Genomic DNA, 115,343 nt, shown 5'->3' with positions numbered 1-115,343 from the left:
CTCCGCATGCGCTTTGTCGGAGCACGCCGGGATGCCGCGGTAGCAGGCATCGACCCACTCCCCGGCAAGACCAGCTATTTCAGGGGCTCCGACTCTTCCAGGCATCTCAGCGGCATCGAAAGTTTTGCCCAGGTCCGCTAGCCGCAATCTATCCTGGCATCGACCTCGTCTATTACGGCAACCAGCGGCATCTGGAATATGACCTGGTTGTCTCGCCGGGCGGCGATCCGGCACAGATCAGGATCGCTTTTGAAGGTCCCGAGCGTATCGAGATCGATGACGACGGAAACCTGGTGCTTCACACCGGAAGCAGGCAATTGATCTTTCAACGGCCGTTCGTCTACCAGCTTGCAGAAGGAGAGAAACGAGCGGTCGAAGGACAGTACGTCCGTATGGCAGAAAACCAAGTTGGCTTTAGTGTCGCCGCCTACGATACGCGAACACCTCTGGTCATTGACCCGGTGCTGAGCTATTCGACCTACATCGGAGGAACCTCGGACGACGCCGGCACTGCCATTGCCGTTGATGCGGCCGACGAAAGGCGAGGTGCTCGAAGTCGGGCCGGACCGGACGACGCCGGCACTGCCATTGCCGTTGATGCGGCAGGGTACGCCTACGTTGCGGGGTATACGTATTCTTCCAACTTTCCGCTCAAGAATCCTTACGACCGGTCGTTGGGCAACAGCGATAGGGATGTCTTCGTTACCAAGATCGACCCGACGGGATCGGCCCTGGTGTATTCCACCTATCTGGGGGGACGAAACACCTTGGATTGGGCGACGGGTATCGCTGTCGACGAAGCCGGAAACGCTTACGTCACCGGCCGGACCACCGGCAGCGATTATCCCGTGACAAGCGGCGCCTACCAATCGGGCGTGACGGGCGGAGGCGCATTCGTCACCAAATTGAACGCAAGCGGCACCGGGCTCGTATATTCGACTTATGTCCTTGGCGCAACCGGCACCCGCATCGCCGTCGACGCCTCTGGCGCCGCTTACCTCACCGGCAGCGCCACTCCGGATTTCACTACGACTCCGGACGCCTTTCAGCCGACCAGCGACAACACGGGCGGCACCGACGCCTTTGTCGCCAAGCTCAATCCGAACGGCACCGGGATGGTTTACGCGACCTTTCTCGGCGGCAACGGCACCGATGCGGGCAAAGGCATCGCCGTCGATGTTAGCGGCGATGCTTATGTCGCGGGCTCGACGACGTCGGATAACTTTCCTACCACGAATGCTTTGCAGGCAACGCGTCAGGGCAGACAGGACGGTTTCGTAACCAAGCTGAATGCCTCGGGCACGGCGCTCGCTTTCTCCACCTACCTCGGCGGTTCCATGGACGACTCGGCGAACGCCATCGCGGTCGATACCCAAGGTAGCGCCTACGTGGCGGGAGAAACCTACTCCAGCAACTTCCCCGTCAAGAACGCCTTTCAGCCCACCAAGTCCGGGTACCTTCTCACCAACTCGAGCCTGGGTAATGCTTTCGTCGCAAAGCTCTTGCCGGGGGGAGACGGATTCGCCTATGCGTCGTTTCTCGGGGGCGAAATCTGTACCCGCTATTGCTATTCGGTATTCAACGCCTTCCAGATACGCGGAGACGTCGCCTATGGCATAGCCATTGATGATGTGGGGCATGCGTATGTGACGGGACTTGCCAGCACGTACACATTTCCGCTGATCGATTCGCTTCAGCCCGGCAAACAACAGGACAGTGAAGATTCTCTTTTCGTATCGAAAATCGGCTTGGCCGGGAATGTCCTTCTTTACTCCGCGTTCGTCAGAACCGGCCCCACACCGGGAGGCGATGTGGATGACGGCCTGCCCTCCGGAGCCGGTAACGCGATTGCCGTCGACAGCACTGGCAACGCCTACGTAGCGACGGAAGACGCTGGCGGTTTTGAGACGACTACCGGCGCTTTTCAAACGGCGAACAAAGGTGGTGAGGATGCGGTCGTGTTCAAGCTCAGTGCGTCCTCGGTTGGGATGACTCTCAGCTCATCGGCGAACCCGGCAAGTTCGCGAACATCGACGACACTGACCGCGACTGTTTCCGACCCGAACCTGGCCGGCAATGTCTTTTTCATGGACGGCTCGTCGCAATTGGGTAGCGCCCCTCTGAACGGCGGCTCCGCGACTCTCACGACGACGCTGTCGGCCGGGATCCACCGGCTCACCGCCGTGTTCCGCAGCAACCCGATCACCGCAGACTCGGCCTTGCTTCACCTGGTCGTCAATACGGGCCTCGTCTGCAACTGAAGCGATTGAACAGGAACGGGAGAAACCATGTCTCGCCTCATCTATCGTATGGTGTTCTGGCTCGCCGCTGCGGTGCCCCTGACGGCGGTCGCCGGCAAAAACATCGCCCCCACTGTCAGCCTCACCGCACCGCTCAATAGCGCGAGCTTCACTGCCCCGGCCACGATCACACTGTCGGCCACCGCCACCGCCACCGCCACCGACGGCAGCATCGCCAAGGTCGACTTCTATCAAGGCACGACGCTGATCGGCACGGCTACCGGCACGCCCTACACATACACGTGGTCCAATGTACCCGCAGCCAGCTATACGCTTAGGGTCATAGCCACCGATAACCTGGGTGCTTCCGCTATCTCCGAGCCGGTCGTCATCACTGTCAACCGGCCGCCACTAGTGGCGCTTACCGCGCCGGCCTACTGCGGCGCATTCGACATCTCGACCGGCCTCGACCTGAACGCCGACGCCGTAGACCCCGACGGCCACGTGGTCCGGGTCGACTACTATGCGGATGACGTCCTCGTGGGCTCGGTCGACAACCCCTCATCTTATCTGGAGGCCGGCAACGCCTACTGGTTTCATTGGGCCGGCATGTCCGCCGGCACTTATACCCTCACTGCCCGTGCCATAGACAACCGCGGCGCGGTCGCGACCTCCGAACCGGTCATCCTCACCATTGCCCCGGCCAATCAGCCGCCATCGGCATACCTCACTGCCCCGGCGAATGGCGCGGTTTTCGGGACCACCGAACCAATCTCCGTCTCGGCGGAAGCCCAGGACAGCGACGGCAGCATCGCCAAGGTGGAGTTCTACCGTGGTACAACGCTCATCGGCACCGACACCGCGCCACCTTACTCTGCCATCTGGAGCGGCGCCAAATCGGCCGGGCAATATGCATTGTCGGCCCGCGCTACCGATAACCGCGGGGCGCTGACCGTATCGGCGGTCGTGTCCATTACCGTCAGCGCCAACGCGCCGCCTACCGTCAGCCTCACCTCCCCAGCCAACGGCGCGAGTTTCACCGCACCAGCTACGATTAATCTCGCTGCCAACGCCGCCGACTCCGACGGCAGCATTGCACAGGTCGAGTTTTTCAGCGGCTCGACCTGGCTTGCCACGGTCACCACTGGACCCTATGCCTACACTTGGTCCGATGTGCCTGCCGGGAGCTACTCCCTGACAGCAAAAGCCACGGACAACCTCGGCGCGACGGCTACTTCCGCGGCGGCAAGCATCACGGTAGCCGCCCCACCGCCCAACACCCCGCCCACGGTGAGCCTCACCAGCCCCGCGGCGGGCGCCAGCTTCCAGGCGCCGGCGACGATCACTCTCAACGCCAGCGCCGCCGACGTTGACGGCAACATCGCCAAGGTCGACTTCTACCAGGGTAGGACGATCCTAAGCACAGCCACCAGCGCGCCTTACACGTTCAACTGGACCAATGTCGCTGCGGGCAGCTATACCCTTACCGCCGTGGCCACCGACAACCTGGGCGCAAGCACGACCTCGGCACCGGTGAGCATACTGGTGAATGCGCTCGGGCTCACTATCATGAGCCCCGCCGACGGCGCCACTGTTGCGGGAGATCACGTGACGGTGAGCGGCCGATTCCTCGCGCCCCTCCATTCCGGCATCAGCGTCAATGGCGTAGTAGCCACCCTTGTGGACGGTGATTTCTACGCCTATGACGTGCCGATTGCCACGGAGACTCAAACCCTCACCGCGACGTTAACGACGCTCGACGGACAGACGGTCAGCCAGTCGATCTCGGTCGCCGGCGCACCGGCGCCGGGCGTACTGATACATGCCGAGCCGCAGAGCGGCCTGTCGCCGCTCAAGGTGGATTTCAGCGTGATGAACAACACGGCGAGCCCGGTGCAGAAGGTGGAGGTCGATTGGGATGGAAACGGCACCATCGATTTCACCGCGAGCGTGAACTTCAACCTTACATATTCGACGCCGTGGACCTATCGGACGGCCGTCAAAGTGACATTGGAGGATGGTTCGGTCTTCACCCAGAGCTTCCCGATCGTGGTGCAGGATCCGGAGCAAATGGATCAAATGTTCCAGTCCCTGTGGACCGGCATGAACAGCGCCCTGATCGCCGGGGACAAGATAACGGCGCTGAACTATCTGAGTCCTCCGGCGCGAGCGAAGTACGGACCGGTGTTTGATGTGCTTATGCCGCATATGGCCGAAATCATCGGCAGCTATACCGAGCCCCAGTTAGGAAGCTATGCCGAAGGCATGGCTGAGTACGCGATCGGCCGCACGATCGATGGCGTGAACCACGTCTTCCTGATCTATTTCCTGCAAGATCCCAGCGGGATCTGGCGCCTGGATTCCATGTGAGGTAAAGCCCGATGAAAACCCTTTTCATGACCTGTCGCTTGCTTCTTGTCCTCACGTCGCTATCACTGCCGGCCTGCGCCAAGACCTATTCGGCCAAGCCGATTACCGCAACCGTGGTCGACGCCGAGACTTGGGAGCCGCTCGAAGGCGTTAATGTCGTGGCGGAGTGGATATTGCACTATCCCACTTGGCGGAGTGATGGCTCCCTGGAAGTTGCCGAAGCGGTGACCGATAAAAAAGGGCAGTTTCATATTCCCGGCTGGGGACCGAAAGCGGTTCCCAGTCATTTGCCGCATGGCACGAGACTGGGAAATATAGACCCAGGGCTTTACTTTTTTAAGAGTGGCTATCGGGTTCGCGCCCTAGACAACAGTCGTCGGCAGCCGGAACGGCTTCTGCCCAGGAACGACATCCCCGTGCGCTATTCCGACTGGGATGGCAAGCTCATCTGGCTGGAGAAGTTCAAGGGCAGCCTGCAAGACTACGCGAGCATGGTCAAGTCCGCTTCCGGTTTTCATTTCCAGGACTGCAAATGGGTGAAGTTCAGGCGGTGGCTGATGGCGATGTTCCGGGAAGCGGACAGGCTGAATGCGGCCGGAGTGAGCGGAGTGCGCAACAGCACCATCGATTACCGATGGTGGTCCTCAAGACGCGATAAGAACGAATGTGGCCGCTTGGAAGAAATCTTCTCGGAATATCTGAAATGAAACGGCAGACGATACCCGCTTTGGCCTTGGCGGCGCTGGTGAATGCTTGGCAGACACACGCGTATGAGATTCCGGCCCACGGCGAATTGTCGAGCGCAGCATCCGACAAATCCATGCTGGCCGACCAGTCCGTACTGCGGAATCTTGGGCTTGACGCCACCCAGAAATTTCCCGCGACCCAAGGTGACGATTCGGAGGAGTTCGTGAATTGTAAGCACGGTGAATCTTATCTGATAGGGGAACTCATCGCCTGTGGCGCCCAGTTCGAGGACGTGCCGAACGACCGCAGTACGAACCACTTCTTCGATCCGGCTCATAAATCAACGCTTTTTCCGGATGGCGCGCCGCTCACCGTTCTGCCATTTCCTACGGGGAGAGGATGGCGTTTGGATTTCATGTGAGGACTGGTCATGAAAAATTTCCTGCTTCCCATCTTGACTGCGCTGCTGTTGCCCCTGCAGGCCTGCGCGACGAAATACTCGGCGGAGCCTATTCAGGCGCGGGTGGTCGACGCCGAAACGAAACAGCCGCTAGAAGACGTGAACGTGGTGGCGAACTGGCAACTGGAAGGGGGCCTTGAAGGCGGCACCAACCTGGGACAGATGATGGTAATGGAAACCGTCACGGATAGTGCCGGGCAATTCAGTTTCCCGGCCTGGGGGCCGAAGGCGATACCGAGCGGATATCCGTTGGAGTACCAGAACGCCCGGTTGAAAGATACGGATCCCCAATTGCTGTTGTTCAAAAGCGGCTATAAGTATCTAGCCCTCTATAACCGCAAGACAGCGGAGCAAATGCGCGGCAAAGGGCCTTCCGTCAGAACGTCCGATTGGAACGGGAAGACTATCGAGATGCGAAAGTTTAAGGGAAATCTTGAAGAATACGCGGGAGAGCTTTCTTATCTAAATATCCTCTTGGAGAATGTGGCGGTTCTTTATCCTACAGAGCTTCCTCAGAACCCCTGCAAATGGAAAAGAATTCCATTGGTGATACTGGCTACTGGCAAGCAAAATGAAGTCTTTAAGGCTAACCATATCCGTTTCCGGACTTTGGGGTTATATGACCGGTTGCTTTCGAACGAAAAGTACTATTCAGAAAAAGGGTGCGGATCGGTCAAGGCATTTTTCAGGGAGTATGAAAAATGGAGCTCAAATGGCGAATTTTTTCGAACCGGCACACTAACGGCCTACATATCCTGGATGGGACTTTATGAAACTTGGGCTTGCTGCCCCTACGGGCAAGATTTCCTCGATGAATGAGATAGCAAAATGAGCAAGTTCCGATTCCTGTTACTGGCGTTCGTGCTGATTTCTTTGCTGGGCTGCGGCGCGCCTTTCTACATCGCCGACCCGATCGAGGCGCGGGTGGTGGATGCCGAGACGAATCAGCCACTGGAAGGCGCGAACGTGGTAGCGAACTGGCAATTGGTGGTCGGCAGCCTCGATGGTGAGCGTGATAGAGGCCAGCTCGAAGTAAAGGAAACCGTCACGGACCAGGCCGGCCGCTTCCACTTCGAAGGCTTCACTAAGCTCAATCCGATGCTGTACGAACTGCGCGATCAAGACCCTCGAATCATCATCTTCAAGCCGGGCTACGAGTGGAAGATGATCACAAACAACTATCCAGGGGCTGGGACGAAAACGCCAGGCATTCATCGCAAATCGTGGGTGAGCGGGCGAACTATAAAGTTAGCGAAAGCGGATCCCGTTGTTACTCACACAATGATCAAGATTTTCTACGGTGGATTGTATTCATATTTGGTAGATATTGTGGAAGATTGCGAGTGGAAAAAAATACCGCTCATGATCTTGGCCATGGATGCTGAAAAAAAACGCCTCAAGGCAATTGATCCACAGGCCGATATTGAAGTTTGGTCAATTGGTCTCCTTGATCAATATAAAGGAAGATGCGGATCGGCGGATGAGTTTTTCAAGGAGTATGCCAAATGACAATAAAATCGTTCTTCTTTATATTTATAGCCGCTATATTGGCATGGGTGATTCCGGCCTGTGGATACGAAGTAGGGACGCATACGACAATGGCAGCTTATGCGGCACAAGATTCAATTCTAAGCAAACTTTCGACGCTAAAACAGCTTGGGCTGAAAGGCGTAGACCTCTACGATGAGAGCCAAAAATTCCCTAATTCAGACACGTTGTTAGGCTTTGGCGTTAGCAACCTGATGACCATTAGCGCACTGATACAGCATGGTGCCGCTTTCGAAGACAATCGCCGCGATATCCAGGCGCTCTATCACTTTTTTAATCCAGTAAATGGGCAAGGCTTGACGGTGGACGGCTGGATGCCGGGTGCGCCCTCTCCGAATTGGGCGTTGGAGGATATCCAGGATTTCAGCACGGACCAGCCGTTTTCTTACAAGAAAGGGCGGCAGTATTTTTATGACGCGCTGACCAAGCCTGACAAGGCGGAGCGGGACAAGAACTGGGGCTTGACCTTCCAGACGCTGGGGCACGTTATCCACCATTTACAGCACATGGCCCAACCCCAGCATGTGCGCAACGAACCGCATTGCGATGGACTGATTTGCGCATTTCCCGGCTATTTCCTGGGCCTGTGGAATCCAAGCCTCTACGAGAAGTGGACGCTGAGAAATCCCCCGGCCAATATGTGGTTCACCACTTATGCTCCGGTATATTCCGCCGACGATACCGGCAATTTCACCACGCCGCGCCAGTTCTGGACAACTACTGAAGGAAACGGCACTAAGTACATTCAGGGAAGTCTTGCGGCATAGGCAACCTGCAGGACAACCCCGCCAATCAAGCCAATCTGTCGAGATTCCGCAAATATTTGCGGAATGTACTTAGGGGAAACGGCATCGCCGAATACACTAATCGAGGATTTTTTTCCTCCGGGACGCTTTTCAGCTCGGAGGCACTTCCTTCTCCGACATTGTCTTCCTTGATGAAGGGACAGCCCCTTGATGTCGTAACTGTGTGCGCAGAGGCCGAGGCGCAAGGGCGGCCTCCTTGCCCTCCCGCCATCTCGGGTGAGATTACCTTCTTTGCAAACACCGTCACAGATAGTCTCCGGCCCAGCGAAACCAGGGACAATCCACGGGCAGCGAGCTATTCGCTATTCGATCCAGAACTAGAAAAGAAAGGAGTGGCTCCTGTCTTTGCGCTGAACCGCTTTGACTTGGATTCTGCCCACGAGTTCCTCATCCCCCGCGCTGTCGCCTACTCCGCCGGCCTCATCAATTACTTCTTCCGGGGTAAGATGGAAATCTCCCTGCCCGACGAGGGCGTCTACGGCGTCGTGGATCATGATGTTCCGGAAGGCAATGCCAAGGATACGGGCGGCTTCGGCAAGATCAAGCTGAAGCTCAGGAACGTTACGCCTGCCGGAGACGGCATAGAGCCGATGGGGGCCCCCGGCAAGCTCTGGGCCGTGGCCAAGTTTCACCGCAACAACTGCTATCAGCCGGACTTGCCGGGGGAATACGGCTCGCCGGGCATCGACTGGCATCAGTGCCGCTCGGAGCAGGAAGAGATCGTCGTCTCGCAGGAGGCCGATGTCCCCGCCGGCGTCAATGCCGACGCGCAGCAGGTCACCTTTCTCTTTCCGACCCCCATCCCCATCAGCGCCACGGACCTCTATCTGCAAGTGGTCTATCGCGGTCCGCTGGGACAGGAGGACGACGCCGTTGCGGTCGCCACCAAGGATATCTCCGAACCGACCTACATTTACGATTATTCCGATTTGGACCAATACCTGTATAAGCAGTATTTAAGCCTTGAGCGTGGTACAGCCTATACGTGGACCGAATGGTGTAGCGGAGGGTACGCGTCGCTGGAAATCTGCAACAGATCCAATGTATACACGTGGAAGTATCAATTCAGCCCGACAGCCAACCCGATACCCGGCTACGATCCCCACGATAATCCGGCCGTGCCTCCCGGAATCTGGGAAGACATCTCCAAGGAAATGCCTATGACGCCCGTAATTACCATGACTGCACCGGTCGGTAGCTTGGCCCGCGTGGCCATATTGACCGACGCGATCCCAACGAATTTGGTACTGGCGGTAAAGGAGTGGATCAACACTCCTCTGACGGGCGGGGAATCCGTATTTCAGTGGTTCACAGGAACGTCTCAAGTCACCATCACCAACCAACTCGACCCCACGACCAATATCCCAACTCCGTCAGTTACCTATCTACCGGGACGGGGTGTCTACCTTCCTGCGTCAGAGAATGCCGCGCTGATATCAGGGACGGCGACCGATATTCCGCCGCTAGAGCTTGTGCCGTCGCAGATCGATTTCTAACAAGGAGCTTGCGCCGAAGAGGGGTGGATGGCTATTCGATTACGGCTCGTACCGCCGGATCGGCAGAAGATGACTGGGTCTATGGAACGGTCGGCCCGAAGTTGAAAGTTGAGGCCGAAAGACCTATTCTTGCGCGATTTGGTGCAACACCTGCGCCTGTCCGCATATGATCCTTTACCTCTTCGGCGGCTACGCCACCCGACGTCTTGATATCTCTTGAGAGAAATGGCATGACCGAAAGTACCCAAACCCGCGTTTTCGAAAACGTTCCCAGCCCGTTTTGCGGCATAGCCTCGGACGACCTGAAAATCGAAGTCGAGGGCCAGCGGGTCAGAATCCTCGAGAACGGTGACGCCGTAACGATTCCCGGCTTCGAGCAAGCGATCGCCGATACCGTTCCACGCATCGCCGGAAAGCCGGCTACGCTGGACCAGGCCGTCGCGCGCGCCTCGGAAATATTGAAAAGCACTCGCCTCCCGGTATTCAGCGGCTTTGGCACCGATGTCGACGAAACCCGCGCGGCGCTTTCCTTGATCGACCGTTGCCGAGGCGTGTTCGATCAAATGCGTGCCGAAGGCGGCTTGCGCAACCTCTTGGTGCTGGCCGATTCCGGCTGGATGGCGACGACCTTGGGCGAACTCAAGAATCGGGTGGAGGTTCTGGTCTCGTTCGGTACCGATATCGAACTCAATTTTCCGCGCTTCTTCGAACGCTTCGTCTGGAACAAGGAAACGCTGTTCAACGGTGACACCGGCAAGCGCGAAATCATCTTCATCGGCCGCGCCCCGACCGGCCAGGCGGCCACCGCCCCCGACGGCCGCCCGCCGAAGGTCATCCCCTGTGCCCAGGAGAGCCTGCCGGAGGTGGCGGCGGCGCTTTCGGCTCTCGCCAAGGGCGCAAGACTTCAAGCCGAACAGGTCGCCGGCATCCCCGTCGCGGAACTGCAATCGGTCGTGGATCGGTTGCGCCAAGCCAATTACAGCGTAGTGACCTGGGCTGCGGGACAGCTTGCCTTTCCTGACGCCGAACTGACCGTACAGCAGCTGTGCCAGATGGTGGCGACGCTGAATAAAGACACCCGCGCCGCCGTATTGCCACTGGGCGGACAGGACGGCGATCGCACCGCGAGCCAGGTGTGCGCATGGATCAGCGGTTATCCTACGCGCGTCAGCTATGCTCGAGGTTACCCAGAATACGACCCCTACCACAACGGCGCGGCACGACTCCTCGCGAACAGCGAAGCGGATGCCCTGTTCTGGATTTCGAGCCTGAGCTCGACGCCGCCTCCGGCGAGTGACGTACCCACGGTCGTGATCGGCCGCTCGGGAATGCGCTTCGAATCCGAACCCGACGTGTTCATTCCCGTGGGCGTGCCCGGCATCGACTTTGCCGGCCACATGTACCGTTGCGACAATGTCGTCGCCATGCCGCTGTACCAACTCCGCAAGTCCGAGCTATTCAAAGCATCCGATGTGCTTCGAGCGATCGAGCAAGCACTCGGCTCTACCACGTAGCAACAGTCTCCGATAGTTCCTATTCCCTCCCGGCTTGCCCCGCCGCATTCCAGAGCAAACCGGGAGGACAGGCACAGAATCAGCCCGTTCAAACCGCTGTTTGCACCCCGCCCCATACTCTGGCGATACCCCTTTCCGTCCGAACCGATGCCGTCGAGTTGAAAAGTTAAACCGGGTTGCTTATTCTTCCGGGCTATACCAAGCCTACGGAAGAGGCATTGTGTCAGATTGATTCGAGTTTATTGGCCGTCCCTTCCAGAAAATCCTGGGACCGCGTGTTTTTGCATAACTTTGTGAATACGCGGGTCCAACGATGAGAAGTGGCGAATGCTTTGCTGGGACTTGGACATATTTAGCCTCTTCCGGCTAGGAATAGCTCCATAAAGACATTTACATCAGTTCGATGCCAGTACCGCCTTTTCATCCCACCCATCGATCTCCAGCGTCATTGCATGACGACTGCGGCGGCAAGACCGATCCGCTGAGATTGGTGTTTCTGACGACGACCCCGAGGTGCGACCGCCCGGACTGGGTCGGATTCCGGATATAACCGGACCAGCGGTATCACCTTGCGGTAACGATCCACAGGAGAGCTTGTTTCATGCTGATTAAACTCACGGGCGGCACTGTCTACGATCCCGCGCACAACATCGATGGCCAGGTGCTGGACATTTACATCCGCGACGGCCGGATCGTTCCTCACTCCGATATTCAAGGCATGGCGCCCGATCAGGAATACGATTGCCGCGGCAAAGTGATCATGGCCGGAGCCATCGACATGCACACGCATATCGGCGGCGGCAAAGTGACGATCGCCCGTAACCTCCTGCCGGAGGATCACCGCGCCGATCCATCGCCCCGTTCCGGATTAAAACGCGCCGGCTGCGGCCATGCCGCGCCCTCCACGCTGACCACCGGTTATCGCTATGCGGAAATGGGCTATACCGCCGGCTTCGAACCTGCGGTGCTCCCCATCAACGCCCGCCAAGCGCACATGGAAATGGCCGACGTACCGCTGATGGACGTAGGCGGCTATGCCATGCTCGGCAGCGATGATTTCTATCTGCGCCTACTCTCGTCCGGCGCCGACCAGCAGGTCATCAACGATTACGTGGCCTGGACTCTGCACTCCAGCCAATGCATCGGCATCAAGGTGGTCAATCCCGGCGGAATCAGCGCGTTCAAATTCAACCAGCGCAAACTGGATCTGGACGATCAGCATAGCTATTACGGCGTCACGCCGCGCCAGGTTCTGCAGAAACTGGCCAGGGCGGTACACGAATTGGGCGTACCTCACCCTCTGCACGTGCACGGCTGCAATCTAGGGGTGCCGGGCAATCTGGAAACGACGCTGAACACGATCACCGGCATCGAAGGCTTGCCGATGCATCTAACTCATATCCAGTTCCATAGTTATGGCACCGAGGGCGACCGCAAGTTTTCTTCGGGCGCGGCACAGATCGCGGAGGCCATCAACAAGAACCGCAACATCACGGCGGATGTAGGGCAAATTCTGTTCGGCCAGACCATCACCGCGTCGGGCGACTCCATGCGCCAGTTCGTCAATTCCCATCATGCCCATCCGAACAAATGGGTGTGCATGGACATCGAATGCGACGCCGGCTGCGGGGTGGTACCGTTCAAGTACAGGGACCAGAATTTCGTCAATGCCCTGCAATGGTGTATCGGGCTCGAAATCTTCCTGCTGGTGGACGATCCCTGGCGCATTTTCCTCACCACCGATCACCCCAACGGTGCGCCATTCACCACCTATCCCCATTTGATCCGGCTGCTGATGGACAAGAGCTTCCGCAACGACATGCTCTCGACCATCAACGCCGATGCCGCCGCGCTGAGCACGCTCGGCTCCATCGACCGCGAGTACAGTTTGTACGAGATCGCGATCATGACCCGCGCCGGAGCCGCCAGGCTTCTCGGCCTCAGCGACCGCGGCCATTTGGGCGCGGGAGCCGCCGGGGACATTACCGTATACACCGAACAGGAGGACAAGGAGGCGATGTTCACCAAGCCCGATTATGTCTTCAAGGACGGTGAACTGGTCGTCCGCAACGGCGAAGTGGTCAAAGTCGTCTGGGGCAATGTGCACACCGTCAAGCCGGAGTTCGAGCGCGCGGGTATCGAAGGGCGACTGCGGGACTATTTCGATCGCTACCACACCATGAAGATGGACAACTTCATCATCCGCGACTGGGAAATCGAGAACGATGGACGCAGCAAGATTCTCGTTCATCCCTGCCAAGGTCAGGCCTAACAAGAATGGCGCGAGCATTCTCCCCCGTTGAGACGCAAAGCACCCGAATTCTGCAAATAAAACAAAAGAGCCGTGAGGAACTGCATGAACATTAACGGCGTCCAGATCGATGCGACTTTCGCCGAAGCCTTTCCGATGAGGGCCACACGGGTCATCATCACCGCTCAAAATCTCAAATGGGCTTATCATGCGGCTCAGGCCATGACAGGCTTCGCCACTTCGGTAATCGCGTGTGGCTGCGAAGCAGGCATAGAGCGAGAACTCGATCCGAGTGAAACGCCGGACGGACGACCGGGCATCTCCGCGCTGATTTTCGCCATGGGCGGCAAAACCTTGGCCAAGCAAGTGGAAACCCGCGCAGGCCAGTGCGTGCTGACCTCGCCCACCTCGGCACTGTTCGCCGGCATTCACGAAGGCGACAAGATTCCCTTGGGCAAGAATCTCCGCTTCTTCGGGGACGGATTCCAGATCTCCAAGCGCATCAACGGCAAACGGTATTGGCGCGTCCCGGTCATGGACGGCGAGTTCCTCTGCGAAGATACCACCTGCACCGTCAAGGCCGTAGGCGGCGGCAACTTCCTGATCCTGGCGGAAAGCCAGCCGCAGGCCTTGGCCGCTTGCGAGGCCGCCATCGAAGCCATGAAAAAGATCCCGAACGTCATCATGCCTTTCCCCGGCGGCGTGGTGCGCTCGGGCTCGAAGGTCGGCTCCAAGTACAAAGCCTTGTCGGCGTCGACCAACGACGCGTTCTGCCCCACGCTCAAAGGTCAAACCAGGACGGATTTGAGCCCCGAAATCGAATCGGTCATGGAGATCGTCATCGACGGCTTGACCGATGACGACATCAAGAAAGCCATGCGGGTCGGCATCGAGGCGGCTTGCAGCCTGGGCGCCGAAAACGGCATACGCCGCATCAGCGCGGGCAATTACGGCGGCAAATTGGGTCCTTTCCTATTCCATCTTCAGGAGATCATGGCATGACGGCGCTCACCTTCACCCTGAAGGCCGAACTCGAACAACGGATCGACGTGTCCCCATTGACGCCGGATCGGCTCGCCGACAAATCCGCGAGTGAAATCGGCGCCGAATTGCTGCAATACGGCAACCGGCAAATACGTGCCGATGAACTGTTTTCGATCGAAGGGCAAGGTTCCGACCGCCTTATCTTCCGCGGCAGCCGTAAGCTCGACTATATCGGGAAGGGCATGAGCCAGGGGGAAATCCGCGTCGAGGGCGATGCCGGCAGTTATTTGGGCATGCACCTCAAGGGCGGACGCATCATCGTAAGCGGCAACGTCGACGCTTACGCCGCTTGCGAAATGAAAAAAGGCGAAATTTTGATTCGCGGCAACGCCGGAGATTTCCTCGGCGCAGCCCTTCCCGGCAATAAAAAGGGCATGGCCGGCGGCGTGGTCATCGTCAAAGGAAACGTCGGCGACCGCGTGGGCGACCATCTGCGGCGCGGCGCCATTCTTATCGAGGGCAACGCCGGAAATTATCTGGGTTCGCGCATGACGGCCGGCACCATCGCCGTCCTCGGCGAAGTCGGCGCACACCTCGGCTATGCCATGAACCGGGGCACCGTGCTGCTTGCCCGGACACCGGCATCCATTCCGGCTACCTTCAATGATTGCGGCACCCATACGCTCGGCTTCATACCGTTGCTTCTGAAAGGCTTCCAGGGATTGGAGACCCGGTTCTCCGAAATGTCCGACACCCTCAAGCGGGTACGGCGCTATGCCGGAGACATGTGCGGACTGGGCAAGGGCGAAATACTCGTTGCCCTCTGACGGCGTCACGCCGGTTGCGATTCGCAACTCGGCAGGCAAAAAACTCAGCTGGTTGACGGATTTAGGCATACACGGTTATCATTCCGTGTTTAAAAGAATTTTCTGCGTTGGAGCCAACAAAAATGTACGCGGTTATACAAACAGGCGGCAAGCAATATCGGGTGAAACAGGGCGACGTGGTCAAGGTCGAAACCCTGAGCGCCGAAGCCGGCCAGCAAATCGAGTTCGACAAGGTGCTAATGGTTCAAACGGATTCCGGCTTGAAAGTAGGCAAACCCTTCATTGATGGCGGCAAAGTAACCGCAACCATCAAGGCTCATGGCCGGCACCCGAAAATTAAAATCGTCAAGTTCCGCCGGCGTAAGCATTACATGAAGCAGGCGGGCCACCGGCAGAATTACACCGAAATTCAGATCACAGGTATCTCTGCCTAATCGAAGAGCGAGGAATCACGATGGCACACAAGAAAGCAGGCGGCAGCTCGCGCAACGGCCGCGATTCAGAATCCAAACGACTCGGCGTGAAACGCTTCGGCGGTCAGTTCGTGCAAGCGGGCAGCATTATCGTGCGGCAGCGCGGCACCAAATTCCACGCCGGTGAGAATGTAGGCTGCGGAAGAGACTATACGCTTTTCGCATTGGCCGACGGACAGGTCCAGTTCAAGGTGAAAGGCCCGCTCAAGCGCAAATACGTCAGTATCGTTCAAAGCGAAGCCTAAGGATCAAAGCGGCTTTACGGGCCGCCCTTTTAAATAGGAAGAAGCCTCGTCCGTGACGGGGCTTTTTTGTCATTACCATGAAGTTTGTTGACGAAGCGGAAATTCGGGTGGAAGCGGGCGACGGCGGCAACGGCTGCGTCAGCTTTCGGCGCGAAAAATATGTTCCTTTCGGCGGCCCCGACGGGGGCGACGGCGGTGACGGCGGCAGCGTTTTTCTGGTCGCCTCCACCAATCTCAACACGCTGGTCGACTTCCGCTTTCACTCGCGATTTCGCGCCGAACGCGGACAAAACGGGTCGGGCGGCAACTGCACCGGCCATTCGGGCGCCGACTGCATCGTCCACGTACCTACCGGCACCGAGGTGTTCGACGCCGAAACCGGCGAAAAGCTCGGCGACCTGGTCAAGGAAGGCGAAAAATTATTGGTAGCCCAAGGCGGCTTTCACGGCCTCGGCAATACCCGATTCAAGAGCAGCGTCAATCGCGCGCCGCGCAAGGCCACCAGCGGAACGCCGGGCGAACGGCGCACCCTGCGCCTGGAGCTGAAGCTCATCGCGGACGTCGGCTTGCTGGGCATGCCCAATGCCGGAAAATCCAGCTTGATTCGCAGCGTGTCCGCCGCACGTCCCAAGGTTGCGGATTACCCTTTTACCACCTTGTATCCGAATCTGGGCGTCGTGCGCGTCGACGATCAGCGCAGCTTCGTCATGGCCGATATTCCCGGCCTCATCGAGGGCGCATCGCATGGAGCGGGACTCGGAGTCCAGTTCCTGAAGCATCTTGCCCGTACCAAGCTGCTGCTCCACGTAGTGGATGTCGAACCGTACGAAAGCCTGGAAGACCCGATTACGGCGGCACAAAAAGTGATCGCCGAGCTTCAACAATGGGACCAGGGTCTGGACCAGAAGCCGCGCTGGCTGGTTTTGAACAAGATCGATCGACTCGCCGACGACACAGCCCAACAGCGCTGCCGCGAAATCATAGAAGGTCTCGAATGGGCCGGCCCCGTCTTTAGGGTCTCCGCCGTTCGAGGCGACGGCCTCAAAGACTTGACCTACAGCGTTATGGCGTTCCTGGAGCAGGACCAAACAAAAGATGCAGAACAGGACTGAATTCGCCCACGCCCGCCGCATCATCGTCAAGATCGGCAGTGCCTTGCTGACCGGGGGCGGGCGCGGACTGGACATGCCCGCAATCACCGATTGGGTGGCTCAAATTGCCGTCTTGCGCCACCAAGATATAGAAATTCTTCTCGTTTCTTCCGGCTCGGTCGCCGAAGGCATGTGCCGGCTGGGCTGGAAAACCCGCCCACGCTCCCTGCACGAACTCCAGGCGGCCGCCGCCGTGGGACAGATGGGCCTGATTCAGACTTATGAATCCCTCTTTCAAGGGCACGGTCTTCATACCGCGCAAATCCTGCTGACCCACGACGACCTATCGGATCGGCAGCGCTATCTTAACGCCCGAAGCACCCTACTCACCCTGCTCGAATTGGGGGTGGTGCCGGTCATCAACGAAAACGATACGGTAGCGAACGAGGAAATCCGCTTCGGAGACAACGACACGCTCGCCGCTTTGGTGGCGAATCTCCTGGAAGCGGATCTCTTGATCATTTTGACCGACCAAAAGGGACTTTACGAACGCGACCCGACCCTGGACCCCACCGCCCAACTCGTCTACCAGGCCAGCATCAATGATGCGCGCCTCGGCGAGATGGTGGGCGAGAGCCGCAGCGGACTCGGCCGGGGCGGCATGATCACCAAACTGCGCGCCGCTCGGCTGGCCTCCCGGTCCGGGACGGCAACGGTTATCGCCAGCGGGCGGGAGCAAAATGTCATGGCAAGGGTGGTTGCGGGCGAGGAATTGGGTACCTTTCTGATTCCCGATGTATCCCCGATGCTGGCCAGGAAGCGTTGGCTGGCCGGACAGCTCAAACTCAAGGGTAAGTTGCACTTGGATGAAGGTGCTGCGCGCGTCTTGAGAGAAGACGGCAAAAGCCTCTTGCCCATCGGCGTAACCGCCGTGGACGGCGACTTCCACAGGGGCGACCTAGTCGCTTGCGTGGATATGGAGGGAAAAGAGGTGGCTCGCGGGCTGGTGAATTACGGCGCTGACGAAACGCGCGCCATCATGCGACAACCGAGCTCGCAAATCGAATGCCTGCTTGGATATGTCGATGAACCGGAACTGATTCACCGCGATAATCTGGTACTGGCTTGAGAGAGGCAGGCGGGCCAGCCCGCCTCGTCTTTCCGCCAGAAACTTAGGCGGATGCGCTCAGAGCCAGCGCTTTGACTCGGGCGTTGAGACGGCTCTTGCTGCGAGCGGCCTTGTTCTTGTGGATCAAGCCCTTGTTAACCGACGAGTCGATAACGGGAACTGCGGCGCGAAATGCGGCCTGCGCTTGCTCCAAGTCGCCGGATTCTACCGCCAGAATGACCTTCTTGATGAAGGTCCGCAACCGGCTGCGCTGAGCCGCGTTGTGGGCGCGATGTTTTTCCGATTGTATGGCGCGTTTTTTTGCTGAAGCAATATTAGCCAAGGTGAAAACCTCTAATCCTAATCGTTTTAAGCGAATTCGTTATTTTCGTCACAAGTAATTCAAGAGTCAAGAGCGCAATTTTCACAAAATTATCGGGCCAGACGTTTTCGCAGGTTATAGGCCATTTTCGGATAGCTTTTCGCAGCGTATCTCTAACAGTGCCTTGATCGCCCAAATTCCTTATACTACGGCCTTTTCTTCAACGAAAGCACTGGTTTTAGGCTCTGAGCAAGCATCTACTGAAATCCACGGCGGCCGTCGGCGGCATGACCTTCGTCTCCCGCCTTTTAGGGTTCGTTCGAGATGTCGTCATCGCCCGTTATTTCGGTGCCGATCCCGGCACCGACGCGTTCTTCGTCGCGTTTAGAATTCCCAACTTCCTGCGCCGCCTCTTTGCGGAAGGCGCCTTCTCGCAGGCCTTCGTGCCGGTTCTGTCAGATTACAAGGAGCGCCACGACCCGACCCAGCTCAGGCCCTTCTTGGATCGTACGGCCGGCAGCCTGTCGCTGGCCTTGTTGCTTGTCACCTTCGCCGGCATTATCGCTGCGCCGGTCTTGATCATGCTGTTTGCGCCCGGTTTCTATCGAAATGCGGAGCAATTCGAGCTCAGCGTCGAGATGCTGCGCATCACCTTGCCGTATCTTTTCTTCATTTCCCTCACGGCATTCGCCGGGGCCATTCTGAACACCTGGGGACGTTTCGCCATACCGGCCTTCACGCCGGTCTTTCTGAATCTTCTGATGATCGCTGCGGCGATTTGGTTCGCCCCTTACCTGTCCGAACCGATTATCGCCTTGGCCTGGGGTGTGCTGATCGCCGGCGTCGTCCAGCTCGCATTTCAAGTGCCTGCGCTCCTCCGGGAGGGCTTGCTGCCGAAACCCCGCCTTGGGTTTCACGATGCCGGCGTTCGCCGCATCATCAAGATGATAGGACCGGCGATTTTCGGGGTTTCGGTAACCCAGGTGAATCTCCTGGTCGACACGGTGATTGCCTCCTTTTTAGTGTCCGGCAGCGTCTCCTGGCTTTACTACTCCGATCGGCTGGTGGAATTCCCTTTGGGCATTTTCGGCGTCGCTATCGGCACTGTAATGTTGCCTCATTTGTCGAAAAATCATGCAAACCGTGATCGCGACGGGTTTTCCCGTTCGCTGGACTGGGCTCTCCGCTGGGTCATCCTGATCGGCTTGCCGGCGACCTTGGGCCTAGCGCTACTCGCCGAACCGATGATTTCCACCCTTTTTCAGTACGATCGGTTTTCTTCGCATGACGCCGAGATGGCCAGCCGGAGCCTAACGACTTACTCCATCGGATTGATGGGCTTCATCGCAATCAAGGTGCTGGTTCCGGGCTTCAGCTCGAGACAGGATCTCCGCACCCCGGTCAGGTATGGCGTCTACGCCATTATCGCCAACCTCGCGTTGAACCTGGCTCTGATTTTTCAACTCGCGCCGATCGGCTGGGGTCACGCGGGTCTCGCTCTGTCGACGGCGTTGGCGGCGCTCCTTAACGCCGGACTGCTCCTGGCCAAACTTTTGAAGGAGCAGATTTACAAACCGGAACCGGGATGGCCGATCTTCCTGCTGCGTGTAGCGCTCGCCAGTGGCGTGATGGTCCCGATCCTGGTCTATGCGTCCAATGCTTATCCGTGGCAGATCTGGTCGCTCGCCGACCGAATTTCGCATCTGGCTTTGTGGATTCTGCTGGGCCTCGCGACTTATCTGTCGTGTCTTACCCTGACAGGGCTCCGTCCCAGGCACATGCTGGTTCCGGAAGGTACCTGAGGACCGTCGCATGCGCTTGATTCGAGGACTCGCCGAACTGAAACTTCCCGAACGGGGCTGCGTCGCCACGATCGGCAACTTCGACGGCGTCCATATTGGTCACTGCCAAGTGATCGAAAGGCTGGCGGAAGCAGGACGGAGGCTGGATTTGCCGGTTGTGGTCGTCCTGTTCGAACCGCAGCCACGGGAATATTTTTTCCCGAACGAAGCACCGGCCCGTTTGACCCGGCTCCGTGAAAAGCTGGCCCGCTTGGCTGAATTGCCGATCGATCAGGTGCTGCTGCTGCGCTTCAACCGGCAGCTCGCCATGTTGCCGGCGGAAAGCTTCATTCAAGACATCCTGCTCGAAGGACTGCGCATCAAGTATCTGGTGATCGGAGACGATTTCAGATTCGGCAGAAACCGGCTCGGCAACTTTGCCTTGTTGCGGCAGGCCGGGAAAGAATTCGGCTTCGAAGTGGTCGACACGCCGTCGGTATTGGTCGATGGACGACGCGTCAGCAGCACTTCGATCCGCAAAGCCCTCGCGGCAGGCGATTTAGCTCGCGCAGCGCGACTCCTGGGGCGTCCTTATTCAGTCTGCGGACGCGTCATCCATGGGGCGAAGCGCGGCCGAACGCTCGGCTTTCCCACGGCCAACATCTTGATGAGACGGAAAAACACTCCTGTACAGGGTGTATTTGCCGTTACAATGTCCGGAATAGGCGAACATCCGCTGCCGGGGGTCGCGAACGTAGGCATACGCCCGACTGTCGCGGGAGGACGTACGGTGCTCCTCGAAACCTATTTGCTGGACTTCTCCGGAGACCTCTACGGAAAACAGGTGGAAATCGTTTTTCGCCACAAGCTCCGGGACGAAAAGCGCTTCGACGGCTTAGCCGAACTGCAGGCCCAGATCGAACGGGACGTCATGACTGCAAGAGGCTATTTCGCCATCTCAAATTCAACATCATCCTCTGCATCATGAGCACGGATTACAAATCGACACTGAATTTACCCAGCACCGATTTTCCGATGAAGGCCAATCTGCCGCAGCGCGAGCCCGAGCAGCTCGAGCGCTGGCGCAGCATGGATCTTTACCGGAAGATTCGCGAAACGTTCCGTGGGCGCCCGAAGTTCATTCTTCATGACGGCCCCCCCTACGCCAACGGCGAAATCCACATCGGCCATGCCGTAAACAAGGTGTTGAAGGACATCATCGTCAAGAGCAAGGGATTGAACGGTTTCGACGCGCCCTATGTGCCCGGCTGGGATTGCCACGGCCTGCCCATCGAATTGATGGTGGAGAAGAAGATCGGCAAAGCCGGCGTGCAGGTCAACGCTTCCGATTTCCGCAAGGCCTGCCGAACCTATGCGGCCGAACAAGTGGACATCCAGCGCCGCGAATTCGTCCGGCTCGGTGTTTTCGGCGATTGGGAAAATCCTTACCTGACCATGGACTTTCGCTTCGAGGCCGACATCCTGCGCGCTTTGGGCCGAATCTCCGCGCGCGGCCATCTGATGAAAGGGGCAAAGCCGGTGCATTGGTGCACCGATTGCGGCTCCGCGCTGGCCGAAGCCGAGGTCGAATACGAAAACAAGCGCTCGATCGCCATCGACGTGCGGTTCAGGGTTCTCGACGAAACCGCGCTGATCCAGCGTTGTCACTCGGTTCCGGGCCATCCGGGCGAAGGCCCGCTGTCGGTGGTCATCTGGACGACGACACCCTGGACCCTGCCGGCCAACCAGGGCGTGGCGCTCAACCCGGATCTCGATTACGCCGTGGTGCAATGCCGGGAACCGATGGAGCGGTTGGTCGTGGCCGAAGCCCTGATGAAAGATGTCATGATGCGTTGCGGCGTCGACGATTACCGCGTCGTGGCGTATTGCAGGGGCTCGGATCTCGAGGGATTGATGCTGCACCATCCGTTTTACGAGCGCGAGGTGCCTATCGTTCTCGGCGAGCACGTGACGCTCGACGCCGGTACCGGCGCGGTGCATACGGCGCCCGGCCATGGCCAGGAAGACTACGTCGTCGGTCAGCGCTATGGGCTGCCGGTCGAAAATCCGGTGGCGGACGACGGCAAGTTCCTGCCGAGCACGCCGCTGTTCGCCGGCGAACACGTCATGAACGCCAACGGCCATGTGGTCGAGGTGCTCAAGGAACGCGGCACACTGCTGCACGAAGCGCGCATCGAGCACAGCTATCCGCACTGCTGGCGGCACAAGACGCCGGTCATCTTCAGAGCGACGCCCCAGTGGTTCATCGCCATGGACAAGAACGATCTTCGCCGCCAGGCCCTGGAAGAAATCAAGAAAGTGGAATGGATACCCGACTGGGGGCAGGCGAGAATCGAAGGCATGGTCGCGAACCGGCCCGACTGGTGCGTCTCCCGGCAGCGGAACTGGGGCGTGCCGATCGCCTTGTTCGTCCACCGCGAGACCGGCGCCCTGCATCCCCGCACCGAGGACCTGATCGAAGCGGTCGCGCAACGGGTCGAGGAACGGGGAATCGATGCGTGGTTCGATCTCGACCCCGCGGAATTGTTGGGCGAAGAGGCTGCGCAGTACCAGAAGATCAACGACACGCTGGATGTCTGGTTCGATTCGGGCGTCAGCCACTTCTGCGTGCTGGATCGGCGGGAGGACCTGCATTCGCCGGCCGATCTGTACCTCGAAGGCTCGGACCAGCATCGCGGCTGGTTCCAATCGTCCTTGCTCGCTTCCGTGGCGATCCGCGACGCCGCGCCGTATCGGCAGGTGCTGACCCACGGCTTCACCGTGGATGCGGAAGGCAAGAAAATGTCGAAATCCAAGGGCAATGTCGTGGCTCCGCAGAAAGTGATGCAGAACCTCGGGGCGGATATCCTGAGGCTTTGGGTCGCGGCAACCGACTACCGGGCCGAGATGAGCGTTTCCGACGAGATTCTGAAACGCACGGCGGACGTTTACCGGCGGCTGCGGAATACCGCCCGCTATCTGCTCGCGAACATGAGCGGCTTCGACCCGGAGCGGCATTCGGTCGAACCCGAAAAGATGCTGGCGCTCGACCGCTGGGCGGTGGACCGGACTTTCCGTCTCCAGCAGGAAATCGTCGAAGCCTACGAGACCTACCAGTTCAACCTGGTCTATCAAAAGGTCCACAACTTCTGTTCCATCGACCTGGGCAGCTTCTATCTCGACGTGCTGAAGGACCGCCAGTACACCTGCCGCGAGGACAGCCTGCCGCGGCGATCCGCACAAACCGCGATGTACCACATCGCCGAGGCACTAACCCGCTGGCTGGCGCCCATCCTGAGCTTCACGGCCGATGAAATCTGGCGTCATTTGCCCGGCAAGCGGAGCGAATCGGTGTTTCTGGAGACCTGGTACGAGGGACTGTTCCCGCTGGACGAATCCTCTCCGTTCAACCGCGAGTTCTGGGATTTCCTGCTCAAAGTCCGCGAGGCGGTGAGCAAGGAACTGGAAGTACTGCGGGTGCGCGGCGAGATCGGCTCGTCCCTGGACGCCGAAGTCGAGCTTTACGGCAGCCAACCGATTCTCGAACGGCTTGCGCCTATCGAAAGCGAGCTTCGATTCTTGTTCATCACTTCGTATGCGAGCCTTCGGCCCGAAGGGGACAGCGGCACGCTTCCGACGGGGATCGAGGGACTGGAGCTGAAAGTTCGGGCTTCCGATAAACCCAAATGCGTACGCTGCTGGCATCACCGCGAGGACGTCGGCAAGCACCCCGACCACCCCGAGCTTTGCGGCCGCTGCGTGGAGAACGTGGCAGGACAGGGCGAAACCCGTCTTTACGCCTGATCTCATGTTGAATTGGCTTTGGCTTTCCGCGCTGGTCGTCGGCCTGGACCAGCTCACCAAGCAACTGGTCGATCGCTCGATGGAACTTTACGAGTCGGTCGGCCTGCTGCCTTTTTTTCAGCTCACTTACCTACGCAACCAGGGCGCCGCGTTCAGCTTTCTGAGCCAAGCCGGAGGATGGCAGCGGTGGTTCTTCATCGGCCTGGCCGTCATCGCCAGCGGCGCGATCTGCTATTGGCTGAGCCGGCTCGGCAAGGGCCAACGTTGGGAAGCCGCGGCCTGGGCGCTGGTTCTGGGCGGCGCGCTGGGCAATCTCATCGATCGCATCATTTACGGATACGTTATCGATTTTCTCGACGTGTTTTATGGAGAATGGCACTGGCCGGCCTTCAACGTGGCCGATTCCGCGATCACCATAGGCGTAGCGATGCTGCTGATCGACTCCGTGAGACCGCGACAGTCGACGGCCAGCCTGGTGTAGACCTATTTGCCGGCAAGGGATTGCCGGCCTATAAACGATAGCCAAGTAGGTCGGGAATCCTTTCCCGACACAACGGACGGGCAATCGGCTTTGCATGCAAAAGATTTCCGACCTGCTGGATCATAGACCGGAACAAGCCCAGCATTCCCGGAGTAAGGCGCATTTACCGGGAACGGCTATCGCCTCATCCCCGCCTACGACGGTTTCACCTCAGACGAGAATGCCTCTGCCTCCGGTCGGCTGAAAACCTCTTGCGGACAGCAAGCGGTAAAGCCTTTCCCAATCGAAACTCGGGCCCGGATCGGTTTTGCGTCCCGGAGCGATGTCGCTGTGACCGACGATCCGGTCCGGTGACAAGCCCGGATAATTCGCTAGCAAGGCGGAGAGCAAATCGGCCAGGTGCTCGTATTGCCGGTCGGTATAGGGAATATCGTCGGCCCCTTCCAACTCGATGCCGATCGAGAAATCATTGCAGCGCTCCCGCCCCTCATAGTTCGAAATCCCGGCATGCCAAGCGCGCCGGTGGAACGGAACGTATTGAACGATCTCGCCGTCGCGGCGAATGAGCGCATGGGCCGATACCCGAAAGCCGTGTATGCGCTCGAAATAAGGGTGGGCAGTCGGTTCCAAGGTATTGGTAAACAAACAGTCGATCCAGTTGCCGCCAAACTCGCCCGGAGGCAAACTGATGCCATGTATCACCACCAGCGAAATATCCCCTGAATCGGGCCTGTCGTCGCAATTGCAACTCTCTAGCCGCCTCGCGTTTGCCAGCCAGTTATCGATTATCTTCATTTTCCAAACCGAGTTGTAAATCGTCGAGAATTCGTCCTGTCCGCCGAGTATATCTACAAGACAATCTGTCCGCTTTCGGTTTTGTGGGTCGAGTCACGATATAAAAAAGACTTTCCCTTTAAAGTAAGTCCTACGACGAATATAAAGCGCATTGTAAAAACCGAATATAGAGTTCTCGCAATGTGCGACACCGAAAATCATCATCGATTGCTACCGGTCCGGCAACGCATAGACTGAAACGGATTCAGTAAAGCTACAACACATTCGATATACCTTAAGCCGCGATTTTTCGAGGTACAGGTCGAAACCTTTCCGATTCGAAATCGGCCGGCAAAAATAATAATCCCGGCAGAAATGTTTCGACTTGAAAACAGAGCTCTTAAAGGTAACAAGAACCGTGTCGGCCATGATAAAAAAGAAGCTGTTTCTTTCCATGGTACGCTGCATACCGAATATACGACTCGGTATCCCGCGAAATAGCAAAACAGTACGGGCAAAGGCAATCCCGGCACGCCGCATACATTATATTACCCGTTTTCGATGCATTAAGACGGCTGAAATCGAACTTAACTTCCCGGGCAATTCACGACAGTTTTTTCATCCATGACCATCAAGGGAGTGCTTCAAGCATGAGAGATTTCCGATTATGGAGCAGGCTGGCTCTAGCGCTAGCGGGGGTATTTGTCAATCCCATGGCCGTCGGAGAAACCCCGCCGTTGTCAGGGCTGCCTAGCAATGACGAAAGCAAATCTGCTTTCGCCACGCTGAAGGCCGGCGAAGGCGGCTATGCACCGGCCCGTGCCGCCCGTGAGTACTGGGACGCGGCCCGCCGGCGCGTGGCACAGGATCCTCGCTGGACGGCTTGGTTGCAGGAGCGAACCGACTGGATCGATCACTGGATGACCACGCCCCGCGAGAGCGCGGACTGGGTCGCCGGCTGGATCCACGACTACGTCGATCCGAACACGGGCGTTCTCCTCCACTGGACCCCCGATCAGCCGATACCGCCCGACCAGCCCGGCCACGAAAAGCTGCGCGCCGCCTGGATCGCCCATAATCGGATCTACAACATCGATCGCGTGCTGGACGCCGCCCGACTGTTCCGCCTGACCGGCGATACGCGCTACTTGGATTGGGCGGCTTCGCAGCTCGATTTCTACGCCGACGCCTACCGCGGCTTCCCGTTGCAGACCTGGAACGGCCGAGCCCAGCTGATGAATCAGAGTCTGGACGAAGCGACCCGCGCCCTGGTGTTGATCGAAGCGGTCCGGCTGCTGAAACCCCATGTCCCGGCGGCCCGCGCCGACCACTGGCGCGAGGGGCTGTTCCTGCCGTTGGCGGCCAATGTGATGGCGTCGTCGCGCGAGGTCCACAACATCGCCGTCTGGCATGCCGCGGCCGTGACGCTGATCGGACTCGAGTTCGAACAACCCGAGTTGATCGGCTTCGGCAAGCATTCGGCCTTAGGTCTTCCGTCGCTCCTGGCGACCGGCGTCTCGCCGGACTGGTTCTGGTACGAGCACTCCCTGTCCTATCAGGAGTATACGGTTCAGGCCTTGGTGGAGCTGCTGGTCGGCGCCTCGTTGCGCGGGCGGCTGGCCGAGTTCGCCCGGGAACTCTGGATCGCGCAGAACCTGATGATTTCTCCGGTGACCGTGCGCTTTGCCAATGAAGACGCCCCGACCCTCAACGATTCGCCGCCTAATCGCAAGGCGCCGAACCGCAAGTTGTGGGCGGCCTCCCGCCGGGTGTTGCCGACCTGGCTCGGGCTGGACGAAGCGAAGGGCCAGCTGAGCTGGGACACCCTGCTCGATCCGCCCAAGCCGGTCGATTCGATGCCGGTACTGCCCGACCTGGCGTCGGGACCGGTGCCGGGTCTCGATGCGGTTCAGCTCGTGAAGAACGGCTGGCATGCCCTGTTGCGCTATGGCCAGAAAGCCCGGTTTCATGCCCAGCAGGAAGCCCTCACTTATGAACTGCAATACGGCGACACCTGGCTTCTCAAAGACGCCGGCACGGTCGGCTACGGCTCGCCGCTGCACAAGGGCTATTTCAGCCGGGCACCGGCGCACAACGTGCCGCTGGTCGACGGCGACGGGCAAAATCCCTGGCCGTCCGAGGGACAGCTCGATGAGGTCGCGCCGGACGGCTCGTTCGCGGCGGTGTCCCATCCGAGCTATCGTCCGGGCGTGACCGCAACCCGGCGGCTCGCCATCGGCGCCGGCGACTTTATCGATCAGGTGGGGGTGACCACCGGCTCGGACACGCCGCACGCGATCGGTGTGGTCCTGAACACACCCTGTGCCGTGACCGCCGACCGGCCGTCTGTCGCGGAAGGGGCATCGCTGCCGAATGCGACGGCCTTCGGTTACTGGAAGGACTGGACCGCCTATGCGGCGGCGGGCACTTGGAGCGGCACGCTCGACTGCGCCGGCCGCCGGTTTGCCCTGGCGATCGCCGGCGCCGAGCTGCAGCGGGTGTTTGTGGGCACCGTCCCCGATTCCGCCGCGCCGTACACCCGCCGGGGCATCTACCTCGAAGCCATGGCAACGGAGACGCAGTTCTACCTGGTATTCCGCCCGCTCGATTCGCCGTAGGCGTATGCTGAAATACGGCGCGTAGCGGCATGAAGACAGCCAAGGCGTTGTTGTTCCACGACCGCTCGGCCTTTCTCGCTCTGTGGCCGAACCTTACCCGATTCGGCTCAGATCGTGCCGACGCTCCTCCGGCTCGGGCATTAGGGTCTGTCCATGCAATTTCGCCAAAGTGGCGGCGAGATTTGCCCCCAAGGCTTCGACGGCGGCGTGTTGTTTGGGATCGGTCAGCGTGCCCTCGGGCTGGAACGCTTCGTGAGCCTTGGCCACCGCCAATTGGTCGGGCAGGACGATGACACCGATGTTGCCCAGGATCGCCCGCAAGTGAACCAGGCCGCGGAGACCGCCGAAGCCTCCGGGCGAAGCCGACAGCAGGGTGGCGACCTTGTTCCGGAAAAGCGCCAGGCCATCCTCGCCGCCGACCGGCCGGGATATCCAGTCGATGGTGTTCTTGAGGAGCGGCGAAATCGAGCTGTTGTACTCGGGCGAAGCGATCAAGAGCCCCTGATGCGCCATCATCAGATGTCTGAATTTCAGGGCGTTGGCGGGAATGCCATCGCGGCTCTCCAAGTCACCGTCATAGATCGGCATCGGAAAATCGCGCAGGTCTGCCACCGTCACCTCGGCGCCGGCCCGACGGGCGCCTGCCGCGGCGATCCGCACCAGCATTTTGTTGTAGGAGCGTTCTCGCGTACTGCCGGCAAAAGCGAGAATTTTCGGTTTGGCTTCCATGGATATCTCCTCGAAATTCAACAGCGTACTTTGTTCGAAGTTCGTTTCAAAGCCGGGATCGCATCGACGGCTTTTGCTCGTCCCACGCTCGGGGATCGAAAACGGCCCCTCCCTTGACCACGCGGAAAATGCGGCGCAAATGAATGACATCGGCCAGCGGATCGGCGTCGAGCAGCACGAAATCGGCGATTTTGCCCTGCTCCACGGTCCCCAATTCGGCGCTTCGCCCCATGACGCGAGCTCCGCCTTGCGTCGCGGCAGTCAGAATCTCCTCGGGCGACAAGCCGGCCTCGGCCATCAGCTCGAACTCCCGGTGCAGCGCCGGCCCGTGCAAGGTGCCGATATTGCCGGCATCGGTCCCGGCGGCGACGGTCACGCCGCTCTGCTGCAAACGCTTCAGATTCCAGAATGCGATATCCCGGCTGAACCAGTGGTAAGCCCAAGGCTTTTTCCAAACGGGCAGGCTAGCCAGCTCGTCGAACGTCGCGATCGCCTCGGGATCGCCGAGGCGGCGTTCGATGTCGGTCAGCCGAACCTTCCGTCCCAGCACCTCCTGATAACCCTCGTTGACGACGAGGGTGGTCACGTACACCACGTTCCGATCCTTCAGTAGCTTGATGAAGGCCTCGTCGACCCGGCGGTCCTCCACGCTGTGGGCGAGAATGTCCGCACCCGCCTGCACCGCCGCCCGTGCGGTCTCCAGTTCGGTCGCGTGCACCACGACCCGAGTGCCGGCGGCATGGCTCGCCTCGATCGCGGCCTGCACTATGGCGGTCTGAAACGCAAGACTCCGGCCCGGCAAGGGAATGAACCAGATTTTGATGAGGTCCGGCTTGCGCGCCAAAATCTCTCGCACCGTGGCGCGGCTTTCCTCGGCAGAATCGACCTTGATCAGCGCCGGATCCTCGGCCTTGAGTTCCTGCGGAAAATAAGTCGCGATCAAGGGTCCCGCCACCGCGACGCGCGGCGCCCGTTCGGTCCGCCTCGCGAGATCCCGTACCTCGAAGGTCCAGAACGGACCGCCGACGTCCACCACCGAGGTCACGCCGCTCGCCACGTATCGAGACAAGGTGTCGGGGATGCGCTGCCTGATCCCGGTGATCTCGTCCGCATAAGGGCGAACATCCCGCAGATCGATCACATCCGGACGGGTATAAAGACCGCCCGATTGAAAGAAGTGTATGTGCGCATCGATCAAGCCGGGAACGATCCATTTCCCGCTCGCGTCGATTACCCGCGCTTCGGGAGGAATCGGTATCTCGCCCCAGTTTCCCACCGCCGCAATTCGCTCGCCCTCCACCACGATTACGGCATCGGCGCGTGGCGCGCCGCCGGTTCCATCGATCAGGGTACCGCCGACAAAAGCCTTCATATCCGCTCTACTCCCGCTGGCGAACACCAGGAGCGACAAAATGATTGCCAATAACCCGTGCATGCACGGTGATCCGTATCGCTTCATCTTCCGATTCACGGACACGCGAACTATTTCTTTCGACCGCGGTTCGGACCATTCATTGCAGCGCAGCGAACGGGATTCACGCGTCTTGTGCCTTCCGCACCGGGGAAAAGAGCCTGGGAGATTTTTCGGTTTGGTGTGGCTCCCTCCTGTTGTAGGTCGGGAATACTTTCCCGACACTAACGGGCCGGCAGGCAGGTTTGTCGGCAAGGGATTGCCGACCTACAACGATTCGGGAATCTCCCGATACGGACTTAAGGCAGCAGCCTTGTCAATGGAACAAGGGCAACCAGGATCGAAACGGCCGCGGCGAACAACGGCACATAGCGCTTCGGCCTTGCCAGTTCGTTGGCTCGCAAGGCAAATACGCCGTGGAGCGTATCCATGAGTTGATCGATCAGAGCGATATTGGCCTCGATTGCCCGGGTCGCCTCGGCAAAATAGGGCTTGAGCTTGAGCTCGATGCGGCTCGGCTGAATGATGCGTTCATTGAGGAGATTCACGAATTTTCGGGTCGATTCGCGGCTGGTTGCCAAACCCGCTTGCAGATCCAGCCCAGTCGGTGGAGAAAGGTCCCGCAGCGCCGTCTGGATCTCGTTCAGGAGGCCGTCGATGCGATGGGCCAAAAAACCGAGTTTGATCCGGAACACCGGCGGGCATTTTCCGGACGCGATCACCCCCGCCCCGAGGCCGCGTCCCTGCCCGATCTGCTCGATCAGTTCGGGAAGCCGGCGTACCAGAATCGCCGCCATGCACCGATTGGACGGATCGGGATCGAACATTATCCCGGAGCCATCCGCCGCCTCCTCCATGAGGCACAGGACTTCCCTGATGATCCGCGTATGGGCGGCGAAACTCTCCGCGGGAGAGAGGTCGAAGAGCCCGCGTTTCAGTTCCTGCCAGGAATCGTGAATGGCTCGCCAGCGGGACAACTGCCCGGCATGCGCATCGGCACCTTCGTCGGCGAGAGGCATTGTCGCCCGCAACTGCTCTTCGATGTTCTTCTGAACGGACGGCAGACGCGCCCGGAAAGCCGTATCTCCGTTCAGACAGGAATTGGCCATGCCCCGGTGTTGCTGAAGACTGATCATCAATTCCGTGGTTCGGCGCAAATGGAGGATACCGGCCGCTTTACGGTCGAGCAGCGCTCTCTCGAATCGCTGCTCGACGGCAACGAGGAGCACCAGAAAAGCCAGTAACAGGGTCAGGCCGGTCAGAATCGGAAACATGAGAATCTCCTCTACGGATGCGGAATCAAATCTGGAAGTGGTGAACCATCGTCTTGAGGTTCGCTGCCAGTTGTTCGAGATGCCGGGCAATGGCGGACGTTTCCTGGGCAACCGTCGTGCTTTCGTCGGCCTTCCCGGCAATTTGCTCGACGTGCTGCGCGATATCCTGGCTGACGACGCTTTGCTCCTGAGTGGCAGCCGCAATGGTCGTGATGCTCTGCACGGTCTGCAACGCGCCTTCATGGATGGATGCGAGGGAGCTCGCCGCCTCGGTCGCCAGTGAAACCCCGGCCGAGACCTGTTCGCTGCCGGTCCGCATCGCGCTCACGGCCCGGTCGATGCTGTCCTGGATGGACACGATGGTTTGCCTGATTTCGTCCGTCGCATGGCGGGTACGGGCGGCGAGCTGCCGGACCTCGTCGGCGACGACGGCAAAACCGCGCCCCTGCTCGCCGGCGCGGGCCGCCTCGATAGCGGCATTGAGAGCGAGCAGATTGGTCTGATCCGCGATTTCGGCGATGACCTTGACGATCGCGCTGATTTCGTTGGAGCGCGCGCCGAGCGCCGTGATCATCTCGGAGGATTGATGGACCGAGTCGGCGAGCTTTTCCATTTCACCGGCGGTGCGGCGGACGACGATCTCGCCTTGCGCGGACAATTCCCTGGCCCGGCTGGAAATCCGCTCCGCTTCGCCGGCGTGGCGGGCGACCTCGCCGATGCTGACCGTCATCTCCTCCATGGCAGCCGCCGTACTTCCGGCTGCGTCGGACTGAAGATTCGCGCTGTAGGCGACCCGCTCGGTGGCGCCGGAGAGTTCGCTCGCGGCATTGCTCAATTCCTCGGCCGATGCGACTACGCCGGCAATAAAGCGGCTGAACTCGCGGGCGACGCCGTTGAAGCCGTCCGCCACCTGCACCAGCTCATCCCGCGAGTTTATGTGCGTTTTCGCGGTCAGATCACCGGCGGCCAGACGCCGGCCGCTGCTGACCAAAGTGTGGACTGTCTGCCGTACCGACAGATAAAAGGCGGCAAATAGATAGACGGACAGCAAAGCCGTGGTGACGGCGATCACGACGACCAGACGGTTTTTGGCGTCAAAGGCGGCGATACGCTCCTCCAGCAAGCGATCCAGCGTGGGCAGAACCGCATCGTAGAGGGCGAACTGGGCGTCTATGGCGCGGGTTCCGGCGGCAAAATAGTCGGAAGGCGCCATCACGATGGAATTTTTGGAGATCAGCTCGTTCCACTGTAAATCCAGGAAAGTCTTGAGACGAACGAGACTCTGTTCGAGACCGGCAGCCAGCGCGGGCTTGACCGACGAGTTGGTCTGGAAAACGACGTCCATGCCTCGCTCGATGGCGCGCTGATTTTCCAGGATAAGCGTGTTCAGCATGATCAGGCGGGATTTCTCGTCCGGGTCGTTCGCCTGGCGAGCGGCCATTCCGGTGCCCAAGCCCCGCGCCTGCCCCAGGTTCTCCATCAGGGCCGGAAGTTTGAGGATTGCGGCATCGGCGAGGTAGGCGCTATCGAGAACGGGATCCAGGACGAGATTGGAGGTCTCTCCGATGTGGCCGATCAGCCCCTGTAAGCCGGCGATCAGGGACGTGTGGGCGGCAAAATTTTCCTTCGCATCCGCGCCCGCGGATTGATTCGCAAGACGATTCCACGCTTGTTTCACGGCATTCCATCGGGTTGCGGTGTGCAACGTGGAATCCAGCCGACTGTCGATCTCGTTCACCGCGGCTTTAGCTTCCTCGATGCGGGCTCGCAAGTTCCGAATATCGTCGTCGAAAGACCGGTCGCCGTTGAGTGCGGCGTAAACCATCCCGCGGTGTTTCGGAAAATCCTGCAGCAAAGGCTGCAAAGCCCTCAGGTATTCCACGCCGGACCGCTCTTTGCGGGCGAATGCGCTGCCGGCATTCATTTCGACGATCAGCAGGTACAGGTAAACGGCAAGCGGCAGGACGAAGATCAGACCGATGAACAGAAATTTATAAGGAAAGCGAAGATGGCTCAGCAAAACGATAGCTGGCCGAAGCACGTTGTACATGGATGTTCCCTTGCAATTAGGAGCTGTTTGCAGCCTGAGCGATCGTCGGGCAAAAAAAAGCGTCCAGCGGGGTCGTAATGACCGCCGATGGACGCCGTTGTCCGTTGATTCGTGCCCCGTTTAGCACTCCATGACGAGAATACATAATGCATGCCATGCGTAAGCGCAGAGAACCGGTCGACGCGATTACCCGGAATCGGGCCGATTGCGGGGAATATCTTGTATGCCAAGGACATACGGCAGCATATCGATCCGGCGCACAAAAATAGGGGAGCGCGCACCATAACGGGACACTCCCGAAAGCGATCGCTCTCTCGGCTGCGGAAACTCACTCTGCGCACACGGGTTTCGCATGTTCCTTTCGAAGTTGGTCATCGGGCCGTTTTTGAAGGATTGGCCTCGGCGTGCAACTCCTTTTCCAAGGACAAGTCTCATTAACCAAACAAGCGCAGCAAGGAGCGGATTCCGCGCATCGAAAAACCGCGGCCATCGCTCGATCGCAACAGCAGGGATGAAGTCACATGAACAGCGATTACAGGAAAAGGACCGGCCTGGCAGCGATTCTCATGGGTGCCATCTTGGTCCCGGCCTTACAGGCGCCTTCGGCGTCCGCAAGGGCTCTCGGCATGGTGGCGGACAACACCACGGCTTCGGTCACGATATTCGATGCCGATACCGACACCGTACTGGGATCGGTGACCATAGCGACCGCCGGCCTGGCGATCGGTGACGTTCTCATCACGCCGGATCAGACCCGGGGATTCGTGACGAATTTCAACAGCGAAGTCTTCGTCATCGACCTGACCGCGTCGCCTCCCCGCCTCGCCGAAGGCACGAATCCGATTCCCATCGCCAACAATGGCGAGGATCTCTCGATCAGCCCCGACGGGAAGTTCCTGCTGGTGTCCGATGGCCTCTTCACTCAGCCGATCTCGGTCATCGACATCGCCAAACAGGCCGAGATCAGCACCTTGTCCGTGGGTACCGATACCAATTCGGTCGAGGTTTGCAGCGACGGCTCGGTACTGGCCACCTCGTCCGCCGATGCAACGGTGCGCCGGCTCACGCTCAGCGACACCGGGACCTTGAGAGATACCGGCGAGATGCTGTCTCTCGGTTTCGCCGAACCCAATAATGTCTTCTGCGCTCCGGACGGCGGATCGGGCCTCGTCATCGCCCGTGGCGCTCCCGAAATAACGTCGTTTGCGATTCCGGGACTGGAACGGGTCGACATGCGCGCATTATCCGGCACATCCTCCGGGATTTCCGGTTTGGTCGACTTTGCAGAAGACCGGGCCTTTGCCCGGAGTAACGGCGAATCCCCGGGAGATGCGGGTTTCCTGGACGTCTATCGTTATGACGCCAAGAACGCGACCTTCAGCAACGAACCGCTGTTTTCGGTTCCGATTTCCAACGCTCCCGAATTCTACGGAATGGATCAGATGGCGCTGCATCCGAAGAAAGCGAAATTGTACGTCTCGCAACCCGATGCCTTGAGGGTGTACGACGCGAACACCGGGACCCTGCTGACGTCCATCACCGATCCCGGCATCGTGCAACCGACCGGCGTGACCGTGGCTAAGGATTTCTGCGAAGACCCTCCGCCTGGCGGGATGACTACGGAAGCCGACGCTCCGCAATGCGCCATGAAAAGCACCGGCTCTGCCGATGACCCGATCGACGGCGGCGATCAGGTCAAATAGTATCCCTGTGCGGTCAATCGTGAGCGACAGGTTTGCTTCTCGGCATGGCTCGTCCGATGGTGGGCAGAGGGATTGAACGAAAGAAAAAGCCCGATTCTTCGAGCGATAGTGCTCGGCGAGCCCACTACAGCCGCCCGCTCTTTTTCAACCGGCGGATTACCATTTTGTGATAGAGACGAGCCAGCAGCGGGCGGATCGCCGGCAGTCCGATCAGCCAGGCCAAGGGTCTTAGAAACGCGACTCTCTCCAGCAATAGGATGTAAGCATCCAGCTCGGACGCGATCCGCCCGTTTTCGTCGCGGACATGCAGTTCGGTCAGGGCCTTGCGGGGATCGATGCCGATCTCGCGGAGTCTGTCCTCCCGTCCCGTGATATCGAACCAACAGACCCGCTCGCCGCTTTTTCCCGCCAGCCGCTCGTAGCGGCGGCGCTCCCGGACACAGCGCGGGCAGGCGCCATCGTAATAGACGGTAATCTTTCCCTGGTCTTCGTTCATGGATTCTGCCTCTTATTCCAATCGGTGAGTTACGCGGAGCCTGTCCTGAGCCTGTCGAAGGGCCTGTCCCGAGCGGAGCCGAGGGGCTAACCCACCATCGATGGGTTTCGCTTCGCTCTACCCATCCTACAATTAATGTTCACTCGGATGCCGAATGGAGTTAAAACCTGGTGGCCGACGGCAACGGGCGAGGGACCCACAAGATCCGCCGGCACCTCCATCCCGTAGATTTCACCATGGTTCCCCGGTAACCTTTCCTGAAACGCGCGGCAGTCGGTGCGTACTTAAGGAAGCTCTGAACAAGTGGATTCCGTTCGTCCTGAGCCTGTCGAAGGACTTAATCAGAGCTTCCTTATTAACCCGGCCTATAAATATAGGCCGGGTTAATCCGGGGCAGGGATGCCCCGGCGCGGCGACAAGCCGCGTGAGCCCAGGCCGGGCGTGTACCGGCCTGGGCGGCGGCCCGAAATACCAGGAGGGTATTTACGGGCCTGATTAATAAGATAGGCGCATCCTCACCCGGATTCCGAGGAGGACTTCACCATGACGGAACCCGCTCCCATACGCGGACTTTGGTGTGCAACGCTGACGCCGCTCGGCCGGGACGGCGGCGTGGATCATGCGAGACTCGCCGCACTGGTGCGGGAACTGCTCGCGAAAGGCGTCGACGGTATCGTGCCGTTCGGCACGACCGGCGAAGGTCCCTCCTTCTCGGTGGCCGAGCGCTGCGAGGGGCTTGAGGCGCTGCTGGCTACCGGCATCGCGCCAGACCGTCTGCTCGCCGCCACCGGATGCACCGCACTCTCCGACACCCTGGCGCTGACCCGGCACGCGCTGAAAACCGGCTGCCCGCGCTGCCTGATCCTTCCGCCGTTCTTCTGGAAAAATTTGACCGACGAGGCGGTGTTCCGTTACTACTCGATGCTGATCGATACGGTGGGCGATACGCATCTGCGCATTTATCTGTATCACATCCCGCAACTCTCGGCCGTGTCGATCCGGCCGGAAGTCGTCGCCCGGCTGGCGGCCGCCTATCCCGGCATCATTGCAGGGGTGAAGGACAGCGGCGGCGATTTCGAACATACCGCCGGGCTGTTGAAACGCGTGCCTCAGCTTTCGATCCTGCTCGGCCACGAATCGCATCTGCCGCGTCTGATGCGCGCCGGCGGAGCCGGAACCATCTGCGGCATCGCGAACCTCTTTCCGGACCTTATCGCAGCACTGCTCAAGCCGGACGTGCCGCCGGACGACGAAACGCGAGTCCGTATGTTCCTGGACATCGTCCTGCGCTACCCTTTCGTTCCCGCATTCAAGGCGATTCGCGCCGCGCAGACGGGCGATCCCGCCTGGCTTGCGCCCCGGCCGCCGCTATTGCCGCTCGCCGCAGACGAACAGACAACACTGCTCGCCGCGCTTCACAGCGCCGGCTTCGGCATTGTGCCGGAGAGAAGCCAATGATGACCTAAGATTCGCTGGCTCCCAAGTTCCTACTTGGGAGCCATACCCGAGAAGCTCCCGCTTCTCGAAACCGCAGTCGAATCGAGAAGCGGGAACTTCTCGCTTTGGGTTCCCAAACGGGAGTTTGGGAACCAATCTAAACTTCAAGCGCTTGGAAAAAGGCGATTTTTACAGCGCCCGCATGAACGCCGCCAGGTCCGACTTTTCCTGCGTGTTCAATTTGAGCCCCAGCACCAGGTTGAAAAACTCCACCGTGTCCTCCAGGGTCAGGCAGCGCCCGTCGTGCATGTAGGGCGGGCTGTCCTTAATGCCGCGCAGGGTGAACGTTTTCATCGGTCCCGGAGGCGCCTCATTGACGAAGCGTTCGAGGCGAAGATCGTGCATGCGGTCATCGAGATAGACGGGCGGCACATGGCATTCGGCGCATTTGCCCTTGCCGAAAAACACTTCCTCGCCGCGGCGCTCGGCTTCGGTGGCCTTGGCGGGGTCGAGCCTGGCGGTGGCAACGTCGAGCTTGGGCGCCGGCGGGAAGTCGAACATGTTCTGCATCTGCGCCATGTGCGAAACCTGCACCCGATCGAACTGGGTAAAACCTTTCTTCATGGCGTGGATGGGATCGCCGTTGAAATAGGCGGTGCGGAATTCGAATTCGGTGAAGTCCTCGACCGAGCGGAGACTCCGCTTGGAACCGTGCAGTTGTTGATTGAACACGCCGCGCAGGCTGACCGTGTCGAGGCGGAGGCGCCGCTCTTGCGGCCGGTTGTCCGGATTGAGGTGGAATTGTCCGGTCGTATGACCGTTGATATGGCAATCGAGGCAGGTGACGCCTAGGCTCGGCTGTTCGCTTTTCCGGTCGTCGGTGGGATTGAATTCTTCCTGGGGAAACGGCGTAAGCAGCAGGCGCAGGCCGTCGAGCTGAACGGGCGTCAGCAGGTCCTTGAAAAGCGCATAGTAATTGTTGATCGAGACGACCTCGCCCCGGGATACGTCACCCAGTTCCGGCCGGTTTTGCAGGAACATGGCGGGCGGGAACTCCGGCAGAAAGGCGTCCGGCAGATCGAATTCCACATCGAAGCGCTCCAGCCGCGGGAACATCTCGATCTGCATTTTCGGGAAGACCTGGCCGCCGGTGGCTTGCTTCGGATGCGGCAGGGCGGGATAAGGGAAGAGTCCCTTTTCGCGAATCTCCTCGGGCGTCATCGCGGCCAGCGTGTCCCAGGTCATACCGTTGCGCAGCCGCGCGGTGGGACCTACCGGAATGGGTTTACCCCGCGACATTTTCGCCTCTCGATGGAGTCTTGGGGTCAGATCATAGCGGCTTTCCAGCAGTTTTCGCTGATCGGCGGTGATCTTGGGCTTGGCCGCCTTGTCCTCCTGCATGATCTCCTCGAAAGTCTGCATGGGCCTCTTGGCATTGAGGGGATCGCGGTAGAAATCGAAGCCCAGCACCTTGCCCTGATCGGGCTGGCCGCCAAAGGCGTTCGAGGAAGGCTGGGCATGGGGGGCGCGAAAAGCACCAGAGCGGTCATGCTCGGATTTCTGCGACTCCGGCCGGGAAGAGGGAGCGGCTCGCGGCGTTTGCGCCTCGGCAACGGCATCCAACGGTTTGCCGTTGGTCTGAGCGGCCGCTACGGCCACGGGAAAAACAAAGCTGCCGAGGAACCAACGGGCAGCGCTGCTTGAAATCGCCTTGTTCCGGAATCGCATAACACCTCCTTGCGAGCCATCTATCGGAGATAAATCGGATCGGGGTAGTTCTAGATTTGAATTGCCGATCAATCCATTGGTTCCGGATACCTACTGCTCTTTCGGCGGTTGACGGAAACCAGGATGTCGTAGGGCGGGTTAGGCGCACGCCGGCATCCGCTGGCCGCTGATCACCATGCTTTCCGTGCGCCGTAACCCGCCGGACCAATGCTCGATGGTCGTGCCGCTCGCGTCGGTGGGTGGCCGCCAGCCTCGCTGGGTGATGTGCGGGTAGTGCGGGGCGCACCTGATGCCCGCCCGCCATCAAGACCGCGATGGCATTGCGGCCAAGGGCGGCAAGCTTTCCGTGACGAGCCGGTCGGCCAGGTCGAGGTCTACGTCGTCTACCCGGTTTATGGATTCCGACAAACGCTCGATGATGCCGGCCTGGACGTCGCCGCGTTCTTTGGCGACGGCATAGGGAATGCGGTGAAACATGACCATGGCGTAGCGCGGGATGAATCTCGCCGGGTGGCGCTCTTCGAGCAGCCATTCGATGTGCTTCCGCAAGTGAAACTTGGGGTCACGGACGGAATCGCGCATCTCGATGTAGTTTTCCAGCGCCATGTCGGCGATGGCCTCGGCATTCGGCTTTCTCTGGGCCTCGAAGTTTCGGTAAAGGCTTTCGAAGTTATCGTGTTCATCGAGCAACCGGTCGAGAACGACGCAATCCTCGAAGGCGCAGTTCATCCCTTGCCCGTGAAAGGGAACCACCGCGTGGGCGGCATCGCCCAGAATCAGCGCCTGATCGCCGACATGCCAGGGAAAGCAGCGAATCGTGCCCAAGGTCCCGGTGGGATGGTTCAGAAAATCGTGAACCGGGTCGGACATCAGGGGAAGCACGTCGGGAAACTCGGTTTCGAAGAAATGCAGGATGGCGCCCTCGTCGCTGAGCGTCCGGAAACTCTCGAGGCCCGAATGGGGCAGGAACAAGGTGGCGGTAAAACTGCCGTCCCGATTGGGCAGGGCGATCAGCATGAAGCCGCCGCGCGGCCAGATGTGCAGGGCGTTCTTTTCCAGCCTGAAAGCGCCTTCGGGTCCTGGCGGGATGGCCAGCTCCTTGTAGCCGTGCGGCAGGTGCTCGTCTCGGCAGTCGATGCCTTTCTGTACGATCATGGCCTGGCGCACCGCGGAACCCGCGCCGTCGGTGCCGATCAGCGTATCGAAAGGCAGAATGCGCTGGTTATCGTCGTCTTCACGCCGGAGCAGCAGATGCCGGTTTTCGAAATCCAGTCCTTCGCACTTTTCGCCGAAAAAAAGCTCGGCCCCGGCGGCTTCGGCCCCATCGAGCAGGATCTTGTTGAGCGCGGCCCTTTCCACCGAATAATGAACGGCGGATTCGTCCCTGCCATAGGGCTGATAGAGCAGCTTTCCGTCCCTGTCGTGGATCATGCGGCCGGGCATGGCGACCAGATGTTTTTCGATATTCCGGTATAGACCGACTTCCTTCAGGGCATGGATGCCGCGGGTGGACAGCGAGAGGTTGATCGACCGCCCCGCCGGAATCCTGTGTTTACGCATGTCCGGCAAGCGCTCGAAAACCCGCACGGGAAACCGCCGCCGGGCCAGGAACATGGCGAGTAGGCATCCGGCGAGCCCTCCGCCGATCAGGGTGATAACTTTAGTCCGCATGTTCGATCACTCCCTTGAGCCGCTCCACGAAATCGAAGATTTCGATGTAGCGGTTGTAAAACGGGACCGGCGCCACGCGGATCACGTCAGGCTCCCGCCAGTCGCAAACGATCCCGGAAGCGCTCAGCTTTTCGAACACCCGCTTGCCGTCCTTCAATCTGAGCGAAAGCTGGCAACCCCGTTCGGCGGTGGCGGGCGGCGTGAGGATGGCGATCTCGTCGTCGAACCGTTCCTTGAGCAGGCGTTCCAGATAACCGGTCAATGATTCCGACTTGGTCCGCAGCGCCGTCATTCCGGCTCGATCGAACAGATCCAGGGACGCAAGCAGGGGCGCCAGGGAGAGAACGGGCGGATTGCTGAGCTGCCAGCCTTCGGCCCCGGGCAAGGGACTGAACCTCGGCGGCATGACGAACCGGGTGGATTTGTCATGCCCCCACCAGCCGGCGAAGCGGGGAAGATCGAAGCGTTCGGCGTGCCGCTTGTGGACGAAACAGCCCGCGACGGCTCCGGGTCCCGCGTTCAGGTATTTGTAGGAACACCAGACGGCGAAGTCCGCGTTCCAGTCGTGGAGTTTCAAGACCAGATTGCCCACGGCATGGGCCAAGTCGAACCCGACCACGCAGCCTTTCTCGTGCCCCGCTCCAGCGATTTCGTCCATGGCGAAGGCTTGGCCCGTGTAGAACTGAACGCCCGGCCACAGGATCAGCGCGATGCCGTCTCCTTCCCGTTCGATGAGCTCCAATATGTCCTCCGTGCGAAGAGTCACTTCGCCCGGACGGGACCTGGCTTCGATCAGCGACTCTTCCGGGTCGAAGCCGTGAAAGGCGATTTGGGAAGCCATGGCGTAGCGGTCCGACGGGAAAGCGTGTTCCTCGATCAGGATCTTATGGCGCTCCGGCGTCGGACGGTAAAAGCTCACCATCAGGAGATGAAGGTTGACCGTCAGGGAGTTCATCGCCGCCACTTCGACGGGCAGGGCTCCCACCAACCGGGACAGTTTCTCCGTCGCGAACTCGTGATAAGGCAGCCAGGGATGATCTCCCTCGAAGTGTCCCCGCACTCCCATCCGCGCCCATGCGGCCAGCACCTCCTCCACGTAGCGCCGCGCCGATTTCGGCTGAAGTCCCAGAGAATTGCCGCAAAAATAAATCTCTTCCGAGCCATCTTCCCGCTTCGGGATGTGAAAGTCGCTTCGGTACGAACCAAGAATATCCGCTCGGTCCAGCGCCTCGGCGAGAGATCGGTGCGCTTCGAACCTCATGGAACCTCCACGGGAAAGATCAGCGGCCGGCTGGGTGCCGCATCGCCGCGGAAAGGCGCGATTTGAAGATTGAGCAGGTAATAACCGTCCCGAATGTCGTCGCCCACGAAGATGAGTTCGGTAATCGTTCGAAAAGGCGCTTTGCAGCGATTCAAATCGTGGGCGTCGGGCGGCAGCTCCCAGAAAAGGCGGTGATTCGACAGCCTGCCCTCGTCTTCCATGCGGTCGACGGACGGCATATCCACCAAAAGATGCTTGACGCCGCGTCGGACGATTTCCGCCATCGCCTCATTGGAAAAATAAGGCGTCGCCAAGTACTGCCGTGTTCTCTTGGACGGTGAATTGGGCAGCGAGCGGATGACGAGCACTTGGTGAAAATCTTCGTCATCCAGCGTTCTTAACTTTTCGACTAGCGCCCTCCGGGTAATGAGCGCATCGCCTTCCGCTTTGCCGGGGATATAACTTTCCGGGCAATCCATGCCTTTTTCCGGCTTCACGGAAATCAGGGTGGCAGGAATCCAGGCATCCTTCAGAAATGCCGTTACCGATACGTCCTGATCCACGATATGGCCCACGCATTCGGTATGGGTGCCGTGGCAATGGGGGATGAAACGGTATTCCCTCACATTGCAGCTGCCGCCGCGCCGGGTGTCGCCGACGAACCAGGCGTTTTCCACCGTTTGCACTCCGGCGGGCGGTACCCCGAAGGCGCTGAGTCCTTCGACGCCGCCGTCGATGTGAACGGAAAGATCGAAGTATTTCGCCGAGTCGATACGGAAGATCCGTCGTCCGATATGGACATCAACGGCGGTCATACGAAGGATTCCGCTGTGAGACCGAGCCATTCCAGGGCAGTGCCGTGAAACAACCGCGCCTTGGTCGATTGCGGCAGCGCCATCTCGGCTATCATCCTGCCGGGCCGGTTTTCGCCCAGCGGAAACGGATAGTCGGAGCCGAGGGCGATCGAGTTCGCGCCCAAAAGATCGATCAGGCAACTCAGGAGGCGTGGATCGTTAACGCATGAATCCACATAGAAGCGCCCCAGGTATTCGGCAGGCTCCACGGCATTGTCCACGGCGCAAAGATCGGGGCGCACCTCGAATCCGTGCTGAACACGGCCGAAAGTACCCGGGAACGCCCCGCCGCCGTGGGCAAACGCAACACGAAGCCGGGGAAATCGCTCGAAGACGCCGCCGAAAATCATCGAGCAGATGGCCAGGGCGGTTTCCGCGGGCATGCCGACCAGCCAGCTCAGCCAGTATTTCTTCATGCGCTCGTTGGCGAGAACGTCCCAAGGGTGGACGAAGAGGGCCGCTCCCAAATCTTCCGCCGCCTCGTAGACGGGAAAGAAAAGCGTCTCGTTCAGGTTGAAGCCGTTGACGTGGGTGCCAATTTCGACGCCCGCCAGTTTCAGATCGCGGACGCAACGCTCCAGCTCCCCGATTGCGAGTTCCGGCGCCTGCATGGGCAGGGTGCCCAGCCCGACGAAGCGCTTGGGAAACTCGGCGACAACGCTGGCGATGTGATCGTTCAGCAGTTTCGAAAGGTCGAGGGTATGCTCCGGTTTCGCCCAGTAAGAGAACATGACCGGCACGGTGGAAAGCACCTGAACCTGCACGCCGAATTCATCGTAGTCCTTGAGCCGGGTCCCGGCATCCCAGCAGTTGCTCCTGATTTCCCGGAAGCATTCGCCGTTCCTGAGCATGCGGGCGCAGCCCGGCCGGTGATGATCGAGCTGAATGAATCCGCCATACCCATACCGCTCCCGAAGATCGGGCCAGTTCTTCGGCAGGATGTGGGTATGGATGTCGATTTTGAGCATGTTTGTTTTCCATGTGCCTAATAATGAGCCGTTCTCAAGCCCCTTCCTTTTTACGAAGTACCGGTCTTTCTCCCTCTCCCTCCGGGAGAGGGATGGGGTGAGGGGATCGAACAACTATGGCAATCCGAATTGCCTCTAACACTGCCTCAAGATCGCCGAGCACTTCATGATTCCAAAACCGCAACACCCGATAACCCAAAGCCTGTAAGTATCGGGTTCGCTGATTGTCCTGTTCCTGTTGCTCGGAATGCTGTCCACCATCGAGTTCAATGATCAGCTTCGGTTCTAGGCTGAGGAAATCTGCGATGTAGGGGCCAATGGGTTGTTGCCGACGGAACTTGCAACCTTCCAGCTGGCGGTTTCTCAACCAGCTCCACAATAATTTCTCCGCGTTGGTCTGTTGTTTTCGTAGCGTTCGGGCCAGTTGTTTCATCGGAAGAAAACCTAGTTTCGATCCCCTCACCCTAACCCTCTCCCGGAGGGAGAGGGAACTGAGGGCCGAAGTAATGGGCACAGACTACCACCGGCCTTTGCCCATCCTACCGTGTGCCGCGAGTGTGTATTCAAGGCGCCTCCATCACCGTCCCGCACTTCTTGCACATCCGGTTTTCCTCGCTGGAATAGAACCGCTCGAAAACCGGCGGCAAGTCCTTCTCGATGTTTTCGAGGTGGAAATATTCCTCGTAGAGCAAATTCGAACAGTTGTCGCAGTACCATAGGAGACCGTCGTTTTCCGCCGGTCCTCGCTTTCGCTCTATGACCAGCCCCACCGTGTCGGCGAAGCGCTGAGGGGAATGGGGGATGCGCGGCGGAAGCAGAAAGATATCGCCTTCCCGGATGCGGATGTCCTTGGGGTTTCCGTCCTCCATGATCTTGAGAACCATGTCGCCTTCTATCTGGTAGAAGAACTCCTCGCCTTCGTCGTAGTGATAATCCTTGCGCCGGTTGGGGCCGCCCACCACCATGACGATGAATTCCGCGTCCTCGAACACCTGTTTGTTGCACACCGGGGGCTTAAGCAGATGGCGGTGTTCGGCTATCCACTCGCGGAAGTTGAAAGGCTTGAGTTCTCTCACGGCGATTCTCCGTTCTCATTCGATGGTCGCGATGCACTTCAGCTCGATCGCGATGGGGGTCGGCAGCCTCGACACTTCGACGGTCGTCCGACAAGGCTGATTGGTCCTGAAGTATTCCGCGTAAAGCCGGTTGTAAGCCGGAAAATCCTTTTCCATATTCGTCAGGAAAACGGTGACGTCCACCAGCTTGTCCCAACGGGAGCCCGCTTCCTCGAGGATCAGGCGGACGTTTTCGAAGACCGAGCGGCATTGCGCCTCGATTTCGTAGGCAACGATATTCCCGTCCTCGTCCAGCTCGACGCCCGGAATAATCTTGCTTCCGCGTTTTCTCGGCCCGACCCCTGACAGGAACAAGAGATTCCCCACCCGCCTGGCGTGGGGATAGAGGCCTACGGGTTCCGGTGCTTTTTCCGAGTCGATACGCTGACCCGCCATACGCGCTATCCTCCGAGATAAACGCAGACGTTCTTGGCTTCGGTGAAAAACTTGAGCGCCTCGAAGCCGCCTTCCCGGCCCACGCCCGATTGCTTCATGCCGCCGAAAGGCGTCCGGAGGTCGCGGAGCAGCCAGCAGTTGATCCAGATCACCCCGGAATGGATCCGGTTCGCCAGGCGATGGCAGCGCTTGAGGCTTTCGCTCCAGACTGTGGCGGAAAGCCCGTACATCGTGCTGTTGGCATACTCGACCGCTTGGTCTTCGCCATCGAAAGGCATCAGGGTGACCACGGGGCCGAAGATTTCCTCCTGATTGACCCGGCAGTCCGGGGAGAGACCTTCGATGATGGTCGGCTCGACGAAGAATCCGTTTTCGCAGCGGCCCTCAAGACGCACCTGCCTGCCGCCGGTCAGGATCCGCCCGCCCTCGGTCTGCGCCAGATCGATGTAGGACAGCACCTTGCGGAGGTGGCTTTCCGAAATGAGCGCGCCGACGTCGCAGTCTCCGCTCAGTGGATCGGCCACGCGCAGCGCCTGGGTCCGTCGCAGGAATTCGTCCCTGAACGTTTCGTAGATCGGCCGTTCGACGAAGATCCGCGACCCCGACAGACAGATTTCGCCCTGATTGAAAAAGGACGAGCGGACCGTGGTGCTCACGGCGCGTTCGAAATCGCAATCGGCAAAGATGATGTTCGGATTCTTGCCGCCCAGTTCCAGAGAGAGCTTCTTGAACCGCGGGGCCGCGGTTTGGGCGATCCGGGCTCCGGTCTGAGTGCCGCCAGTGAAGGAGATGGCTTCGACGTTCGGATGCTCGACCAGGCGTTGCCCGGCCTTGGCGCCGGTGCCGTGGACGATGTTCAGAACCCCCGGCGGAAGCCCCGCTTCCCGGCAGATTTCCGAGAGATAAAACGCCGTCATCGGCGTCAGTTCCGAGGGCTTGGCCACGACCGTGTTTCCCGCCGCCAGCGCGGGCGCGACTTTCCAGGTAAAGAGATAAAGCGGGAGGTTCCACGGCGAAATACAGCCGACGACGCCGAGCGGCACGCGGAGCGTGTAATTCAGCGCTTGGCTTCCCATGGCATGGGATTCGGAGAAGAAATGCTGGATGGCTGAGCTGAAGAATTGGAAATTGGCGGCGGCTCTCGGGATGTCGACCTGGCGCGCCGCGCTCAGAGGCTTTCCGGCATCGACCGATTCGGCGCGGGCGAGCGCGTCCGCCTTGGCTTCGATGAGATCCGCGATCCGGCGCAGCAGCCTGGATCGCTCTTCCAGCGGAGCCTCGGCCCAGGCGGGAAACGCCGTCCTTGCGGCGGCTGCGGCGCGGTCGATATCGGCGGAATCGGAGTCCGGCACTTCCGAAAACAAACGGCCGGTGGCCGGTTCGATGTTTTCGAGATAGCGGCCGGAGACGGGCGGAACGAGTTCGCCGGCAATGTAATTCGCGATTCGTTGCATATTTACAAGCTCATCGTACGTCCCCCGTCGACGGGCAGGTTGATCCCGGTGATATACGAAGCCAAATCGGACGCGAGAAAGCCCGCCGCGTAGGCAATTTCTTCGGGCTTTCCGAAACGTCCCAGGGGAATCGAGCGTTTAGTCTGTTCGACCACGTCATCGATGGATTTGTTCGAGCTTCGGGCTTTGGCCTCCATGATAGCCCTGAGCCTCGCCGTCTCGGTCGCTCCCGGAAGGATGTTGTTCACTGTGATGCCGAAGGGCGCGAGTTCGCCCGCCAAGGTCTTGGCCCAGTTGGCCATGGCGCCGCGCACCGTGTTGGAGACGCCGAGTCCCGGAATTGGCTGCTTGACCGAGGTCGAAACGATATTGATGATCCGGCCGAAGCTCTCGCTCCTCATGCCGGGGAGCAGGGCTTGGACCAGGATATGGCTGCAAATGAGGTGCTGGGTGAAGGCTCTAGTGAATTCCTCGATCCCGGCTTCATACAGAAGCCCGCCCGGCGGTCCGCCTGTGTTGTTGACCAGGATGTGAATGGGAAGAAGCGCCGGCAGGCGTTCTTCCAGGATCTGCTTCAAGCGATCAGGATGGCCGAAATCGGCCACCAAGTAGCCGTGCTTCTGCCGATGTGCGGAACTGAGCCCTCCACAGACGAGCTTCAACGCCGACTCGTTGCGGGCAAGGAGAACGACCTCGGCGCCTTGATCCGCGAAAAGCATGGCGATGGCCCGGCCGATCCCTTGACTGCTGCCGCACACCAGCGCCCTTTTACCATCCAGTAATCCCATCGAGATCGCTCCCATCGGTTTTCTGCAAACCTTACAACGAATGATCAGCGTGTGCCATAAACCCGTTTCGCCGGGTTGATCCATGTCGTAGGGTGGGTTAGGTGCGCCTACATACCGCCTGTACGCGGCCCACCGAGTCAGGCGCGCACCGTAACCCACCACACCGCGCGTTGGTGGGTTACGGCGCACGCAAAGCACAGTGATTGACATCGGAGTATGCTGGAGTGCGCCTAACCCACCCTACGAAATCCCGGTTTTCCGTCAGACCTCGACATGGAAGGCTCTAACCTCCGATTCTATCCCCGGTCTAAGCAGTCAACGAGGCCATCCGTCATGACATCCGAACCGCTATCAAAACTCTCGGTTTTAAGCCGAGCGCTCGAAGGGGAGCTTTTGACCGACCGGCTCTCGCGCCTGCTTTACGCCACGGACGCCTCGCCCCACCAGAAGATGCCTCTGGCCGTGGCGCGGCCCAAGCACCGGGACGATTGCGTGACGCTGATGAGATTCGCCGCGCAGGAACGGCTGCCGCTGATTCCCCGCGCGGCCGGAACCAGCCTGGCGGGGCAGTGCGTCGGCGACGGTCTGGTAATCGATTTCACCCGCCACATGAACCGGATCGTCTCGATCGACCCGGAGCGGAGGCGCGCACGGGTCCAGCCGGGCGTGATCCGCGACGATCTCAATGATGCGCTGAGCCCGCTCGGACTGATGTTCGCCCCCGATCCCTCCACCTCCAACCGCTGCACGATAGGCGGCATGTTCGGCAACAACGCCTGGGGCAGCCATGCCTTGCGCTACGGCACGACCCGCGATCACAGTCTGTCCGCCGAGGCGGTCTTGAGCGACGGCAGCATCGCCCGGTTCGAATCACTTGGAGGCGAACAGCTTCGGGAAAAATTAGCGCTGGACAATCTGGAGGGGCGGGTTTACCGCGCCGTGTATCAGGCGATCGACCGCCATCGGGCGCTGATTCTCGATCGCTTTCCCCGCCCCGACGGCATTCCCCGCAACGCGGGCTACCCCCTGGACGTGCTGGCGCGCGGGCAGCCTTGGGAATCTCGGGGGCCGCCTTTCAATCTGGCCCGATTGCTGTGCGGCAGCGAGGGAACCCTGGCTCTGGTCGGCGAAATCGAAGTCGGGCTCGTGCCGCTGCCTGCCCGGCACCGCTTGGTCTGCGTCCAGTTCGACAGCCTGCCGCAAGCGCTTTCGGCGGTGGCCGTGACGCTGAACCATAAGCCGTCGGCATTGGAATTGGTGGACCGGCATATCCTGGAGCTCACCAAGACCAATCTGGAGCAGCAGCGCAACCGGTTCTGGATCGAAGGCGATCCGGCCGCCGTGCTGCTGATCGATTTCGTGGACGAAACCGATGATAAGGTCGACGCCGCGATCGACGGCCTGATGGCCGAATTGCGTTCGCTGAACCTGGGTTATGCCCGGAAAGTGCTCGATTCGCCGCTCCGGGAGCGGGCGCTGGCGCTGCGCGCGGCGGGATTGGGTCTGCTCATGGGCATGCCGGGTCCGGTCAAGGCCGTCACCGGCATCGAAGACACGGCGGTAACCATCAAGGATCTGCCCGCTTATGTCGAGGCGGTTTTCTCGATCATGGCCCGCCATGGTGTAGATTGCGTCGTCTTCGGTCCGGCCGGATGGGGCGTGTTGCATTTCCGCCCCTTGCTCGATCTGCGTAGCCGAGACGGCCGGCGTCTTTACGAGCGCATCGTCGAAGAAGTGTTCGAACGGGCGATCCGTTTCGGCGGAACGATCAGCGCCAAGCATGGCGACGGCCGTCTGAGATCGCCTTATTTGGAAGGTCTTTTGGGTGAGGAACTTTATGGGCTCCTGCACGGGATCAAGGCCGCCTTCGATCCTCACGATCTTTTGAACCCGCACAAGATTTTCGATCCTCCGCCGTTGGTTTCGGATCTGAGAGCCCATGAGAACGGGAAACCGGTTGCCACCCACTTCGACTGGAGCCGCGAAGCGGGCTTAAGAATCGCCGCTTCGAAGTGCAACGGCGCCGGGGCCTGCCTGAAGAGCGCCGGGCGCGGCACGATGTGCCCGTCCTACATGGCGACACGGGAGGAAAAACACGGCACCCGCGGCCGCGCCAATATCTTCCGGCAGGTCATGGATAGCCCCGAACCCTGGACGGCGATGGATCGCGAGCTCCTGCGGGAAGTCCTCGACCTTTGCCTCGCCTGCAAGGGCTGCAAATCGGAATGTCCGGCCAACGTGGACATGGCCCGCATGAAGGCGGAATTCCTACAGCAGCATTACGACCGATCCGGCGTACCGTGGCGGGCGCGGATTGTCGGAAACTTCGACCGGCTCAGCCGGATCGCCAGCTTCGCGCCCGCCCTGTCCAACGCCGTGCTGGAGCGGCACTGGATCAAATCCCGGCTGGGCTTTCATCCGGAGCGTCCCTTGCCGCCTCTCGCGAGCGAGCCTTTCAGCCGATGGCTGAAGCGGCGGCGTCCGGCCGAACCGGCTGGCCAGAAGGGCGAGGTCCTGCTGTTCAACGATCCCTTCACCGAATTCTACGAACCCCGGCTGGCGATCGCGGCCTTCGAGGTCTTGGAGCGGTTCGGGTTTCGCGTGACGGCAACGCCCTGTCTCGAATCCGGCCGGATACAGATCAGCCAAGGTCTCTTGCGCGCCGCCCGGAAACGGCTGACCCGGGCCGTCGAGCGGCTGTATCCTTCCGCGGTGACGGGCCGCTGGATTATCGGGCTCGAACCTTCGGAAATCCTGACCTTCCGTGACGAAGCGGCGGACTTGCTGCAGGACGAAGAGCTCAGGAGAAAGGCGCGCGTGGTGGCGAGTCGCGCCGTGACCTTCGAGGAATTCATCGATCGCGAGATTGGTCAGCTCGACGAAAATCCGTTCGGCGACGCGCTGGCGGGCAAGACGCTGCTGGTGCACGGTCATTGCCACCAGAAAGCGCTGCTCGGAATACAGCCGCTGTTAAAGGCGCTGTCCCTGATTCCCGGTGTCGAGGTTCGACCCATTCTCTCCGGCTGCTGCGGCATGGCGGGTGCTTTCGGCTATGAGAAGGAACATTACGCCGTCTCGCTGGACATCGCCGAACTGGTCCTGTTTCCCGCCATCCGCGAGGCTGGAACCGATACGCTGATCGTGGCTCCCGGCACCAGCTGCCGCCGCCAAATCGCCGACGGGCTCGGGGTGCGGGCCTATCACCCTGTCGAGGTGATGCTTATGGCGATGGGATTACCATGAAAATACAAGCTTGTGGGAGGGGCTCTCTCGACTGAGCTCAGCTCGTAGGACGCGCCTCGTGCCTCCGCATATCCTGTGGACCTAATTCATAGTGCCGAAATTTACTTTGGCCGGAGCTTCCCTTATTTCAAATCGCTTTCAATAAGGCATTCATTTTCGTAGGGTGGGTTAGGCGCACATCAGCACTGACCGACCGCCGATCACTGCGCTTCGCGTGCGCCGTAACCCACCGAACGGCCTCGGACCTGTCCTGAGCCAAGTCGAAGGATCGGCGGGTTACGCGGAGCCTGTCCTGAGCCTGTCGAAGGGCCTGTCCCGAGCGGAGCCGAGGGGCCAACCCGCCATCGATGGGTTTCGCTTCGCTCTACCCATCCTACGACGAATGTTCACTCGAATGCCAAATGGAATTAGGAGTCGCAGCGGTTCTCCGGCACGGCTTCCAAAAGCGGTTGCTGAACCAAAAGGCCCGGCATGGTCAAACAGAGATCAAACCACCGAATTTGTATCTGTGAGTCGGCGGGGCGGTATCACTCCGAGCTGAATAAGATGTCCCTGCGCGTGTGCCCATGGTGAGGAAGGTAATCCCATGAAAGAACTGGTGGAAGGCTTTCACAGGTTTCAGCAGAGCCTCTCGAAGTCAGAGAGAGAGTCATTCAAAAAGCTGGCGGGCGGGCAGAATCCACTTGCCCTTTTCATTACCTGCTCAGATTCGCGTATCGACCCGAACTGGATCACGCAGTCGAAACCGGGCGACCTGTTCATCCTGCGGAATGCGGGGAATATCATTCCTCCTTATGGGGCTAGCGGCGGCGGGGAAGCGGCCACCATCGAGTACGCCGTCGCCAATCTGGGAGTGAAGGAAATCATCGTTTGCGGCCATACCTATTGCGGGGCCATGCAGGCGCTGCTGAGTGGCCCGGAAAGCGTGGCCGACCTCCCGGCCGCTCGCGCTTGGCTCGGCCATGCCGAGGCGACCCGCCGGATCACTCGGGAAAATTACGCTCATCTGGAAGGCAATTCCCTCTTGACGGCCGCCGTGCAAGAGAATGTTTTAGTTCAATTGGAAAACCTGCGTACGCACCCCGTGGTTGCCGCGGGACTCGTCCGAGGGACTATCAAGCTCTATGGCTGGGTTTACAAGATCGATAAGGCCGAAGTTTTCGCCTATGTCCCTGGACGCGGCCAGTTTCTCGCTCTGCCGGAGCACGCGTCCGTACCCATCCCCTCCGCCATGCAGCTTGCCGTCAAACGAATCATCTAATGCCTTGAAGCTCATATCGCTCTCCTGCATCAGGATCGCCCGCCGGGCTTGCGGCGCGAGGAATCCGTTCTCGGGTGCGTCATTTCGTCCGCCTATACCGGAGATGTACACTTGCTCACAGATAGGCTGCCGGTAAGCAGCTGTCTCTAAGCTTATCGCCGCCTGAAATGTGGCAAGAGAGATCGAACCATGAAACCGCTGATCTACGGTCTTCACTTCAATAATCTTCGCGGCGACATCTACGGCGGCCTCGTTGCCACGGTCGTGGCCCTTCCTTTGGCGCTTGCCTTCGGCGTAACCTCCGGGGCAGGGGCCATCGCCGGACTCTATGGAGCCATCTTCGTGGGTTTTTTCGCCGCCTTGTTCGGCGGAACGCCCGCTCAGGTCTCTGGCCCCACGGGTCCGATGACCGTGGTCATGGCCGAAGTCCTCCTGCTCTATGTCCATCAACCCGCCCTCGCCTTCACTGTCGTGATGATGGGCGGCGTCATCCAGATTCTCATCGGCCTCCTCAAATGGGGGCGCTACATTCGGCTGGTCCCGTTTCCGGTGATTTCCGGCTTTATGAGCGGGATCGGCTGCATCATTCTCATTCTGCAAATTCCCGCCCTGCTGGGGCACTCCCCCAAACCGGAAGGGGTGCTGGCCACGCTACGGGCGATCCCGGAGTTCTGGGACAGCCTCAATCCCCAGGCGGTCGGACTCACCCTCCTCTCACTGGGGATCGTGTCGCTGACCCCCGTCCGTATTGGCCAGTGGGTTCCGCCGCCGGTCCTGGCCCTGGTAATCGGCACGCTCACCGCCTATTTCTGGCTACCGGCCGCGCCGGTCATCGGCGAGGTGCCGGAAGGCTTTCCCACCCTCATCATCCCGACTTTTCAGGCCGGTCTCTTGCTGGTGATGCTGGAATCGGCGGCGATCCTGGCCCTTTTGGGAACCATCGACAGCCTGCTAACCTCGCTGATTTGCGACAATCTCACCCGGACCCAGCACGATTCGAATCGGGAGTGCATCGGCCAGGGCATCGGCAATATAGTCGCCGGGTTCTTCGGCGGATTACCCGGAGCCGGGGCCACCATGCGCTCGGTGGTCAACGTCCGCACCGGTGGACGCACGCCCCTTTCGGGCATGCTCCACGCAGTGTTCCTCCTGGCCATACTATTGGGGCTAGGCCCATTAGCCGAAAAGATCCCGCTTGCCGTACTCGCCGGCATCCTGCTCAAGGTGGGCATCGATATCATCGACTGGTGGTTCGTGCGGCATGTCGTTCATGCGCCACGGGCCGACGTGCTGATCATGCTGGTGGTGCTGGGCCTGACGGTATTCGTGGATCTCATCCAGGCGGTGGGCGTTGGCGTGGTACTGGCGAACCTCCTGTTCGTAAAGCGCATGGGGGAATTCGAAGAATCGAGGCTGCGCATCATCACCCACGAGGCTCCGGAACCGCCCCTGATCTCCGAGGAGGCGGCCATCCTGGCCCGCAACAACGGCCAGATCATACTTATCCATATCGATGGGCCCATGAGTTTCGGCTCGGCCAACAACATGGTCCGCCGCCTGGAGCGGGTACGGCAATTCAGCACCTTCAAGAGCGTGGTCCTTGACCTGTCCGATGTACCTTTCATCGACACTTCGGCAGCCAAGGCGGTGGAAGACATGATCCGCATGACTCGGGAGCACAAACAACACCTCTTCTTCGTGGGTATGCAGCCGCAACTGGTCAAGGTATTGAGGGGTCTGGACGTGTTGAGCTTGATTCATCGGGACCATCACTACGCCAAACGCCTGGATGCCCTGCGCCATGCGGCTCTCATGGCGGGCTCCCGCCATCCGGAGGATAGACCGCTGTCACGTGGGGAAAAGGAAAACCTATCCTCCACTTCCGTATAACCGGATCACAGCGGTTTAGAGCCATGGGGCGTTGAGGGACGAAGCGCATCCTACACCCTCGCATCCAGGCGATTCACCTCATCGGTAATACCGCCCGAACCGGTTCTCCAAAAAATCCTCGAGCCGAAAGCTCTCCTGCGTCACGAAACCTTGGTAGAGTTCGGTCCGGTTCAACACCTGATCGACGACTGCGCACACGGCGGCGGCGGTGGTCACCTGGATGGCCGACCACAGCTTCCCGTAGATCGTCTGCGGATAAATTTTCTTCACGTAGTTCTCTTCGTACAGTTCGCCGCGCTGCTTGCCGCTGACCGAGACATAAACCAGCACCACGTCCTGCACGGTCTTGGGGATGGCGTTTTCGAGGATGCGTTTGAGGGTTTCCCGATCTTTGTTGAGCTTGAGGTCCCGCATCAGGAAGTGAATCTTCTCGCAGTGGCCGGGATAGCGCAGGGTTTTGTAGTTCAGCGTCTTGACCCTGCCGCTGTAGGTATCGGCCAGGGTGCCGAGGCCGCCCGAGGTGTTGAAGGCTTCGTAGAGCAGCCCGTCGATTTCGATGGTTTCATAGCCTTCCAGCGGCATCAGGACGACTTCGTGGCCGTCCTCGAGCCCATAGCAGAAATTGCCGTATTCATTGATCAATCCGTCGGTGGACCAGGTAAGAGAGTATTTCAGGACGTTGCTGGGATGCACCGGCAGCGCGCCGACCCGCAGCTTCACGGTGTCCAGTTCGTCGAAATGTCCCATCAGATCGTTCGCCACGATGTTGATGAAACCGGGCGCCAGGCCGCATTGCGGAACGAAAGCGGTCTCCGCGCCTTGACTGAGGTTCTGGACGTAACGGGTAACGGTCACGTCCTCGGTCAGATCGAAATAATGCAGGCCCGATTCGATGGCGTACTCGGCCACCAGCGGGTTGCAGTAGTACGGCAGCGCGGAGATGATTGCTCCGAAAGGATAATCCGACAGGCAATGTCGGAGCCCGCTGCCGTGGATCGCATCCACGGCGAGGGTCGTCAGGTTTTGCCGATCGATGTCCTCGGCAGCCCGCTTCAGGGCGTTTTCATCGTGATCGACCAGATGAACGGTATAGTCGCCCGCTCGGGAAAGCAGGCCGGCAATCAGGGAACCGATGGTGCCGGCCCCCAGGACGCACACGTTCCGCATGACATCGTCTCCTCGCTAGGCGGCGGTCTGGACCGAAGTACGAATGACGTGGGCCGCCTGTTCCGGCAGGAAATAGTTGTAGATCGGGGCGGAATGGAGCGGATTGTCCCGCTCGTAAGGAATGTCGTACAGCGCGAAGAATCGCTCGGCCAGTTCCGGGCTCGTTTCCCAGCGCGACAGAAGTTCCAGGAGCTTGGCGTTTTCGATGACGGTTTCCAGCTCCGCACCGTGAGTCCTCAAGACCTCCCGGATCCGTTCCGGAACTTCCCGGTTCCGCTCGGGCCGGGTGAATACCTGTAGCAGCAGCCGATCGGTGTAGTCACCCGTCGGGGTCATGATGGCTATGCCTTCCGCCTCCATGGTATGCATCAGCTTCGACAAACCGACCGCGACGCGCCGGCCTTCCTCGAACCGCGTGGCCCGGATCGCCAGATGATGGGCGGTGTAGCCGTAAACGTGATTCCAATGCTGGATGATCTGGGTGGGATTATCGGCATCTGACTGATCGATGAACAGCCGCAGCACCTGGCCGTTTTCCAGGATTTTGTAGAGCAGGTAGGCGTTCCAGCCGTCCTCGAACTGATAGAAATCTTCGCCTTCGACTTGCGAGGGCACATAGCCGTGATGGCGGCGCAGGTTTTCCACGACCCGTTCGGCATCCCTGTGGGCCGACGAGCCGCAGCGGATCGCGAGATGATCGAAATGGACGGTCCAGCCCAGGCGCGGCGCGATCTTCAGCAAGGTCAGATCGGCCTGGCTGTACAGCAGCGATTCGATGGCCTTGACCGCCACGTAGACATCGAGCCGGCCGACCCAGTCGCCGATCAGCTTCGCCTCGGCATCGGTCAGAAAACGCCGGGCACGGGCCAGCACGCCGTCGAGAAACTCGCGGGCATAAGGGTCCACGTGTTCCAAGGCTTCCGGCAGATCCTCTTCGAACGGTTTCGACTGCCGAGCTTCCCGATAAGCCGTCAGCAGTTCATCTACGGATCTGATTCCGTGAAAATAATGGCCGGCGGTCATCGGCTGGGGTTCCGCTTCGAAAGGCGTGAGATCGATGCCGGCCATCCGGCCGTCGGGGCGCGGTACCAGCAGCTTGGCAGGACGATCGGGATGGGCGCGAAGGGTGGTGGGACCCGCGAGCACCTCGCGGACCAGGCTGTGGGCAAAGTCATCATGTGGGCTGGACATTGCAAGACCTCTCTGCCTCTGTGAAAAGCGTACGATAGGGCGGGATTAAGGCAAACCCTCGTCCCAAACCGTTCTCCCAAAAGGAAGGTCGCGACTTAGCGACTATTGGCGATTGGGAAAGGGTCCCCGATCTACTCGAGGCGATTGACAGATTTCGTAGGTCGGCAATCCCTTGCCGACGAACCCGCTTGTCGACCCCGGTGTCGGCAAGGGATTGCCGACCTACGATAGATTAGACAGCCGAAGTCTCGGAAGGTTGATGATCTCGGCTATCCGAACCTCTCCCTGCCGCCCCGAATCTAACTGGCACAAGGCTCTATGCCTCAAACCGGAAAACGCCTATGCACATTCACGACAACGCCTTCAAGGATCGACTGTTCGAGACTTTGCATCTTCTGGACGTCAACGTCGGCAGCTATGCCGCCTACGAAGGATGGCTGGAGGCTCGCGATGCTCCGCGGCTAAGCTCCTGCAATCCGGCTACCGGCGAGATTATCGCCGAAGTCACGCTGTGCTCGGAAGCGCAGTACGAAACCGTGCTGGAAGAGGCCCGGAAAGCCTTCGAGGAATGGCGCCTGGTCCCGGCGCCCGAGCGGGGCGAGCTGGTCCGCCGGATCGGCGATGCCTTGCGCGAACACAAGGATGCGTTGGGCAGCCTGGTGGCGCTCGAAACGGGAAAGATCAAGGCGGAAGGGGATGGCGAGGTGCAGGAGATGATCGACATGGCCGACTATGCCGTCGGGCTGTCGCGCATGTTGTACGGGATCACGATGCCTTCCGAGCGCCCCGAACACCGGCTCTACGAGCAATGGCATCCCTTGGGGCCGATAGGCGTCATCACGGGCTTCAATTTCCCGGTGGCGGTTTGGTCCTGGAATGCGTTCGTCGCGGCGGTGTGCGGCGATACCGTGGTCTGGAAGCCATCCCCCAAGACGCCTCTTTGCGCCATGGCGGTCCAGCACCTGTGCGACCGAGCCGTGGCGGAGATGGGGTATCCGGGTATCTTTTCCACCTTCTTGCCGGAAAATCCGGAATTGCTGGACCGTTTCGTCCGCGATGCGCGGCTGCCCTTGATCTCCTTCACCGGTTCCACGGCCGTGGGCCGCCAGGTGGCGGTGAAAGTCGCCGAACGCTTGGGGCGGAGCCTTCTGGAGCTGTCCGGCAACAATGCCGTCATCGTCGACGAGACCGCCGACCTGAACCTCGCGCTCCAGGCCATCGTGTTCGGTGCGGTGGGAACGGCCGGCCAGCGCTGCACCAGCATTCGGCGGCTGATCGTCCACGAGGATGTCCATGACGAACTGGTCGACAGGCTGATCCGGGCTTACGGCCAAGTGCGGATCGGCGATCCCCTGGACCCTTCGACCCTCATGGGGCCCCTCATCGATCCCTCAGCCGTCGAGGCGTACCGTAACGCCGTGGACGCAGCACGGCGCCAAGGCGGCGAGGTGCTCTACGGCGGTCGGGTGCTCAAGCGGCCCGGCTGTTTCGTCGAGCCGACCTTGATCCGGGCGGAAAACCATTGGGACATCGTGCAACGCGAAACCTTCGCGCCTATCGTCTACGTGATGACGTTCCGCCGTCTGGAAGAGGCGATCGCCCTGCAGAACAGCGCATCGCAAGGACTGTCCTCGTCGCTGTTCACCCTGAATCTCAGATCGGCCGAGCGGTTCTTGTCGGCTTCGGGCAGCGACTGCGGTATCGCCAATGTCAACGTCGGCACGTCGGGCGCCGAAATTGGCGGAGCCTTCGGCGGCGAGAAAGATACCGGAGGCGGTCGCGAAGCGGGTTCCGATGCCTGGAAGATGTACATGCGGCGGCAGACCAATACCATCAATTGGGGAGAGGCTCTCCCGCTGGCGCAGGGGATATCGTTTTTCGCAGCGGATGCCGGGCAGGACCGGAAGTCGTGAACCGGGAAACGACAGGTCGTAGGTCGGCAATCCTTTGCCGACCAAGCCCGTTGTCGACCCGGTGCGTCGGCAAAGGATTGCCGACCTACTTCACTTTAGCCCGCTCCCACAAGCCGTAAATTAGTCCCGCAACCGCCTTATCGATTCTTTCCAGGCACCCACGCGATAATCCGGAGAGGCGCGCCGCTGCCGCCCTCGATCTTCATCGGCAGGGCCACCACCATGGCGCCCGTCGTGGGCAGTTCGCCGAGCCGGGCGACGTTTTCGAAAATCGGAATGCGCTTTTCCGAGAGAATTCTATGGGCCTCGAAATGCGATGACTGCCCATAGTCGATGCTCGCCGTATCCAATCCGACGGCTTTGATGCGGCGCCGTTCGGCCAACCAGCGCGCGGCTTCGGGGGCCAGGCCGGGAAAGTGGAGTTTCGCCACCGCCGCCTCGCCCCGCTCGGCGGTACCCAAATACTTGACCGGGTCCGGCCAAAACCGGCCATAGCCCGTATGCAGCAATACGATCGCCTCTTCGGGTATCGGTCCGTGGCTCTTTTCCCAAGCGGCAAAATCGTCTTGGCCCACCCTGTAATCGGGATTTTTCGCGGCTTTGGACGATACGTCGATCACGACGGCTGGACCGATCAGCCGGTCGAGCGGAATCCGGTCGACCGCGAGACCGTGAGCGGAAAAATGATTCGAGGCATCCAGATGAGTGCCGCCATGTTCCGCCGCTTGGAACTGATAGGCCTCGTAATGAAAGCCCTTTTCGGTCGTCCCGACAAACACCGGTTCCAGACGGAAGGGCGTCGCAGTGGGCCAGTACACGGTCTCGGCAGAAAAAGAATGGGTGAGGTCCACCCACCGGCCGGACGACCCCAAATCCGGCTGCGAAGCGCAACCCGCCAGCGCGGCCAGCAGAGCCGCCGGCACGCTCGGTTTAAATCGGGATCGAACGGTAACACGCATGGCTCGGCACCTCGATGATCGTTTCGGATCGCCTCTTGACGACATTTTGTCCAAATCCCATTATTTCACGATCAGGGACGCCAAGGCTTCTACACTGACGTTCTTTACGTTTTCTGCGAAGGGATTCCATGAACGAGTCATCACGCATTTCCGACCCCGAGCCGATCCTGTCGAACCGAGAGCATACAACATTCCTCTCGCTTCCCGACGATGTGACCGGGTTTCAATCGCGCCCGATAGGGTTCGGGAGCGCTCCACTCCTCCAAACATGAAAGGACTGCGCAAACCCTTGTCCCGCGCGGGACGCTCGGAGGCGGGTATTGAAGCGGCACTCGACGGGCAGGAATGACTGGTTGAACCCAACTGCCCGAGCCGCGCGCGGCGTCTCTCGGCCGGGCATATTTTCGATCGGGGATGCGCGCCTAGGTTCGGTCACCGTCATCGACACGATCGAAGGCGTCGAACACCATCGCGAGGCTCTCGAACACCTGGCGGAAAACGCGGCACATCCCAATCCTTTCTACGAATCGTGGTATCTTCTGCCGCTGCTCAAGGCCTCGAAAAGCAAGCAGCGCCTGCGTTTTCTGCTCGTTCACGGGACCGACGACAGCGGTTCGGAAGCGCCCGAAACGCTGATCGGCTTCTTCCCGTTCGAGCAGACACTGCTCCACCCGCTGTGCCCGGTTCGCTGTCTGCGTCCGTGGCAGGACGCGTATCGTTGGACGCTGCGCCGCACGCCGCTGCTCCGCTACGGGGCGGTCGGCAACAGCCTGGCGGCATTGGGCCGATGGCTGCTCGCCCGGCAGCACCCGCCGACTATCATCCTGTTCAAGGACCTGCCCGGCGACAGCGAGATCCTCCGCGCGGCCGAGTGCTGGCTTACCGAGGACCATCGATTGTGCCATGTACATGATGTCCGCGAATCGCACCTGTACCGCCGCCAAACGGATGCCGAGACCTATTTCGCACGCGTACTGTCGGGCAAACGGCGCCGACATCTCAGGCGCTTGCGCCGCCTGCTCGAGGATCTAGGACCGGTACGGGTCGCCGATCTCGACAGATCCGACGACGTCGACCGTCTTTTCGACGAATTCATCTCCCTGGAATTCAGCCAATGGAAGGGAAAGATCGGCACCTCCATGGCATCCATGCCCGATGGCGCTGCGATCGCCAAGGACATTCTCAAAGAGGCGCACCGCCGTAAGCGCCTCTCGCTGCTTACTTTGCGGGTCGGCGACAGGCTGGTCGCGGCGCGCAGCGCCTTCCTCGCGCCTCCGGGATGCTTCGGGTTCAAGATGGCCTACGACGAGAGTCCGCCCTATGCCCGATGCGGTCCGGGTTTTCTGCTGGATTTGGAGGGCATTCACCGCCTCCATGACGATGCGGACCTCCTAGGCACCGGAATCGAATGGCTGGACAGCTGCGCCGTCAAGACGGCCGCGCTGCCGCTGAGCATGAGGACGGAAGCCTTGCCGCTTCACCGCTATATGGTGACCGTGCGCGGCGGTATCGGCGAGGTCGTGACGCGCCGGTTTCCCAAGGTCATGCAGGCGCTTCCATGGAGAATACGCCGGCTGTCCGCGTTTTAGAGCGTTTTCATCTCGCTCTACGGCAAAACAGGCCTGGCCGGAGTCGTTGGCGCCTTCGGCCAGGGTAGATCGACTCAAGCTTTCGTAGGTCGGCAATCCTTTGCCGACGAACCCGCTGGCCCAACTGCACCGTCGGGAAGGGCGGCTTCGGCGTCGGGAAGGGATTCCCGACCTACGCAGAATGCCCGTACAGTAGGTATAAAAATGCTCTAGCGGTTGTCGGCAAGGGAGTATCGACCTACAACCCGTAAGGGGCGGGGCTCCATCCTGACAGACACAGTTTGTCGGCAATGGATTGCCGACCTACGACTCACGAGGGGCGTTGCCCCATAGCGCGATCACCCTATTAATCAGGCCCGTAAATACCCTCCTGGTATTTCGGGCCGCCGCCCAGGCCGGTACACGCCCGGCCTGGGCTCACGCGGCTTGTCGCCGCGCCGGGGCATCCTTGCCCCGGATTAACCCGGCCTATATTTATAGGCCGGGTTAATAGTCAGGCCCGTAAATACCCTCCTGGTATTTCGGGCCGCCGCCCGGGCCGGTACACGCCCGGCCTGGGCTCACGCGGCTTGTCGCCGCGCCGGGGCATCCCTGCCCCGGATTAACCCGGCCTATATTTATAGGCCGGGTTAATAGTTTGAGCTCGTTTTAGACACCGATATCTTCTCCCCACAGCTCGGGGTGAGTCTCGATGAAGCGCGACATGAGGCGAATACAGTCGGGGTCGTTGCGTACCTCGACGGAAATGCCGCGCGACCGCAGCAGTTCCTCTTCACCGAGGAATGTCCGGTTCTCGCCGATCACGACCCTGGGAATTTGGTACAGCAAAATCGCTCCCGTGCACATGGCGCAGGGCGATAGCGTCGTATAAAGCGTGCTCTCGCGATAAACCGATGCGGGCTGACGTCCGGCATTCGCCAAGGCGTCCATTTCCGCATGCAAAATGGGGCTCCCCTGCTGTACGCGCCGGTTGTGGCCGCGACCGATGATGCGATCCCGATGCACCAGCACCGATCCGATCGGTATTCCCCCGGTCTGCAATCCCTTCTCGGCTTCTTCGAACGCAGCCTGCATGAATGTATCCATGCCCTTTGCTCCATCGGTCGATGATAAAGAGTCGGTGCTAAAGCAATTCTTGCCACGGCCGGTCTTGAGCCGAGACCGGACGACGGCGATGTCGCAATGATTCTCGATGTCGGCCCCCAAGGCAACCACTTTCACGCCGCCGTGATCTAGCGCTTTCAGCCGTTCGGCGTTGGTCGCGAATCCGGCTCGGGCGATAAGTCTTTTTTGATCAGATACAAAATGCTGGCAAAAACCTGCAGCAATACGCCGCCGATCGACAGCGCGAACCAGGCGAAAACGACGAAGCCGTAGTGCAGGGGCGCTACGAACACTTCTTCCATGAACCAGAAGGTGTGACCCCATTCGTTGTAACCGACGTTCGGCAAAAGCGTGAACGGGCCGACCACGGAAAACAGGTAGGGCACGGAAAATCCCTTGGCGAAGTATGGCAGGCGCGTCTTCGCGTACAGAAAGGCACCCCAGCCCGTAATGATGTAAACGGGGTAGCTCATGTAGAACACGATGATGTGATTGGGGGTAAAGTCGGTGTCGCGCACGACCGTTTGATGCCAGGTCGCATCCTGCTCCGTGAAGAAGCTGGTTCCCCAATAGAAAGCCCACGCATAAGCGGCCAGCCAGATCAGGTGGGTCATGTTCCGGCGCAGCTCCTCGCGCGGGGTCAATGTCACGACATCGCGATCACGCGTTTTCCATAACAGTTCGCGCAAGGCTTCGCCTTTCGCTCTGGACAGCGCTGTCTCGGTGTCGATGAAGTGCGCCCAGTACCTCTCCAAATTGCGATCCCGGCTCCGCCATAGCCAGCCCCAAAGAAGAGCGGCCACGATCGTTTCCACCAAGATTTCGGCGTAAAAGAGATTCATCCAGTAGGTCTCGAACTCCGGCGCAAAGGCGTCGAGCCCGGTCGACCACGCGTAAGTCCCCTCATACCAGCGAGCCGTCAGGTAGAGCGCCGCATAGCTCGCCAGTACCAGCACCAGACGCTTCAGACTGAACAAGGGCGGTTCTTTCGCGGCAATATCCGAAGCTCCGGTCCGAATCGGCGTGGACACAAGCCACCTCTTTGATAAGTCGAAAATCCAATCATTGGACCCCCGGCATTCGAAAAACGCTCCTCGGCTTAAAGTGCTTTCAGCACCACGAGAGAAATGTCGTCATCGAAGGACCGGCTTTGACAAAACACGCCGAGCTCGTCGACGATAATCTGGATCAGCTCTTGAGGGGATGCCTGAGCATGCGCGATAACGAGCTCGCAGAGACGGGATTCGCCGAAAAACTCCCCTTGTTTATTGCGCGCCTCGGTAATCCCATCGGTATAGAGAAGCACCATATCGCCCTCGTTCAAGGCGAGTGCTTTCTCTTCGAAGATCACTCCTTTCTTTACCCCCAAAATGAGCCCCTCGGCATCCAGTTCCGTGCAGTTCCGCTCGCCTTTACGCAGCAACAGCGGACGGTTGTGCCCCGCATTGGCGTAGCTGATCCGCCGGGTATCCGAACGGTAGCTCAGGTAGAACATGGAGATGAAAAAGCTGGCCTGGTTCAAATCCTCGAACAGGAGATCATTCAAGACCGACAGAGTCCTTTTTGCGCCGTTGCGGAGCCTCGCCTGTCCTTTCGCCATCCAGTCGGTTCCCATTTTCAGCGTGCTGCGGGTTTCGGCCATGATCAGAGCGGCGCCCACCGAGTGCCCGGACACGTCGGCGATCACGATATCGACCCCCTCTTCGGTGGCGAAATAGTCGAAATAATCGCCGCCGACATGGACCGCCGGCAGGCAATACCCTGCCACCTGAGCGCCTTCCATCCGCAACGGAACGCTCGGCAAGAGGGACAACTGGATCTGCCTTGCGATTTCCATTTCGTGACGCTCTTCCTCGATGCGCCGCAATGCCGTGACGTCGGTCTGGGTGCCGATAAAATGGGTCACCCGGCCGTTTTCGTCCCTCACCGGAGAAATGAACAGCTCGTTCCAAAACGGCGTGCCGTCCTTGCGGTAATTTTTCAGCGTCAGATGGCAATCACGCTCTTCCCATACGGCTTTCCGAATCTCCTCGATCGCCTTCGGATCGGTTTCCGGACCTTGCAGAAAGCGGGGATTCCACCCGACCACCTCGTCCCGGCTGCGGCCCGTCATCTGGATGAAGGCGGGATTGGCGTAGATGATGGGATTCCCCGGCTGATGGGGATCGGTGATGATGATACCCACGCTGGACGCGGCGATGGCCCGGTCCCTAAGCCTTAGGGCGTCCACGAAGCGTTTGCGTTCGGTAACGTCGTTATCCACCCCGCGCCACCTCAGCAAGTGGCCCCGGCTGTCGGAGAGCGGGATGCCGGTCGATTCGGTAAACACTTCGCGGCCGTCCTTATGCTGATACCGGTTGATCAGGCGAACAAAGGACTCTTCGCGAGCGATCAGTTCCGGTGCCAGCACCGCAGAGCGTTCTCTGTCTTCCGGGAAGAAGAGCTCGTAATAGGGTTTTCCGATGATTTCCTCGGCGTCATAACCGAGAATACTTTTAACCGCGGTGCTGGAATAGGTGTAGCGGCCTTCCGCATCCTGTTCCCAGATCCACTCGCAAGTCATATCGACGATCTGACGGAACCGGGCCTCGCTTTCCCGCAAAGACTCCTCGGCGACCTTGCTTTCGGTGATGTCCTCGACCATATCGATGGCGAATTGCAGTTCGCCCCTGAACCCGTAGGTTCCGGAAACGATCTTGCGGACCCAGACCACCGTGCCGTTTTTCCGGATAAAGCGCTTTTCCAGGCTATAGTGCTTGTATTTCCCCTCGACCAAGCCCTTGAACCGCTGAATGCTGACTTCGAGATCGTCCGGGTAGCTCAGGTCGAAAATGACCCGGCCGTGCAGCTCCTCGGCACTAAAGCCCAGCATCTCCTGCAGGGCGAAATTGCATTCCCTGATCCTTCCGTTCTTGTCCAAGAGTGCGATGCCGATGCCGGCCCGCTCGAAAATCGCCCGGAACCGGGCTTCGCTTTCCCTGAGAGCGATTTCGGTGAGCTTGCGTTCGGCGATCTCCGCATGCAGGGTCGCTTTGGCCGTTGTAAGCTCCATGCTCTGCGTCTTCGCCTGCTTTTCCAGCTCGAGGTGACACATGCGCAAGGCTTCCTCGCTTTGGCTCAATTCGGCGATGGCTTGTTCCTTGTCGCGGTAGATCTCGGTCAGGCGCTTATTGGTCCTTTCCAAACTCTCGTTGAGCAGGCGCATTCGGGTCATGGCGTCATCATGGCTGCGCGACGTCCTTTCGAAAGGCGCGAGCGTCTCTCGAAAAAATACCTCCGCCTGCAATTCAACATCGACGCCTTCGGAAGGAGCGATGGCTCGAGCCGAAAGGCCCGCCAGCGCTTTATGATGAATCGCGGCCACCGCCGAGAGGCTCAAATTCTCCGCCACGGCCTGGCGTCCCAGCCGATAGGCCCGCAGTAAAGGATTTCCTTCCACGCCGGCCAAATAGTCGCGCAATGCTGCCGTGTATTGGGCCGCGAGTTCACTCTCGACCGTTTCGTCATTCATTGCATGTCTCCAAGACACGGCGGTACGGCATCTGGCCGGAAAAACGCTGCATTTTCACGGGGCAAAATAACGACTTGCTCGGCTATTGGACTCCCGGACCGCCGCTCAATTCAATCCGCCGGAAGTCGGCCTGCGGCGCTTCACCCATAGACCGCTGGACCGCAACCTACCGCACCCATTTCTTCATCGTCACGGTCGTCCCTTTCCCGACGTCGGACACGACCTCGAACTCGTCCATCAGCCGCTTGGCACCCGCCAGACCCAGCCCGGCTCCCCCGCTCGTCGAATATCCCTCCTGCATGGCCAATTCGACATCGGGAATACCCGGCCCATCGTCGCGGGCCACGACGACGATGCCCTGGCTGCCGTTCTTTTGAGCCTTGCTCAGAATGACTTCGCCTTTTCCGGCGTACTGAAGGATGTTGAGGGCCACCTCCGAGATGGCCATGGCGATAAAGCTTTGTTCGACCGACCAGAAGCCCAGCTCCGCCGCCAACAATCGGGCCTGCTGCCGAGCGATTAGAATTTGCGACTCCGAATCGATGGGTACGCGTATTCCGTCGATCATGAACGCGCCTCTCCGTTCGCTGCATCATTCATGTTTATGGCGTGAAGCGCTCCTACGGTTCTCTCTCCGATTCCGGCAAACGAATAACTTTTTGCCTGACGATCCGGATTATCGTCCGCTATTCCACTCGGCCACGCCAGCACGGCCGGAGCGTCCAACGAAATGGCAATGGCCGTCGCCGAAAAAGGAAAGAGTACGATATCCGGGCGGTTCATTCGAATATCCGCCGCGGGCGCGGAATCTTGCACCCCGAAACGGATTTCCGATGCGACACGGGCTCTTCCCGCAAAACCACGAATTGTCGTTCGCGCATCCGAACCGGGCCGGTCCGTTTCGGCGGGCCATGCGCCGGATAGAAAGGCTCGTATCGACACGGATCCGGCAGACAGACGTACTATCCGCGGGCGATCAGAGCCGCCAATACGAGTCCCGCAATGACATTCCCGCCGATGCTCACGAACAGCTCCCGCGTGAAAAAGGCCTGCGGTTGCATCTTGCCGAGCTTGGGATTCTTGTGCTTGGCGGTAATCTCGATGGTTCCGGCGGAGATGTTCCGTGCAATGGCCCGGACCCGATCGATGACCTCCGCCTCGGTATGCAGGGCGGGGTGATATTTGATCAGAAAGGTCCCCGTAGTGATGTTCGGTTCGGCATGGTAGATCCCCCTCGCCTGAGCGTCCCCGAGCAGGCTTTGCTTGAGCAGCTCGGCCATAGTCCGCTTATTTCTGATCAGAGGCACCCGGATGCGGATTCGGGCCGGGACCTTATTGTGAACGATCACAATCGTTTCGGGCATTGCGTGCCTCTCGAGCCGGAGTGAAAAAGCCGATGGCTTTTTTCAAAGTGATTTGATCATTCAGACATGAAAATGCGTGAAGAATGCCGCAAAACGCTCTTCGGTCTTTCGGCAGGGTCACGCTTGTCTGATCAGAGGCGCCCGGATGCGGATTATGGATAATTTCTTGCGGGAGCGGGCCTTTCGACACAGCTCAAGACAGGCTTCAGCCCGCGATCGAAGGCGATTGGCGGGCATTCGTCATTCGAGCCGCCGGGTTCTTGTTCGACATAAAAAAGCCGGGGCTTCCAAACCCCGGCTTTTTATGCGCGTATGGCGCGAACGCTTGCTCATTGTTTGTCCTTATCGTCCATCCGGTCGTAATTCTTCAGGCAGAACCCGATGGACCCGCCGGTGGTGCCGAAAAATACCAATGCCAAGAATATTTCAACGCTCGTCATAGTGATTTCCCCTTGCTGATGTACATCCAGTTAGTATCAGTATCGTCACGATTGTTCCTTTTGTTTAATAACGATTTCTTATGGATTAGATCAGATAGTTTAATTAAACATCATAAAAGTCTTTTTATTTACGATAATGTTTCCAGTTTTGAAATAATCCAGACATGAAAAACCAACGGCCGTTGGCTTTACCAAGGAGAGCAGGCACTAGACCGTTTCCGAAAACGCTAGGAAAAAATGCGAGTCGCGAAATCAGCGTCCGGCGGCGTCTGTGGGCGTGGGCAGGAAAACTTGCTCCCTCTTCCCGACTCCAACCGGTGATGAATACCAGTCGCAACGAATCCCGACATCTCAACCGGATGATCGATGGGCTGCTCGACGCGGACTCGGATACGGCCGAGCTGATCGCTGCGGCCAAGCAGGCAGGTCCGGCAGCGCTAGCCGAACGCATCCGGCAGCGCAGCGCGCGGCAGGTGCGCCTACAACCCGCGCGGGCGCAAACGATCCTGCAAATCCGCGATCGCCTGATTTGGCTGGTTTATGCGAGCCCGCTTCCCCCGGAAGGATTTTCAGCCTGGTGCGACGGCTCGAGCGTCCGCACGGCTTCGGGCGCAGCGAACGGAATCGGGGCGATCGTGACCGATGCTCATGGAGAAGTCGTGGCGAAGAGCGCCGGGCGGGTGCCGTCCGTTCTCCCACCCTTCGAAACCGAGATCGGGGCGTTGGAACGGGCTTTGGAGCTGGCATTGGAGTCCCGCGGGACCGTTCTCCGAGTACACACCGACTGCCCCGCTCTGGTTCAGCTCTGGCAGCGGCACCCGCACGATCATCGATTCGCCGCAATCCGCCGTTTGGCCCGTCGGTTCGAGCGGCTCGACCTGTGCGCAGTGCCGCGAGAGCACAATCAAGCTGCCCATCGCTTGGCGAAAGCCGCCGCGAGCGCTATATGACTCCGGTTCCGAGGAGCGGTCGGCATCGCACGAGCCGGGCGCATTTCTTACCAGGGGATCTCGGTGCCGTCATAGCGAAAGAAACGGCCGGTATCCGCCAGCGTGAACTTGTCGATGAGCTTTCGCATGCCGCGCACGCTTTCTTCCGGCGTCAAAGGCGCGCCGGTGCCGCCCATCCGAGTCCCCACCCAGCCGGGGTGAAATAGAAGCACGCCGATGTTCAACGGCTTGAGTTCCAGCGAGAGTCCCTTCATCACCGCGTTCAGCGCGGCCTTGCTGGATCGGTAGAAGTAACTGCCGGGGCTGTCGATCTCGGCAATGGAGCCCATATGACTGGTGATCGCCACCACCAACCGCTTTTCGCTGCGCGCCAGAGATTCGACGAATGCCTTGGTGATGCGGAGCGGACCCATGGTGTTGACCTGAAACGTGTATGCCCAGTCATCGTAATTGAGGGGCGCGTTCAAGGGCAGGTATTTCTCGGTATAAACCCCGGCATTGTTGAGCAGGAGATCGATGGGCGTTTCCCGCAGTTCCTCGGCTAAGGCAACGATCCGGCCGGCGTTCGTCACGTCCAGCTGGTGGATGCGCACGGCTCTGTAACGGTCCGCCAACCGCGCCAATTCATCCGCCTCGTCGGGGTATCGGCAGGTAGCGAAGACCTGCCATCCGGCCTGGGCGTATTGGCGGCACCATTCCAGCCCCAATCCGCGGTTGCTCCCCGTGATGAGAACGCTTGTCATGACGCTCGAAACTCCAGTTGCCGTAAGAATTCCACGATAGGACTTCCTCAACTGAGACCGCCGGATTCCCATGCGAGTTCGCGGCCGGCGCCGTCATAAAACTCACCGGCCAGACCAAACTCGTCGGCCCTGAGCCGGTCTAATTTTATCCGGCGTTCGAGTGAACATTCATCGTAGGATGGGTAGAGCGAAGCGAAACCCATCGATGGCGGGTTAGCCCTTCGACAGGCTCAGGACAGGCTCCGCGTAACCCACCGACCCTTCGACTTGGCTCAGGACAGGTCCGAGGCCGCTCAGCGGGTTACGGCCTGACGGCCTAACCCACCCTACAAACATGAATCCCTTCTCGAAAACGGTTTGGAATAAGTTCGACCGAGGTCGGCTTGTTCCCATTCGAACATCGGTCCGAACGGCAGAGGACAGGGCTATGGCCAGAGGAAGTAAAGAAAAGTACACCGAGAAGCAGAAACGGCAGGCTCGGCACATCGAGGAAGGTTACGAATCGCGCGGCGTCCCCGAAGAGGAAGCCGAGCGGCGCGCGTGGGCCACGGTGAACAAAATTCACGGCGGCGGGAAAAAGCGGGGCGGCAGCGGTCACGGAAAAGAAGAGGATCGCGAGCCGACGCGCAAGGGCGGACATAAAGGCGGCAAACATTAACCCGGGCTGGCGTTTATCGATCCAAGCTCAGGTTCGCAGGTCGGCAATCCTTGGCCGACGGACCCGTTCGTAGGATGTGCTGAACGAAGTTAGTAGGTCGGCAATCCTTTGCCGACAAGCCTGCGTGCCGACCCGTTAACGTCGGGAAAGGATTCCCGACTTACTTGTTGGGCGCTCAGCGGTTTCGGCCGGCTCTTTCAATCCTCCATCAACGCGCTGACGGAACCGCCGGCATGGATCTGCCGGACGGCTTCCGCGAACAGCGGCGCGATCGGGATGACCGTCAGCTTCCCCTGAGCCGTTTCCGGAGGAAGCCTGAAAAGCGGAACGCTGTCGGTGACGGCCAGGCTGTCCAGGACGGGATCGGCCACGACGCTCGCGGCCTCGCCGACGAACAGACCGTGGGTTGAGGCGACGTGGACGGCTAAGGCGCCTTGTTCGCGGCAAACCTGGGCGGCGCGCGCTACGGTGCCGCCGGTGCTGATCATGTCATCGACGATGAGGGCCGTTTTGCCGCGCACATTTCCCGCCAGAATCGCACCGCGTACCGTGTCATCGCTGCGGTACTTTTCCATGAGGGCGCTGCCGACAGTCGCGCCGAGCCGCCGGGACAACTTGCGGCGGAAGCTCTCTGCCCGTTTGAGCCCACCTGCGTCGGGCGAGACCACGGCCACGTCTCCGTGGAGTTTCGCCGCGAAATGCTCGATCAGCAGCTTCCCGGCTTCCAAATGGTCGGTCCGGCAGCGGAAGGCATTCTGAAAACCCGCCAGATCGTGGACGTCGAGGGTGATAACCCGGTCCGCGCCCGCGGCCTCGAACAGCTGCGCCACATAACGCAGCGTGACCGGTTCGCGCGGCCGGGTTTTCCGGTCGGCCCGAGCATAGGCCAAATACGGCACGACCGCAGTCACCGAGGCGGCGGACGCATCCTTGAGCGCACCGACAAAAAACCACAGGCGGCACAGTTTGTCGTTGACGGTCTTGCCGGGCTCGTCGTACAGCGATTGCACCACGAATACGTCGGAGTCCCGCACGTTCTCGGCCGGATACGCCTTGTGCTCGCCGTCGTCGAAATCTTTTTCCTCGACTAAGGACAAGTCAGAACCCAATGCGCGGGCGATGTTTTCTCCCAATGTCCGGCTTTCGCTCAGCGCGAACAGGCGAAGCGGGCCGCGGTTCATCGACGCAGATACTTCAGGAACCAGTCGCGGGCGAGTTCTTCCACCTTTTCCAGCGTGCCGGGTTCCTCGAACAGATGGGTCGCGCCGGGGACTATCTCCAGCCGGTTCACGGCATTCATGCGCTCCGCCGCCAAGCGGTTGAGCTCGATGACCACATCGTCGTAACCGCCGACGATCAGGAGCGTGGGTGCCAGAACCTCGGGCAATCGCTCCTCCGCGAGATCCGGCCGTCCGCCCCGCGATACCACGGCCGCCACCGATTCCGGACGCTCGGCGGCGGCCCGGAGCGCCGCCGCCGCGCCGGTGCTGGCGCCGAACAATCCGAAGGAAAGGTCGGTGGTCAATTCGTATTGCGTGGCCCAGTCGATCGCGCCCACCAGGCGATCGGTCAAAAGGCCGATGTCGAAACGGAATTGACGGGTGTACTGGTCGACCTCGTGTTCCTCCGCGGTGAGAAGATCGAACAGCAGCGTAGCGAGGTCGGCGCGGTTGAGGAAATCGGCGACGGCGCGGTTGCGCGGGCTGAACCGGCTGCTGCCGCTGCCGTGGGCGAAGATCACGAGTCCTTGAGGCTGGTCCGGAATGAACAGCGAGCCGGACAGCGTCACGCCCGCCGGACCTACCGGAAATTCAATGGAATCCGAGGGTGCGGCTTGATTCATCTCTTCATCTCCCTGCCGAACAAAAAGCTTGTTTAATCCGATGTCTCGCCCCAGGCTCGGGTAAGAATCTCCCGAACCTCGTCATCGGTGGTCTGGGAAAAGTCCCGGTATCCTTGACCCACTGCAAAAAACGGCTCGGGAGTCATCAAGCAGACCACCTCGTCGACTTCGGCGCGCAAACGCTCCACCGTATCCACCGGCGCCAGCGGCACGGCGACCACGACGCAAGCCGGGTTTCGCTGGCGCAGGGCGGCGAGGCCGGCGCGCATGGTCGCTCCCGTGGCGATGCCGTCGTCCACCACGATGATGCAGCGGTTCTCGATATCGGGGTACGGACGATCGCCCCGGTAAAGCCGCTCGCGGCGCTCCAGTTCCTGGCGCTCTTTCGCGGCGGCGTTCTCGATAACTTCGTCGCTGATCCGGTAGATCGATACCACATCGCGGTTCAGGACGGAGGCGCCTCCGCTGGCGATCGCGCCCATGGCCAACTCCGGATTGCCGGGTGTTCCGAGCTTTCGCACGATCAAGAGGTCCAACGGCGCTTTCAGGGCACGGGCAACTTCGTACGCCACCGGCACCCCTCCGCGGGGCAGGGCGAGCACGATCAGGTCGGAACGGCCGGCATAAGCGCCCAAAGCCTCCGCCAGCTGGCGTCCGGCATCCGTGCGGTTTTCGAAAAGTGTATCCATAGGATTTACGAGCACTGCTGAAGACACCGGGTTTCATCGCTAGCCCCGGTTGCGTTTAAGGTATTTCCAAGCGTCCGCCGTCGCGCCACTCGCTCAGCTGTTCCGCGCCGATCCGCAGTTTTTCCCTTAGCGCCTCGATCCGCTCCTTTTGCTCGAGCCGGGTCGCTGGCCACGCTTCCAGCCGGTCGAGTTCGGCTTGCCATTCCTCCATTTGCATTTGGAGTTCCCGCAAGCGGGCTTGTTCGGTATTCATGGCTGTTCCGGTAATTCTTCCGTATCAACGAGAAGCCCTGTTTTTCAGGAGCTTCATGAATTCCCGCATGAACGCCGGGAGATCCGCGGGTTGTCTCGACGTTACCAGATTGCCGTCCACGACGACCTCCCGGTCTTCATAATGGGCTCCGGCTTGCCTCATTTCGTCCGCGACGGCCCGATAACAAGTGGCGTGCCGATTTTTCAGCACACCGGCCGAAATCAGGATCTGCGGCCCGTGGCAAACGGCCGCTACCGGCCGATCGTTCTGCATGAAAGCCTTGGCGATCGCCAAGGCCGAGGGTTCCTCCCGCAATGCGGCCGGCGCTTTGCCGCCGGGGAGCAGAAGAACGTCGTAATCTTGCGGAACGATTTCCGAAAGCTTCTTGTCGACCGCCACTTCGTAGCCGTGTTTGCCGATGATCGTCCCGGTTTTGTCGGAACCGATCTCGACCGGAATTCCCTCCTCTTTCAGCCGGTAGTACGGCACGAGGAGTTCGGCATCCTCGAAATAGTCTGAACTGAGTATGAGGACTTTCATCCTGAGTCTCTCTTCTCTTAATGGAGCGCTTCCTCCCGTTCGGACGGGGGAGGCTGTTGGGTCGTCTCGGGCGCGGGGCGAGGCGATTGAATTGCTTCGGGGCGGTAGCCTTCGGCGACGCTCGGTCCGCCCGTGAGCGGTTTGTTGGTCAGTGCCCGCAGGATCAGGGTGGAACCCGCCAAACCCAAAACGGCCGTGAGCGGACTCGCATGCCGCAGGGCATTGACCGCCAGGGTGGTTCCGGTTGCGCCGGCGATCAGCCGGGTGGCCGGCGCCCAGTTCTCCTGCAAGATGTCCGGGCGTATCCGGCGGCGCGGAACTCCGCCCTGAAGTTCGGGGATCTGCTCCGCGGTCTCATGTACTTCCAGCCGATCGTCCACACCCCTGACTCCGCGTACCGAGGCCACACACCGGTAGAGCGGCTTGTGCTCATGCGCCAGTACCGGACCGGAGAGCGTCACAAAACCGTCCTGCACCTTGACGTCGATGACTTTGGGATGGGAGACCACCCGTCCGATATTGGACCGTACCCTATCAACCAGCAAGTCGTCGGGGACAGGCCCCGCCGTCAGCCACCCGTTGAGCTCCGCGACCATGCCGACCGCGCGATTGCGAAGGTCGCGCAGGGCCACCTGAAACGCGTCATCGAATCGGTTCATGCTGCTCGTCGTCTTGTCGCGGAGAACGGCCCGGCGATATCGCCCGCGATCCGGGTCGAGCAAATACATCAACGCGGCCCCCACGGCCGCCCCGTACAGTGTTGAGTTCCGCTTCATGGCATTCTCCTCGGAGTGTTCCGTACTGCGCTCGCCTGACTAATCAGACTCGTCTCCCGAAAGGGAGTTGCACGCGAGTGTTACCGAAATGAAAAAGGCGGCCGAACGGATTGCGGGTGATTCGGAAATTCCGTCGGCTATTCGCCGATCACCGTGCGAAGTGGCGCGATCGAGCACGCCGCGCGACCGACAGGAGCATACGGATGAGGCCGGCGTCTAAACAAAGAAGACGATCCGAAAGGAAGTGTGATGTCCGAACCGAAAGCCATTGCGGCAACGATCGAAACCGTGGTGCCCGGGGTGTGGCGCTGGTCCGTGCAGGATGATCGTATCGGTTACGAGAGCGATGCGCACGCCATCGCGTCGGGTGACCGCATGGTCCTTATCGATCCCTTGAGGGTCGAGACAGCGATCCTCGAACGCTTAGGGCCGGTGGAGGCGATTTGCCTCACCGCCGCCTGCCATCAGTGGGCCGCCTGGCATTACCGCCGTCGTTTGGGCGTGAAGGTGTATGCGCCCGACGGCACGCGGCCCATGGACGAGGAACCGGACCTGCGCTACCGGGCAGGCGATGTTCTGCCGGGGGGCCTTCGGGCGATCCACACGCCGGGACCCGAAACCGCGCATTACGCCTTCTTCTTGCCGAAGCGTCCCGGCATCCTGTTTTGCCCGGATCTCTTGTCACACGGAGCCGGCGAGGCCTTGGCCTTTGTTCCGGCCGAGTATCACGAGAACCCGGCGCTAACCCGGCAGAGCGTGCGGAATTTGCTGGACCTGGACTTCGCGGTGCTCTGCTTCGACCATGGCCGCCCCCTTCTCGACGAGCCCAAGGCCGCGCTGCGGGCCCTCATCGCCGAGAAGCCGGGGACCTCGCACAGCTGACTTCCGCGCAGCAGCTATCGATAAGGTATGGCACCCGGAGAGGCATCATCCCGGCACTGGAATCACCGCTACGCGGTAGTCAACGGAATACGCCTGCACTGGGTGGAAGCCGGAACCGGGCCTCTTGTCGTGTTGCTGCACGGATTTCCGGAATTCTGGTACTCATGGCGTCACCAAATCCCGGCGCTGGCGGGAGCGGGCTTTCGCGTAGTCGCCCCGGATCTCCGCGGCTACAACGAGTCCGAAAAACCCGCTGGAATCAGGCCTTATCGCCTGGAAACCCTGGCGGACGACGTGCTCGCGATCATTCACGCGCTGGGCCAAGAGCGATGCGCGGTGGTCGGACATGATTGGGGCGGTGCCATCGCCTGGTTTCTGGCCATGCGCCATCCGCAGGCGGTAGAGAATTTGATCGTCCTGAATGCCCCGCATCCGGAGCGTTTCTTTCAGGAACTCAGGACGCCGGCGCAGTTGCGGAAGTCCTGGTACGTATTCTTCTTCCAACTCCCGTGGCTGCCCGAAAGGCTGATTCGAGCGGATGATTATGCCGGATTAGGCCGGATATTGCGGACCGATCCGGTGCGGCCCGATGCGTTCACCGAAGCCGACATTCAGTGCTACAAGCAAGCCCTGGCGCAGCCGGGCGCGCTGACTGCGGCGATTCATTATTACCGTGCCCTGTTCCGCCGCAACCTTCTCCGATTCCGGCGGCAGATCCGCCCCATTCATGCGCCGACACTTTTGATCTGGGGTGCGCAGGATCGCTATCTCGGTATCGGGCTGACCCAGGGTTTGGAACGATGGGTTCCGAATATCCGGGTCGAACGCATCCCCGAGGCGAGTCACTGGGTTCAGGCGGACGCGCCCGAGCGTGTCAACTCGTTGATCATTGGCTTTCTTCGAAAACAAGGGCATGGCATGGGGCGAAGTTGACGTCTTCACCGGTATTCCGTGCGCAGTGGATGTGCCGAGGATTCGGCTATCTCTTTCTGCACGAAACTGTGGCGCAAGAATACCTCGAGCCGCCTGCCGCGGAAGGGTGAAGCCAGCAGTCGGATCAGCGCTGTAATGGTGTTAATCTTCTGAGCCAACTCACTACACCCGACTGCGGAGTGCGCATGAATGTCCCCTACAAAGGCCGATGGACGGTGACTGCCAGCGGCGGCGATCCCCGAGCCGCCATCGACGACTCCTACTCGACGCGATGGGTCTCCGAACCGTCGGTGGCCCCCTGGCTCGAGATCGATTTCGGCCGGATCGCGATCCTCGGAGGACTCGAGGTTTACTGGGGCAGGCATGCGCCCAAGGTATATTCTTTCGGGTCCTCGCTCGACGGCGAAGCGTGGACGCCTCTTTGTGCCACCCGCCACGGCGAGGGCGGTCAAGACGTCTTCGCGTTTCCGCCGACGGAGGCTCGATTCGTGCGCTGGACTTGCGCCGATCCGGAGCCGGAGCGGGGCCTCGAAATCGTCGAAATCAACCTGTACGGTCCGGGCGAGGCCGCGTCGGTGCAAGAGCCGGGGCGAATCGCGGCGTTGGGCCGTGGGCCGGTCAAGATTCCGCCAGGCGAGAGCATTACCGTCAATTTCGGGTATACGCGATCGCCGCTCGGCGTGCTGGTCCAATGGGGAGAGACTTACGGAACCGACTTTTCGGTCGAGCTTTCCGACGACGGCGAGAACTTTCGGGAGGTCGGCCGCATCATCCTCGGCAACGGCGACTACGACAGCTTTTATTGGCGATCCACCACGAGCCGCTATCTGCGCTTCACGGTTCACGAGGCAAGCAGTCCGGAAGGGGCTGTCGTCGACGAACTCAAGCTCCGCATCCTGAATAAGGACAGAATGCCGATCGGCCAACTGGAGCGCGCGGCGCAAGTGGCGCGCAGCGATCTTTATCCGCAGGCTCTTCTGGAGCGGCAGGTCTATTGGACCGTGCTCGGGGAGATCGATCGGTCCGAGGATGCCCTTTTCGACGAATACGGCAATCTCGAGCCCCGCCCCGGTTCCGGCCAACTCATGCCGTTGTTTCGACTGGACGGAACGCTTCACGGCGCGCCCGGCGCTTCCGCGATCACTCAAACGCTGGCCGACGGCGCGCTGCCCATTCCTTCCGTCGCGTGGTCGGCGCGGGAGGTGGAACTTAGGGCGACCGCCCTCGCCGATGCAGGGCAAGCGATAGTCGAGTACCGCATCACGAACCGCGCCGGCGTGCCGCAGCAAGGGGCGCTCGTCCTCGCGCTGCGCCCCGCCCAAATCAACCCGTATTGGCAACACGGCGGACACGCGATCATCAACTCGATAGCCATCGACGGAAAGGAGGTTCGGGTCAACGATGGGTGGTATGCCGGTTTTTCGAGTGCCCCCGATGTCGCGACGATCGCCGAATTTCACGACGGAGACGTGGTGAAACTGATCGAGAACCAGCCGCAGCACACCGAACGCTGCTTGCATTCCGATTCCGGTCTCCTGAGTGCCGCATGCGAGTTCGACTTTTCCCTGGCCCCGGGCGAGACCGCTTCCTTCGTCGTATCGGCTCCGCTCAGGGACGGTATCGCACCCGACACGGAGGTCGACTTCGCCAGCATTCGCGAGAAGGTCGCTCGAGTTTGGCGCGAGAAGATCGGCCCGCGCAGAATCACGGTGGGAGACCGCGAAGTCAGCGATACGGTCGAGGCACAGACGGGACTCATCCTGGTGAACGCCACCCGCTATGCCTTCAAGCCCGGTCCGCGCAATTACGACCGAACCTGGATACGCGACGGCTCCTCGCAGGCCCTTGCCCTGCTCTACGCCGGTTTGATCGAAGAGGCCGAGCGCTACGTGCTGTGGTACTCGAAACGCATCTACGACAACGGCATGGTGCCGCCGATCCTGAATCCCGACGGTAGCGTAAACCGCGGCTACGGAAGCGACATCGAGTTCGACGCCCAGGGCCAGTTCGTGGCGATCGCAGCCGACACCTATCGCTTCAGCCGGGATCGCGCCTTTCTCGAAGCCATTTTCGAACCCGTCGTCCGGGCCACCCGATTCATCGAGGAACTCTGCGCGCGAACCAATGCGCTGCACGGGCCCGAAACGCGGTTCCATGGGCTTTTGGCGCCATCCATCAGCCACGAGGGTTACAACAAGCCGACCTACAGCTACTGGGACAACTTTTTCGCGTTGCGGGCGTGGCGCGACTGCGCCTATCTGGCCGCCGAGATCGGCGATGCGGAAATCGCGAACCTGGCCGAAACCAAGGAACAGGAGTTCGCCGCAAACCTGGCCCGCTCATTGCGAATGACGACCGAAGAGCTCGGTTCGGGGCTGGTCCATGCCTCCGCCGATCGCGAGGATGTCGATCCCACGTCGACCTCCATCGCTTTCGAACCCTGCCGTGTGGAGGATGTGCTTCCGGCGGAGTACATTCAGGCAACCTACGATCTGTATCTCGACCATCTCGAACTCATTCGCGCGCCCGACTTCCAAGGGGGCTTTACGCCGTACGAGATTCGCAATCTGAACGCGCTCGTGGCGCTGGGTCGAACCGAGGAAGCCTTCCGGCTCCTCGGGGATGCGCTCACCTGGCGCAGACCCGCCGGTTGGCGTCATTGGGCCGAGGTCGTCTGGGCCGACCCGCGCGTGCCGGACTATATCGGCGATATGCCTCACACCTGGATCGGCGCCGAATTCGCCACCGCGATCCGCCGCATGTTGATTAGGGAAAACGGCGGCACGCTCGAACTTTTTCGAGCCGTCCCCGATGCCTGGTGGGAAGGCGAAGGCATTACGCTGAACGAGCTGCCGACCTGCTTCGGAACGGTCAGTCTCAGAGCCCGCCGCGGCGAATCGCAAGTGACGGTCGATCTGAGCGTGACCGGAACCGCGCCGAAACGGATCGTCCTTCGCTATCCGGGCGCGCGGCAAGCCCACGCCGACGGCAAACCGTGCGAGATCGACGGCGATCTCATCAAGGCACCGAATCTGAACCGGCTCGTGATCGATCTGTAGACTTGTAGGGTGGGTTAGCGAAGCGTAACCCACCGATCCGAGATCGCTCGGTGGGTTACGGCCTCGCGGCCTAACCCACCCTACAAAAATTAATGCCTTATTGAAAGCGATTTGGAATTAGGCCGGGCCCGCGCGGAACTGGTAGAGCCAGGTTTCGGTCAGCGCATCGCCGTTGCCGCGGATGTAGAGCCGGAGCTCGACAGGATCGCTGCCGGTCGGGACGAGGTCGAAGATAGCCCTCCAGCGGCGCGTGCCCGGCACCGGCTCGATGAAGGCGCCGGAGACGGTTCCGCCGGACGCGGAGACGACCGGTTCGGCCTTGACCGAATCGCCCCACAGCGGATCCAGCGCCGAGCCCGCGAATTCGACGCAAATCTTGTACACGCCCTTCGGCCGGGGTTTTCCCGGCTGACCGCCACGCCCGATCCGGGTCGCCACGCAGCGGGCCACCTGCGCCGGGTGGGGCTCGTCCCCCAGCCAGTGCAGCCGATAGCGCAGCCGGTAGGAATTGCCGGCACGCGCCGGTCCGTCCGGCCGCCAGTAAGCCACGATGTTGTCGTGGATTTCGTCGTCCGTAGGCAGTTCCACCAATTGGACGGCGCCGGGGCCCCAGTCGTCCAGCGGCTCCACCCACAGGCTGGGCCGCCGTTCGTAGTTGACGCCGTCGAGATAGTTTTCGTACACCCGGTCGCGCTGCATCAGGCCGAAACCTTTCGGCCCCTTGTCGGCGAAGCTGGAGGTCACGGCGAAGGGCTGATTGATCAACGGACGCCAGAGCCGTTCGCCGTTGCCGTTCCAGATCGCGAGACCGTCGGAATCGTGGACTTCCGGGCGCCAGTCCTCGCGTTGGCGTTTCTCCTTTTCGCTGAACCAATACATGGAGGTCAATGGGGCCAGTCCCAACCGGGTGATGTCCTTGCGCAGGAAAAGAACCACCTCGACGTCCTGTATCACGCCCTCGGTACGCCGGATCGAAAAATGATAAGCACCGGTAAGGCTGGGGCTATTCAGCAGAGCGTAAACCGAGACCGGCTGGTCCTCTTTCCGAGCGCCCTCGATGAAAAATTCGGTGAAATCCGGAAATTCTTCAGGCGTGGGTTCGGCGGAGTCCACGATAACGCCGCGGGCGGACAGTCCGTACTGGCCCAAGGCGCCGATAGCCCGAAAATATGAGGCGCCGAGAAAGGCTATCCAGTCTTGGGTTCGCCAGTCCTTGCGCTTCCGAGATTCCTGCAGGCGAAAACCTGCAAAGCCCGTATCTTCAGGCAGCTTGCGGGCGATGCTGTCCTTGGGCATCGAAAAATACTTGGGTCTGTACAAGATTTCCCGCGCCACTCCGTGCTCCAGAACGTGCATCTTGACCGACTTCTGGAAGAACTGGCCCACGTGAAAAAAAGTAGCCGGATAGAGGGACGGCCCATTCGCGAACAAAGCATAATCGGGACGGTAACGGATATTCCCCCAAGCATCGTAATCGATCTGCTGAACGACTTTGGGCAGGGGTTTGGGTGGTGATTCATAGGGCGCCTTGGCCATGGCAGCAGCCCGCTCGATCAGCGCCTCAAAGGAAAAGAGCTGACCAGGGCCCAAACGAAGCCCTTCGGACGCAGGCGGGACAGCCCGAGCCACGTTGAAAAGCGTTCCCCCTAAGGCTACTAAGGAAGCGGATTTCAAGAATCCGCGCCGACTCAACTTCTGATTCATTGGATTGTAATTCTGTAACTGGTACTAATGACTTAGCGTTTCAATAACGAACGCCGATGAAATCGTATGAAACCGGCATTGTCTTGGCAATTCCGAGAAGTGCCCGGCTCTTGCCCCGAACGCGATTCCTAATTCCATTCGGCATTCGAGTGAACATGAAACGTAGGGTGGGTTAGCGGAGCGTAACCCACCGATTCGAGGTCGCTCGGCGGGTTACGGCCTTGGTTCCGAGGTAACGCCGCGGCCCCGATAGGCCAGAGTACGCTTGGAGGCAGCGCGGTAGGTCAATCGCCGGGGGAGCGGTTTGATATCGATCACGGTGGAGGGCGATGGCTGACATCTCGATTGCTTTCTGTTTTGAAATAAATATGCCACTCATTATTGACGCAAAATTTACACCATCTTTAGATCCGAAAGCCTAGAGTGAACGGCGCAGACCCGTCGGAACAGTACCTCGGCTACGCATGCTTCGAGAGAGCTTTAGCAAGGATATCGGCACACTAGGATTAGTCCAAAGACGCGATTGAGGCCGGCCGAAGTCACGAATACGGCGAGTTCGCCTCGGTCAATTCCGGCCTTTTAGAGCAGCCAAAGCGCATGGTATCCGCCACGAGCACCTCATCCCACGCCCCTACTTCCTTGCATAGGCCCTACCGCCGAGCGGTTGGATATTTCTGGGGGTTGGCGGCTCCCACGCTTTGCACGTTGATCAATTGGCCGCTGCGCGGTCAGATCAGCCCAGCGAACATCCTGATGATTTACTTGCTGGGCGTGTTTTTCGTGGCTATCCGGTTCGGACGCGGCCCCTCCATCCTGGCCTCTCTTCAGAGCGCCGGGACTTTCGCCTTTTTCGTTGCCCCTCCGATTTTTTCCTTCGCCGTCTCCGATACGGAGCATCTGATCGGCCTTGCCGTCATGCTGATCGTTGCGGTCGTGACCAGCAGCCTGATGGATGCGCTTCGATCGCAGGCCGCCGTGGCGGCGCAGGGGGAACAGCGCGCCTCGACGCTGTACCGGCTGAGCAAGGAGCTGGCCGGTACGCGCCAGGAGGCGGACGTGATCGCAGCCGGCATCAAACATATCTACTCCGAATTTGGGCTCCCGAACACCCTGCTCGTTCCGGACGGCCAAGCCCGGCTGCACTGTCCGGAAGGCGATCTTTGGCCGCCAGGCATGCCGGATCTGGATCTTGCCCTTGCACAACAGGCTTTTGACCAGGGGCAACCGCAGCCGCCCGGCGGCGGCACCGACACAAATTCTGTAGGGACCTCGCTCTACTGGCCGCTGGTCGGCTCCGAAGGCGTCCTCGGCGTATGGGTGATGGCGCTCCCGGCCCACCGAAGGCTTTCGCCGGAAGAACGGACGCTCCTGGATCTCTTTCTCCATCAAATCGTTCAATCTCTGGAGCGGGTTCGGGCTGCCGAACAAGCTCGCTGCACAGCCATCCGAATAGAGGCGGAAACCCTGAGGAATTCGCTGCTGAGCGCCATTTCCCACGATCTCCGCACCCCGCTTTCGACGATCGTCGGCGCGTCGGGAACGCTGGTCGAAGGCGACGAACACCTGGATGCCGAGCACCGCCAAAAGCTGATCCGAGCGATCCATGAGGACGCGAAGCGGATGTCCGATCTCACGCATAAGATCCTGGACATGGCCCGGCTCGAAGCCGGGAAGGTTGCGCTGAATCGACAGTGGTACGCCCTTGAGGAAATCATCGGCAGCGCCCTGCGCCGGATGCGAAAACAGCTTGAAAACCGGCCGGTCACGGTGGATCTGGATAACGGATTGACGCTGGTCCATGTCGACGCGGTCTTGATGCAGCAAGTCTTGGTCAATCTTCTCGAGAATGCCGTCAAATATACGCCGGAAGCGAGCCCCATCGAGATTACCGCAGAACTGTCGCCGAAGTTGCTGACCCTCTCTATTGCCGACCGGGGTCCGGGCATTCCGGAAAAATTCAGGCACCAGATCTTCGACAAGTTCTTCCGCGTTTACCCGGAAGCGCCTCAGGGCGGCGCCGGACTCGGCTTGGCCATCTGCCGGGCCATCATCAGCGCGCACGGCGGCGACATTCGCGTCGAGCCCCGGGCCGGCGGAGGATCCGTCTTCCGCTTGGAACTGCCGCTCACGGAAACGCCGCCGGACATCGAGCTGGAAAACGAGGCTTTGTCGCGGCCATGACGGAAACCCGCCCCGCCATATTGGTCATCGAGGACGATCCGCACTTGCGGATGTTCTTGAGCACCTGTCTGAGCGGCCAGGACGGTTGGTCGGTGATCACGGCCGAGACCGGGACCGAGGGTTTGGCTTCGGCGCGAAGCGCCAAACCGGCACTCGTGATCCTCGATCTTGGACTGCCGGACATGGATGGCGTGGAGGTGGTGGATCGGTTACGGAAACGCACTGGAGTCCCTCTGATCATCCTGTCGGCCCGAAATCACGAAAACGACATCACCCAGGCCCTCGACGCCGGCGCGGACGACTACCTGACCAAACCCTTCAGCACGGCGGAACTCGTGGCGCGTATCCGGGCATTGCTGCGGCGTGCCTCGCAGCGTTCGTGGGGACCGCCGCGCGATGTGTTTCAAGTCGGCGACCTAAAGGTCGAACTGACCCGGCGGAAAGTTTCTCTCGAAGACCGCGAGATCCATCTCACGCCGATCGAGTATCGCCTACTGACCGCCCTGATCAGTCATGCGGGAAGTGTCGTCACCCACAGACAGCTGCTGAACGAGGTCTGGGGTCCGGGCCATACCGAGCACAGCCATTACGTCCGGATTTACATGGGCCAGTTGCGACACAAGATCGAGGCCGATCCCGCCAGACCCCGCTATCTCCTGACGGAACCCGGTGTGGGATACCGTCTGTGCGACGACGAATGATCGAAGACCCACGAGCGCGTGCATTGATGCAGCCAAGCAATGACCGGCGGCGCTCGCCTTTGCATGATCAGGTCTGCATTGCCTTTTCGTTCAACATTAAACAGCGGAATGCCATCCATGCTTCACGTCTTAATAACGAGACAAGCGGGCAGCCGTCATCAGCGGCTGATCGGTCAAGAAACACGGCTACATCGTACTCACCAACAAGCCGATCAATCGCCGATCAATCATGAATAAGAAATGGCTGATGATCGTGCTTGCCGCCTTACCGGTCCCGGCCCTGAGCGCCGAGGGCAGCCTACCGCCGCCGCTGGATCTGACCCATCATGCCGTCGGCTATCTGGCCGTCGCGATCTTCCTCGGAGCTTATGCGCTGGCCATGATCGAGGAGGTCACGGAACTCAGGAAATCGAAGCCGATGGTTCTTGCCGCCAGCCTCATCTGGGTCTTGATTGCTGCCGTATACGTCCGGGACGGCCTTGGCGAGCAGGCCGAGCAAGCATTCCGCACTGGGTTGGAGGGGTACGCGGAGCTATTCCTGTTCATACTGGTTTCGATGACCTACCTCAACGCCATGGAAGATCGGGGGGTGTTCGAATCCCTGCGTATCTGGCTGCTGCGCAAGGGCTTCAGCTATCGGCAGCTGTTTTGGATCACCGGATGCCTGTCCTTCTTGCTGTCCTCGGTGTGCAACAATCTCACCACCGCCCTTTTGATGGGCACCGTGATCATGGCGATGGGGCGGGATAACCGCCGCTTCATCGGCGTGGCCTGCGTCAACGTGGTGGTTGCCACCAATGCCGGCGGCTCCTTCAGTCCGTTCGGCGATATCACGACCCTCCTGGTCTGGCAAAAAGGGGTCGTGCCGTTCATCGAGTTCTATTCGTTGCTGGTCCCCTCCATCGTCAATTTTGTCCTGCCGGCAGCCATCATGTACTTCTGGGTTCCCAAGGAAAAGCCGGCACCCGCTCTGGAGGCTTTCGCCCTGCGGCGCGGGGCGAAAACGATTATTCTGTTGTTTCTGTTGACCATCGTCACCGCCGTCTGTTTCGAGAACTTCCTGAGTCTCCCGCCGGCCGCCGGCATGTTGGCGGGGCTCACCTATCTGAAATTCTTCAGCTATTACCTGCAGAAGACGGCGGCGCCACGCGGCAATTCGGGCGAAGTCGCCGATACCGATGCCATGGAAATCCCCTACGACCTGGAGGAACGGCATCATTTCGACGTATTCCACAACGTCTCGCGATTGGAATGGGACACGCTGCTGTTCTTCTACGGCGTCATGGTCAGCGTCGGGGGTTTGAGCTTCATCGGCTATTTGAACTACGCCTCGCAGTTCCTTTATACCGATCTCGACCCCACCATCGCCAACGTGCTGGTGGGTATCATCTCCGCCTTCATCGATAACGGCACCATCATGTTCGCCGTGCTGACGATGATGCCCGATATCTCACAGGGGCAGTGGTTGTTGGTGACGCTGACGGCGGGTGTAGGGGGAAGCCTGCTCGCCATCGGCTCGGCGGCGGGTGTGGGACTTCTCGGTCAAGCCAAAGGCTTCTATACCTTCAGCACACACCTGAAATGGGTTCCGGCCATTGCGCTCGGGTATGCCGGCAGCATAGTCGCGCATTTCGTGATCAATGCCCGGTATTTTTAGCGCGCCGGGTAAGTTCTGGAATGGCTATCGTCTCAAAGAAAATGGGATAGTGATCGCTTACGGACGGAAATTCCGATGCCTTTTATTCTGCGCATACAGAAATCTTATTAATCAGGCCCGTAAATACCCTCCTGGTATTTCGGGCCGCCGCCCAGGCCGGTACAAGCCCGGCCTGGGCTCACGCGGCTTGTCGCCGCGCCGGGGCATCCCTGCCCCGGATTAACCCGGCCTATATTTATAGGCCGGGTTAATAAGAACAAAAAAGCATTTCAGCATGATTCAATTTCTGTCGCTGGCCCGGGTTTTCGGGCTGATGCTAATGGTCTTCAGCATGACCTACACCTTGCCTATTTTGACGTCGCTCATTTATCGGGATGGGACGGAACTGCTTTTCATCGAGGACATGCTGCTCACCTTGGGTGCGGGCTTGCTACTTTGGATACTGACCCGTCGATTCGATAGGGAGTTAAAGGCCAAACAGGGCTTTATGCTGGTGGTGCTCGCCTGGACCGGAATGGCCGCCTTTGCAACTTTTCCACTGATGTCGTATCTGAAGAACCTGTCGTTTACCGACGCCTACTTCGAAACGATGTCCGGACTTTCAACTACCGGCGCCACGACTCTGACCGGATTGGATCAGCTGCCGCCCGCCATCAATTTGTGGCGGCATGAACTCAATTGGCTGGGCGGCATGGGAATCATCGTCTTGGCGGTGGCGATTCTCCCGGTGCTCGGTGTCGGTGGCCGCCAGCTGTTTATGGCTGAAACGCCCGGCCCCATGAAAGACAGCCAGCTCACGCCGCGCATTACCGAGACGGCCAAGAATCTCTGGCTGGTTTACGGCAGCATCACCGTGGCCTGTATTTTTGCCTTGAAATGGGCAGGGATGACGTGGCTGGATGCTGTCTGCCATGCATTTGCAACCTTGTCGCTCGGCGGATTCTCCACCTACGACGCCGGTGTCGGCCATTTCAATTCGCCCGCAATCGAGGCGGTTTTGATCGTTTTCATGCTGCTGGCGGGGATGAACTTCGCCACGCATTTTCTGGCGCTCCGCGGCAGGAGCCTGATGCCGTACAAGCATGATGTCGAGTTGCTACCTTATCTGGTGCTTGTGGTGGGCAGTTGCGTGGCAATTGGGCTTTATCTGTGGCTTCAGGGCACTTATGCGGATTTTCCGACCGCCCTTCGCCACGCGAGCTTCAGCTTGGTGTCCATCGGCACCGACTGCGGGTTTGTCACCGCCGATTTCAACGAGTGGCCGATTTTTGCGCCGCTGTGGATGTTCTTCGTGAGTTGCGTTGCCGTCTGCACCGGATCCACCGGCGGCGGCATCAAGATGATGCGGACCCTGATTCTCGTCAAACAAAGCCAGCTCCAGATGTTCCTGCTGACTCACCCCACTTCGGTCAACCCGCTCAAACTCGGCAATATGGTCATTCAGTCACCGATCGTCCTGTCGGTGCTCGGATTTATTTTTGTCTATTTCATGAGCGTCGTGGTCCTTACCTTATTGCTCGTAATCAGTGGACTCGATTTCCTGTCATCGTTCTCCGCCGTGCTCGCCAGCATCAACAATGCGGGTCCGGGGTTAGGAGAAGTAGGGCCTGCCACGAACTATGGCGGATTGACCGACTTTCAAACGTGGATCTGCACCTTGGCCATGTTTCTTGGCCGCATCGAGGTGTTCACGGCGCTGATCCTGTTCACGCCGGCCTACTGGCGCAAATGAGCGTCACTCCAGAGGTTTGACGCGCTGGATGCAGCGCGATGTGGCCGCGGCACGAAAAGCGCTCCGGCAACTGCTCAAGGAACCGATTCGGTGTATTCCGGTGGAACGGAAAGGCAAGAAAGTATTGCGGGCGGAAGGACAAACGACCGTCGGGACCTTGCTGTCCCAAGGTTATATAAACTTGGCGTCCCCAAGGGGGTTCGAACCCCTGTTGCCGCCGTGAGAGGGCGGAGTCCTGGGCCGCTAGACGATGGGGACGTAGCGGAAGGCCTAATAGATTAGCGCGAGACGTCCGATTGATCAAATCCAATTTTTCCTATTCGCGCCTTGGCGAACAAGGTCCGTCTGCGTTTGGCCCCATGTAAGTCGGTCATGGGGCCAATCTTGAGATACTGTGTTGGGCTGCCTGGCAGCAGAAAACTTCTACGAGAACGGTGCTTTCCGATCAGCCTTGCTCGATGAGCTCGCGGATTATGGCATCGGCCATATGTTGCGTTCCGTAGGGCGAATTCGCGTTTAGGTCGGGCGTCACGATTCTGCCGTCGCGGATGACCTTACGGACGGCTTGTTCGATCTTCCGGGCAGCGTCGAGCTCCCCGATATGTTCGAGCATCATGGCGCCCGCCAGGATCATGGCCGTCGGATTGGCAATGCCCTTGTCGGCAATATCCGGCGCGCTGCCGTGCACGGCCTCGAATAAAGCGGCATCGGTGCCGATGTTCGCGCCTGCGGTCAATCCCAACCCGCCGATGAGACCTGCCGCCAAGTCGGACAGAATATCCCCGAATAAGTTGGTGGTAACGATCACATCGAACACTTCCGGCCTCATGACCAGTTGCATCGAGCAGGCGTCGACGATCTTGTCTTCGAACTCGATCTCCGGATAAGCCTTGGCGACTTCCCGACCGATTTCCAAAAACAGCCCGGAGGTACACTTCAAAATGTTGGCTTTGTGCACCAGCGTCACTTTTTTGCGCTGGGTTTTGCGCGCATATTGAAAGGCGTATTCGATGATCCGTTCGGAGCCTTTCTTGGTAACGATCGCGATGCTTTCTGCTCCCAGTTTTTCCGCATCGACCTTGATGAAATGCTCGATACCGGCGTAGAGGCCTTCCGTATTCTCGCGAACCGTCACCAGGTTTACATTTTGAAACGGTGTGCTGGTGCCTTCGAAAGAAATGGCCGGACGAACATTCGCATACAAGTTGAATGTCTGTCGCAAGGTTACGTTGACGCTTCGGTAACCCCCGCCGACCGGCGTGGTCAGCGGGCCTTTGAAGCAAATTCGATTGTTCCGGATTGATTCGATGGTCGCATCGGGCAATGGATCGGCATGTTTTTCGACAGCCGCCATGCCGGCTAATTGCCGATCCCAGTGGATTCTTACGCCGGTCGCTTCGATCACGCTGACCGCGGCATCGACGATGGAAGGTCCGATACCGTCACCGGGAATGAGGGTAATCTGATGCATGCAGAGAATTCCTTATTTATTTTGAGTGATGAAATTGTCGCTTTAGCGGATTATCCAACAGTAAACGACAAAGTTTAAGCATCAGAGTCGGCCTTCCGAGCGCCGATCATTTCTGATAGATTCACTAAGGTATTTTATCCACTTTAATTTGAGACAGCCGGTATGGACGTTACAGAACGCATCAAGAAACAACTCGCCGAGAATCCGGTGATCCTTTACATGAAGGGGTCTCCCGATTTTCCTCAGTGCGGCTTTTCGGGACGGGCAGTGCAAATTTTGGAACGCTGCGGCGTCGAGTACGCTTACGTGAACATCTTCGAAGATCCCGAGCTGAGAGAGGGGCTGAAGGTATTTTCTCAATGGCCGACGTTTCCGCAGCTTTACATTAACGGCGAGCTGGTCGGCGGAAGCGATATCATGTTGGAGCTGTTCGAAAGCGGCGAGTTGCAGAAGCGGCTGAGCGAAGCGGCTCCTACTTCGGTGGATTCATCCGAGTAAATCCTCCGGGCTGCCTTTTTCAATCGTTACCAGGTCTTTCCAGCGATTTACGATCGTACAGAACAGGCGAGCGGTTTGCTCGGCGTCATAAATCGCGGAATGCGCTTGGTCGTTGTTCCACTCGAATCCCGCCGCTTGCACCGCCTTCGCCAGCACGGTTTGGCCGTAAACCAGACCGCTTAAAGTAGCGGTATCGAAAGTGCTGAAAGGGTGAAAAGGATTCCGCTTGATCCCGCACCGCGCTACTGCCGCGTTCAAAAAACCGATGTCGAAGGCGGGATTGTGCCCGACCAGGATCGCCCGAGTACACTCGGTGCGCCGGACGGCGGCGCGAACGGGCTGGAAGATCTTCGAGAGCGCTTCCTTCTCATCCACCGCGAATCGAAACGGGTGATAAGGATCGATCTTGTTGAAACTCAAGGCAGCCGGATCCATGCGAGCACCTGGAAACGGCTTGATATGAGTGGAATGGGTCTCACAGATCTGGAGATGGCCGTTGCCGTTCATCTCGGGAATAACCACGGCAATTTCCAGCAAAGCATGTTCCGAAGGGCTTAGACCCGAGGTTTCGACGTCGACGACGACAGGCAAATAGCCGCGGAAGCGGCGCGCCAAACTGGCGAGATGATGATCAGGCATTATTCGATCGCATTTTTTTCTCGACTAGGTTCGCTAAGCTCATTATATTTTCCCGTCAACTCGAATTTAAGTTCACGGTAGCTCGAAGCTTCGCCCTGGATATGCTAATTTTAGAGAAAGCCTGATCGACTTCGGGAAAGGAACAAAAAAAATGAAAACAACTCGCCAGTTACGCCCTTCATTGCCGGTCTTCGGACTCGCGCTTATCGTGAGTCTTGCCGGCTGCGCGACCGCCACCAAGCATGATCCACGCGACCCTTGGGAAGGGTGGAACCGCGGCGTTCAGAAATTTAACGATACTCTGGACGATTATGTCATGAAGCCCGTCAGTCAGGGCTATCAATATATCACGCCGTCGTTCGTCGATAAGGGTATCACCAACTTCTTCAGCAATGTGGACGACATTGGCGTAATCGCCAACGACCTATTGCAATTCAAGCTTCTCCAAACCGGGCAAGACACCGGCCGATTCCTGGTCAATACGGTTCTGGGTGTGGGCGGATTCATCGATGTCGCCTCCAAGCTCGATCTACCGAAACACAACGAAGATACTGATCAGACCTTGGGCGCCTGGGGCATTCCGTCGGGTCCCTATCTGGTTCTGCCGTTCATCGGACCGAGCACGCCCCGCGGCGCCCTCGGCTTGGCCGGAGACACCGCCGCCAACCCCATTAACTGGATCACTCCGGCCGCGATTCCCTATGGAACGGGCACTCTGAAAACGGTCGACATGCGCGCCGACCTGTTGAGCGCCACCAAAATCGTTGACGAGGCCTCGGTCGACCGTTACGAGTTTATTCGTAACGCTTACTTTCAGCAGCGCAATTACCTGATCCATGACGGCAACCCTCCTCTGGAGGATGAGTTCGAGCAGGAAATGGACCTTGAATTGGAAGGCTTGAGCCCAACCAACGGAGATACCGAAAAGAAGGAAAAACCGGAAAACGAACAGCTTTAAGCGCTACGTCAGAAGACGCATAAACCGGCACCGGACGTTCCCGTGCCGGTTTTTTTCTTTGCACGCCTACCTTGGAATCCCTTCGCATCGTGACAGACAAAGCTTCGACTCTTCGGGTCGAAGTGCGATCTCCGAGGCCGCATCTAACCGAGTGTCCGCATAGCCCGAGCGCTCGGAATCACCGCATGAATTCGCCCGAGCCTGCTCGTATGCAGCCTTCCCGCCTAAGCCGCCGCCACGATAAGCGGGACGAACATCTCCTCCGGGCTCATGCCGCCGTGGACACCGATCTGCCGATATGGGCGCTCGCCGGGGAGCCAATCCTTTATCACGTAATTCTCCTTCATGATCAGCATGTAATCGCCTATGCGTTCGGTCAACCGGGGGTGAGGCGTGCCTGAACCGAAACAGCCGGAAGCGAGAAGATCCCGACTGAGATGCAATTCGAGGTAAGCGGCCAAGTTATCTTGTACATAACGTTCGAAGCGTTGCGTCTCGCCCGATTTCACATAGCAATATGCAGCCCGTCTTTCACCGCATAAAGGTAATATCAGGCATTCATTCAGCTCCGAATGATCGTCCAACTCGATGACACGCTCGGGGCTGGTATCGATTTGACCGTGGTCCGCCGCGACGATGAGCAGCGTATCGCTTCCCGCAATGTTTCCGAAAAACGCCTCGAAGGCGCTGTCCAGTTCAGCCAGATGCTGTTCCGCCTCCGGGCTTGCCGATCCATTCTCATGGCCGATATGGTCGAGTTCAGACCAGTAGGCATAAATGAATTTGCGATGAACATCCTTCCGGAGAGTCCGAACGATCACGCCGAAAAATTCCTCGATCGTATCGAAATCTCGCAATTCGGCTCTGCCTTGATGCGCCAAGTTGAAGTCCGAATGGGCTATACGGCGCGGGGAAACGATATAGCAAGGCAGCGGAATGCGATTGAAGATCGGCACATGGCCGAAAAATTTTTCGGCTTCGATGCCGCATTTCCCCAGCGGTATCCCGCCGTATCGAGGCACACCAGGCAATACCGACAGTACGGCACCCAATTCCTTGAAATACATGTGCCATCCGGTCAAACCGTGCTGTTGCGGCGCCAGTCCGGTCAAGAAGCTCGTTATGGCCGTCGCGGTAGTGGACGGAAAGACCGATGTCATGCGTCCGCGGAGATGTTGCCGCAAGAAACTGCCGCGGTCCTGCCTGATCAAGTATTCATAACCGAGTCCATCGACTACGATCAGAACAACATTGCGGTAAGCGCCCACCTCCGCCGATGACAGGCCGTTGAGGGGCGCATAGCCGTTCGGCTCGCCACCGAGCCCGGTAATGAGCGAGCTGAGCAGATTTACGATGCCGGCGCCTTGATAGTCCGGTAATTGCATGCGCGTTTTATTCCCTGGCAAGCATCATTGCCGGTATGGGCTACGCAACCTTAAGGCGCGTTGCGCAGAACCGACTAATCGCTCTTCAAGTGCTAACCAATACCATCGCGATCAGACCTAGTACGATCCCGATCGCTTGCTTGAGAGTAACCGACTCGTTCAAGAAAAAATAGGCCAGAACCACGGCGACGGTCGGATACAAGGCCGTAGCCGTGGAGACCAACACAACCGGGCCTTTGGTCATGGCATAAAGATAAGCGAAAGCTCCCATGGCCCCGAGGATCCCGGTGCTCAACGCCAACACCATGCCGCGCGGCTCCGTGGCCGGCTTGAAGACGAAAAGGGCCAGAACAACCAACGCTACGACGAGCCCGCCGGCAGCCTCGTAAATAATGGCGCTTTTGGGATCGATATAGCGCGTGGTGAGTTTCGGCAGAAATGCCCAAATTCCCCAGCAGATGAATGCCGTCGTCGCGGGCAAAAGCCAATGAGTCACCGAAGTTCCGGTATGTTGTCGATTGCGCGAACATCCTCCGGATCGAGGTGGACGTGCAAGGCGCGCATGCTGTCCGCGATGCTGGTCGGCTTGCTGGCTCCCGGAATGGGAATGATATGCTCGCCTTTGGCCAGCAGCCAGGCCAAGGCGATGCCGTAACGGGACGATCGGTACTTTTCGGCCAGACGTTCGAACAATTCGCTGTGACCGAGACGAACGTGACCGTAGTGTCCGCCTACCGGACTATGAGGGATATAGGTGATGCCTTTCAAACCGCAATAGTCGATCACGCCGTTGGCGAAATCCTGCTTTTCGAACGGATTGCAACGGTTCTGGACGGAAACGATAGGCGCGTGATCGAGAGCAGCCTGGAGAATGTCCAGGCTAGTGATATTGGATAGCCCGATATGCCTGATTTTGCCTTCGTCCCGGAGCTTTATCAGCTCTTCCAGAGAAGGCAGCAAGCCGATATTGGGATCGACGGCATGAAGCTGATATAACTCGATGCAATCCGTCTTCAGGTCTTTGAGGCTTCGTTCGCAGGACTCCCGCAAAAATTTCGGGGCGCCGTCGATCACCCACTCGCCGCCCGGGCGCCTGAGACCGCCTTTGGTTGCGATGACAACCTGACCCCGTTTGCCGAGTTGGTCCAGAACTTTGGCGATGAGGCGTTCATTGTGCCCGATGTCGGAATCGTCCAGACAATAAACGTTTGCCGTATCGATAAAATTGCCGCCCTCGGCGAGAAAGGTCTCGATGACTTGAAACGCTTGTTCTTCGCTGGGCCTGCCTTGGATGGACAACGGCATGGCACCTAGCCCGACGGGCACAACCCTAATGCCGGTACCATCTATCTCTCTTTGGCTCATGAAGCTTCCCTCCTGGCTACGCGCGACGCAGCAAACTGGCGATCGTTTCGAAGATCATAGCATCGTTGGCGCGTGCCCTGCTCGCTCGATGGAACCTCAGTCGGGAAATTCGCTTTTCGCGGCTTGCGTTTACGCAAATTTTAAGGGAGTGATAGAATGCGCCCATCGCAAATTCCGCCGATGAGCCCCGCCCAATCAGGATGCCCGTCAAGTCTAACGAACAGTCGGCCCGGTCCGTTTCGCTCGAAATCAAATCGGGTTCCATTACGCTGCCGATCCTGAAGCTTTCGAACAGCGACAACGCGCTTGTCGCCCAACAGCTCAGAGACAAGATCCGGCAAGCACCGGAATTTTTCCGTAACGCCCCGGTGGTGATCGATCTCAGCGACCTTCCCAACAACGCCTATGTCGATTTCTTCGATTTGATCGACATCCTGCACGATCATCATTTGGTTCCGGTCGGCACCCGCGGCGGAAGTTCAAGGCTGCAAGCGGCGGCGCAAGACGCGAAACTGGCCATATTTCCGGAACACAAGCACGAAACCGTCGCCGGACCAGCGCCTGCGCCTTCCGCTTCGAAATCCTCATCGCGCGCGACGGCCAAGCTGCCGAGCGGAAGCAAACTGATCGAGCAGCCGGTCCGTTCCGGGCAGCGGATTTACGCCTCCGGCGCCGACCTGATCGTTCTGTCCCAAGTCAGTCCCGGGGCGGAGGTCATGGCGGACGGAAATATCCATATTTACGGCTCACTCCGCGGACGTGCATTGGCGGGGGTACAGGGAAACCTGGATGCGCGGATTTTCTGCGCGGACCTGCAAGCAGAACTGATTGCCATCGGCGGACACTACAAGATCAGCGAAAATTTGGACGAATCCATGCGCGGCAAGCCGGTGCAAATTTATCTGCGCGACAGTTCGTTAATCATCGAAAACCTGTAAACAAAGCTTTTTGAATCTGGAGAGCACGAGTGGCGAGAATTATCGTTGTGACTTCCGGAAAGGGGGGTGTTGGCAAAACGACCACCAGCGCCGCCGTTTCCATGGGATTGGCGTTGAAAGGCCACCGCACCGCTGTCATCGATTTCGACATCGGGCTGCGCAACCTGGATCTCATCATGGGGTGCGAGAGACGCGTGGTCTATGACTTCGTGAACGTCATCAATCAGGAAGCCACCTTGAATCAGGCCCTGATCCGAGACAAACGCTGCGAGAACCTTTACATTCTGCCCGCTTCGCAAACCCGCGATAAGGACGCGCTCACCCTGGATGGTGTCGAGCGAGTTCTGAACGAGTTGTCCGAAACCTTCGAATACATCGTCTGCGACTCCCCCGCCGGCATCGAACGCGGCGCGAATCTGGCGATGTATTTTGCCGACGACGCGATTGTCGTCACCAACCCGGAAGTTTCTTCGGTCCGCGACTCGGATCGCATGCTGGGCATACTCGCCAGCAAGTCCCGCCGCGCCGAACAGGGACTCGAACCGATCAAGGAATATCTCCTCTTGACCCGCTATTCCCCGCAACGGGTCAAACTGGGCGAAATGCTCAGCGTGGACGACGTACAGGAGATTCTCTCCTTGCATCTGCTCGGCGTAATACCGGAATCGAAAGCCGTGCTCAGTGCATCCAACGCGGGAACGCCGGTCATTCTCGACGACAAGAGCGATGCCGGCCAGGCATATGCCGATGTGATACGCCGGTACTTAGGCGAAAATGTCCCCCATCGCTTCCTCGAAGAGGAAAGGAAAGGCTTGTTCGGTCGGCTGTTCGGGGGTTAATTATGGGACTCTTGGATTATTTTCGAAGTTCTCGGCCGTCGAGTGCGGCTATCGCCAAAGAGCGTCTTCAGATCCTGGTGGCGCACGAACGCTCGCAGCGCTCTCAACCCGAATATCTCGCCGCCATGCAAAAGGATTTGCTGGAAGTGATCCGCAAATACGTGAACATAGACCAAAACGCCATCACGGTTTCCATGGAACAGGATGAAAACCGCGAGATTTTGGAACTCAATATCGTCCTGCCCGAAGATAACGAGCGCAAGCGAAGTCCACGGCGCTGAATGACACGCCATAATGACCCTCAGCCAAGCGTCGACGCCGCTGCCGACGAAAGCTGAATGCGCCCCGACGCGCAGCCGGGAAACCGACCTAGATAGGTACAATGTCCAGCAGACGCTCGGCTGGCTGGCGCGATAAGCCAATCGTGTAACATAAGGTAAGAAATATCCCCCTTGGCAACCGATCTAAGGGTTCGGCGAGCGAATCGGCGTCCGCAGCAGGATGGGCATCTCTGTCGCTCCCAGAGATGCCGTTAGCGATTGGAAGGGTCGTCCGGGTGCTCCCCGGATGACCGTTTGCGATTGGAACGGTTGCGGCTAAAGCAACCGTTTGCGATTGGAGGGTGTGAGGAATGCGGGTTAGGATAGCGGCGTTCAGGCAGCCCGCCACACAACCGCGCTCGTCGAATTCCGTCGCGGCGATCGGCACGGATTTTGAGCGTTTCCTCCAATAGCGAATCATTCGACGATGATACTTGAAACTCTGAGTGCAATGCGTGATCTCGGGCGATTGCACGACATCGCGTCCATCCTGATCCGCTATGGTTTCGGCGACATGGTCAAGCGCCTGGGACTCGAGCGGCTGCTGGAAAAGGCCGGGCGGGCGCTCAACTGGACCCGCTTCGAGGAGCTGCTTCGCCTCGATCCGCCGCAACGCGTGCGCAAGGCCATGGAAGAGATGGGGCCGACCTTCATCAAGTTCGGCCAAATCCTTGCCACTCGCGTGGACTTGTTTCCACCGGACTGGATCACGGAATTCGAAAAACTGCATGACCGGGTGCCGCCGCTTCCTTTCGAGAAACTGCGATCGCAGATCGAGGAAGATTTGAGCGGGTCGGTCAGCGAAGTGTTTGTCGAGTTCGACGAAACGCCTTTGGCCGCCGCCTCCATCGCACAGGTCCATCGAGCCCGTCTTCCCGACGGTCAACAGGTGATCGTCAAGATTCGCCGCCCCGGTATCCGCCCGACCATCGAAGCGGATTTACGCCTGCTCGAGCGTCTGGTTGGAATCGTCGAGCACGAATTCCCCGACGTCAGTCGATTCCATCCGCAAGAAGTACTGCGGCAATTCAAGATCTCCCTGCGCAACGAGCTCGATCTGCTGACCGAGGGGCGGAACACCGAGCGGGCCGCCGATAATTTCGCGGGCGACCCCACGATCGTGATCCCCAAAGTCTACTGGGAATACTGCGGCGAGCGGATCAATGTTCAGCAATATATCGAAGGGATAGCCGGACGGGATCTCAAGGCGCTCGACGCCACGGGACTCGATCGCAAGATTCTGGCTCAACGCGGCGCGGACGCCGTGCTCAAGATGGTATTGATCGACGGCTTTTTCCATGCCGACCCACACCCCGGCAACTTTATTTTTCTACCCGAAAACAGGCTGGCTTTCATCGATTTCGGCATGGTCGGCTCGCTGTCGGAATCGCGGCGGGACCAAGTGGTGGACATGCTCAATGCCATCGTGGTCCGGGATGCCGCCACGGTGGTGGACGTATTGCTGGATTGGGCGGGCGAAGCCGCGCCCAGCACCGAGCGACTGGTCGCCGAAGTGGGCATGTTCATCGATAAATATCACGGCGTCGCGCTCAAACAGCTCCGTCTGGGCGACATGCTCACAGAAATGACGAGTCTGATGCGGGACCACCAGCTTACCCTGCCGCCAGATTTGACCATGCTGTTCAAGGCGCTGATCACACTCGAGGGTACCGGACGCCAGCTCGATCCCGATTTCGACATCGTCGCGCAAGCGACTCCGCTATTGCAGCAAGCCAGCGTGCTTCGGTACCACCCGGACACACTGCTTCGAAAAGGCCGGCGCAATCTGGCCAGCCTGATGTCGGTCCTGAGTGCCCTGCCGCAAGACATCCGAAGACTAATGAGGCTCCTCCGGAGCGGAGCCGTCAACGTTCACGTGGACCTCAGCCAGTTGGACCGTTTCGGGATGCTCATGGACCGGGCCGCCAGCCGATTAACCGTAGGCATGGTGACCGCTTCGCTCATCATCGGATCGTCCATCGTCATGACCGTCAGCGGCGGCCCCACCCTGTTCGGCCTGCCCGCCCTCGGCGTTTTGGGGTTTACCGCCGCCGGCATCGGCGGATTATGGGTGCTGATCTCGATTTGGAAAACCTCGCGCAGAGGGGAAAGATAGCCTCGAATCGGTTCTTAGGGCAGATTTTCGTCGCGCCGCCGGAGACCGCCCGCGGCGGAATCGCCGTCGCGATCCGCTCGATCCCTGCAGGCGGGTCTTCGTTCTCCGAGGCTTATTGGTGGTGTACCGGACGCGGCGCGCTGGGAGCGGTGGTCGCGGCTACATCGTTCTCGATGATGGTGCGGTCGTCGATCTTCAGAAGGGTGATGCCCTGATCCATGACGTAACGGCATTCGGCGCGTTTCGCCGAGCCGACGTTGTTCCAGATCAAGGTGACGTATTTAACGTGATCGCTGTCGGATTCGGACGGGCTGTAGGGATGAGTGCCGATTTCACTCTTTACCGCCTCGGTGCATTTGTCCAAAGCCAAACTGCTGAGCAGGTTCGATGTTTGCAGGAAGGCGCCTTGCATTTTTTCCTGCTGAGTTTCGCGCGTCGTGCCGACGATGATAAAACCGACGATCATGACGATGGCAAACCCGATTGCGCCTTTGACGACGTTCGATTCCATGATTTCCTCTCTTTTCTTATGGTTGGAAACGCAGGCGACTATAGCAAAAATCACGATACATTAGGTCACCTGCCGTCAACTCAACCGCCGCCTCGATAAAATTTTTCTGCGCGGCACGGCACTGCTATGGGGCATCAGAGAGGGGACAGCCTGCAACCGCGTATTGCGACCGCAGGCGAGCGTCACCACGATATGAGCAAGATTCCATTCGGCAACGGTCACGCCTTACGGTAAATCTCCGCCCCGCTCTTTACGAACTCCTCCGCCTTCTCCTCCATGCCCGCCGTCAAGGCCTCACTCTCCTTGAGTCCATGGGTTTGCGCGTAATCCCGCACATCCTGGGTGATTCTCATCGAGCAGAAATGCGGGCCGCACATGGAGCAGAAATGGGCGAGCTTGGCGCCTTCCTGCGGCAGCGTTTCGTCGTGGAATTCCCCCGCCTTTTCCGGGTCCAGGCTGAGGTTGAACTGATCCTGCCAGCGGAATTCGAAACGTGCCTTGGACAAGGCGTTGTCGCGAACCTGCGCACCCGGATGGCCCTTGGCAAGGTCGGCGGCGTGGGCCGCGATCTTGTAGGCGATGATGCCGTCGCGGACATCCTGCTTGTTGGGCAGCCCCAAATGCTCCTTGGGGGTGACGTAGCAGAGCATGGCGGTTCCGAACCAGCCGATCATGGCGGCACCGATGGCCGAGGTGATGTGGTCGTAGCCCGGCGCGATGTCGGTGGTGAGCGGCCCCAGGGTGTAAAAGGGCGCTTCCCGGCAAAGTTCCAACTGCTTTTCCACGTTTTCCTTGATCATGTGCATGGGCACATGGCCGGGGCCTTCGATCATTACCTGAACGTCGTGTTTCCAGGCGATCTCGGTCAGTTCGCCGAGAGTCTTGAGTTCGGCGAACTGGGCCTCGTCATTGGCGTCGGCGATGGAGCCGGGCCTGAGGCCGTCGCCTAGGCTGAAGCTCACATCGTAGGCTTTCATGATCTCGCAGATGTCCTCGAAATGGGTGTAGAGGAAATTCTCCTGGTGATGAGCCAGGCACCACTTGGCCAGGATCGAGCCGCCGCGCGACACGATGCCGGTGACGCGTTTCGCGGTCAGCGGAATGAAGCCTAAGCGCACGCCGGCATGGATAGTGAAATAATCCACGCCCTGCTCGGCCTGCTCGATCAGGGTATCGCGGAAAATCTCCCAGGTCAGTTCCTCGGCCTTGCCGTCCACTTTTTCCAGGGCCTGATAAATGGGCACGGTGCCGATCGGCACCGGCGAATTGCGGATGATCCATTCCCGCGTCTCGTGGATGTTCTTGCCGGTGGACAAATCCATCACCGTGTCCCCGCCCCAGCGGATAGCCCACAGCATTTTTTCCACTTCTTCCTCGATCGAGGAAGTGACGGCCGAGTTGCCCAGGTTGCAGTTGATCTTCACCAGGAAATTGCGGCCGATGATCATCGGCTCGGATTCCGGATGATTGATATTGGCCGGGATGATGGCGCGTCCGCGGGCGACTTCGTCGCGCACGAACTCCGGGGTGATGAGCTTGGGAATGGATGCGCCGAAGGATTCGCCCGGATGCTGGAGCTTGTACATCTCGCTGACCGCTTCCAGGCGCTGATTTTCGCGGATGGCGATGAATTCCATTTCCGGCGTGACGATGCCTTTCCTCGCGTAATGCATCTGAGTCACGTTAGCCCCGGTTTTGGCCCGGCGCGGCCGGCGGATATGCTCGAAGCGGAAATGGGCGAGAGAGGGGTCGGCCTGGCGCTTCCGTCCATACTCGGAACTCGGCCCGGAAAGCTCCTCGGTATCGCCGCGCTCCCCGATCCAGGCTTCGCGCAAAGGCGGCAAGCCCAGACGCAGATTAATACTTACTTGCGGATCGGTATAAGGCCCGGAGGTGTCATAGACATAAATCGGCGGGTTCTTTTCGGCGCCGAAACTGGCCGGAGTGTCGGATTGAACGACCTGGCGCATGGGCACGCGGACATCGGGACGGCTGCCCTGGACATAAATCTTTTCTGAAGCGGCGAACGGCCGTATGGAAGCTCGTTTGGCGGTTACTGCTTCATGCAGGAATTCTTCGGGAAATGCGCTCATCGCTTTCTCCTGGTTCAAAAACGGAAAAAGGGGGCGCAGGCAAGACGGGTCCATCGCCAGGCTCAGGACAGGCTTTCCTACGCCGGTGTTAACCGGATCAGGTTCGAAGGGTGTTTCTCAGCCCTGCGGGACACGGTCGTCGGTGAGCCGGTTCGCAAATGATCGACCACGCCGAGAACGGCAGCAGGGCACCCCCAGCCTTACGGATATGGGGCTAAGCTAAAGCATGAAAGGGGATTTGGCAAGGCAGGGGGCCGCCGAGTGCGAGGCGATCGGAGCGTTTCGATTCTTCCGCCCATCGAGCGGATTTATCTGCCGAAATGAATGGCGTACGCAGATTGCCAAGGAGGTACCGATGGAAACGGTAATCAAAAATGTCATTCGCATGTTTAACGGATATGGCTATGCCGTTGCGGGCGTCGTGATCGGCTTTTTCGACGATCCCGCCCAGGCACAGGCATGTGCCTTTCAGATCATTAATCTGACCCATTACGAAGTCGACGTTTTCGGAAGTCAACTGATCATGGTGCTTTGAGCGTGGAGACAGGGTGCTACGCAGCCCCTACCAGCTCTGAATGGCGGCTTGCGACCGTCTCGGCCGTCCGAGCGCAAACTGTCGGTATATGAACCAGAATCGCCACACGGATTCCGGAATTTCCGGCAGAGTGTGATGCCGCAGTCCGGGATCGAATAGCGCTCGCGGCTCGAACGCATCGTACGACCGCAGATCGTCAGCCGTGAGCCGGCCGGTGCGAAACGTGTCGGGAGATACCGGGGCAATGAGCAAGCGCCCATGTTTGAGCTCCGGTTCCGTCAGCGCCAGCAGCAGTTTCCCATTGACCGCATCGGCACCCTCGATCAGGCGCCCCTCCGCATCGCACCAATACCCGCCGGTCTCGAGGGGAATATCGGTGGAACCTTCGAAACGCAAGCGAAACGTATAAATCTCCAGGTCCGACGCCCTTTCATTATGCGGATTTGTCTTCATCGGCCGGGCCCCTCCAACGTTTCGTAGATGCCTTAGGCTAGGACGAAGCAAACGATAATTCCGTGACGTATTTCCCAATTTCACTCCGTATAATGTAGCCGGCTCCGGGAACTAGCCCGCATTGCTCACACCTTTTCGTAGCGAGGGCCTCGAGACGCCGCTGTGGCGCGCCGCACGGACTGAGCGACGGCGAAGGCGTAGCTGACACTACGTCGAGATCGCGAACGATGCCCGTCCTGAGCTTAGTCGAAGGGCGGTTCGTTCCTCACCGCATCCTACTGCCTCTGTTGGCGATTGGAGGGGTGTGAGAAATGCGGGCTAGTGCCGGCGGGACCGCGGACTGTTCTGGACAGTTCCCCCCAACCGGCGAATTCTGCGGCGAAGGATTCTTGCGATCAGGACGGATTCCTTTCAGGATTTGTTGTAGTGACATCAGCCAATAACCGTTCCCATCGTCAAAGTGCGAATCACGGGACTCGAAACACCTTATGAGCATTCGTATCCGCCTGGTGCTTGAGGGCCTTCGGCGCGTCCGAGCGCCGCTTCTGATCGCGCTCAGCGGTTTAATGCTCGGCGTCGTACCCGCACTGACACAACTCGAACAGGAATTCGATCTCGGCCTGCTTTACCGTCTGAGAGGCGCAGAAAAACCTCCCGAGGATATCGTGATCGTGGGCATTGATCACGAGTCCGCGTTGCGCCTGCAGACGCCGAACGATCCGCAGTCATGGCCTCGTCGGCTCAATGCGCAGGTCATTCGGAACATTCAAGCATCCGATGCCGAACTGCTCGCGTTCAATGTGTTTTTTTTCAGTCCGGCGTCCGATCCGGACGACGACCGGGACATGGCCGACGCCATGCGCCGGATGGGGCGCGTCGTACTGACCGATTACGTCAAGCCGCGCCAGGTTGCCGAGGGCGTATACCTGGAGTCGGTGGTACATTCCACGGACCAATTGGCCGATGCGGCTCTGGCGACCGCGCCGTTTCTGCTGCCGAGGGAGGACAATGGGATAAACCGCTTTCTCACCTTCTTCGGAGAAGAAGGTCAGGCGACCTTGCCCACCCGGCTGTTGTTGGCCCATGCCTTGCTTAAGGCCCGTGACGATTTGTTACGCGTTTTCGGGGACGCCGCACCGGGCGCCGCGGACTTCCTCAAAAATCAGCCGACCGAGCGGGAGCAATTCGATACCTTGCAGAGGGAACTCACCGCACTGCTCCAATCGCGGTCCGATCTGCTTCCAATTCTCGAAAAGACCCTACAGCAAAGACTCATACCGGAAAAAACGCGCCTGATGCTGCGCGCCCTGTTCCGTGTTCATGAAAACGGGCGGTCGCGTTATTTCAATCACTACGGACCCACTCGCACCTTTCCGACCATTCCCTATTACAAACTTGCCGAGTCGTCATCCGAAGAACTCTTGAAGTCGCTCGGGGGCAAGATCGTCCTGATCGGGTATCTCGAGGATTTTCAACCCGAATATACCGAAGGTCTGTTCAATTCACCGTACTCCACGGTCAGTTCGGTGGAGCTGGCGGCGACGGCGCTGGCCAACCTGCTCGAAGACAAATCGGTGCTGCCGGCGCTTACACCGCTGAAGGAACTCATTTGGTTATTCCTTTGGGGACTTGCGCTCGGTTCATGTGCTCAACTGCTCTCGATTCAAAGGGCTATGGTCTTTATCGCGGCGCTGAGCGGCGGGTATTTGTTGACCGCATGGGCGCTATTCCGCGCCGACGGCTTGTGGCTACCCCTGTTCATCCCGCTGATTTGGCAGGCACCGGCAGCCGTAATGAGCAGTGTGCTCATTAGCCATCTGCGGCGGGTTCGGCGCGAGGAAAAAATGCAGTCGGTGATCGAGCGCTTCATTCCGGTCGACGTGTTCAGCCAGCTCACCCGCGATGAGGACATAAAGGCATTGCCGTCGTACGGACGTTTGACCCACGGCATCTGCCTCGCCACCGACGCGGGGCGCTACTCATCCTTGGCCGAGACCATGGAGCCGATGGCCCTCGCCGATCTTATGAACGATTATTACCGGGTCATCTTTCAGCCCGTGGCGCGGCACGGGGGTTGGATCTCCGACGTAATCGGGGATGCCATGCTGGCGATTTGGATCACCGAGGGAGACGATTCGGAAACGAGGCGCAACGTGCTGCAGGCCGCCTTGGAAATCCAGCAAGCGGTCCGCCGGTTCGAACAAACTCATGGGCTCGATTTTCCGGTGCGGATCGGGATTCACTGCGGCGAGCTCCGCATCGGTTATATCGGCACCGACAGCCGCGGCGAAATCCGGGCGGTCGGCGATACGGTCAACATCGCCGCGCGACTGGAAGCCTTGAACAAGATACTCGGCACCGAAATCCTGGTGTCGGAAGCGGTGCTGGCGGACATTGCCGAGATCCGGGCCAGACACTTGGGACAATTTCTCCTGGCCGGAAAAACCAGGCCGGTATCCGTAGCGCAGTTGATTTCTCCCTCGGAACCGGAAATGTCCCGCTGGCAAGAACTCAATGCCCGGTTTCAGATTGCCCTGGGGCATTTCGAGGCAGAGCGGTGGCCCGAAGCCTATGCCGCTTTCAATCAGCTTGTCCTACAATTACCCGATGACGGACCGGCCCGGTTTTATCTCAAGACATGCGAGACGCGTCTCGGGGGAGCGCATCCGGCCGGCGGCCGGCCGCTCGGCATCCGCATCGAAAAATCGGATTCGGCCCGTCCGTTGACCAAATGACGCGGTAGCGACGCAATGGGTTTTTAATCCACCAGGCAGGCACCGGCGTTTAGACGTAGGTCGGCAATCCCTTGCCGACGAAGGCGTGGGCCAGGCCGTGGCGTCGGGAAAGGATTCCCGACCTACAAAGCGGCACAGTCGTAGGTCGGCAATCCTTTGCCGACAAAGTCCGCGGGCTGACTCGTTACGTCGGGAAGGGATTCCCGACCTACAAAGCGGCACGATCGTAGGTCGGCAATCCCTTGCCGACAAGTGCGCTGGTCGACGGCTTTGTGTCGGGAAAGGATTCCCGACCTACAGGGTGACACGATCGTAGGTCGGCAATCCCTTGCCGACAAGTCGCCGTTTACGATTGGAATGGGGGGCATCCAGAGCACAAGGATGTGATTCAAGGCCAATGTCATCCCTGGCTTCTGGATTCATGCCGGAATTACGAGGTAGGGCTTAATTAACGACATTGGAGCTTACCTGGGGGACCGGAGCACATGCGTAAGTCCATTAACAATAACTCAAAAATACTTTTCGCAGCTCGATGCACATATCCGTCAAATTGTTTCTGACCATCGCCGCCGCACTTCTTGCAAGCAGTCCCGGTATCGCCGCCACATGCGAACAATGGGCCGCCCGCCTGGTGTCGGCGCAGGGCCAGGTCGAGATCCAGTCCTCGGGAAAGCCGTCGTGGACGCCGGTGGAGGCCGAACAGGTCTTCTGTCCCGGCGACAAAATCCGAACCATGATTCGCAGCCGTGCATCGCTGCTGTTGCCGAATCAAACTTATATTTCGCTCGATCAGGACACCACCGTGGTGTTTTCCAAGGTGAAGGCGGAAGAGCCGTCCTGGCTCGAGCTGCTTACCGGCGCCTTGTATGCCCGTAGCCGAACGCCCAAGCCCCTCGATATCCGCACCCCATTCATCAACGCTGCCATCAAGGGCACCGAGTTCCTCATCAAGGCAGGACCGCAGGGCGGCCAGGTCACGGTATTCGAAGGAGAGGTGGAAACCTCGAACGCCGAAGGACGGGTCGTGCTCAAGGACGGCCAGACCGCCGTCGCTGCACGCGACGAGGCGCCGCGCCTGGCTCTGGAAATCCGTCCGGAAGACGGCGTCCAGTGGGCGCTTTATTTCCCGCCGCTGGTGGATTACGCCGCCCTGCAGGCTCGGGTCCGCGACCCGAATGTCGCCGAAGGCATTCGCCTCTACGCCGACGGGAACATCGCCGGAGCCCTCGACGCGCTGGATCAGGTGCCGGAAGCGAGCCGCGACGCCGATTTCGCCGCCCTGTACGCCGGTCTCCTGCTGAGCGTGGGACGGGTGGACGAAGCGGAACCGCTGCTGGCCATGTATATGGGCGAGAAAACGCCCGCGCCCATCGATGCCTTGCGCTCGGTCATCGCCCTGGCCCGCAACCAGAAACCCGAAGCGCTCCGATTGGCGAATGCCGCGGTCCAAACCGATCCCGCTTCGGCTTCGGGCTGGATGGCGCAATCCTACGCGCGCCAGGCCGATTTCGATCTCGAAGGCGCGCTCGAAAGCATCGATCATGCGGCGCGCCTCGACAGCAACGACGCCCTGGTCCAGGCGCGCCGTGCCGAGCTGCTGGCAGGTTTAGGCCGCTGGTCGGACGCGAGGAGAGCGGCCGAAAACGCGGTCCGGATCAACCCGCGCAATCCCCGCGCCCATGTCGTCTTAGGCTTCGTCGAACTCATGGATGGGGACACGTCCGAGGCGCTGGCGAGCTTCCGCAAGGGAGCCGAGCTGGATTCGGCCGATCCCCTGGCCCGCTTCGGCTCGGGGCTTGCTTTGGTCCGGCGGGGCGAGCTGAAGGAGGGCACGGCGGCCATCGAAACCGCCGCCAGCCTCGATCCCAGCGACGCCCTGATCCGCAGCTATCTCGGCAAGGCTTATTATGAGCAGAAGCGCAACGCGGTCGCCGAAAAGCAGTTCGATCTCGCCAAGACCTTCGATCCCAAGGACCCCACGCCCTGGTTCTACGAAGCCATCAAGAAGCAGACCGAAAACCGGCCGGTGGAAGCATTCAAGGATCTGCAACACGCGATCGAATTGAACGACAACCGCGCGGTCTATCGCTCCAAACTCGCCCTGGACGACGATCTCGCCGCCCGCAGCGCCGCCCTGGGTCGTATCTATACCGATCTCGGCTTCGGCCAGCGGGCCGTTGTGGAAGGCTGGCGCTCGCTCGGCATCGAACCGGGCAATTATTCGGCGCACCGGCTCCTGGCCGATACCTACTCCTCGCTGCCGCGGCACGAAATCGCCCGCGCCAGCGAAGTGCTGCAATCCCAGTTGCTGCAACCCATCAACACCACGCCAATACAGCCCCATCTGGCCGAGGCACGGCTGCTGATCCCGGACGGGGCGGGACCTTCAAGGCTTTCGTTCAACGAATTCAATCCCATGTTCACCCGCGATCGCTTCAGCTTCCAGGCCTCCGGCATCGCCGGCAGCAACGACACCTTCGGGGAAGAACTGGTCCATTCCGGGCTTTGGGACAACTTCTCCTACAGCCTCGGCCAGTTCCATTACGAAACCAACGGCTTCCGCAAGAACAACGATCTCCGCCAGGACATCTACAACGTCTTCGCCCAGGGCATGATCAACCCCGGCCTCAGCATCCAGGCCGAATACCGCCACCGCCATCTGGAACACGGCGATTTGTTTTTCAACGGCGACCTGGAGGCTTTCGACGACACCTTCAAGCGCGAGCTGACCACCGACAGCGTGCGGACCGGCCTACGTTATTCGCCTACTGCGAACTCGGACCTGATTTTTTCGGCCATGTATCTAGACACTTTGCGGAACAACGCTCAACAAGATTCGTTTTTCACAGGCCCGATAGACATTTCGACGACCGCCAGCCAGCGCGGCTTCATGGGCGAAGCCCAGTATATCTACCGGCGCAACCCTTTCGATCTGATCCTGGGCGGCGGCGGCCGGGATATTTCCGCCAATTTGTCTAGCAACTTCGGCTTTTTTGCGCAGCGGATCGCCTACGATATCCGGCACAGTAACGCGTATCTCTATTCCCATATCCGCTTTCCGAGCGCCATGACCTGGACCCTGGGCGTCAGCTACGACTCGTCCCGCAATCAATGGGTCGGCGATTTCGACCAAGTCAATCCGAAACTGGGGCTGATGTGGGAGCTCACGCCCGACACCATCCTGCGTCTCGCCGCATTCCGCACTTTCGATCGCGGCATCGAGGAGGACGTAACCATAGAGCCGACCCAGATCGCCGGGTTCAACCAGTTCTTCGACGGCTACCCGGCTACGGATGCCCGGCGCTACGGCGTCGGCCTGGATCACAAGTTTTCGCCCGGTCTTATGGCCGGCTTGGAGGCCTCGCTGCGCGACGTAATCGTCCCTTTGCCGCTGGGCGTCTCTTTGGATGCGCCGAGCTTTATCTCGAAACGGGAAGAAATGCTGTACCGCGCCTACGGCTATTGGGCGATCAGCGATCATTTCGCAGCTAGCCTGGAATATCAATTCGATATCTTCTCTATCGACACCGAGACGGTGTACAAGAATCATATCGCCCCGTTCAGCTTAAGCTATTTTCATCCCTCCGGCTTATCGAGTACTGTCACGGTCACCTATGTCAATCAGGAAGCCCGCGAAGGCAAGAACGAGTCTTTGAAGGGTCACGACGACAACCAGTTCGCACTGCTCGATTTTTCCCTGAAATATCGTTTACCTTATCGCTACGGCACGGCAGGATTCGTCGTCAAGAACCTGCTGGATCAAAGATTCGATTTCCTGGGGCAAAACGCCTTCGGTCTTCGAACGAGGCGCCTGGAGGAAACGCCTTTGTTTATTCCGGAAAGGACGATGTTTTTTCAACTCACGCTGGCATTCTGAGGACTTCACGGCAATGTCCCGGAATGCCTACCAAATTGGGAGGGGCGTATGAACGATCAAGTACCACAACAAAAAGGCAACGCAGCTTGGGAATTTGCTAAACGGTATAAAAAGACGCTGATAGCGACCGGCGCAGGGGGAGCCGCGTTCTATGCTGCATCCATATGTGGCCTCGCATGTCCGGCAGGGTACTGGTTTTATTGGGCAACCGGAAGCTGCGTACCGTGCTGAACTGACCGGGAGGGTGCGCCACGCGCACCCTCCATCTTGCCGCCGAATCCGCCCGCCGCTCCCCGAACCGCAAACCGCCCACCCCGTCTTCCACCCGCTCTCCAAACTCCCCGATTTTGTAGGTCGGCAATCCTTTGCCGACGTTAACCGGTCGGCCGGCGCGTTCGTCGGCAAGGGATTGCCGACCTTATATCTCGATTCTGGATTCCACAAGAGGCAGAATCTCCGACTGATCATCGGACCCAGACGCTGGGCAAGACGTTGCCGACCTTGGGCCTGAAGCCCGCGCCGTAGATCGTCCCCCAGCGTCCCTTCCTCGCCATAGAGTTCGAACGGTATCGTAGGGCTGCCTTGGGCAACACCCTGGATGGATAAGGCTGAACCCGGCAGGAGCGGTTTCGATCGGTCAGCACTTTGCCCCATCGTCAACGCAGACCAAGGAGACCCTATGACGTTCAGCCCCATCGGGATCGACATCGCCAAAGCCAAGTTCGACGCCGCCGCGCTACGCAACGGCAAGTACAAAACCAAGGTCTTCCAGAACACGCCCGAAGGGTTTAGGGCGTTTCTGGCCTGGCTGCAAGCCTTCCCGACGCCCCACGTATGCCTGGAGGCCACCGGCCGCTATGGTGAGGGCTTGGCCCTGTTCCTGGTCGACCACGGCCTCGCCGTCAGCGTGGTCAACCCCGCCCAAATCCACGCCTTCGGCCAAGCCGAACTGAGCCGCACCAAGACCGATAAAAGCGATGCCAAGCGCATCGCCCGCTTCTGTCTCAGCCAACGGCCGCTGCTCTGGCAGCCGCCTCCGCCGGCCGTGCGCCCATTACAAGCCTTAGTGCGTCGGCTCGAGAGCCTCCTCGAGATGCGGCAGATGGAAAAAAACCGCCTGGACGGGGCCGACCCCACCGTACGCGCCTCCATCGAAGCCGTGCTCGCCACCCTCGACACCGAGATCGCCGCTACCCAACAACGCATCCGGGAGCACATCGACCACGATCCGGACCTCCGCCAACGGCGTGACCTGCTCGACACCATCCCCGGTTTAGGCGACGCCACCATCCCGGTGCTGCTGGCCGCCCTGGGCGACGTTCACCGCTTCGAAAACGCGCGCAGCGTCGCCGCCTTTGCGGGCCTCTCGCCCAAAGAGCACCAGTCCGGGAAGTGGAAAGGCCACACCCGCCTGTCCAAGACCGGCGATGCCTTGCTCCGCAAGGCCCTTTATATGCCGGCCATCGTCGCCTGGCGCCATAACCCACTGATCCGGGCCTTCTGCGAACGCCTTAAAGCCCAAGGCAAGAACGGCAAACTCATCGTCGGCGCCGCCATGCGCAAGCTCCTCGTCCTGGCCTACGGCGTCCTTAAGTCCGGCCGACCGTTCGATCCCAATCATGGGCTTGCATCGTGATTTCTAAGACGGTATCTACGACCGGGCCTCCCTGTAGGTCGGGAATCCTTTCCCGACGCCACGGCCTGGCCCACGCCTTCGTCGGCAAAGGATTGCCGACCTACGACCGGGCCTCCCGGTAGGTCGGCAATCCCTTGCCGACGCGCAGGGCCGGAAAAAGCTTAATGATCTATATTTCGGCTACCACTGATTCTTTTAAGCTGATGCCTCGCTATCGACGGTATTGTCTTGCCGGCCACCCCGTCTTCGTTACCTTGGTCACCCATGGCAGGAATCCATGGCTTGCCGACGAAGCTTCCGTGCAGATCTTGCTCGCCTCCATGAGGTCGGTTAAGGCGGTTTATCGCTATAGGCACTTGGCGCATGTCGTATTGCCGGACCACTTCCATTGGCTGTTCAAACCGGATGACGCGGCCCATCTGCCAAAGATCGTGGCCGCCGTAAAACGAGAAGTGACCTGGCGTTTCAAAACCGTCGCCGGTTTGCCGGGCTCTTGGTGGCAGAACCGATTCTATGATCACATCGTTCGTGACCAGGACGATTTAACCCGACATTTGGATTACATCCATTTCAATCCGGTCAAGCATGGGATTGCCCGGAATCCAGGGGCATATGCGCACTCCAGCTTCCATGAATGGCGAAGATGCGGCGCCTATCCCGAAGGTTGGGGAGCGAGCGAGCCGCCGTCGATCCAGGGAATGGATTTGGATTAGCGAATGGTCGCGAAAAGGGTTTGTCAGCAAAGGATTGCCGACCTACGGACCCGTGTCGCCGAGTAGGTCGGGAATCCCTTCCAATCGCAAACGGCGTCTCCGGGAGCGCCGGAGACGCCCTTCCCGACGCAAAGCCGGTCGATCAGCGGGTTCGTCGGCAAGGGATTGCCGACCTACGACTGTGCCTCCCTGTAGGTCGGGAATCCTTTCCCGACACAAAGCCGTCGACCAGCGCACTTGTCGGCAACGGATTGCCGACCTACGACTATTGGGGCACGCCGGCATCGGCCGCGTCATCCAAATCCTACACAAAAATCAGCCGTGGATGACAAGCCTTTTTGCCTCAGTTGAAAGAAGATACGCCGGGTTACACGCCGCCGAATCGTGCGGACGCAAGCCGTCGGCAAGCTTTCACGAATCAGTCCAATAACAACACGCAGAAGGGATTCACTCTCAAGGGTTTTTAAACACTTCATACCAACTGATTTGGGAGAACTCGAATGTTGCGGAATAGACATCATCAGGCGTTGTTAGGTTTGTTCGTGATTTCGATTGCGATCACACCCGCCGCGCAGGCGGCGGACGGCACGTGCGGCATCGATAGCTTGAAAGGCCGCTACGGCTTTCAGGCGTCCGGTCGCATGGAAGTGCCGAGCAAAACGAAGTCCGGGCTCGATTTTTCCGATAAGCAGACGGTTCATTTTGCCCAGGTGGGCACCATCGAGGCGGACGGCGAAGGCCATGCCTTGATCACAATGACATCGACCAGCGATAGACCCAAAGGCAGCGCCGTTTATACCGTCAACCCCGATTGCACCGGCACCATCCGCTACTTGCTGGGCGATCCCGAGGCCGACGCGGCCGAGAACGGTCCGGGCTACGCCTTCGTCCTCAAACCCGACAACACCTTCAGCTTCATCAGCACTATCACCAACATGGTCCTGACCGGTTCCGCCTGGCAAATCACCGATACCGCCAGTGAACCGGTTTCGGGCGGCGCTGGCGGCGGGGGGCTGCTCTATGCGGCAGCGCAGTGCAGTTTCATTTGCCCGGCGGGGTACTGGTTTTACTTTGGAACCGGAAGCTGCATACCGTGCTGAACTGACCGGGAGGGTGCGCCACGCGCACCCTCCGTCTTGCCGCCGAATCCGCCCGCCGCTCTCCAAACCGCAAACCGCCCGCCCCGGCTTCTCCCGCCCGTCTCCAATGCCATCGATTTTGTAGGTCGGCAATCCTTTGCCGACACAAAGCCCCGGCCGAGCGCCTTCGTCGGCAAGGGATTGCCGACCTACGACCGTGCCACCTCGTAGGTCGGGAATCCTTTCCCGACGCCACGGCCTGGCCCACGGCTTCGTCGGCAAAGGATTGCCAACCTACGACTACTGTCATTAAGCCGGAACGCCTCGCCCCCTCGACCTCCGAGCGCACTGCACCAAAAAGGGGAATATTTCACAGAATTCCGTTCTCCGGGCGCGTAAGTTGAGTCTAGTTCCCGCAAGAACATCGGCTCATTCCGAAGGGACGATATGCGCGGTTCCGTTCCGCGTCTTCGGACGAGCATTTTGAAAATATCCGACACGATCAGCCTGGGCGATCAACTCAAACGAATAGGCTTATGACATACATGGTTCAAAGAGGCTTTCCCGGACGCCCTACCAGGCTTCTCTATATCGGCGTGTCGGTGATAACGACGATCTTTGCCTTCATATTGGCCCTGGTGCTGTTCGTCTTTCTGCCGCGGGATAACTCCGAAACGTCGGCGCGTGCGAAAGAACGTTCATCCTCCGGAGTAGTCGTGAACGCCACCGGTATCGATAATCCGGCGAAAGCCGCACTCCCCGAAAAACCGGAATCGGAAAATGAATGAATTCGCTAAGGCTGTGGCCGGCGGAGCTAAACGTACAGGCAGTCCAACCGTCCTCCGCCTTAGATAATCCGATTACGCCTCCGAGGCGACTCTTCGGGACCGAAATTCAGCGCCGGTCCCCTTTTTTTGAGGCCGATGGATCGAATATAAACTAACATTTAGATCTATCGCCCGTCGCACCGTACCTCGAAACTCGAAAAACGACGGGAGAGATCGAGTGTTTTCGTTTTCTTCAGTTGAACGCGATTGTGTCGAAAGAAACGCTTCAGGGGTTAAAAAGCGTCCCCTATTTTTCCGAAGTGCCCGACACCGCTCTGGCGGAACTGGCTTCCTGCGCGGCCATAAAAAGCTATCCCAAGAATTCGATTATCATTCGCGAGGGCGAAGAAGGCGGAGCGCTGTTCATTATTTTGTCCGGCAAGGTGCAGGCTTATCTGAGCAGCGCAAACGGGCGCATGGTGATTCTTTCGACTCAGGGTGCGGGCTCGTTTTTCGGGGAGCTGTCCTTGCTGGACGGCGAACCCCGTTCGGCTTCGATAGCCGCCCTGGAACCAACAGTGTGCAGCCTGATTCCGCGGCTCGCATTGAAGACTTGGCTGAAAAGCCATCCGGACGCCGCGTCCAGCATCATCCGGAGCCTCACTCAGCGGATCCGCAGTTTGACCGAGAACGTTCGAGGGCTCGCGCTGTCGGATGTGTACGGGCGATTGGTTAAAACCCTTTACGACATGGCCGTCGAGAACGAAAACGAATGGATCATCCGGGAAAAGCCGACCCATCAGGATCTGGCCAACATCATCGGCTGCTCGCGGGAGATGGTCAGCCGGATCATGAAAGATTTGGAACGCGGCGGCTATCTTTCCGTAGAACGCAAATTCATTCTCATCCGGCGCAAGTTGCCGGCATCCTGGTAACGGAATCGGCGGCCTTCGGCGGTTATGTCGGCAAAGGATTGCCGACCTACGATCGTGCCGCTTTGTAGGTCGGGAATCCTTCCCGACTGAATAGATCGGCAAGCGGTTTTGTCGGCAAGGGATTGCCGACCTACGAACCGGTGCCGCTCAGTAGGTCGGGAATCCTTTCCCGACGGAGCTGTCTTCAATCGTGCCCATCCAATCGCAAACGTCGCTTTAGCCGCGACCTTCCCTGCCGGAATGTTGGCCCGAGGTTTTGTGTAGATATCCCGGCTCCGGGGAGCCGGGGCATAAAACACATGCTCGGACTCAGAAGCGGCAAATGCTACCATTCTCTACTGAAACACTAAGAATTGTTTGACGCCGCGCTGTTGGCCAGACGCGGCGTGGTTTTTCGCACAGGAAGAAAAAAGGTTCTCGAATGGTTTTGAAGCAGAAGATTTTACTGGCGTTTTTTTTGGCGATCTTTCCGCTCACTGCCCTGGCCATCCCGGCTGAAGGTCAAGCTTTGGATCTGACCGGGCATTTTGTCGGCTATCTGGCGATCGCCGCGTTCGTGCTGGCTTATATCTTCGTCGTCTTGGAAGAAGTCACGGAACTCAAAAAATCCAAACCCATGATGCTGGCGGCGGCGATCATCTGGGCCGCGATCGCCGTCGTCTACAACCTGCAAGGCCAGCCGCAGCTCGCCGAAGACGCGGTGCGGACCTTGGTGCTGGATTACGGCGAACTGCTCCTGTTCCTGATCGTGTCGATCACGTACGTCAATGCGCTCGAGGAACGGCAAGTATTCGAGGCTGTCAGGGCCTGGCTGGTCAGCAAGGGTCTCGGTTATCGCTCATTGTTTTGGATCACCGGGATTCTGGCCTTTTTCATCTCCTCCATCTCGAACAATATGACCACGGCGATGTTGATGACCGCCGTCGTAATGGCCGTCGGCAAGGATAACCCGCGCTTCGTCGCGCTGTCCTGCGTCAACACCGTGGTCGCCGTGAATGCCGGCGGCGCATTCTGCCCTTTCGGCGACATCACGACGCTGATGGTTTGGCAACAGCATAAAGTTACTTTCTGGGGCTTTTTCGTTCTGTTCGTTCCGGCGGTCATCAATTTCGTGCTGCCCGCCGCCATCATGCATTTCGCGATACCGGACGCGCGCCCGGCGGAAATCAAGGATGTCACCAAAATGAAGCGGGGCGCCAAACGGATAGTCGCCTTGTTCCTGCTCACCATCGCGACTGCCGTGGTGTTCTCCAATATCCTGCATTTGCCCGCCGCGGTGGGAATGATGGCAGGTTTGACGTATATCCAGTTCTTCGGCTATTACCTGCACATCACCCATCGAGAAGAACCCGAGGTGCCGACCGAGCTATTGGAAAGGCACGAGGAGGAAGAAGAGGCAGAAGCCTTACCTGGCGAAGAGCGGTTCGATATCTTCCAGAAATTGGCGCAGCTGGAGTGGGACACGCTGCTTTTTTTCTACGGCGTGGTGCTGTGCGTGGGCGGACTCGATTTTCTGGGCTATTTGGGGCACGTCTCGCAGTATCTCTACGGCGAATTGGGAGCGACTCCGGCGAACATTCTGGTAGGCATCGCCTCGGCCTTCGTCGACAACATCCCGGTCATGTTCGCGATCTTGTCGATGAACCCGGATCTCTCTATGGGACAATGGCTTTTGGTAACCCTGACCGCCGGAGTCGGCGGCAGCTTGCTGTCGGTCGGCTCGGCGGCGGGCGTCGCGCTCATGGGGCAGACGCGAGGCGCCTACACGTTTTTGAGTCATTTGAAGTGGATGCCGGCAATCGCGCTCGGCTATGCGGGCAGCATCGTCGCCCACTTCTGGCTCAATGCCGCGCTGTTCTGAATGGCGTTAAGCCTACTAGTTTGCGTCGGGAAAGGATTCCCGACCTACTTCGCGGCACCGGTTCGTAGGTCGGCCATCCCTTGCCGACGAAGCCGTGGGCCAGGCCGTGGCGTCGGGAAAGGATTCCCGACCTACAAAGCGGCACGATCGTAGGTCGGCAATCCCTTGCCGACAAATCCGTCTAAAAAGACGTCTCGAACGGCTTCCGGCCCTTTTTCATCATGACCCCGTAACGGAACAGCACGGCGCAGACCGCCCCGGCCAGAATCGCCGTGACATCCATGCCGATTCCCAGCCAAAAGCCGTGTGTATGAAACGACTCGCCCAGTAGCGAGCGGAGCACGACTTGCATCCAAAACAGGAAACCGCCGTAATAAACGATGACCCCGGCTATGGCCCAAGCCAATGCGGGCAGATTCAACCGTTGAGCGGTTTGATAGAACCAAACCGCGATTGCCAAGATGACGATCATCGATAATGCCGCAATCATAGTTGTAGTTGCCTCCCGTTCGATTTTTTCGGCACTCTATCAAACCGGACAGCGGGCGTGAAGAAATGGAGGCGACCACCAAACCGCTATGTGCGAAAATTTTGTGCAATCGTGTGCAGCCCTTATGTCATCGGGTCTGGAAGAAATTGTTCTAGGCTTTTGCAGAACTTTATCCACAGATTTTGTGAATAAGTGTTTCATTAGAGTGACAGCCATCGTTGCCTCTAAAGGAATTTTTCAGAATGCTCGAACTGCCTGAAGCATCGATGACCACATTGCTGGCCGACCTGCCGGAGGACTTGCCCGAGGAAAAATTCGAAGTTCTGCTGGAAACGCCGGCTTTCCGGCTGGAGCGGATTCTTTCCAAGGGACATGCCACACCGGAAGGACAATGGTACGATCAGGACTGGGACGAATGGGTGCTGCTGCTTCAAGGTCAGGCAAGACTCGCGATCGAAGGGCGGAATGGCGAAACGTTTTTGCACCCCGGCGATGCCCTTTTGCTTCCGGCCCATTGCCGTCATCGCGTAAACTGGACTCCGCCGGATACGATCACCGTATGGCTGGCTTTGCACTATGGCCGAGGCTCTACCTCGAAACCGATCACCAAATGAATAGGAGAGTACGAGATGAGCGATATCCGTATCGAAAAACAAGTCGGCGAAGACCGGCTCAAATCGTTGGGCGTACGGCAATGGCCGGTGTGGAGCAAGGAACCGTCCGAATTTCCGTGGACTTACGACGAGACCGAAACCTGCTATCTCTTGGAAGGACGCGTGATCGTGACGCCCAAAGGCGGCGACCCCGTGGAATTCGGCAAGGGCGATCTGGTGACGTTCCGGTCCGGACTGCAATGCACCTGGAAGATCCTCGAAACCGTGCGCAAGCACTACAACTTTTCTTGAGACCGGCTCGGGAACCGAACCTGCTCGGAGCGGTCTGAAGGGCGAGCCGGTATCCGGCGAAGACATTCAAACGAGA

Annotated in this window: 98 protein-coding genes, 1 tRNA gene, 1 pseudogene and 1 riboswitch (1 of these 101 only partly in view); of the genes and pseudogenes, 56 read left to right on the top strand and 44 right to left on the bottom strand. The window is 59.4% G+C overall.

Going from position 1 to position 115,343, the window contains the following annotated elements; translation table 11 throughout:
* Positions 1–141, top strand: partial view of a hypothetical protein gene (locus ACR2TX_RS06895; protein WP_077732054.1) — the 3' end only. Its footprint begins 324 nt before the window's first position; only the last 141 of its 465 coding nucleotides appear in the window; its start codon lies beyond the left edge, outside the window; the stop codon is at positions 139–141.
* On the opposite strand, the gene ACR2TX_RS06890 is transcribed toward ACR2TX_RS06895, so the two are convergent.
* Positions 138–329 (bottom strand): hypothetical protein, encoded by a 192-nt coding sequence (locus ACR2TX_RS06890; RefSeq protein ID WP_434131639.1) that lies wholly within the window; start codon positions 327–329, stop codon positions 138–140. The genes ACR2TX_RS06895 and ACR2TX_RS06890 overlap by 4 nt on opposite strands.
* 63 nt (positions 330–392) lie before the next feature.
* Here ACR2TX_RS06890 and ACR2TX_RS06885 point away from each other — a divergent pair, with 63 nt between their 5' ends.
* The 16 genes from ACR2TX_RS06885 to proB all read left to right on the top strand — a co-directional run bounded on the left by ACR2TX_RS06885 (position 393) and on the right by proB (position 18,121).
* Positions 393–2,261 (top strand): SBBP repeat-containing protein, encoded by a 1,869-nt coding sequence (locus tag ACR2TX_RS06885; RefSeq protein ID WP_434131638.1) that lies wholly within the window; start codon positions 393–395, stop codon positions 2,259–2,261.
* Positions 2,262–2,288: 27 nt separating this feature from the next.
* Entirely contained in the window at positions 2,289–4,610 is a 2,322-nt protein-coding gene (locus tag ACR2TX_RS06880; RefSeq protein ID WP_434131637.1) for an Ig-like domain-containing protein, read from the top strand.
* Positions 4,611–4,621: 11 nt separating this feature from the next.
* Complete coding sequence (locus ACR2TX_RS06875; RefSeq protein WP_077732058.1) at positions 4,622–5,317, top strand: hypothetical protein; 696 nt, start codon at positions 4,622–4,624, stop codon at positions 5,315–5,317.
* A complete protein-coding gene (locus ACR2TX_RS06870; protein WP_077732059.1) occupies positions 5,314–5,718 on the top strand; it encodes a hypothetical protein in 405 nt (134 codons plus the stop codon). Before ACR2TX_RS06875 ends, ACR2TX_RS06870 begins: the two co-directional genes overlap by 4 nt.
* 9 nt (positions 5,719–5,727) lie before the next feature.
* Positions 5,728–6,576 (top strand): hypothetical protein, encoded by an 849-nt coding sequence (locus ACR2TX_RS06865; RefSeq protein WP_077732060.1) that lies wholly within the window; start codon positions 5,728–5,730, stop codon positions 6,574–6,576.
* Positions 6,577–6,585: 9 nt separating this feature from the next.
* Entirely contained in the window at positions 6,586–7,266 is a 681-nt protein-coding gene (locus ACR2TX_RS06860; protein ID WP_086133699.1) for a carboxypeptidase-like regulatory domain-containing protein, read from the top strand.
* The gene (locus ACR2TX_RS06855) at positions 7,263–8,072 is read left to right on the top strand and encodes a hypothetical protein (RefSeq protein ID WP_434131635.1); all 810 of its coding nucleotides are present in this window, start codon (positions 7,263–7,265) and stop codon (positions 8,070–8,072) included. Before ACR2TX_RS06860 ends, ACR2TX_RS06855 begins: the two co-directional genes overlap by 4 nt.
* A gap of 371 nt (positions 8,073–8,443) precedes the next feature.
* Positions 8,444–9,607, top strand: coding sequence for a hypothetical protein (locus ACR2TX_RS06850; protein WP_434131633.1), 1,164 nt, complete (start codon positions 8,444–8,446; stop codon positions 9,605–9,607).
* Positions 9,608–9,837: 230 nt separating this feature from the next.
* Entirely contained in the window at positions 9,838–11,121 is a 1,284-nt protein-coding gene (locus ACR2TX_RS06845) for a formylmethanofuran dehydrogenase subunit B (RefSeq protein ID WP_434131632.1), read from the top strand.
* 601 nt (positions 11,122–11,722) lie between these two features.
* Positions 11,723–13,393: a formylmethanofuran dehydrogenase subunit A gene (locus ACR2TX_RS06840; protein WP_434131630.1), complete on the top strand. Its 1,671-nt coding sequence runs from the start codon at positions 11,723–11,725 to the stop codon at positions 13,391–13,393.
* 84 nt (positions 13,394–13,477) lie between these two features.
* Positions 13,478–14,374, top strand: coding sequence for a formylmethanofuran--tetrahydromethanopterin N-formyltransferase (gene fhcD, locus ACR2TX_RS06835; RefSeq protein ID WP_077732069.1), 897 nt, complete (start codon positions 13,478–13,480; stop codon positions 14,372–14,374).
* On the top strand, positions 14,371–15,183 hold the full coding sequence (locus tag ACR2TX_RS06830) for a formylmethanofuran dehydrogenase subunit C (RefSeq protein ID WP_077732070.1): 813 nt from the start codon (positions 14,371–14,373) through the stop codon (positions 15,181–15,183). The genes fhcD and ACR2TX_RS06830 overlap by 4 nt, the downstream gene beginning before the upstream one ends.
* Positions 15,184–15,305: 122 nt before the next feature.
* Complete coding sequence (rplU, locus tag ACR2TX_RS06825; RefSeq protein WP_077732071.1) at positions 15,306–15,617, top strand: 50S ribosomal protein L21; 312 nt, start codon at positions 15,306–15,308, stop codon at positions 15,615–15,617.
* A gap of 20 nt (positions 15,618–15,637) precedes the next feature.
* Entirely contained in the window at positions 15,638–15,901 is a 264-nt protein-coding gene (rpmA, locus tag ACR2TX_RS06820; RefSeq protein ID WP_077732072.1) for a 50S ribosomal protein L27, read from the top strand.
* Between the two features lie 77 nt (positions 15,902–15,978).
* Positions 15,979–17,013, top strand: a complete 1,035-nt coding sequence (gene cgtA, locus ACR2TX_RS06815) for an Obg family GTPase CgtA (protein WP_434131628.1) — start codon at positions 15,979–15,981, stop codon at positions 17,011–17,013.
* Positions 16,997–18,121 (top strand): glutamate 5-kinase, encoded by a 1,125-nt coding sequence (gene proB / locus ACR2TX_RS06810; protein WP_086133707.1) that lies wholly within the window; start codon positions 16,997–16,999, stop codon positions 18,119–18,121. The genes cgtA and proB overlap by 17 nt, the downstream gene beginning before the upstream one ends.
* 43 nt (positions 18,122–18,164) lie before the next feature.
* Here the strand turns inward: proB and rpsT are convergent, their stop codons facing one another.
* Entirely contained in the window at positions 18,165–18,443 is a 279-nt protein-coding gene (rpsT, locus tag ACR2TX_RS06805) for a 30S ribosomal protein S20 (RefSeq protein WP_086133708.1), read from the bottom strand.
* Between the two features lie 224 nt (positions 18,444–18,667).
* Between rpsT and murJ the strand changes: the two genes are divergently transcribed.
* From murJ to lspA, 4 genes are read left to right on the top strand one after another with little or no spacing between them, the layout of a single operon-like run.
* Positions 18,668–20,224, top strand: coding sequence for a murein biosynthesis integral membrane protein MurJ (gene murJ, locus ACR2TX_RS06800; protein ID WP_434132428.1), 1,557 nt, complete (start codon positions 18,668–18,670; stop codon positions 20,222–20,224).
* Between the two features lie 10 nt (positions 20,225–20,234).
* Positions 20,235–21,191 (top strand): bifunctional riboflavin kinase/FAD synthetase, encoded by a 957-nt coding sequence (ribF, locus tag ACR2TX_RS06795; RefSeq protein ID WP_077732077.1) that lies wholly within the window; start codon positions 20,235–20,237, stop codon positions 21,189–21,191.
* Positions 21,188–24,007 carry an isoleucine--tRNA ligase gene (gene ileS, locus ACR2TX_RS06790; protein ID WP_086133711.1) on the top strand — a complete coding sequence of 940 codons (2,820 nt, stop codon included), beginning with the start codon at positions 21,188–21,190 and terminating at the stop codon, positions 24,005–24,007. Before ribF ends, ileS begins: the two co-directional genes overlap by 4 nt.
* A 4-nt stretch (positions 24,008–24,011) precedes the next feature.
* Positions 24,012–24,488, top strand: coding sequence for a signal peptidase II (gene lspA / locus ACR2TX_RS06785; protein WP_133717956.1), 477 nt, complete (start codon positions 24,012–24,014; stop codon positions 24,486–24,488).
* Between the two features lie 210 nt (positions 24,489–24,698).
* On the opposite strand, the gene ampD is transcribed toward lspA, so the two are convergent.
* Complete coding sequence (gene ampD, locus ACR2TX_RS06780) at positions 24,699–25,283, bottom strand: 1,6-anhydro-N-acetylmuramyl-L-alanine amidase AmpD (RefSeq protein WP_156881127.1); 585 nt, start codon at positions 25,281–25,283, stop codon at positions 24,699–24,701.
* 629 nt (positions 25,284–25,912) lie between these two features.
* Here ampD and ACR2TX_RS06775 point away from each other — a divergent pair.
* Positions 25,913–27,880 carry a heparinase II/III domain-containing protein gene (locus tag ACR2TX_RS06775; protein WP_434131626.1) on the top strand — a complete coding sequence of 656 codons (1,968 nt, stop codon included), beginning with the start codon at positions 25,913–25,915 and terminating at the stop codon, positions 27,878–27,880.
* Positions 27,881–27,973: 93 nt separating this feature from the next.
* Here ACR2TX_RS06775 and ACR2TX_RS06770 read toward each other — a convergent pair whose 3' ends face one another.
* The 4 genes from ACR2TX_RS06770 to ACR2TX_RS06755 form a co-directional block, all read right to left on the bottom strand.
* Positions 27,974–28,609 carry an NADPH-dependent FMN reductase gene (locus ACR2TX_RS06770; RefSeq protein ID WP_434131625.1) on the bottom strand — a complete coding sequence of 212 codons (636 nt, stop codon included), beginning with the start codon at positions 28,607–28,609 and terminating at the stop codon, positions 27,974–27,976.
* Positions 28,610–28,655: 46 nt separating this feature from the next.
* Complete coding sequence (locus ACR2TX_RS06765; RefSeq protein WP_434131624.1) at positions 28,656–29,981, bottom strand: amidohydrolase family protein; 1,326 nt, start codon at positions 29,979–29,981, stop codon at positions 28,656–28,658.
* A 338-nt stretch (positions 29,982–30,319) separates the two neighbouring features.
* Complete coding sequence (locus ACR2TX_RS06760) at positions 30,320–31,294, bottom strand: nitrate- and nitrite sensing domain-containing protein (RefSeq protein WP_434131623.1); 975 nt, start codon at positions 31,292–31,294, stop codon at positions 30,320–30,322.
* Positions 31,295–31,319: 25 nt separating this feature from the next.
* On the bottom strand, positions 31,320–33,344 hold the full coding sequence (locus tag ACR2TX_RS06755; RefSeq protein ID WP_434131622.1) for a methyl-accepting chemotaxis protein: 2,025 nt from the start codon (positions 33,342–33,344) through the stop codon (positions 31,320–31,322).
* 521 nt (positions 33,345–33,865) lie between these two features.
* On the opposite strand from ACR2TX_RS06755, the gene ACR2TX_RS06750 reads away from it, so the two are divergent.
* Complete coding sequence (locus ACR2TX_RS06750; protein ID WP_434131621.1) at positions 33,866–35,047, top strand: hypothetical protein; 1,182 nt, start codon at positions 33,866–33,868, stop codon at positions 35,045–35,047.
* A gap of 124 nt (positions 35,048–35,171) precedes the next feature.
* On the opposite strand, the gene ACR2TX_RS06745 is transcribed toward ACR2TX_RS06750, so the two are convergent.
* Positions 35,172–35,543 (bottom strand): thiol-disulfide oxidoreductase DCC family protein, encoded by a 372-nt coding sequence (locus ACR2TX_RS06745; RefSeq protein ID WP_347259099.1) that lies wholly within the window; start codon positions 35,541–35,543, stop codon positions 35,172–35,174.
* A gap of 543 nt (positions 35,544–36,086) precedes the next feature.
* Here ACR2TX_RS06745 and ACR2TX_RS06740 point away from each other — a divergent pair.
* A complete protein-coding gene (locus ACR2TX_RS06740) occupies positions 36,087–37,001 on the top strand; it encodes a dihydrodipicolinate synthase family protein (RefSeq protein ID WP_434131620.1) in 915 nt (304 codons plus the stop codon).
* A gap of 168 nt (positions 37,002–37,169) precedes the next feature.
* Here ACR2TX_RS06740 and ACR2TX_RS06735 read toward each other — a convergent pair whose 3' ends face one another.
* The 10 genes from ACR2TX_RS06735 to ACR2TX_RS06690 form a co-directional block, all read right to left on the bottom strand.
* Entirely contained in the window at positions 37,170–38,708 is a 1,539-nt protein-coding gene (locus ACR2TX_RS06735) for a cytochrome B6 (protein ID WP_434131619.1), read from the bottom strand.
* 303 nt (positions 38,709–39,011) lie between these two features.
* Positions 39,012–40,379 carry an FAD-dependent oxidoreductase gene (locus tag ACR2TX_RS06730; protein ID WP_434131617.1) on the bottom strand — a complete coding sequence of 456 codons (1,368 nt, stop codon included), beginning with the start codon at positions 40,377–40,379 and terminating at the stop codon, positions 39,012–39,014.
* Positions 40,369–41,640, bottom strand: a complete 1,272-nt coding sequence (gene kynU, locus ACR2TX_RS06725) for a kynureninase (RefSeq protein ID WP_434131616.1) — start codon at positions 41,638–41,640, stop codon at positions 40,369–40,371. Before kynU ends, ACR2TX_RS06730 begins: the two co-directional genes overlap by 11 nt.
* On the bottom strand, positions 41,637–42,455 hold the full coding sequence (locus tag ACR2TX_RS06720) for a cyclase family protein (protein ID WP_434131615.1): 819 nt from the start codon (positions 42,453–42,455) through the stop codon (positions 41,637–41,639). The genes kynU and ACR2TX_RS06720 overlap by 4 nt, the downstream gene beginning before the upstream one ends.
* Entirely contained in the window at positions 42,452–43,462 is a 1,011-nt protein-coding gene (locus ACR2TX_RS06715; RefSeq protein ID WP_434131614.1) for an amidohydrolase family protein, read from the bottom strand. Before ACR2TX_RS06715 ends, ACR2TX_RS06720 begins: the two co-directional genes overlap by 4 nt.
* 34 nt (positions 43,463–43,496) lie before the next feature.
* The gene (locus tag ACR2TX_RS06710; RefSeq protein ID WP_077730916.1) at positions 43,497–43,895 is read right to left on the bottom strand and encodes an endonuclease domain-containing protein; all 399 of its coding nucleotides are present in this window, start codon (positions 43,893–43,895) and stop codon (positions 43,497–43,499) included.
* A gap of 130 nt (positions 43,896–44,025) precedes the next feature.
* Positions 44,026–44,538 carry a 3-hydroxyanthranilate 3,4-dioxygenase gene (locus ACR2TX_RS06705; RefSeq protein WP_434131613.1) on the bottom strand — a complete coding sequence of 171 codons (513 nt, stop codon included), beginning with the start codon at positions 44,536–44,538 and terminating at the stop codon, positions 44,026–44,028.
* 15 nt (positions 44,539–44,553) lie between these two features.
* Positions 44,554–44,973 carry a RidA family protein gene (locus tag ACR2TX_RS06700; RefSeq protein WP_434110854.1) on the bottom strand — a complete coding sequence of 140 codons (420 nt, stop codon included), beginning with the start codon at positions 44,971–44,973 and terminating at the stop codon, positions 44,554–44,556.
* Positions 44,974–44,978: 5 nt separating this feature from the next.
* Positions 44,979–46,427, bottom strand: coding sequence for an aldehyde dehydrogenase (locus tag ACR2TX_RS06695; RefSeq protein WP_086133724.1), 1,449 nt, complete (start codon positions 46,425–46,427; stop codon positions 44,979–44,981).
* A gap of 2 nt (positions 46,428–46,429) precedes the next feature.
* Entirely contained in the window at positions 46,430–47,215 is a 786-nt protein-coding gene (locus ACR2TX_RS06690) for an SDR family oxidoreductase (protein ID WP_434131612.1), read from the bottom strand.
* 333 nt (positions 47,216–47,548) lie between these two features.
* Here ACR2TX_RS06690 and ACR2TX_RS06685 point away from each other — a divergent pair, with 333 nt between their 5' ends.
* The 3 genes from ACR2TX_RS06685 (at position 47,549) to ACR2TX_RS06675 (ending at position 53,609) form a co-directional block, all read left to right on the top strand.
* Positions 47,549–50,458: an FAD-binding and (Fe-S)-binding domain-containing protein gene (locus ACR2TX_RS06685; protein WP_434131611.1), complete on the top strand. Its 2,910-nt coding sequence runs from the start codon at positions 47,549–47,551 to the stop codon at positions 50,456–50,458.
* A 586-nt stretch (positions 50,459–51,044) separates the two neighbouring features.
* Entirely contained in the window at positions 51,045–51,719 is a 675-nt protein-coding gene (locus tag ACR2TX_RS06680; protein WP_434110846.1) for a carbonic anhydrase, read from the top strand.
* A gap of 189 nt (positions 51,720–51,908) precedes the next feature.
* Positions 51,909–53,609: a SulP family inorganic anion transporter gene (locus ACR2TX_RS06675; RefSeq protein WP_434131609.1), complete on the top strand. Its 1,701-nt coding sequence runs from the start codon at positions 51,909–51,911 to the stop codon at positions 53,607–53,609.
* 78 nt (positions 53,610–53,687) lie between these two features.
* Here ACR2TX_RS06675 and ACR2TX_RS06670 read toward each other — a convergent pair whose 3' ends face one another.
* The gene (locus ACR2TX_RS06670; protein WP_086133729.1) at positions 53,688–54,776 is read right to left on the bottom strand and encodes a saccharopine dehydrogenase C-terminal domain-containing protein; all 1,089 of its coding nucleotides are present in this window, start codon (positions 54,774–54,776) and stop codon (positions 53,688–53,690) included.
* Between the two features lie 15 nt (positions 54,777–54,791).
* On the bottom strand, positions 54,792–55,967 hold the full coding sequence (locus tag ACR2TX_RS06665) for a hypothetical protein (protein WP_434131608.1): 1,176 nt from the start codon (positions 55,965–55,967) through the stop codon (positions 54,792–54,794).
* A 341-nt stretch (positions 55,968–56,308) separates the two neighbouring features.
* Here ACR2TX_RS06665 and amaB point away from each other — a divergent pair, with 341 nt between their 5' ends.
* Entirely contained in the window at positions 56,309–57,880 is a 1,572-nt protein-coding gene (gene amaB, locus ACR2TX_RS06660) for an L-piperidine-6-carboxylate dehydrogenase (protein ID WP_434131606.1), read from the top strand.
* A gap of 137 nt (positions 57,881–58,017) precedes the next feature.
* Here amaB and ACR2TX_RS06655 read toward each other — a convergent pair whose 3' ends face one another.
* Positions 58,018–58,839: a cyclase family protein gene (locus tag ACR2TX_RS06655; RefSeq protein WP_156881833.1), complete on the bottom strand. Its 822-nt coding sequence runs from the start codon at positions 58,837–58,839 to the stop codon at positions 58,018–58,020.
* A gap of 353 nt (positions 58,840–59,192) precedes the next feature.
* Between ACR2TX_RS06655 and ACR2TX_RS06650 the strand changes: the two genes are divergently transcribed.
* Complete coding sequence (locus tag ACR2TX_RS06650) at positions 59,193–60,428, top strand: GNAT family N-acetyltransferase (protein WP_434131604.1); 1,236 nt, start codon at positions 59,193–59,195, stop codon at positions 60,426–60,428.
* Between the two features lie 648 nt (positions 60,429–61,076).
* Here ACR2TX_RS06650 and ACR2TX_RS06645 read toward each other — a convergent pair.
* The 5 genes from ACR2TX_RS06645 to ACR2TX_RS06625 form a co-directional block, all read right to left on the bottom strand.
* Positions 61,077–61,514, bottom strand: a complete 438-nt coding sequence (locus tag ACR2TX_RS06645) for a deaminase (RefSeq protein WP_133716273.1) — start codon at positions 61,512–61,514, stop codon at positions 61,077–61,079.
* 155 nt (positions 61,515–61,669) lie between these two features.
* A complete protein-coding gene (locus ACR2TX_RS06640) occupies positions 61,670–62,563 on the bottom strand; it encodes a methane monooxygenase/ammonia monooxygenase subunit C (protein WP_240502553.1) in 894 nt (297 codons plus the stop codon).
* A gap of 68 nt (positions 62,564–62,631) precedes the next feature.
* On the bottom strand, positions 62,632–65,043 hold the full coding sequence (locus ACR2TX_RS06635; RefSeq protein WP_156881835.1) for a PAS domain S-box protein: 2,412 nt from the start codon (positions 65,041–65,043) through the stop codon (positions 62,632–62,634).
* A gap of 166 nt (positions 65,044–65,209) precedes the next feature.
* The gene (locus ACR2TX_RS06630; RefSeq protein WP_077730929.1) at positions 65,210–65,611 is read right to left on the bottom strand and encodes an ATP-binding protein; all 402 of its coding nucleotides are present in this window, start codon (positions 65,609–65,611) and stop codon (positions 65,210–65,212) included.
* 394 nt (positions 65,612–66,005) lie between these two features.
* Positions 66,006–66,407, bottom strand: a complete 402-nt coding sequence (locus ACR2TX_RS06625) for a hypothetical protein (protein ID WP_077730931.1) — start codon at positions 66,405–66,407, stop codon at positions 66,006–66,008.
* Between the two features lie 760 nt (positions 66,408–67,167).
* On the opposite strand from ACR2TX_RS06625, the gene ACR2TX_RS06620 reads away from it, so the two are divergent.
* A complete protein-coding gene (locus tag ACR2TX_RS06620) occupies positions 67,168–67,797 on the top strand; it encodes a ribonuclease H family protein (protein ID WP_168175448.1) in 630 nt (209 codons plus the stop codon).
* A gap of 47 nt (positions 67,798–67,844) precedes the next feature.
* Here the strand turns inward: ACR2TX_RS06620 and ACR2TX_RS06615 are convergent, their stop codons facing one another.
* The gene (locus tag ACR2TX_RS06615) at positions 67,845–68,540 is read right to left on the bottom strand and encodes an SDR family oxidoreductase (RefSeq protein WP_077730933.1); all 696 of its coding nucleotides are present in this window, start codon (positions 68,538–68,540) and stop codon (positions 67,845–67,847) included.
* Positions 68,541–68,967: 427 nt separating this feature from the next.
* Here ACR2TX_RS06615 and ACR2TX_RS06610 point away from each other — a divergent pair.
* Positions 68,968–69,189 (top strand): annotated as a pseudogene (locus tag ACR2TX_RS06610) (hypothetical protein); the annotation flags it as partial.
* Positions 69,190–69,395: 206 nt separating this feature from the next.
* On the opposite strand, the gene ACR2TX_RS06605 reads toward ACR2TX_RS06610, so the two are convergent.
* The 6 genes from ACR2TX_RS06605 to ACR2TX_RS06580 are packed head-to-tail and all read right to left on the bottom strand — an operon-like array spanning position 69,396 to position 73,299.
* On the bottom strand, positions 69,396–70,379 hold the full coding sequence (locus tag ACR2TX_RS06605; RefSeq protein ID WP_156879868.1) for a ribose-phosphate diphosphokinase: 984 nt from the start codon (positions 70,377–70,379) through the stop codon (positions 69,396–69,398).
* Positions 70,376–71,041 (bottom strand): dienelactone hydrolase family protein, encoded by a 666-nt coding sequence (locus tag ACR2TX_RS06600; protein ID WP_077730935.1) that lies wholly within the window; start codon positions 71,039–71,041, stop codon positions 70,376–70,378. The genes ACR2TX_RS06605 and ACR2TX_RS06600 overlap by 4 nt, the downstream gene beginning before the upstream one ends.
* Positions 71,042–71,073: 32 nt before the next feature.
* Positions 71,074–71,730 (bottom strand): phosphoribosyltransferase, encoded by a 657-nt coding sequence (locus ACR2TX_RS06595; RefSeq protein ID WP_434131602.1) that lies wholly within the window; start codon positions 71,728–71,730, stop codon positions 71,074–71,076.
* A 55-nt stretch (positions 71,731–71,785) separates the two neighbouring features.
* Complete coding sequence (locus tag ACR2TX_RS06590) at positions 71,786–71,983, bottom strand: hypothetical protein (protein WP_077730937.1); 198 nt, start codon at positions 71,981–71,983, stop codon at positions 71,786–71,788.
* Positions 71,984–72,007: 24 nt separating this feature from the next.
* Positions 72,008–72,523, bottom strand: coding sequence for a type 1 glutamine amidotransferase domain-containing protein (locus ACR2TX_RS06585; RefSeq protein WP_434131600.1), 516 nt, complete (start codon positions 72,521–72,523; stop codon positions 72,008–72,010).
* Positions 72,524–72,540: 17 nt separating this feature from the next.
* On the bottom strand, positions 72,541–73,299 hold the full coding sequence (locus ACR2TX_RS06580; protein ID WP_077730939.1) for a BON domain-containing protein: 759 nt from the start codon (positions 73,297–73,299) through the stop codon (positions 72,541–72,543).
* 249 nt (positions 73,300–73,548) lie between these two features.
* On the opposite strand from ACR2TX_RS06580, the gene ACR2TX_RS06575 reads away from it, so the two are divergent.
* From ACR2TX_RS06575 to ACR2TX_RS06565, 3 genes are all read left to right on the top strand, one after another.
* Positions 73,549–74,181, top strand: a complete 633-nt coding sequence (locus ACR2TX_RS06575; RefSeq protein WP_434131598.1) for an MBL fold metallo-hydrolase — start codon at positions 73,549–73,551, stop codon at positions 74,179–74,181.
* Positions 74,182–74,208: 27 nt separating this feature from the next.
* Positions 74,209–75,114 (top strand): alpha/beta hydrolase, encoded by a 906-nt coding sequence (locus tag ACR2TX_RS06570; RefSeq protein ID WP_156879871.1) that lies wholly within the window; start codon positions 74,209–74,211, stop codon positions 75,112–75,114.
* Positions 75,115–75,299: 185 nt separating this feature from the next.
* A complete protein-coding gene (locus tag ACR2TX_RS06565; protein ID WP_434131594.1) occupies positions 75,300–78,173 on the top strand; it encodes a discoidin domain-containing protein in 2,874 nt (957 codons plus the stop codon).
* 117 nt (positions 78,174–78,290) lie between these two features.
* Here ACR2TX_RS06565 and ACR2TX_RS06560 read toward each other — a convergent pair whose 3' ends face one another.
* On the bottom strand, positions 78,291–79,877 hold the full coding sequence (locus ACR2TX_RS06560; protein ID WP_077730942.1) for a glucan biosynthesis protein: 1,587 nt from the start codon (positions 79,875–79,877) through the stop codon (positions 78,291–78,293).
* Between the two features lie 681 nt (positions 79,878–80,558).
* Here ACR2TX_RS06560 and ACR2TX_RS06555 point away from each other — a divergent pair.
* The 5 genes from ACR2TX_RS06555 (at position 80,559) to ACR2TX_RS06535 (ending at position 86,371) form a co-directional block, all read left to right on the top strand.
* A complete protein-coding gene (locus ACR2TX_RS06555) occupies positions 80,559–82,058 on the top strand; it encodes a DUF4118 domain-containing protein (RefSeq protein ID WP_240502554.1) in 1,500 nt (499 codons plus the stop codon).
* The gene (locus ACR2TX_RS06550) at positions 82,055–82,759 is read left to right on the top strand and encodes a response regulator (protein ID WP_077730944.1); all 705 of its coding nucleotides are present in this window, start codon (positions 82,055–82,057) and stop codon (positions 82,757–82,759) included. The genes ACR2TX_RS06555 and ACR2TX_RS06550 overlap by 4 nt, the downstream gene beginning before the upstream one ends.
* A 229-nt stretch (positions 82,760–82,988) precedes the next feature.
* The gene (nhaD, locus tag ACR2TX_RS06545; protein ID WP_077730945.1) at positions 82,989–84,416 is read left to right on the top strand and encodes a sodium:proton antiporter NhaD; all 1,428 of its coding nucleotides are present in this window, start codon (positions 82,989–82,991) and stop codon (positions 84,414–84,416) included.
* Positions 84,417–84,690: 274 nt separating this feature from the next.
* On the top strand, positions 84,691–86,148 hold the full coding sequence (locus ACR2TX_RS06540) for a TrkH family potassium uptake protein (protein WP_434131593.1): 1,458 nt from the start codon (positions 84,691–84,693) through the stop codon (positions 86,146–86,148).
* Positions 86,149–86,164: 16 nt separating this feature from the next.
* The gene (locus ACR2TX_RS06535; RefSeq protein ID WP_434114249.1) at positions 86,165–86,371 is read left to right on the top strand and encodes a hypothetical protein; all 207 of its coding nucleotides are present in this window, start codon (positions 86,165–86,167) and stop codon (positions 86,369–86,371) included.
* Here the strand turns inward: ACR2TX_RS06535 and ACR2TX_RS06530 are convergent.
* A tRNA-Glu gene (locus ACR2TX_RS06530) sits at positions 86,331–86,406 on the bottom strand. The two genes, ACR2TX_RS06535 and ACR2TX_RS06530, sit on opposite strands and share 41 nt — an antisense overlap.
* Before the next feature lie 187 nt (positions 86,407–86,593).
* Positions 86,594–87,619, bottom strand: coding sequence for an isocitrate/isopropylmalate dehydrogenase family protein (locus ACR2TX_RS06525; protein ID WP_077730947.1), 1,026 nt, complete (start codon positions 87,617–87,619; stop codon positions 86,594–86,596).
* A gap of 162 nt (positions 87,620–87,781) precedes the next feature.
* Here ACR2TX_RS06525 and grxD point away from each other — a divergent pair, with 162 nt between their 5' ends.
* Positions 87,782–88,117 (top strand): Grx4 family monothiol glutaredoxin, encoded by a 336-nt coding sequence (gene grxD, locus ACR2TX_RS06520; protein ID WP_077730948.1) that lies wholly within the window; start codon positions 87,782–87,784, stop codon positions 88,115–88,117.
* Here grxD and rnt read toward each other — a convergent pair.
* Positions 88,106–88,756: a ribonuclease T gene (gene rnt, locus ACR2TX_RS06515; protein WP_086133005.1), complete on the bottom strand. Its 651-nt coding sequence runs from the start codon at positions 88,754–88,756 to the stop codon at positions 88,106–88,108. The two genes, grxD and rnt, sit on opposite strands and share 12 nt — an antisense overlap.
* Positions 88,757–88,907: 151 nt before the next feature.
* Here rnt and ACR2TX_RS06510 point away from each other — a divergent pair, with 151 nt between their 5' ends.
* On the top strand, positions 88,908–89,714 hold the full coding sequence (locus tag ACR2TX_RS06510; protein ID WP_434110812.1) for an MlaA family lipoprotein: 807 nt from the start codon (positions 88,908–88,910) through the stop codon (positions 89,712–89,714).
* A gap of 224 nt (positions 89,715–89,938) precedes the next feature.
* Here ACR2TX_RS06510 and ACR2TX_RS06505 read toward each other — a convergent pair whose 3' ends face one another.
* The 3 genes from ACR2TX_RS06505 to ACR2TX_RS06495 all read right to left on the bottom strand — a co-directional run bounded on the left by ACR2TX_RS06505 (position 89,939) and on the right by ACR2TX_RS06495 (position 92,464).
* Positions 89,939–91,099, bottom strand: coding sequence for an alkaline phosphatase family protein (locus ACR2TX_RS06505; RefSeq protein ID WP_086133007.1), 1,161 nt, complete (start codon positions 91,097–91,099; stop codon positions 89,939–89,941).
* An 85-nt stretch (positions 91,100–91,184) separates the two neighbouring features.
* Complete coding sequence (locus ACR2TX_RS06500; protein WP_077730952.1) at positions 91,185–91,595, bottom strand: EamA family transporter; 411 nt, start codon at positions 91,593–91,595, stop codon at positions 91,185–91,187.
* Positions 91,592–92,464 carry an aldo/keto reductase gene (locus tag ACR2TX_RS06495; RefSeq protein WP_347258186.1) on the bottom strand — a complete coding sequence of 291 codons (873 nt, stop codon included), beginning with the start codon at positions 92,462–92,464 and terminating at the stop codon, positions 91,592–91,594. The genes ACR2TX_RS06500 and ACR2TX_RS06495 overlap by 4 nt, the downstream gene beginning before the upstream one ends.
* Positions 92,465–92,664: 200 nt before the next feature.
* On the opposite strand from ACR2TX_RS06495, the gene minC reads away from it, so the two are divergent.
* The 4 genes from minC to ACR2TX_RS06475 all read left to right on the top strand — a co-directional run bounded on the left by minC (position 92,665) and on the right by ACR2TX_RS06475 (position 96,677).
* Positions 92,665–93,402 carry a septum site-determining protein MinC gene (gene minC, locus ACR2TX_RS06490; protein WP_086133009.1) on the top strand — a complete coding sequence of 246 codons (738 nt, stop codon included), beginning with the start codon at positions 92,665–92,667 and terminating at the stop codon, positions 93,400–93,402.
* A gap of 29 nt (positions 93,403–93,431) precedes the next feature.
* Positions 93,432–94,241 (top strand): septum site-determining protein MinD, encoded by an 810-nt coding sequence (gene minD, locus ACR2TX_RS06485; protein WP_077730955.1) that lies wholly within the window; start codon positions 93,432–93,434, stop codon positions 94,239–94,241.
* 2 nt (positions 94,242–94,243) lie between these two features.
* Entirely contained in the window at positions 94,244–94,522 is a 279-nt protein-coding gene (gene minE / locus ACR2TX_RS06480; protein WP_077730956.1) for a cell division topological specificity factor MinE, read from the top strand.
* Between the two features lie 466 nt (positions 94,523–94,988).
* Positions 94,989–96,677 carry an ABC1 kinase family protein gene (locus ACR2TX_RS06475; RefSeq protein ID WP_077730957.1) on the top strand — a complete coding sequence of 563 codons (1,689 nt, stop codon included), beginning with the start codon at positions 94,989–94,991 and terminating at the stop codon, positions 96,675–96,677.
* Between the two features lie 112 nt (positions 96,678–96,789).
* Here the strand turns inward: ACR2TX_RS06475 and ACR2TX_RS06470 are convergent, their stop codons facing one another.
* Positions 96,790–97,188, bottom strand: coding sequence for a hypothetical protein (locus tag ACR2TX_RS06470; protein WP_077730958.1), 399 nt, complete (start codon positions 97,186–97,188; stop codon positions 96,790–96,792).
* Positions 97,189–97,406: 218 nt separating this feature from the next.
* On the bottom strand, positions 97,407–99,281 hold the full coding sequence (thiC, locus tag ACR2TX_RS06465; RefSeq protein WP_434131591.1) for a phosphomethylpyrimidine synthase ThiC: 1,875 nt from the start codon (positions 99,279–99,281) through the stop codon (positions 97,407–97,409).
* A gap of 57 nt (positions 99,282–99,338) precedes the next feature.
* Positions 99,339–99,487, bottom strand: a riboswitch (TPP riboswitch).
* A gap of 149 nt (positions 99,488–99,636) precedes the next feature.
* On the opposite strand from thiC, the gene ACR2TX_RS06460 reads away from it, so the two are divergent.
* Entirely contained in the window at positions 99,637–99,816 is a 180-nt protein-coding gene (locus ACR2TX_RS06460) for a hypothetical protein (RefSeq protein WP_133716295.1), read from the top strand.
* 27 nt (positions 99,817–99,843) lie between these two features.
* Here the strand turns inward: ACR2TX_RS06460 and ACR2TX_RS06455 are convergent, their stop codons facing one another.
* Positions 99,844–100,269 carry a hypothetical protein gene (locus tag ACR2TX_RS06455; RefSeq protein WP_077730961.1) on the bottom strand — a complete coding sequence of 142 codons (426 nt, stop codon included), beginning with the start codon at positions 100,267–100,269 and terminating at the stop codon, positions 99,844–99,846.
* A 488-nt stretch (positions 100,270–100,757) separates the two neighbouring features.
* On the opposite strand from ACR2TX_RS06455, the gene ACR2TX_RS06450 reads away from it, so the two are divergent.
* The 8 genes from ACR2TX_RS06450 to nhaD (ACR2TX_RS06415) all read left to right on the top strand — a co-directional run bounded on the left by ACR2TX_RS06450 (position 100,758) and on the right by nhaD (ACR2TX_RS06415) (position 113,872).
* Positions 100,758–103,004 carry a CHASE2 domain-containing protein gene (locus ACR2TX_RS06450; RefSeq protein ID WP_434131589.1) on the top strand — a complete coding sequence of 749 codons (2,247 nt, stop codon included), beginning with the start codon at positions 100,758–100,760 and terminating at the stop codon, positions 103,002–103,004.
* 532 nt (positions 103,005–103,536) lie between these two features.
* Positions 103,537–106,881 (top strand): TonB-dependent receptor domain-containing protein, encoded by a 3,345-nt coding sequence (locus ACR2TX_RS06445; RefSeq protein ID WP_434131587.1) that lies wholly within the window; start codon positions 103,537–103,539, stop codon positions 106,879–106,881.
* Positions 106,882–107,560: 679 nt separating this feature from the next.
* The gene (locus tag ACR2TX_RS06440) at positions 107,561–108,517 is read left to right on the top strand and encodes an IS110 family transposase (RefSeq protein WP_434131586.1); all 957 of its coding nucleotides are present in this window, start codon (positions 107,561–107,563) and stop codon (positions 108,515–108,517) included.
* A 164-nt stretch (positions 108,518–108,681) separates the two neighbouring features.
* Positions 108,682–109,230, top strand: a complete 549-nt coding sequence (locus ACR2TX_RS06435) for an REP-associated tyrosine transposase (protein ID WP_434131584.1) — start codon at positions 108,682–108,684, stop codon at positions 109,228–109,230.
* Between the two features lie 500 nt (positions 109,231–109,730).
* The gene (locus tag ACR2TX_RS06430; protein WP_434131581.1) at positions 109,731–110,330 is read left to right on the top strand and encodes a hypothetical protein; all 600 of its coding nucleotides are present in this window, start codon (positions 109,731–109,733) and stop codon (positions 110,328–110,330) included.
* Between the two features lie 515 nt (positions 110,331–110,845).
* Entirely contained in the window at positions 110,846–111,097 is a 252-nt protein-coding gene (locus tag ACR2TX_RS06425) for a hypothetical protein (RefSeq protein ID WP_434131579.1), read from the top strand.
* Between the two features lie 248 nt (positions 111,098–111,345).
* On the top strand, positions 111,346–112,011 hold the full coding sequence (locus ACR2TX_RS06420) for a Crp/Fnr family transcriptional regulator (RefSeq protein ID WP_133716301.1): 666 nt from the start codon (positions 111,346–111,348) through the stop codon (positions 112,009–112,011).
* A 421-nt stretch (positions 112,012–112,432) separates the two neighbouring features.
* Positions 112,433–113,872 carry a sodium:proton antiporter NhaD gene (gene nhaD, locus ACR2TX_RS06415; RefSeq protein WP_434131577.1) on the top strand — a complete coding sequence of 480 codons (1,440 nt, stop codon included), beginning with the start codon at positions 112,433–112,435 and terminating at the stop codon, positions 113,870–113,872.
* A 181-nt stretch (positions 113,873–114,053) separates the two neighbouring features.
* On the opposite strand, the gene ACR2TX_RS06410 is transcribed toward nhaD (ACR2TX_RS06415), so the two are convergent.
* Positions 114,054–114,362 carry a hypothetical protein gene (locus tag ACR2TX_RS06410; RefSeq protein WP_240502555.1) on the bottom strand — a complete coding sequence of 103 codons (309 nt, stop codon included), beginning with the start codon at positions 114,360–114,362 and terminating at the stop codon, positions 114,054–114,056.
* A 242-nt stretch (positions 114,363–114,604) separates the two neighbouring features.
* Between ACR2TX_RS06410 and ACR2TX_RS06405 the strand changes: the two genes are divergently transcribed.
* On the top strand, positions 114,605–114,976 hold the full coding sequence (locus ACR2TX_RS06405) for a cupin domain-containing protein (RefSeq protein ID WP_240502556.1): 372 nt from the start codon (positions 114,605–114,607) through the stop codon (positions 114,974–114,976).
* 15 nt (positions 114,977–114,991) lie between these two features.
* Entirely contained in the window at positions 114,992–115,267 is a 276-nt protein-coding gene (locus ACR2TX_RS06400) for a cupin domain-containing protein (RefSeq protein ID WP_434131576.1), read from the top strand.
* Positions 115,268–115,343: the final 76 nt, after the last annotated feature.

The organism is Methylocaldum sp. GT1BB (assembly GCF_051027545.1).
Taxonomy (GTDB): Bacteria; Pseudomonadota; Gammaproteobacteria; order Methylococcales; family Methylococcaceae; genus Methylocaldum.
The sequence above is the reverse complement of the archived record's forward strand: the minus strand, read 5'-3'. Positions and strand labels throughout refer to the sequence as shown.

Coding starts and splice junctions, on each gene's coding strand:
- ACR2TX_RS06885 (WP_434131638.1), top strand. CDS start 393: ATGGCAGAAAACCAAGTTGGCTTTAGTGTCGCCGCCTACGATACGCGA.
- ACR2TX_RS06880 (WP_434131637.1), top strand. CDS start 2,289: ATGTCTCGCCTCATCTATCGTATGGTGTTCTGGCTCGCCGCTGCGGTG.
- ACR2TX_RS06875 (WP_077732058.1), top strand. CDS start 4,622: ATGAAAACCCTTTTCATGACCTGTCGCTTGCTTCTTGTCCTCACGTCG.
- ACR2TX_RS06870 (WP_077732059.1), top strand. CDS start 5,314: ATGAAACGGCAGACGATACCCGCTTTGGCCTTGGCGGCGCTGGTGAAT.
- ACR2TX_RS06865 (WP_077732060.1), top strand. CDS start 5,728: ATGAAAAATTTCCTGCTTCCCATCTTGACTGCGCTGCTGTTGCCCCTG.
- ACR2TX_RS06860 (WP_086133699.1), top strand. CDS start 6,586: ATGAGCAAGTTCCGATTCCTGTTACTGGCGTTCGTGCTGATTTCTTTG.
- ACR2TX_RS06855 (WP_434131635.1), top strand. CDS start 7,263: ATGACAATAAAATCGTTCTTCTTTATATTTATAGCCGCTATATTGGCA.
- ACR2TX_RS06845 (WP_434131632.1), top strand. CDS start 9,838: ATGACCGAAAGTACCCAAACCCGCGTTTTCGAAAACGTTCCCAGCCCG.
- ACR2TX_RS06840 (WP_434131630.1), top strand. CDS start 11,723: ATGCTGATTAAACTCACGGGCGGCACTGTCTACGATCCCGCGCACAAC.
- fhcD (WP_077732069.1), top strand. CDS start 13,478: ATGAACATTAACGGCGTCCAGATCGATGCGACTTTCGCCGAAGCCTTT.
- ACR2TX_RS06830 (WP_077732070.1), top strand. CDS start 14,371: ATGACGGCGCTCACCTTCACCCTGAAGGCCGAACTCGAACAACGGATC.
- rplU (WP_077732071.1), top strand. CDS start 15,306: ATGTACGCGGTTATACAAACAGGCGGCAAGCAATATCGGGTGAAACAG.
- rpmA (WP_077732072.1), top strand. CDS start 15,638: ATGGCACACAAGAAAGCAGGCGGCAGCTCGCGCAACGGCCGCGATTCA.
- cgtA (WP_434131628.1), top strand. CDS start 15,979: ATGAAGTTTGTTGACGAAGCGGAAATTCGGGTGGAAGCGGGCGACGGC.
- proB (WP_086133707.1), top strand. CDS start 16,997: ATGCAGAACAGGACTGAATTCGCCCACGCCCGCCGCATCATCGTCAAG.
- ribF (WP_077732077.1), top strand. CDS start 20,235: ATGCGCTTGATTCGAGGACTCGCCGAACTGAAACTTCCCGAACGGGGC.
- ileS (WP_086133711.1), top strand. CDS start 21,188: ATGAGCACGGATTACAAATCGACACTGAATTTACCCAGCACCGATTTT.
- lspA (WP_133717956.1), top strand. CDS start 24,012: ATGTTGAATTGGCTTTGGCTTTCCGCGCTGGTCGTCGGCCTGGACCAG.
- ampD (WP_156881127.1), bottom strand. CDS start 25,283: ATGAAGATAATCGATAACTGGCTGGCAAACGCGAGGCGGCTAGAGAGT.
- ACR2TX_RS06775 (WP_434131626.1), top strand. CDS start 25,913: ATGAGAGATTTCCGATTATGGAGCAGGCTGGCTCTAGCGCTAGCGGGG.
- ACR2TX_RS06770 (WP_434131625.1), bottom strand. CDS start 28,609: ATGGAAGCCAAACCGAAAATTCTCGCTTTTGCCGGCAGTACGCGAGAA.
- ACR2TX_RS06765 (WP_434131624.1), bottom strand. CDS start 29,981: ATGAAGGCTTTTGTCGGCGGTACCCTGATCGATGGAACCGGCGGCGCG.
- ACR2TX_RS06760 (WP_434131623.1), bottom strand. CDS start 31,294: ATGTTTCCGATTCTGACCGGCCTGACCCTGTTACTGGCTTTTCTGGTG.
- ACR2TX_RS06755 (WP_434131622.1), bottom strand. CDS start 33,344: ATGTACAACGTGCTTCGGCCAGCTATCGTTTTGCTGAGCCATCTTCGC.
- ACR2TX_RS06750 (WP_434131621.1), top strand. CDS start 33,866: ATGAACAGCGATTACAGGAAAAGGACCGGCCTGGCAGCGATTCTCATG.
- ACR2TX_RS06745 (WP_347259099.1), bottom strand. CDS start 35,543: ATGAACGAAGACCAGGGAAAGATTACCGTCTATTACGATGGCGCCTGC.
- ACR2TX_RS06740 (WP_434131620.1), top strand. CDS start 36,087: ATGACGGAACCCGCTCCCATACGCGGACTTTGGTGTGCAACGCTGACG.
- ACR2TX_RS06735 (WP_434131619.1), bottom strand. CDS start 38,708: ATGCGATTCCGGAACAAGGCGATTTCAAGCAGCGCTGCCCGTTGGTTC.
- ACR2TX_RS06730 (WP_434131617.1), bottom strand. CDS start 40,379: ATGCGGACTAAAGTTATCACCCTGATCGGCGGAGGGCTCGCCGGATGC.
- kynU (WP_434131616.1), bottom strand. CDS start 41,640: ATGAGGTTCGAAGCGCACCGATCTCTCGCCGAGGCGCTGGACCGAGCG.
- ACR2TX_RS06720 (WP_434131615.1), bottom strand. CDS start 42,455: ATGACCGCCGTTGATGTCCATATCGGACGACGGATCTTCCGTATCGAC.
- ACR2TX_RS06715 (WP_434131614.1), bottom strand. CDS start 43,462: ATGCTCAAAATCGACATCCATACCCACATCCTGCCGAAGAACTGGCCC.
- ACR2TX_RS06710 (WP_077730916.1), bottom strand. CDS start 43,895: ATGAAACAACTGGCCCGAACGCTACGAAAACAACAGACCAACGCGGAG.
- ACR2TX_RS06700 (WP_434110854.1), bottom strand. CDS start 44,973: ATGGCGGGTCAGCGTATCGACTCGGAAAAAGCACCGGAACCCGTAGGC.
- ACR2TX_RS06695 (WP_086133724.1), bottom strand. CDS start 46,427: ATGCAACGAATCGCGAATTACATTGCCGGCGAACTCGTTCCGCCCGTC.
- ACR2TX_RS06690 (WP_434131612.1), bottom strand. CDS start 47,215: ATGGGATTACTGGATGGTAAAAGGGCGCTGGTGTGCGGCAGCAGTCAA.
- ACR2TX_RS06685 (WP_434131611.1), top strand. CDS start 47,549: ATGACATCCGAACCGCTATCAAAACTCTCGGTTTTAAGCCGAGCGCTC.
- ACR2TX_RS06680 (WP_434110846.1), top strand. CDS start 51,045: ATGAAAGAACTGGTGGAAGGCTTTCACAGGTTTCAGCAGAGCCTCTCG.
- ACR2TX_RS06675 (WP_434131609.1), top strand. CDS start 51,909: ATGAAACCGCTGATCTACGGTCTTCACTTCAATAATCTTCGCGGCGAC.
- ACR2TX_RS06670 (WP_086133729.1), bottom strand. CDS start 54,776: ATGCGGAACGTGTGCGTCCTGGGGGCCGGCACCATCGGTTCCCTGATT.
- ACR2TX_RS06665 (WP_434131608.1), bottom strand. CDS start 55,967: ATGTCCAGCCCACATGATGACTTTGCCCACAGCCTGGTCCGCGAGGTG.
- amaB (WP_434131606.1), top strand. CDS start 56,309: ATGCACATTCACGACAACGCCTTCAAGGATCGACTGTTCGAGACTTTG.
- ACR2TX_RS06655 (WP_156881833.1), bottom strand. CDS start 58,839: ATGCGTGTTACCGTTCGATCCCGATTTAAACCGAGCGTGCCGGCGGCT.
- ACR2TX_RS06645 (WP_133716273.1), bottom strand. CDS start 61,514: ATGGATACATTCATGCAGGCTGCGTTCGAAGAAGCCGAGAAGGGATTG.
- ACR2TX_RS06635 (WP_156881835.1), bottom strand. CDS start 65,043: ATGAATGACGAAACGGTCGAGAGTGAACTCGCGGCCCAATACACGGCA.
- ACR2TX_RS06630 (WP_077730929.1), bottom strand. CDS start 65,611: ATGATCGACGGAATACGCGTACCCATCGATTCGGAGTCGCAAATTCTA.
- ACR2TX_RS06625 (WP_077730931.1), bottom strand. CDS start 66,407: ATGCCCGAAACGATTGTGATCGTTCACAATAAGGTCCCGGCCCGAATC.
- ACR2TX_RS06620 (WP_168175448.1), top strand. CDS start 67,168: ATGAATACCAGTCGCAACGAATCCCGACATCTCAACCGGATGATCGAT.
- ACR2TX_RS06615 (WP_077730933.1), bottom strand. CDS start 68,540: ATGACAAGCGTTCTCATCACGGGGAGCAACCGCGGATTGGGGCTGGAA.
- ACR2TX_RS06605 (WP_156879868.1), bottom strand. CDS start 70,379: ATGAACCGCGGCCCGCTTCGCCTGTTCGCGCTGAGCGAAAGCCGGACA.
- ACR2TX_RS06600 (WP_077730935.1), bottom strand. CDS start 71,041: ATGAATCAAGCCGCACCCTCGGATTCCATTGAATTTCCGGTAGGTCCG.
- ACR2TX_RS06595 (WP_434131602.1), bottom strand. CDS start 71,730: ATGGATACACTTTTCGAAAACCGCACGGATGCCGGACGCCAGCTGGCG.
- ACR2TX_RS06590 (WP_077730937.1), bottom strand. CDS start 71,983: ATGAATACCGAACAAGCCCGCTTGCGGGAACTCCAAATGCAAATGGAG.
- ACR2TX_RS06585 (WP_434131600.1), bottom strand. CDS start 72,523: ATGAAAGTCCTCATACTCAGTTCAGACTATTTCGAGGATGCCGAACTC.
- ACR2TX_RS06580 (WP_077730939.1), bottom strand. CDS start 73,299: ATGAAGCGGAACTCAACACTGTACGGGGCGGCCGTGGGGGCCGCGTTG.
- ACR2TX_RS06575 (WP_434131598.1), top strand. CDS start 73,549: ATGTCCGAACCGAAAGCCATTGCGGCAACGATCGAAACCGTGGTGCCC.
- ACR2TX_RS06570 (WP_156879871.1), top strand. CDS start 74,209: ATGGCACCCGGAGAGGCATCATCCCGGCACTGGAATCACCGCTACGCG.
- ACR2TX_RS06565 (WP_434131594.1), top strand. CDS start 75,300: ATGAATGTCCCCTACAAAGGCCGATGGACGGTGACTGCCAGCGGCGGC.
- ACR2TX_RS06560 (WP_077730942.1), bottom strand. CDS start 79,877: ATGAATCAGAAGTTGAGTCGGCGCGGATTCTTGAAATCCGCTTCCTTA.
- ACR2TX_RS06550 (WP_077730944.1), top strand. CDS start 82,055: ATGACGGAAACCCGCCCCGCCATATTGGTCATCGAGGACGATCCGCAC.
- nhaD (WP_077730945.1), top strand. CDS start 82,989: ATGAATAAGAAATGGCTGATGATCGTGCTTGCCGCCTTACCGGTCCCG.
- ACR2TX_RS06540 (WP_434131593.1), top strand. CDS start 84,691: ATGATTCAATTTCTGTCGCTGGCCCGGGTTTTCGGGCTGATGCTAATG.
- ACR2TX_RS06525 (WP_077730947.1), bottom strand. CDS start 87,619: ATGCATCAGATTACCCTCATTCCCGGTGACGGTATCGGACCTTCCATC.
- grxD (WP_077730948.1), top strand. CDS start 87,782: ATGGACGTTACAGAACGCATCAAGAAACAACTCGCCGAGAATCCGGTG.
- rnt (WP_086133005.1), bottom strand. CDS start 88,756: ATGCCTGATCATCATCTCGCCAGTTTGGCGCGCCGCTTCCGCGGCTAT.
- ACR2TX_RS06510 (WP_434110812.1), top strand. CDS start 88,908: ATGAAAACAACTCGCCAGTTACGCCCTTCATTGCCGGTCTTCGGACTC.
- ACR2TX_RS06505 (WP_086133007.1), bottom strand. CDS start 91,099: ATGCAATTACCGGACTATCAAGGCGCCGGCATCGTAAATCTGCTCAGC.
- ACR2TX_RS06495 (WP_347258186.1), bottom strand. CDS start 92,464: ATGAGCCAAAGAGAGATAGATGGTACCGGCATTAGGGTTGTGCCCGTC.
- minC (WP_086133009.1), top strand. CDS start 92,665: ATGCCCGTCAAGTCTAACGAACAGTCGGCCCGGTCCGTTTCGCTCGAA.
- minE (WP_077730956.1), top strand. CDS start 94,244: ATGGGACTCTTGGATTATTTTCGAAGTTCTCGGCCGTCGAGTGCGGCT.
- ACR2TX_RS06475 (WP_077730957.1), top strand. CDS start 94,989: ATGATACTTGAAACTCTGAGTGCAATGCGTGATCTCGGGCGATTGCAC.
- ACR2TX_RS06470 (WP_077730958.1), bottom strand. CDS start 97,188: ATGGAATCGAACGTCGTCAAAGGCGCAATCGGGTTTGCCATCGTCATG.
- thiC (WP_434131591.1), bottom strand. CDS start 99,281: ATGAGCGCATTTCCCGAAGAATTCCTGCATGAAGCAGTAACCGCCAAA.
- ACR2TX_RS06460 (WP_133716295.1), top strand. CDS start 99,637: ATGGAAACGGTAATCAAAAATGTCATTCGCATGTTTAACGGATATGGC.
- ACR2TX_RS06455 (WP_077730961.1), bottom strand. CDS start 100,269: ATGAAGACAAATCCGCATAATGAAAGGGCGTCGGACCTGGAGATTTAT.
- ACR2TX_RS06450 (WP_434131589.1), top strand. CDS start 100,758: ATGAGCATTCGTATCCGCCTGGTGCTTGAGGGCCTTCGGCGCGTCCGA.
- ACR2TX_RS06445 (WP_434131587.1), top strand. CDS start 103,537: ATGCACATATCCGTCAAATTGTTTCTGACCATCGCCGCCGCACTTCTT.
- ACR2TX_RS06440 (WP_434131586.1), top strand. CDS start 107,561: ATGACGTTCAGCCCCATCGGGATCGACATCGCCAAAGCCAAGTTCGAC.
- ACR2TX_RS06435 (WP_434131584.1), top strand. CDS start 108,682: ATGATCTATATTTCGGCTACCACTGATTCTTTTAAGCTGATGCCTCGC.
- ACR2TX_RS06430 (WP_434131581.1), top strand. CDS start 109,731: ATGTTGCGGAATAGACATCATCAGGCGTTGTTAGGTTTGTTCGTGATT.
- ACR2TX_RS06425 (WP_434131579.1), top strand. CDS start 110,846: ATGACATACATGGTTCAAAGAGGCTTTCCCGGACGCCCTACCAGGCTT.
- nhaD (WP_434131577.1), top strand. CDS start 112,433: ATGGTTTTGAAGCAGAAGATTTTACTGGCGTTTTTTTTGGCGATCTTT.
- ACR2TX_RS06410 (WP_240502555.1), bottom strand. CDS start 114,362: ATGATTGCGGCATTATCGATGATCGTCATCTTGGCAATCGCGGTTTGG.
- ACR2TX_RS06405 (WP_240502556.1), top strand. CDS start 114,605: ATGCTCGAACTGCCTGAAGCATCGATGACCACATTGCTGGCCGACCTG.
- ACR2TX_RS06400 (WP_434131576.1), top strand. CDS start 114,992: ATGAGCGATATCCGTATCGAAAAACAAGTCGGCGAAGACCGGCTCAAA.